This is a genomic window from Dokdonella fugitiva, assembly GCF_014138265.1.
GTDB lineage: Bacteria > Pseudomonadota > Gammaproteobacteria > Xanthomonadales > Rhodanobacteraceae > Dokdonella_A > Dokdonella_A fugitiva_A.
Genome location: NZ_JACGXL010000002.1, coordinates 797,923 through 911,639 on the forward strand (window position 1 = coordinate 797,923; position 113,717 = coordinate 911,639).

The following is a 113,717-nucleotide window of genomic DNA, read 5'->3' on the forward strand; positions in this document are numbered from 1 at the left end:
CGACCGAAGTCGTCTACCGGTTCGTGTCCTCGCAGACGACGATCACGCACACGGTGACGCCGCACGCGGGTGCGGGCGGCGCGCTGTCGCCGGCGGCGCCACAGGTCGTCGAGGAGGGCGCCACGGTCGCATTCGACGTGCAGGCGGATCCCGGCTACGCGATCGACGCGATCGTCGGCTGCGGCGGCACGCTCGCGGGCACGCTCTACACGACTGCGGCGATCGTCGCCGACTGCACCGTCGATGCGACGTTCGCCGTGAGCGCGTCGGACATCGTGTTCCGCGACGGCTTCGACGCGGCGCCCGTGCGGGCGCCGCGGGCGGGACTCACTGCGCGGGTTGTTCCTTCAGCGCGATCGCGTTGATGCCGTTGTCGGCGAGCGAACGCTTCGCCGCTTCGAGTTCGCTCGCGCTCGGGTACGGGCCGAGGCGCACGCGGTGCCAGGTCTTGCCGTTGATCGTGACCGGCTGGACCTGCGCGACGAAGCCGGCGAGCGCGAGCTTCGCCTTCGCCTCGTCGGCCGCCTTCGGTTCCGGATACGAGCCCGTCTGCAGGATGTAGCGGCCGGAGGCCGCGGTGGCCGGCGTCGTGCCGGTCGTCGCCGGCGCCGTCGTCGCGTTCGCGCGCGCCTGCTGCTCGGCTTTCGCCTTCGCCGACAATTCGGCGTCGGGGATCACGACTTCCGCTTCCGGCAGCACCTGGTAGAAGTCGTAGTTCTTCTTCGGCTTCGCCTCGGCGACCGGCGGTTCGCTTTCCTTTGGCGCGGTGGCCTGAGGATTCGGTTGCGGCAGGTCCTTGCGGCGCAGCAGCGGCGCCCAGTCCTTGACCAGCACGAGCGCCATCAGGCCGATGCCGAGCAGCATGCCGACCAGTACCCACAGCCACGCCGGCTTCTGCTCACCATTGCCGCCACGCGTCGCCTGGCGTCCCTTCTTCGCTGCCATCACATGCTCTCCGGGGCGGACACGCCCAGCAGGTCGAGGCCGTTCGCCAGCACCTGGCGCACGGCGTTCGCGAGCGCGAGCCGCGCATCGCGCAGGCCGGCATCGTCGACGATGAACTGGCTGGTGTTGTACCAGCCGTGGAACGCGGCCGCGAGCTCGCGCAGGTAGGTCGCGACGAGGTGCGGCTCGAGGTTCGTGCCCGCGTTCTCGACCGTTTCGGCGTAGCGCGAGAGCTCGGCCAGCACGAGCTGCTCGGCGTCGCCGTCGAGGCGTGCGAGGTGAGCGAGGCCGTTCGCGCGGTCCCAGGCGAGGCCGCGCTCGGCGAGCTGGCGCATCACGCTGGCGACGCGCGCGTGCGCGTACTGCACGTAGTAGACCGGGTTGTCGTTGGTCTGCGCGCGCGCGAGGTCGATGTCGAACACGAGCTGAGAATCGGACTTGCGCGCGATCAGGAACCAGCGCGTCGCGTCGCGGCCGACCTCGTCGATGAGGTCGCGCAGGGTCACGTAGCTGCCCGCGCGCTTGGACAGCTTCACTTCCTCGCCGCCGCGCATGACCGTGACCATCTGGTGCAGCACGTACTCGGGCCAGCCCTGCGGGATGCCGCAGTCGAGCGCCTGCAGGCCGGCCTTCACGCGCATGAGCGAGCCGTGGTGGTCGGAGCCGAGCTCGGTGATCGCGCGCTCGTAGCCGCGCAACCACTTGCTGCGGTGGTAGGCGACGTCCGGCACGAAGTAGGTGTAGCTGCCGTCGGACTTGCGCATGACGCGGTCCTTGTCGTCGCCGAAGTCGGTCGTGCGCAACCACAGCGCGCCGCCTTCCTCGTAGGTGTGGCCGTGCGCGACGAGCTCGCGCACGGTCTCGTCGACCTTGCCGTCGCCGTACAGCGAGCTTTCGAGGAAGTAGACGTCGAAGCCGACGCCGAATGCAGCGAGGTCGCCGTTCTGCTCGCGGCGCAGGTAGGCGACGGCGAACTGGCGGATCGCGTCGAGGTCGGCCGGATCCTTCGCGCCGGCCACCGTGTGGCCTTCGACGTCGACGCTGTCGCCACGCAGGTACGCGGCGGCGACGTCCTTGATGTAGTCGCCGCGATAGCCGTCCTCGGGCCAGCCCTCGTCGTCGGGCCCCTTGCCGAGCGCGCGCGCCTGCACCGAGATCGCGAGGTTGTTGATCTGCGCGCCGGCGTCGTTGTAGTAGAACTCGCGCATGACCTTCCAGCCGTTCGCGTCGAGCACGCGCGCGATGCAGTCACCGATCGCGGCGGCGCGGCCGTGGCCGACGTGCAGCGGGCCGGTCGGGTTGGCGGAGACGAACTCGACGCCCGCGGTGCGACCGTCGCCGGCATGGCCGCGGCCATAGGCGGCGCCCTGCGCGAGGGCCGTGCGCACTTCGCCCTGGTACGCGGCCGGGCTCAGGAAGAAGTTGATGAAGCCCGGGCCGGCGATCTCGACCTTGGCGATCGCGTCCTGCGCAGGCAGGGCGGCGACCAGCGCGGCCGCGAGGTCGCGCGGCTTCCGGCCCGCGGCCTTGGCCAGCAGCAGCGCCGCGTTGGTGGCGAAATCGCCGTGGTCGCGGTTCTTGGTGCGTTCGACGACGAACACGGCAGTGGTGTCCGCAGGGAGTTCGCCGCCGGCCTGCAGGGCGGCGATCGCGGCGAGGACGAGGTCGCGGAGCTGTTCTTTCACGGGGTCGGCCAGCGTGGAAAAGCCGCGTATTGTAGCGACCCGGCCACCGTTCGGCGCGCCGGTCGCGCGTTGTCATCGTAGCGTCGCCGGCAGCGGGTAGGCTCGTCGCCTCGACCGGACGGAGCAGGCGGCGTGCGGGATGCGCACGGCGCCGAGGGTGCAGGGTCGCACCGAACCTCCGCGCCGCTCAGACCGTGAGGTCGGCGAGGGTCGCGCGGTAGGCTTCGATGACCTGGTTGCCGGTCTGCGGCGCGCCCTGCACCGCGATGCGTGCGCGCACACCCATGCACAGCGCCTTGAGCTTGGGTGCATTCGCCTCCTTGCCCGGCCCGAACGCGGCCACGCCGGCATCGGACTGGAAACGGTGCAGCTCGAAGAAGAAGCGATCCTGTCCGTCGGTGAGGAAGCCGAGCACCGGCAGCGCGCTTTCGCCCGCGGCGAGCGATCGCCCGCTGAGCATTTCGCGTTCGCGGCACAGGTTTTCCGCGGTGCTCGCGAAGCGCGTGAATGGTTCGGCTACGTTCGCCGTGTCGAGGTCGGCGGCGACGAGCGCAAGGCGTTGCGCCGCGACGAGCAGCGGATCCTGGCGCCAGCCGGGACTGCGCCGGTCGAGCACCTGGTCGAGGCGCGAAGCGAGCGCGCCGCCGCTCTGCACGAGATCGGCGGCGTTGTAGTGGTAGCCGCCCGGCACGGGCCGCGCGTCGAACGTGCTGCCCGCGATCATGAGCTCGAGCGCCGCATGCAGGTCCGCATCGTGTTCGCGCGAGAAGCCGCAGGCGTCGAGGATGCGTTGCGCCTCGTCGATGCTCGCGCGCTCGTTCGCGCCGATGCCGTCGACCAGTTGCGGCGCCTCGCGCTGGCGCAGGTCGTGGCAGGCGCCGAACAGCATCAGCGCGCACCAGTCGCGCAACGCCAGCGCGCGCAGCCCGAGCGTGTCGCGCAGCCGGTCGATGCGGCTGCCGCAGATTTCCAGCACGTGCCCTTCGTTGTGGTAGGCGTGGAAATCGCTGCCGAGGTTGCCGTGGCGGACCGCGAGCCGCGCATGGCCGAGGCGCACCGCATCCTCGGTGTGCGCGAGCAGCGTCGCGTCGCCCGGTTCGAGCAGGGCGGTCCATTCCGCGCGCCGTCGCGCGAGCAGGGCTTCGATCGGCGCCGCGGCCGCGCCGGCCAGCGTGCGCGCCGCCGCGACGTCGGGAATCCGGCGCTCCGTTTCATCGGCTGGATAGCGACTCGGGAACGGCAGGATCACGGCGGTCGAATGGGGTGCGGTGACGTTGGGCGCGAGTATAAAGGGGGAAATCGCCGTGGCGCGGCCTACAGCCAGCCGCGCTGCGCGAGCGAGGTCGGCGCGCCGTGGCCGACCACGAAATGGTCGAGCAGGCGCACGTCGACGAGGTCGAGCGCCTCGCGCAGCCGCAGCGTGATCGCGCGGTCGGCCGCGCTCGGTTCGGCGACCCCGGATGGGTGGTTGTGCGCGAAGATCACCGCGGCCGCATTGTGCACAAGGCAGCGCCGCACGACCTCGCGCGGATGCACGCTCGCGCCGTCGATCGAGCCGCGGAACAGCTCCTCGAACACGATCACGCGATGGCGGTTGTCGAGGAACAGACACGCGAATACCTCGTACGGATAGCCGGCCAGGCGCGCCTTGAGGTAGCGCGCGCTCGCCGCGGGGTCGGTCAGGGTCTCGCCGCGGCGAAGCTCCGCGTCGAGGTAGCGCCGGCCGGTCTCCAGTGCGGCGGCGAGGCGGCACCAGGCGACCTCGCCGAGGCCGGCCTGCGCGTGTGGCGCGTCGAGCAGCGGCTTGAGGCCGCCGGCCTCGGCGAGCAGGTGACGGGCGAGGTCGACCGCCGTCAGTCCGCGCCGCCCCGAGCCGAGGAATACCGCCAGCAGCTCCGCGTCGGACAGCACGCCGGCGCCGTGGGCGAGCAGCTTCTCGCGCGGACGTTCGCCGTCCGGCCAGTCGCGGATGCTCATGCCGGCGCCCCCGCCGCGAACGGCATGCATGCGGGCGCGGCGGTTGCGGCGACAGGATCGGCGGATCCAGGGCGGGGAACTTGATCCATCCCGCCAATCTAGGGCGGGCTGCGAGTCGTTCGCAGCGGCGCGCGCCCCGATTTTCAGTAAGCTAGCGTTCCCCTGTCCTGTCGGTGGTTTCCTACATGACTTCCCGGTTCGACCTCGGCGGACGTTCGCTCGCGCCGGCGCGGCGTGCTCCGCGCACGGGCGCCGGCCGGTGACACGGCGCGACGTCCACGTGCCGGAGCGTTTCGCGCCGTCGCGCGAAGCGCTCGCCGGCGTGCACGTGCTGCTCGGCGTGTCCGGCGGCATCGCCGCCTATAAAGGCGCCGAACTCGTGCGGCGGCTGCGTGACGCCGGCGCCGAAGTCCGCGTCGTGCTGACCGAGAACGCGGCGCGCTTCGTCACGCCGCTCACGTTCCAGGCGCTGTCCGGCCACCCGGTGCGCACGAGCCTGTGGGACGAGTCGGCCGAAGCCGCGATGGGTCATATCGAGCTCGCGCGCTGGGCCGACGAGGTGGTCGTCGCACCGGCGTCGGCCGACCTGCTCGCGCGTCTCGCGCACGGCTTCGCCGACGACCTGCTGGCGACGCTCTGCCTCGCCACGACGGCGCCGATGTCGGTGGCGCCGGCGATGAACCAGCAGATGTGGGCGAACGCCGCGACGCAGGCGAACCTCGCCGTGCTGCGCGAGCGCGGCGTGCGCGTACTCGGCCCCGGCTCGGGCAGCCAGGCCTGCGGCGAATTCGGTGCCGGGCGCCTGCTCGAAGCCGACGAGATCGTCGCGCGCCTGGTCGAGCGACGCCGGCCGCGCGACCTCGAGGGCGTGCGCTTCCTCGTCAGCGCGGGCCCTACCTACGAAGACATCGACCCGGTGCGCTTCATCGGCAACCGCAGCTCCGGCCGCATGGGCTTCGCGGTCGCCGCGGCGGCAGCCGAGGCAGGCGCCACCGTCACGCTCGTCGCCGGACCGGTGCACCTGCCGACGCCGCGCGACGTCGACCGCGTCGACGTGCGCAGCGCGCGCCAGATGCACGACGCCGTGCTTGCGCGGGCCGGCGCGAGCGACGTGTTCGTCGCCGCCGCGGCAGTCGGCGACTTCCGGCCGCGCGACATCGCGCCGCACAAGCTCAAGAAGGCGACCCGAGACAGCGGGCTCGAACTCAGCCTCGTGCAGAATCCCGACATCCTCGCCGAGGTCGCCGCGCTCGACCCACGCCCGTTCGTGGTCGGTTTCGCCGCGGAGACCGAACGCGTCGAGGAATACGCGCGCGCCAAGCTCGAGCGCAAGCGCCTCGATCTCATTGCCGCCAACGAAGTCGGCGCGGAACTCGGTTTCGAGCGTGACGACAATGCCTTGCTCCTGCTCTGGCCCGGTGGCCGCGAAGCGCTCGAGCGTGGCGACAAGGCCGACCTGGCGCGCGCGCTCGTCGCGCGCATCGCGCGCCTGCGCGCGACGAGCGGCGGGGTGAACGCATGAGTCCGGCCGACGGCCTCGCCGCGCGCCCGATCGAGCTCAAAGTGCTCGACGCGCGACTGGGACGCGAGTTCCCGTTGCCGGCGCCGGCAACGGCCGCGTCGGCCGGTGTCGACCTGCGCGCGATGGTCGACGCGCCACTCGTGCTGGAGCCCGGCGCGAGCGTGCTGATCCCGAGCGGCATCGCGGTCCACATCGGCGATCCCGCCCTGTGCGCGCTCGTGTTGCCGCGCTCGGGCCTCGGCCACAAGCACGGCATCGTGCTCGGCAACCTCGTCGGCCTCATCGACGCGGACTACCAGGGGCCGCTGATGATTTCGTGCTGGAACCGTTCCGACGCGGCCTTTACCATCGCACCCGGGGAACGCATCGCCCAGCTCGTGATCGTGCCGATCGTGCGCGCGGTGTTCCGCGTCGTCGACGAGTTCGCGCCGAGCGAGCGCGGCGAAGGTGGATTCGGCAGTTCAGGCAGGCACTGAAGGCGCACGCGCCGCGGTTGAGGCGGGTCGGATCACGAGGAAGGGCATGGCCGCAACAGGCAATACATCCCCGAAGGAATTGGGCGCGCGGGTGCTGCGGCGCCTGGCACCGGCGTTGCGCACGCTCGGGCCGTTCGCGCTCGGCACGTTCCTGCTCGTGTTCGGCTCGTTCATGTCATGGCAGACCTGGCTGCTCTGGCTTTCCCATCGCGGTACCGAGAACGCGGACGGTGCGCGCGCCGAAGCGATCGCAGCCATCGCGGGCGAGGTGCGCGAACGACAGCAGAACGTGCAGCAGGCGCTGGCCGACCCGAGCGTGCAGCAGGCGCTGCAGCTCGGCAGCGAGGGGCGTGTTCCGGCGGCGGCGGCGCTGCGGCAATTGCTGCCGAAGGCGACCGACGTCGAGTTCTTCAGCGCCGACCTCGACGAGGTGCTTTCAGGCGACCTCAAGGCGATCGGTTACGCCAAGGCCGCGGCGCTGATGCAGGCGAAGATCAATCCGAAGCAACCGCTCGCCGAGATGCGCACGGAGGCCGAGGGCCAGCAGTTGATGATCGCGATGCCCGCGCGGGTGGGCGAGCGCGTCGTCGCCTTCGCGGTGGTCGAACTCCCGTTCAAGCCGTTGCTCGCGGCATTCGCACGCACGTCGATCAGTGGCGCGCGGCTCGAATTGCGCCAGGGCGATGGCCGTGGCGATCTCATGATCGCGAGCGTGGGCGAGCACAGCGGTTCGTCGATCGGTGACGTCGGCGAGCCGATCCCCGGTACGCGCCTGCGCATCGGCAAGGCCGATCCCGGCTACTTCATCATGTTCACCGAAAACCTGGCCGTCTCGCTGCTGTTGAGCCTGGCCTGCCTCGCCGGAGGCTTCTTCGCGTTGTGGGCGCGCAGTGTCGGACGCGAGCGCGCGGTCGCCGTGTTGCAACGCAAGCCGAAGGAGGTCCAACCGGAAATGACCCTCGCACAGGCACTCAAGGTGCAGCCGGAAGCCGTCGCCACGCCCGCGGCCAGAACCGCGCCGGCAGCACCCGTACGCAGCGAGAAGAAGGAAGAAGTCGTCACGGTCGATCCGAGCATCTTCCGCGCCTACGACATCCGCGGCGTGGTCGGCGACACGCTGACGACCGGGGTGACGCGGATGATCGGTCGCGCGATCGGCAGCGAGGCCCGTGACCGCGGCCTGACCGAGATCGTCGTCGGTCGCGACGGACGCCTGTCGGGTCCGGACCTCGTGTACGCGCTGATCACCGGTTTGCGTTCGACCGGTATCGACGTGATCGACATCGGCACCGCGCCTACGCCGGTCACCTACTTCGCCTGCTACCACCTGCGCACGGGTTCGGGCATTTCGGTCACCGGCAGCCACAACCCGCCCGACTACAACGGCTTCAAGATCGTGCTGGGCGGCGAGACGTTGTCGGAGGACGCGATCCAGAACCTGTATCGGCGCATCGAGGCCGAGCGCTTCGTCGACGGCGCGGGTGGCCTGCAGACGCTCGACGTCAGCGACGACTACATCCGCCGCATCACCGATGACATCCAGATCGAGCGCAAGCTCAAGGTGGTCGTCGACTGCGGCAACGGCATCCCCGGGGCGATCGCACCGGCGGTGCTCGAAGGCATCGGTTGCGAAGTGATTCCGCTCTACTGCGACGTCGACGGAACGTTCCCGAACCATCACCCTGATCCGTCGGACCTGCACAACCTGCAGGATCTGATCGTGTCGGTGAAGAACGTCGGTGCGGACATCGGCCTCGCCTTCGACGGCGACGGCGACCGCCTCGGCGTGGTCACCGCGAGTGGCGAGGTGATCTTCCCCGACCGCTTGCTCATGCTGTATGCGAGCGACATCCTGCTGCGCAATCCGGGCGCGACGATCATCTACGACGTCAAGTGCACCGGCCACCTGCAGCCGCTGATCCTGCAGCAGGGCGGCAGCCCGCTGATGTGGCGCACCGGGCACTCGCTGATCAAGGCGAAGATGCGCGAGACCCATGCTGCGCTCGCCGGCGAGATGAGCGGCCACTTCTTCTTCGCCGAACGCTGGTACGGCTTCGACGACGGCATCTATGCGGCAGCGCGCCTGATGGAAATCCTCGCCGCGGATGTCGACGGGCGCACGCCGGAGCAGGTCTTCGCCACGCTGCCGAAAGGAGTGTCGACGCCGGAACTCAAGATTCCGATGCGCGAGGGCGAGCACTACCGGTTCATCGAGGCGTTTCGCGCGCGCGCCAAGTTCGACGGCGCGCGTCTCACCACGATCGATGGCTTGCGCGCGGATTGGTCGGACGGCTGGGGCCTCGTTCGTGCGTCGAACACGACGCCCGTGCTCGTCCTGCGTTTCGACGCGGACAACGCGCCCGCGCTGCGACGCATCCAGGAGGTGTTCCGCAGCCAGCTGCTCGCACTCGACTCTTCGTTGCCGCTGCCGTTCTGATCCTCGCCGCCGCGGCGGCGAGGGGCGGGCGCGTCAGCGGAACCATTCCTCGATGCCGTCGGCCTCGTCCGGTGCGTCGCCGTCGGTGTCGCGCAGTTCGATCGCCTCGACATCAGCGTCCGGGTCCGGGACGGCAGCGACCACGGGCACCATCCACTGCTCGCCGCAGACGTTGCATTCGCGCCGATCGGCGGCATGGCCGTCTTCGAATCGGACGCGCTCGATCATCGAGCTTTCGCTGGATTCGCAAGAGGGGCAACGATTCATCGGGCAATCCTCGACGAGGTACTCGCGTGCCTACTTCCTCGTTTCGGCGATGCGTGCCTTCAGTTCGCGGTAGTGCGCGACTTCATCGTCGAAATGACTGCTCGCCTCGGTGCGATCGGCTTCCTGCTTGGCCACGGCGGCCTTCTGCACGTCCACCTTCTTGCGCATCACCGCCAGCTGCTTGGCTTGCTCGGGAGGAAATTCCTTGCCGGTGCGTTCGGCTTCGGCCGCGCGATCGAGCAGCTCGGCGAGCGACTGCTCCTGGTTGCGCAGGCTGACCTCCGAGGACTTGATCTGCTGGTTGAGCATGTCCATCTGCTGTTGCTGGGCACGCTTGAGATCGTCTTCCTGCGGGTAATTGCTCAGCAACTGCTCGTCGTCGCGTGCGCGCTGCTCGGCGACCCTGCGGTCGGCCGCTGCCTTGTTCGCCGCGACCTTCGCGGCGGCCAGCTCGTCGGCCGTCTTCTCCCGCTCGACGTGCTTAACGACGATGCCCTGCGAATTGACGATGTCGTAACCGAGCTTCGTCGCCTCCACGGGCACGGAGTCGCTGTAGTGCAGGTTTCCCTGTGCGTCCCGCCACTTGTAACGGTTGTGGTCGGTCGGCGTTCCGGCCGCGAAGGTCGCGCTGGACGCGGTCGCCCCGATGCAGGAAGCGACGACGAGGACGAGCAGGCGGGACGAGGGAATATGCATGGGGAGCCTCCGGGCGCGAGTATAGCCAGCCGGGCGCGCCGGAGCGGTGTTCAGCTCGCCACCCCGTAGCGCTCCCGATATGCGGTCAGGCGTGGCCGATGATCGGCGAGATCCGGGCGGTCGGCCGCGTAGGCGAGCAGATCGCCGAGGCGGGCGATCGCGACGGTCGGGATGCCGTGCTCGGCGGCGAGCTCCTGCGTCGCCGAGCGCTCGCCCTGGCCCCGCTCCTCGCGATCGAGAGCGATCAGCACGCCGGCCGGCTCCGCGCCGGCAGCGCGGATGAGAGCGAGCGATTCACGGATCGCGGTGCCGGCGGTGATCACGTCGTCGACGATGAGGACGCGCCCGCGCAGCGGCGCGCCGACGAGCGAGCCGCCCTCGCCGTGATCCTTCGCTTCCTTGCGGTTGTAGGCGAACGGCACGTCGCGCCCGTGATGCTCGGCGAGCGCCGCGGCACTCAGCGCGGCGAGCACGATGCCCTTGTAGGCGGGGCCGAACAGCATGTCGAACGCGATCCCCGACGCGGCGGCGGTCGCCGCGTAGGCGCGACCGAGCGTGGCGAGCGCGGCGCCGGAATCGAACAGGCCGGCATTGAAGAAATACGGGCTGACCCGTCCCGACTTGAGGGTGAACTCGCCGAAGCGCAGCGCATTGCGCGCGAGGGCGAGGTCGAGGAATTCGCGTTGGCTCGATTTCATGGGCGTTGAGGGTTGAAGGCTGAAGGCCGAAGGCCGAGAGCCCTGAGTTTACGGCGTCGCGGACGTCGTCCGCGAAGGCAGGCGCGGTGTTGCCAGCCATGGCACGCACACGGCACGCTAGACCCCCAGCCCTTAGCCCTCATTCCTCCATGCGCATCATCTCCTTCAATGCGAACGGCATCCGCTCGGCCGCGAACAAGGGCTTCTTCGACTGGTTGCGCGCGCAGCAGGCCGACGTCGTGTGCCTGCAGGAGACCAAGGCGCAGGAGGACCAACTCGCCGATCCGATGTTCCGCCCCGACGGACACCATTGCTTCTACCGCGATGCGACGACGAAAAAAGGCTACAGCGGCGTCGCGATCTATTCGAAGCGCGAGCCGGACGAGGTGCGCACGTCGCTCGGCTGGGCGCCGTTCGACGACGAAGGGCGCTACATCGAGGCGCGCTACGGCAACCTCAGCGTGGTTTCGTTCTACATCCCGTCGGGTTCGTCGGGCGAGGAGCGCCAGGCGGTCAAGTTCGAGGTCATGAAGTGGCTCAAGCCGCTGCTCGACCAGTGGCTGGCGAGCGGGCGCGATTACGTGCTGTGCGGCGACTGGAACATCGTCCGCGCGAAGAACGACATCCGCAACTGGGGTTCCAACCAGAAGAATTCCGGCTGCCTGCCGGGCGAACGCGCGTGGCTCAACGGCATGATCGCCGACGCCAGCGGCGACGGCACGCCGGCACCTGCGCACGGCTGGCTCGACAGCTTCCGCGTGCTCAAGCCGGACGCGGTCGAATACACCTGGTGGAGCAATCGTGGCGCCGCGCGCGCGAACGACGTCGGCTGGCGCATCGACTACCAGTTCGTGACGCCGTCGCTGCGCGATCGCCTGCGCGCGTGCGCGATCACGCGTGATCCGCGCTTCTCCGACCACGCGCCGTACAGCGTGGACTACGCGTGATGAAGCAGGCGCTGCGGGGCTGGTGGCAGTCGCTCGCCGTCTACACCGATCCACGCATCCGCCCGATGCTGTTCCTCGGCTTCGCGGCCGGCCTGCCGTTTCCGCTCGTGTTGACGACGCTGTCCGCGCGCCTGCGCCAGGCCGGCATCGACCGCACGACCATCGGCATGTTCAGCCTGGTCGGGCTCGCGTATTCGCTCAAGTTCTTCTGGTCGCCGATCGTCGATCGCTTCCATTTGCCGATCGTCGGCCGGCTCGGCCAACGGCGCAGCTGGATGCTGCTCGCGCAATCGGGGGTCGTCGCCGGGCTCGTCGCGATGGCGATGCTCGATCCGGCCAGCGCGGCCCACGGCATCGCGCTGCTCGCGACCGCGACCGCCTTCTGCGCGGCGACCCAGGACATCGCCGTCGATGCCTACCGCATCGAATCGGTCGACGCCTCGCGGCAGGGCGCGGCGGCGGCCGCATACCAGATCGGCTACCAGCTTGCGCTCATCTACGCGGGCGCCGGAGCACTGATCGCCGCGAGCGGACTCGGCTGGACGGCAGCGTACCTGCTGATGGCAGGCTGCATGGTGATGGGACCCGTCACGGTCCTGCTGATCCGCGAACCGGAGCGGCACGGCGTGCGCGGCAACGACGTCGACCCCGCGCTCGTGCGCGCGACGATCGAACGCATGCGTCCCTCCGTGCTCGCGGCCGCGATCGGATCGACCGCGTTCGTCGGCGCGGCGCTGTGGCTCGCGCTCGTCGCCGCGAAGGAATCGACGCTCGTCGTCAAGGTCAGTTTCGGCGCGATCCTGCTGCTCGAGATCGCGTTGCTCTCGATGCTGCGCACCGAGGCGTTGCGACCTGCGCTGGAAAAGCTGACGGCATCGGTGGTGCTGCCGCTCGTCGACTTCTTCCGGCGCTACGGCGCGCGCGTGGGCGTGCCGATCCTCGCGCTCGTCGTCATGTACCGGCTCAACTACATGACGATGGGCGTGGCGGCGAACACGTTCTACCTCGATCTCGGCTACACGCTCGACCAGATCGCGCTCGTGTCGAAACTCTACGGCGTCGCTTTGACCTTGACCGGTGCCGTATTCGCCGGCTGGCTCGTGAAGCGGCTCGGCCTGTTGCCTACGATGCTGGTCGGCCTGGTGCTACTCAGTGCGGCGAACCTGTTCTACGCCTACATCGCGGGTTTCGGCACCGGTTCCTCGCCGGATATCGCATGGCTCGCTGCGGCCGTCAGCCTCGACAACGTCGCCAACGGCATCGCCGGCACGGCCTTCATCGCCTACATGTCCTCACTCACGAGCAAGCAGTACACGGCGACCCAGTACGCGCTGTTCGGCACGCTGTGGAGCCTGCCTGCCAAGAGCCTCGCGAGCCAGTGGGGGCGCATCGTCGACGCGTGGGGATATCCGCCATTCTTCGTCTATACCGCGCTCATGGGCGTGCCGGCCCTGCTGTTGATCCTGTGGCTGATGCGCAGGGCGCCGGCTCGACCGGAGTGAACCACGCGCCTCGCCGCGATCAGCGCGGTGGCCCGGCGTGGATGGCGCCGAGGACGCGCGGACCACGCGCGCCGGTGACCGAGGGCAGGTTGCCGGGCACGCCGTCGAGGCGCGCGCGGGCGAGCCAGGCGAAGCCGGCGGCTTCGACGAAGTCGGGATCGATGCCGAGCGCGGCGGTCGTGCCGACGCGCATGTCCGGAAGCTCGCGCCGCAGCGCGTCCATCAACGCGGCGTTGTGCACCCCGCCGCCGCAGGCGTAGACCTCGCGTGGCGCCGTCGCATGTGCGCGCAGCGCCTGCGCGATGCTGCGTGCGCTGAGCACGAGCAGGCTCGCCTGCACGTCCGCCGGCGCGATGCCCGCCGGAAGGCGCGCGAGCAGCCAGTCGAGGTTGAACACCTCGCGCCCCGTGCTCTTCGGCGGCGCAGCGGCGAAATAGGGGTCGGCGAGCCAGTCGCCGACGAGCGCCTCGTTGCTGCGGCCGCTGCGCGCCCAGGTACCGCCATCGTCCCGCGCGGTGCCGAGATGGCGCGCGGCCCAGGCGTCGAGCAGGCAGTTCGCGGGGCCCGTGTCGAAGCCGAGCACAGGTTCACCCGGCGCGAGTAGCGTGAGGTTGGCGATGCCACCGAGATTGAGGATCGCACGTGCATGCGCCGGGTCGGCGAACACCGCCGCGTGCAATGCAGGCAGCAGCGGCGCGCCCTGGCCGCCCGCGGCGACGTCGGCGCGACGGAAGTCGGCGACGGTCGTGATGCCGGTACGCTCGGCGATCACGTTCGGGTCGCCGATCTGCAACGTGAACGGGTGCGGCCCGCTCGGGCGATGGCAGACGGTCTGCCCGTGCGAGCCGATCGCGGCGACGTCGCGCGCGTCGACGCCGCCGCGGCGAAGGAGCGCCGCTGCGGCGGCGGCGAAGGCGCCGCCGATCTCGACGTCCAGCTGCCCGAAATCGTCGAGCGCGACGTCGACCGTGCTGCGCGCGAACGCGAGCACACGCTCGCGCAGCGGCGCCGGGTAGGGGGTCGTGTGCGCGGCGACGAGCTCGGGGCGCGACTCGAAGCGCACGAGCGCGGCGTCGATGCCGTCGGCGCTCGTGCCTGAAATGAGTCCGAGGTAGAGCGGCGCGCGCGAGGCGGGCGTCACGTCAATCGTTGGCGCGCGCGAGCTGCATCGCGTCGACCATCTTCAACCGCGCGAGCTGCGGCGACGCCTGCTGGCGGAACTGCGCGAGCTGGCTCGCCGGCAGCGGTTCCGGTGGCGGCAGGGTCACGGTGAGTGGGTCGCGATGGCCGCCGTCGATGCGGAACTCGTAGTGCAGATGCGGGCCGGTGGCGAGGCCGGTCATGCCGACGTAGCCGATCACCTGGCCCTGCTTGACGTGTTCGCCGAGGCGCTCGCTCGCGAAGCGCGACATGTGGCCGTAGGCGGTGCTGATGTGCGCGTTGTGCTGCACGATCACGAAGTTGCCGTAGCCGGACATCCAGCCGCGATAGGTGATCTTGCCGTCGCCGGCGGCGCGGATCGGCGTGCCGGTCGGCGCGGCGTAGTCGACGCCCTTGTGCGCGCGCATGTAGCCGAGCACCGGGTGCATGCGACCGGTCGAGAACGTCGAGGAGATGCGCGTGAATTCCACCGGCGTGCGCAGGAACGACTTGCGCAGCGGGCGACCGTCCTCGGTGTAGTAGGTCGTCTCGCCGTCGGCGTTGGTGTAGCGGATCGCCGTGTAGCGCTTGCCTTGGTTGACGAACGTCGCGGCGATGATGTCGCCGTCGCGCAGGCGCTCGCCGTCGCGGTAGACGTCGTCGTAGATGACGCTGAAGCTGTCGCCCTCGCGCAGGTCCTGCGCGAAGTCGATGTCGTAGCCGAATGCGTTGGCGAGCTTGAGCACCATGCCGTCGCTGAGGCCGGCGCGCTCGCCGGCGTAGAACAACGAGCGCGTGACGGTGCCGTGGGCGACGTGCGTGCGTCGTTCGACGGCACGCTCGACCGCGGCCTCGCTGACGCCGCCGGCGCCGAAGTGCAGCACCACGCGCGTCGCGTCGCCGCGCTCGAAGCGCATCGCACTGAGCGAGCCGTCGGGCGCGTGTGCGAACGCGAATTCCTGGCCGGGGCGGATGCGGCGCAGCGCGACCGCGTCGTCCTGCGAATCGAGCACGCGCTGCAGGTCGGTCGGCGCGAGGCCCTGCTCGCGGAAGATGTCCGACAGCGACTGGCCGGCGCGCACGGTCACGACCTGCCAGTCCGGCTCGCTGTTCGCGGCGTACGCGCCGATCGCCGGGTCCGCTTCGTCGCCGGGCAGCTGCGGCAGGTCGAGGGCCAGCGTCGTGTAAGGTACGGGGGACGGCTCGTGCCGCGTCGCGTTCGCGAAGGTCGGGATCACGATGCCGACGAGCGCGGTCAGCAACACGCAGACACCGCCGAGGATCCAGTGTTCGGCGCGCCAGCTGATCGGCGAGGCCGAGACGTTCTGCAGGAACGTCCAGTTCGAGACACGCGAATAGAAATGGAAGTGCCGGCGTTGCGCATGGCGCCGGATGAGCAGACGACGAGCCTTGTGGCGAGCGTTCTTGTTGTCGTTATGGATGTCGTTCACAGGTCGCAGCCCAATCAATCGCGGGGTACCATAATTGCCTTGCCGCGCCGGCGTCAATGCCAATGGCGACAAGGACTTGCGAAAGATCGTTGACTAACGAATTATTAACCGCGACGCCCCATTCGGCGTCGATTCCAGCCACCAGCGACAGGCGCTGCGGCCGACCCCTGCGGGTGCCGCGCGCACGGGGACATCCATGACGGACATCCAGGCCGCGCTCGACCTCATCGGTCGTGGCGCCGACGAAATCATCAAGCGCGAGGACCTCGAGGCGCGGCTCAAGCTCGGCCGCCCGCTGCGCATCAAGGCCGGTTTCGACCCGACCGCGCCGGACCTGCACCTGGGGCACACGGTGCTGCTGACCAAGATGCGCCAGTTCCAGGACCTCGGGCACCAGGTGATCTTCCTGATCGGCGACTTCACAGGGATGATCGGCGACCCGACCGGCAAGAACGTCACGCGCAAGCCGCTCTTGCGCGAGGACATCGAGGCCAATGCGAAGACCTACGCCGAGCAGGTGTTCAAGATCCTCGATCGCGAGCGCACCGAGGTGCGCTTCAATTCCGAGTGGTTCGGCCGCATGGCTGCGGCGGACATGATCAAGCTCGCCGCGCAGCACACCGTCGCGCGCATGCTCGAGCGCGATGATTTCTCCAAGCGCTACGCCGCGCAGCAGTCGATCGCGATCCACGAATTCCTCTATCCGCTCGTGCAGGGCTACGACTCGGTCGCGCTCGAGGCGGACGTCGAGCTCGGTGGCACCGACCAGAAATTCAACCTGCTCATGGGGCGCGGCCTGCAGGAGCACTACGGCCAGGCGCCGCAGATCGTGCTGACCATGCCCCTGCTGGAGGGGCTCGACGGCGTGGCCAAGATGTCCAAGTCGCTCGGCAACTACATCGGCATCGCCGAGCCGGCGATCGATATCGTCAACAAGACGATGAAGATCGGCGACGAGCTCATGTGGCGCTGGTACGAATTGCTGAGCCTGGAACGCAGCAGTGCCGACATCGCGCGCATGAAGGCCGACGTCGCGGGCGGGCAGCTGCATCCGCGCGACGCCAAGCTCGCCCTCGCGCGCGAGCTGGCGACGCGCTTCCACGACGCCGCGGCGGCGGAACGAGCGATCACGCAATGGACGGCGCTCGTGCGCGAACAGCGTGTCGACGTCGATCTGCCGCTGCATGACATCGCCGTTCCGGCCGAGGGAATCCGCGTCGCGCCAATGTTCGTCGCGGCCAAACTCGCCGCGAGCAATTCCGAGGTCGGCCGCAAGATGGCCGAACGCGCGCTGCGCATCGATGGCGCGGTCGTCGAAGATCGCGAGCGCGTGTTCGCGGCGGGCAGCGAGTTGCTGCTGCAGGTCGGCAAGCGCGCGTTCGCGCGCGTGCGGCTCGTTGCCGGATGACGGTGCGCGTGTCGGCCGAAAGAAAACTCGTCATGAGGGCTTGACGGATTCGCGTTTGGTTGTAGGATTCGCGGCCCTTCCGACGGCAGGCCCATGCGGTCCGACGACGGAAAAGGGGACGCTCCGGCTGGGCGTCGCGGCGCAGAGAAAAATCTCGCAACGACGGCTTGACGAAGTAGGAATCGGATGTAAGATGCGCGCCCCTTCGACGACTGGCCTCGCGGCGAAATCGACGAAGGGCGAGACCCGAAACGCAGCGCCCGCCACGAAGCAAAAATTGTTCGCGGCGAGGGGTTGACGAAACGGGAATCGGATGTAGGATGCGCGCCCCTTCGACGACTTGCCCTCGCGGCGAAATCGACGAAGGCGAGACCCGGAAACGCAGTGCCCGCCACGAAGCAAAATAGTTCGCGGCGAGGGGTTGACGAATCGGGAATCGGATGTAAGATGCGCGCCCCTTCGACGACTGGTTCGATACGAACCCGAACGACGAGGGGCCTCGACGAGGCGGAAACGCCGGGTCGAGGGAGAAAAAAAGTTCGCATCGAGGTGTTGACGGATGCGAAAAACGATGTAAGATATGCGGCTCCCTCGGACGAAATGTCCTGAGGCGCGAGACAAAGAAAATCTCGCAAGCCTTTGATCTTTGAAAGTGTGCGCAGGTAACTTGTGTGGGCGCCTTGTGGTGGATGAAAGTCCATCGATACAAAGTGCGTCCAAGCAAACGTCAAAGCATAAGCTTTACAGACGCTTGGTTCTCACTCAGAAGTTTGGTCGTAGGGCCTCGGCCCGAAAGCCTGAAGTTTTAACTGAAGAGTTTGATCCTGGCTCAGAGTGAACGCTGGCGGCAGGCCTAACACATGCAAGTCGAGCGGCAGCACGGGGGCAACCCTGGTGGCGAGCGGCGGACGGGTGAGGAATACATCGGAATCTGCCTTGTCGTGGGGGATAACGTAGGGAAACTTACGCTAATACCGCATGCGACCGAAAGGTGAAAGTGGGGGACCGCAAGGCCTCACGCGATAAGATGAGCCGATGTCGGATTAGCTAGTTGGTGAGGTAATGGCTCACCAAGGCGACGATCCGTAGCTGGTCTGAGAGGATGATCAGCCACACTGGAACTGAGACACGGTCCAGACTCCTACGGGAGGCAGCAGTGGGGAATATTGGACAATGGGCGCAAGCCTGATCCAGCCATGCCGCGTGGGTGAAGAAGGCCTTCGGGTTGTAAAGCCCTTTTGTTGGGGAAGAAATCGTACGGGTGAATATCCCGTGCGGATGACGGTACCCAAAGAATAAGCACCGGCTAACTTCGTGCCAGCAGCCGCGGTAATACGAAGGGTGCAAGCGTTACTCGGAATTACTGGGCGTAAAGCGTGCGTAGGCGGTCTGTTAAGTCCGTTGTGAAAGCCCTGGGCTCAACCTGGGAATTGCAGTGGATACTGGCAGGCTAGAGTACGGTAGAGGATGGTGGAATTCCCGGTGTAGCGGTGAAATGCGTAGAGATCGGGAGGAACACCCGTGGCGAAGGCGGCCATCTGGACCAGTACTGACGCTGAGGCACGAAAGCGTGGGGAGCAAACAGGATTAGATACCCTGGTAGTCCACGCCCTAAACGATGCGAACTGGATGTTGGGCACACTTAGGTGCTCAGTGTCGAAGCTAACGCGTTAAGTTCGCCGCCTGGGGAGTACGGTCGCAAGACTGAAACTCAAAGGAATTGACGGGGGCCCGCACAAGCGGTGGAGTATGTGGTTTAATTCGATGCAACGCGAAGAACCTTACCTGGCCTTGACATGTCCGGAATCCTGCAGAGATGCGGGAGTGCCTTCGGGAATCGGAACACAGGTGCTGCATGGCTGTCGTCAGCTCGTGTCGTGAGATGTTGGGTTAAGTCCCGCAACGAGCGCAACCCTTGTCCTTAGTTGCCAGCACGTAATGGTGGGAACTCTAAGGAGACTGCCGGTGACAAACCGGAGGAAGGTGGGGATGACGTCAAGTCATCATGGCCCTTACGGCCAGGGCTACACACGTACTACAATGGTCGGTACAGAGGGTTGCGATGCCGCGAGGCGGAGCCAATCCCAGAAAGCCGGTCTCAGTCCGGATCGGAGTCTGCAACTCGACTCCGTGAAGTCGGAATCGCTAGTAATCGCGAATCAGCATTGTCGCGGTGAATACGTTCCCGGGCCTTGTACACACCGCCCGTCACACCATGGGAGTTGGTTGCTCCAGAAGCAGGTAGTCTAACCGCAAGGAGGACGCTTGCCACGGAGTGGTCAATGACTGGGGTGAAGTCGTAACAAGGTAGCCGTATCGGAAGGTGCGGCTGGATCACCTCCTTTCGAGAACGACTTCACCACCGCAAGGTGCCCACACAAGATACCTGCATCCAGAGACGCGGCTTGGCCGCGAGTCCCCTTTCGGGGCTGTAGCTCAGCTGGGAGAGCACCTGCTTTGCAAGCAGGGGGTCATCGGTTCGATCCCGATCAGCTCCACCAGAAAATTACCGGGTCTGTAGCTCAGGTGGTTAGAGCGCACCCCTGATAAGGGTGAGGCCGGTGGTTCGAGTCCTCCCAGACCCACCATATTCCTCTGGATCAGCACACTCTCAGAATTTTTCACGATGCGACGTTGAAGTGCGCATCGTGCTCTTTGAAAACTTGGGACGTAAACAAGCGTTTTGGTTCTGTCGAACCAGACGTGTCGTTGAGGCAAGTAGGCGAAGTAATTTGAGTTGTTTGTTGTATGGCTCCGAGGCGACTTGGAGTTATATGGTCAAGCGACTAAGCGCATACGGTGGATGCCTTGGCGGTCAGAGGCGATGAAGGACGTGGTAGCCTGCGAAAAGTCCCGGGGAGCTGGCAACAAGCTTCGATCCGGGAATGTCCGAATGGGGAAACCCACCGCGCAAGCGGTATCTCAGTTTGAATCTATAGAACTGGGAAGCTAACTCAGGGAACTGAAATATCTCAGTACCTGAAGGAAAAGAAATCAACCGAGATTCCCCTAGTAGCGACGAGCGAACGGGGATCAGCCCAAAAGTCGTGCAAGTTCTAGCGGAATGGTCTGGAAAGGCCAGCCGTAGACGGTGATAGCCCGGTATGCGAAAGGGCTTGTGCGATGAAAGTGAGTAGGGCGGGGCACGTGAAACCCTGTCTGAACATGGGGGGACCATCCTCCAAGGCTAAATACTCCTGACCGACCGATAGCGAACCAGTACCGTGAGGGAAAGGCGAAAAGAACCCCGGAGAGGGGAGTGAAATAGAACCTGAAACCGTATGCGTACAAGCAGTCGGAGCCCGCAAGGGTGACGGCGTACCTTTTGTATAATGGGTCAGCGACTTACGTTTTGTGGCAAGCTTAACCGTATAGGGGAGGCGAAGGGAAACCGAGTCTGAATAGGGCGCATAGTCGCAAGGCGTAGACCCGAAACCGGGTGATCTAGCCATGCCCAGGGTGAAGGTGCGGTAACACGCACTGGAGGCCCGAACCCACTCCTGTTGCAAAAGTAGGGGATGAGGTGTGGCTAGGAGTGAAAAGCTAATCGAACCCGGAGATAGCTGGTTCTCCTCGAAAGCTATTTAGGTAGCGCCTCAAGTATCACTGTTGGGGGTAGAGCACTGTTATGGCTAGGGGGTCATCGCGACTTACCAAACCATGGCAAACTCCGAATACCAACACGTGCAAGCTTGGGAGACACACGGCGGGTGCGAACGTCCGTCGTGAAAAGGGAAACAACCCAGACCTGCAGCTAAGGTCCCAAAGTCATGGCTAAGTGGGAAACGATGTGGGAAGGCATAGACAGCCAGGAGGTTGGCTTAGAAGCAGCCATCCTTTAAAGAAAGCGTAATAGCTCACTGGTCGAGTCGGCCCGCGCGGAAGATTTAACGGGGCTAAGCCATGCACCGAAGCTCGGGGTTCACACGTAAGTGTGAGCGGTAGAGGAGCGTTCCGTACGCCTGTGAAGGTGGATCGTAAGGTCTGCTGGAGGTATCGGAAGTGCGAATGCTGACATGAGTAACGATAAAGGGGGTGAAAAGCCCCCTCGCCGAAAGCCCAAGGTTTCCTCGCGCAACGTTCATCGGCGCAGGGTTAGTCGGTCCCTAAGGCGAGGCGGAAACGCGTAGTCGATGGGAATCTGGTTAATATTCCAGAACCGCTCGTGATTGCGATGGAGTGACGGAGAAGGCTAGGTGTACCGGGCGTTGGTTGTCCCGGGGAAAGGCGGTAGGTGGATCCTTTAGGAAAATCCGGAGGGTCATACACCGAGCACCGAGACGAGTCCTTTGGACGAAGTCACTGATGCCACGCTTCCAGGAAAAACTTCTAAGCTTCAGATCACGAGGACCGTACCGTAATCCGACACAGGTAGGCAGGGTGAGAATCCCAAGGCGCTTGAGAGAACTCGGGTGAAGGAACTAGGCAACATAGCACCGTAACTTCGGGAGAAGGTGCGCCCGGAAATGTGGCAACATGCGTTGCTGAGCATTTTCGGGCCGCAGTGACCAGGCCGCTGCGACTGTTTATCAAAAACACAGCACTCTGCAAACACGAAAGTGGACGTATAGGGTGTGACACCTGCCCGGTGCCGGAAGGTTAATTGATGGGGTCAGCCGCAAGGCGAAGCTCTTGATCGAAGCCCCGGTAAACGGCGGCCGTAACTATAACGGTCCTAAGGTAGCGAAATTCCTTGTCGGGTAAGTTCCGACCTGCACGAATGGTGTAACGACAGCGGCGCTGTCTCCACCCGAGACTCAGTGAAATTGAAATCGCTGTGAAGATGCAGCGTTCCCGCGGCAAGACGGAAAGACCCCGTGAACCTTTACTATAGCTTTACACTGAACGTTGAGTTCGTCTGTGTAGGATAGGTGGGAGGCTTTGAAGTGTAGGCGCTAGCTTGCATGGAGCCATCCTTGAAATACCACCCTGATGTGCTCGACGTTCTAACCTAGGTCCGTTATCCGGATCGGGGACCGTGTATGGTGGGTAGTTTGACTGGGGCGGTCTCCTCCCAAAGAGTAACGGAGGAGCACGAAGGTACGCTCAGCGCGGTCGGACATCGCGCACTGTGTGCAAAGGCATAAGCGTGCTTGACTGCAAGATCGACGGATCAAGCAGGTACGAAAGTAGGTCTTAGTGATCCGGTGGTTCTGTATGGAAGGGCCATCGCTCAACGGATAAAAGGTACTCCGGGGATAACAGGCTGATACTGCCCAAGAGTTCATATCGACGGCAGTGTTTGGCACCTCGATGTCGGCTCATCACATCCTGGGGCTGTAGCCGGTCCCAAGGGTATGGCTGTTCGCCATTTAAAGTGGTACGCGAGCTGGGTTCAGAACGTCGTGAGACAGTTCGGTCCCTATCTGTCGTGGGCGTTGGAGATTTGAGAGGGGCTGCTCCTAGTACGAGAGGACCGGAGTGGACGAACCCCTGGTGTTCCGGTTGTCACGCCAGTGGCACTGCCGGGTAGCTACGTTCGGAAGCGATAACCGCTGAAAGCATCTAAGCGGGAAGCGCGCCTCAAGATGAGATCTCCCGGGACACAAGTCCCCTAAAGGCCCCATGAAGACTACGTGGTTGATAGGTCAGGTGTGTATCGCAGTAATGCCGAGCTAACTGATACTAATGAGCCGTGCGGCTTGATCATATAACTCCAAGACGCTTCGCAGCCTCGACGACGAGGTCTGGCGACAGCCAACGCTTGAATACGTCCCAAGTCCCAATGCAGAGTCCGCGCAACATGCGCGACTCTCACCAGTTCCCTGGCGACCCTAGCGCTGTGGTCCCACCCGATCCCATCTCGAACTCGGAAGTGAAACGCAGCCGCGCCGATGGTAGTGTGGCTTAAGCCATGCAAGAGTAGGTCATCGCCAGGGGCTTTACCCAGAACGCCTCTCCGGAAACGGAGAGGCGTTCTTCTTTTGCGCTACGGTGCCGCATGCGCGGCCGGCGCGCGAGCGGAGGCGTCCGATGCGTTGTTTCGTCCACAAGAGCCTGCGCAAGGCCGACACCTACGTTTACCTGCGCGAGCCGGACGGCGCGGCCCTGCCGGTGGCGCTGCGCGAATCGCTGGGTCCGTTGCAGCAGGTGCTAGAGCTCGAGCTCCTGCCGACGAGGCGCCTGGCCCAGGCCGACACGGCGCGCGTGCTCGAAGCGCTCGAGCAGCACGGCTATTACCTGCAGCTCCCGCCACCTCCGCAATCCGGCGGCGCCTAGCCGTCTTAACCTCCAGCTAGCCGCAGCATCGGGCCGCATCGATATACTCGCCCGCGAGCGGTGATCCGCGCCGCGGGCGATAAGGGAAACGGATGCGCAGACGCGCCGCCAACTGGTTCAAATCACTGCAGACCATGTTGCGCCTGCAGCTGCCTGCCTGGCTGGTCTTCGCGATCGCCACCCTCGTCGAACACCCCGTATCGCTGGTCCTTCTTCTCGTCGGCAACGCGATCACGATGACCGCCGTATGCCGCGCGCTGGGTTTCGATCTCGACGGAGCCTATCTGCGCGGCCTCGCCCGTCGCGGTCTCGCGTACTTCGTCGCGTTGTCGGCCTATACCGCCTTCGTCACGCTCGTCGTCGTGGCGCCGGCCTGGTGGCTGTCCCGCGACGGCTCACTCGAAGCCGCACTCGCGCTATCGGCGGCGCTCGTTGCATCACTGCTCGCGCTCTGGCGGATCTGGCCGGCGTTCGCGCTACCACTGCTCTGGGACGACGCCTACCCGCACGCCGAGGAACGTGGCTCGTGGTTGACCACGGTACTGCGCCGCTCGCTCGCCTTCGCGCGTCACGTGACGCATGAGCACGACATCTTCTTCGCCGGCGGCCTGCCCGCGAGCCTCGCGCTGCTGACGATCGTGGTCGGCGCACTCGCGTTATCGGGCATCGGCGGCGTCATTCCCGGCGAAGTACGCGTCATGGCACTCGCCGCGTACGCGCTTCTGATCGTGCCCTTCGCGCACTTCCTGCTGGTCAATCGCACGCTGCGCGCGATGCTCGCGGCGGCGCGCGGTTCGCGCCGCCGCGAACAGGAGCTCGGTGAAAGCGTCACCGACGGCGCCGACGTGCCGGCCCATCTTCCCGAAGGCATCGCGCGACGCGAGCTCGACTCGACCCTGTTGTGCGCCGTGCATTCGGCGCAAGCGAGCCTCGCGCTCGCCGCGCTCGAACGAGGGGCCGACCCGAACGTGCTGCCGGCGATCGATCATCGCGATCAGCGCAGCCCCCTGATGATCGCCGTGACGCTGCCAGACCAGCGCCTGTTGCGCACGCTCATCGCGAAAGGGGTCGACGTCAATCGCTTGCATGGCGGCATCACGCCGCTCATCGCCGCGACCCGCGACAGCTACGAGGGCCGTCCCGAAGCGGTGACCACGCTGCTCGCGAACGGCGCCGACGCGCGCATGGCGGACGCGGCCGGCAATGCACCGTTGCACCACGCCGCGCGTTGCGCCGAACCGATCATCGCCGCGCTGCTCGTCGATGCCGCGATCGATGTCAACGCGGTGAACGGCGAGGGCTTCACCGCACTCGACGTCGCCTGCGCCAGCGCGAACTGGAAGATCGCAGCATTCCTGCTCGAACACGGCGCGCGGCCCGAAGTCGAACATGCGCAGCCGGCGCTGATCTGTGCCGCCGGCATCGCCGAAGACGACCCGACCGGCGTGAAGCTGCTGCTGAAGCACCGCGCGAAGGCGGACGCGCGCGGTGCGCTCGAGCGCACCGCCCTGCTGACCGCCGCGCTCGCAGGCCACGCGCGCATCGTCGATGCGCTGCTCGCGGGCGGCGCCGCGGTCGACCAGGCCGATGCGCGCGGCACGACGCCGCTCATGGAGGCGTCGCGCTCCGGTGCGGTCGCGGCGATCCATGCGCTCGGCAAGCGCAAGCCGGATCCGGACCTCGTCGACGCGGGCCAGCGCACCGCGCTGATGATCGCCTGCCAGTCTCGCCATGCGGGTGAAGACACAGTGCGCGCGTTGCTCGCGCTCGGCGCCGACCGCGCTTGCGTCGGCAGTGACGGCAAGCGCGCGCTCGACCATGCGGCGGCCGCCGGCCGCTGGCACATCGTCGCGCTGCTCGATCCGGCGTATCCGATGCCGAGCAGCCTCGCCGGCGATCGGCCGGATGCATCGTCCGCACACGCCGACCACCTGCTCGACGCACTGCGCTTCGGCCATCGCAACGTCGCCGACGAATTCATCGGCGTCGTTCCGCAATGGCCGGCCGGCGCGCTCGCGGACCTCTACCTCGACCTCGCCGATCCGGAGCACGCGGCCGCACGCACGTGGCTGATCAACCACGGTCTCGATCGCGACGCCACGACGCGCATGGGCAGGCCACTGCTCGACAGCCTGCTCGACGGCCTGCCCGGCACGCACGCCGCGGTCTCCGACCTCGTCGCGAGCGGTGCGCCGCTCGGTGGCGTGGCCTTGCTCGCGCGCGTGCTCACCGCCGCGGAAGACGAACCAGCGCTGCGCCCGCTCGCGCGCGACCTCTTGTCGCGTGGCGCCGACATATTCGGCGTGACGACCGGCAAGCAGACCGCGCTGCACGCAGCCGTCGCGATCGGTGACGCCGCGCTGGTCGCCACGCTGGTCGAACGCGGTGTCGATCCGAATGCACGCGATGCGCAGGGCCGCACTCCGTTGCACGGCGCGGTTCGCGCCGAAACCGCGCTGGCTACGGCGTTGCTCAAACCGCTCGTCGCGGCCGGCGCGAATCCCGAGATCGCCAACGCGAACGGCGAGACGGCGCTCGGCCTCGCGCTCGCACGCGGCGAACCGGTGCTCGCGTATTGGCTGAACTGGGGCGACTGGCCGCTGCCGCTACGCCGCCTGCGTGGAGCGGACCTGCCGGCCGCCGCGACCGTCGGCGACGCCGAAGCCGTGCGCCGCCTGCTCGATCTCGACGTGCCGGTGAACAGCGTCGATGTGCAAGGCGCGACTGCACTCGTGCGCGCCGCGGGCGCCGGACACGCTGCGCTGCTGGTCCAACTGCTCGCCGCCGGCGCCGACGTCGAATGCATGACCCACTCGGGCATCCATTGCCTCGGCGCCGCCGTCGCTGCGCGGCGCGAGGCGATCGTGCGCACCTTGCTCAGCCACGGGATTCCGCCCGATCTGCGCATCGCTGGCGGCGGCACGGCACTGATGCTCGCCGCAGCGCGCGGCGACGAACGCATCGTGGGTGCATTGCTCGAAGCGGGCGCGAACGCCGAGGCGCGCGATGACCAGGGCACGACGGCGCTGCTCGCGGCCGCGCAGGCGGCATTCGAAGGCTACGACACCGCGCAGGCACGCTCGATGTTCGAGCTGCTGCTGCAGGCGGGAGCACGACTGGACGCGCGCAACGAGGCCGGCCAGGACGCGCTGCTAGTCCTGCTCGGCGCGCGCGCGCAACCCGGCGCCCGTTGCGACGCCGAACACCTGTATCGGCTTGCCGACGTCCTGCTCGAACGCGGCGCCCGCGTCGACAGCCAGGACAAGCGCGGCGTCAGCGCGCTGCACGCCTGCGCGCTGCATGGCCTGTCCGGCTGCGTGCGCCTGCTGAAATCGCACGGTGCGCCTCTCGATCTCGTCGACGGCTTCGGCCGCACGGCCGCCGATGTCGCCGCACTGCTCGGCTACGTGGACGTCGCGGCCGAACTCGGCGGGACCTCCGCCATGCCGGTTCCCGGCGTGCGGCAGACGCTGCGCAGGCCTGCACGCGCGCCGGATTGAACGACGCTTCGTCTCGTCGCGCAGCCTACGACTGCATGCGGCGGAACAACGGCCAGGGCAGCAGGCGCACGACCATCGCGACGAGTGCGAACCGGCGCGGCAGGTACCAGCGCGCGGAGCCGCGTCGCAGCCGCTCGACGACGAGGCGCGCGACGTCGTCGGGCGCAGCCGCCGGCATCGGCAGCGCGAGGCCGTGCGTGAGATTGGTCGCGAGGAACCCGAGCCGGTACAGCTGCACGCGCAGCTCGGTTTCGCGATGGCGCTGGCGCAGGCTCTCGTAGAGCGACTCGATGCCACGCTTCGCCGCCGCGTAGACGACGTTGCGCCCGCGCCCTCGCACGGCAGCAATGCTGCTGAACAGGACGATGACACCGCGCGCCTCGCGCAGCCGCGGCAGCAGTGCGTGCGCGATCGCGAACGGCGCGTGCAGGTTGATCGCGAGCAGCTCGCCGATGCGCGCGGCGTCGAGCCCGAAATCGTCGTCCGCGCGCGACAGGCCGACCGGCAGCAGCACGCTCGCGAGCGGCGGCAAGCCCTCGAGCGCTGCGGCAACGCGCGCACCGGGATCGGCTTCGCGGGCGAGATCGAGCGCAAGGCTGCGCACCGTCGCACCGTGTCGGATGCGCAGGTCCGCAGCGATGGCGTCGATATCGCGCAGGTCGGAGGCGACCAGCAGCAAGGCGTGGCCGCACCGCGCGAGTTCGTTCGCGAGCGCACGGCCGAGTCCGCTCGAGGCGCCGACGACGACTGCGGTCACAACGCGAGCCTCCGGGCGAGTTCCGACGTGTGCAGGCGCTGAGGGTCATGTCGCGCGAGGCGCGCGCGCGCGGCTTCGAAGCCGTCGATCGCGCGGCGTGCGACGCTCGCCTCGAGCGTCGAATCCTTGATCAGGTTGGGCCGCCCGTCGTGCGCGATCGCGAGCTCGGCGAGCGCGTCGAGGAACGCGCGCTCGCCGTGCGCCGCCGGCGTCGCCACCTGGATCGCGAGGGCGACGCCGTTGCCGTCGAACGAAAAGCCATCGGCGGTGCCGGCGAACAGCTTGCTCGCGATCAGCGCGATGCGCGGTCGCGTACGCGCGACGAGGTCGGCGAGCGCGTTCGCGAACGCTTCGAAGCGCGGGTGCGGCACGAGCCACTGTGCCTCCGCCATGCCGGCGTGGCCGAAGCCCGCGAAGTACAGGCGCGCGCGGTTGAGCGGGAACAGCGCGTCACCGAGTGTCATCGGCGCTTGCCCGGCGCGACACCAGCGCCAGTCGAGCCAGCGATTGGCGGCAGTGAGGCCGGCACGGTTCCACGCCGTGAACGGCAACGGCGCGACCCGAGCGGGCAGGTCGGCGGCAGCGGGCGGCAGCGCGTCGGCGCGATCGTGATCGTCGCCGCTGGCGAGGCCGATGTTGACCACGCCGCGCCCGAAGTGCGCCGCACCGCCGTCATGCCAGCCGTACAGCACCGGCGCATTCGCGGCCTCGCGCAGCACGCGCGCGGCCTCGGCGAGGTTCGCGACCGGCACGCGCCGCAGCACCAGCGCGCGCGGCGGTCGCGCCAGCCGCAGCGTCGCGCTGACGATCGTTCCGGTGAGGCCGAAGCCCGCGCACGTCGCGCCGAACAGGTCCGCGTCATGCTCGCGGTCGACGACGCATGGCTCGGCGTGTGGTCGTTGCACGACGAGCGCGTCGAGCCAGGTGCGGAACGTGCCGTCGCGTGCGGGATTCTTGCCGTGCACGTCGGCGGCGATGCAACCGCCGACACTCGCACGGGGATGGCCGGGCGCCACCGGCAGGTACCAGCCGCGTTCGAGCAGGAAGCGTTGCAGGTCGCCGATGCGCGCGCCCGCTTCCACGGTGAGGCGACCGTGCTCGGCATCGAACGCGAGCAGGCGATCGAATGCGTCGAGGCTCTGGCTGATCGCGCCGCCGCCGAAGCTCGCGCCGACGTACGACACGCCACCGCCGCGTGCGATGCGCGGCGCATCCGCGGGCAAGGCGTCGAGCAGGCGGTAGCGGTCCGGCCGCTGCAGCGCGCAGCGCGCGTGGAACTGTCGATCGAAGCTCGACAGCTCGGTCTCCGCGACGGCATAGCCGCGCATCTCAGTCCTCTTCCTCATCGCCCGCATCCGCCTGGAACAGGCGCATGAGGTCGTCGCGCGCTTCCTGTGCCGACTGCAGCAGAGCGGCTTCGTCGTCGTAGACCGGGTACTGGTTCGCGAGCACGCGCTCGTCGTGCTCGCGGAAGCGCTTCACGTAGTCGGCCGCGCTCGCCTCGTCGTAACCGAGTGCCATGAACACGCCGCGCGCGATCTCGAGACTCGAGAAGAACGTCTCGCGCACGATGCTCTCGACGCCGAGATCCATGAGCTTGAACACGTGCTGGCGATTGCGCGCGCGCGCGAACACCCTGAGGTGCGGGAAGTGCCGCTTGAGCAGTCGCGCCGTGCGCAGGTTCGAATCCGGGTCCTCGGTCGTGATCACGAAGATCTCGGCCTTCTCCGTCTGCGCCGCGCGCAGCAGGTCGAGGCGCGAGGCGTCGCCGAAGTAGACCGTGTTGCCGAAATGACGCATGAAGTCGACCTGCTCGGGGTCGCTCTCGAGCGCGGTGAACGGGATCCGGTTCGCGTTGAGCATGCGCGCGACGATCTGCCCGACGCGGCCCATGCCGGCGATGATCACGCGCGGCGCAGCGGCGTCGATGCGGTCGAACTCGCGCGTCGGCCGCGCCTTGGTCGCCGGCGCGACTTCCGCGCGCAGGCGCACGAGCAGCGGCGTGGCGGCCATCGACAGCGTTATCACGAGGATGGCCATGTCGCGCTGCCCGGCCGAGAGCAGGCCGTTGGCGGCCGCCATCGTGAACACGACGAAGGCGAACTCGCCACCCTGCGCGAGCAGCGCGGCCAACGCGATCGATTGCGCGTGGTCCTCGCGCGCGACGCCGCGCCCGATGCCGTACAGCACGATCGCCTTGAGCACGACGAGCGCGAGCAGCAGGCAGCCGACCACCTGCGGCTGCGCCATCGCGAGGTGCACGTCGAGCGACATGCCGACGCTGATGAAGAACAGGCCGAGCAGCAGGCCGCGGAACGGCTCGATCTGCGCCTCGATCTCATGGCGATATTCCGAATCGGCGAGCAGCACGCCGGCGAGGAACGCGCCGAGCGACATCGAGATGCCGGCGACCTGCATCAGCCAGGCGGTTCCCATCACCACCAGCAGCGCGGTCGCGGTGAACACCTCGGGCGTGCCGATCTGCTGCGCGGCGGCGCGGAACATCGGCCGCAACAGATAGCGGCCGCCGACGACGACGAGCGCGATCGTCGCGATCACGCGCAGCGCGGCGAGCAGCTCGTCCAGCGCGCCGCCCTGCGCATGGCTGCCGCCTAGGATCGGGATCAGCGCGAGGATCGGGATCGCGGCGACGTCCTGGAACAGCAGGATCGCGAACGCGAGCCGCCCGTGCGCGCTGTTGAGCTCCTTGCGCTCGGCAAGCAGCTGCAGGTCGATCGCGGTCGACGACAGCGCGAGGCCGAGCCCGACCACGAGCGCACTTTTCCAGTCGAGGCCGAACGCGAGCGCGACGCCGCCGACGAGCACTGCGGTCGCGACGACCTGCAGGCTGCCGCTGCCGAACACGCTGCGACGCATGACCCACAGGCGCTGCGGCGACAGCTCCATGCCGATCACGAACAGCATGAGCACGACGCCGAGTTCGGAGATCTGCGAGATCTGCTCGGTGTTGCCGATCAGGCGCAGGCCCGAGGGACCGATCAGCGCGCCCGCGCCGAGGTAGCCGAGCACGGCGCCGAGTCGCCAGCGCTTCGCCAGCGGCACCGCGAGCACCGTCGCGAGCAGCAGTAGCACCGCATAAGGCAGGAAACCATGGCTATCCACGCAACGCTCCTTCGGGTCCGGTGCGGCGGTGGGTACGGCCCCGCGCCACGAGCCGCCTGCGCGACCGAACGGGCCGGAGTATCGCATGCGTCGTCGCGCCGTCGCAGGCCGTGAGACCGCCGCGATAGAGGCTGCGCACCGGTCCCGCAGCAGGAGTATCCCGATGTTCGTCGCCTCCGTGTCCTTGCCCGAGTCGCTCGCCCGCCGCCCGCGTGCCCGCACGCGCCCGCTCCCCGCGATGAGCGCGCCGGCGCTCGTCGCGTGCTGGCTCGTCGCCGGCATCGCCGCGCTCGCGTTCGTTCCCGCGTTGCGCGGCGGACCGATGCTCGGCGCCACGCTGCCGTTCTGGCTCGTCGTCGCGCCGGCGATCGATCTCGCCTGGCTCCTGCGTGCGCCACTGGCGGCGGCACTGCGTGGCGCGTGGACGTCGCGTCGCGCGACCGCCATGCGCCGGCAGGCGAAGCGCGCGTGCTTCGCTCAGTCCGCGCCGCGTTTCGACAGGTCGAGCAGGAAGTAGTCGCGATCGTCGACGCGTTTCACCGATGGATCACCCTGCAGGCGTTCCGCGACGGCGAGGACGCTCGGTGAAAGCGTGAATGTCGCCTTTCGCAAGCTCGGCTGCGGCAGGATCAGATAATCGATGCGTTGCGCGCGCAGGAACGCCGCGAACTGCTCGGGCGTGGCGAAATACTCCGGTCGCGAGTAGCTGATCGTCGGCAGGTACTCGAATCGCGATGGCAGCAGGAAACTCACCGGCTCGGCGACGTAGCCGACCGAGCGCGTGAGCCCGTCCTGCTCCTTGAGGTAGCGGCCGATGGTTTCGAGCCCGGCGTACTGCAACCGCTCCCAGCGCTCGCGGCGGGAATCCTTCCAACTGCGCGTGAGATCGAGATCGAACGGCCGCGTGCCGGTCACCCAGCTCGCACTCGCGAATGAATACGCGGCCTGGAACAGGGCGAACACGGGCAGGCAGGCGAGCGCGACCGCGAAGACGCGGCGCGCCTCGGCGAGGCGCGCGAACGTCGCGGCGGCGGCGACGATGGTCGCCGGCAGCAGCGCGCCGAGGAAATAGTTGCCGTCGCTGCCACGCACGCCGTAGCGCGCGCCGAGCGCGAGCACGAGCCCCGCCGCGATCAGGCCGACGAGCGGCCCATAGGCGACGCGGCGCTCCCGGCGTGCACCTGCCATGGCGGCGGCCGCCGACGACAGCGCGAGCCATGCCCAGACGTTGCCGACCCACGCCGTCACGACGTGCGGCATCGTCTGCGGACGGAACAACCAGTCGACGATGAGCATCGGCACGTCCGACCAGACCTGCGGCTCGGTCCAGTTCAGCGTACCGGCCGGTTCCTTCAGCGTCATGCCGAGCGCGCGCCACGAGCGGAACAGCACGTCGGGTCCGACGGTCGGCATGCCGGTGAGCAGCCAGGTGCGGGCGATCACGAAGCCGGCGACGATCGCCGCCGCGACGGTGGCGGCGATGGCGAGCGCGCTGCGGCGGCGCTCGGCGACCGGGTCGACCACCACGGGCGCAACGCGCCCGCGCGCTGCGGCGAGCAGCGTCGCGAGCACGAGCGCGCCAGCGAACGGCACCGCACTGAGCTTGGCGAGGCCGGCGAACGCGGCACAGACCAGCATCCAGAGCGCATCGGCGAGCGAGCGCGTTTCGAGGAACGCGAACGCCGCGTTCGCCGCGAGCAGCAGGAATGCGACCGAGATCGCATCCGGCTTCGGCTCGATCGATACCGACGCCAGCGCCGGCAAGGTCGCGATCGTCGCGAGCATCGGCAGCGCCACGCGCGCGGGTACGCCGATGCGCCGACCGATCTGATGGCACGCGAGCAGGGTCAGCGCCAGCATCCAGATCGACAGGCACGCGACCGTGCTGCTGTCGCCTAGCGCGCTCAACGGCAGCAGGAACACTTCGTAGAGTTTCGGGTAGTAATGCACCGGCGACGTAAGGCCGAGCGGCTCGAACACCGAGTGGTGCGGATCGAGCACGTACTCGGGTCGCAACCCGTACCACAGCGAGTCGTAGCCGATCGCGACGTTGCTGCGCGCGTAGAGCACCGCGAGCCACGCCGTGATCGCGCCACACCACGCTCGCTCGCCCGGCGCGCGCGCGCGCAGGCCGTCCCACAGGAACAACGTGAATGGGCGGTGCCGGCCGAACAGCGCGGGCACGCCGGCGAGCAGGGTCAGCCAGCGCAGTTGCCGGATCGAACCCGCGTCGAGCGCGGACGCGCTCCACGCGAGCAGGCTCCAGCCGACGAAGCCGAGCACGAACGCGTGCAGGTAGTCCTGCGCATCGCGCGGCGCAGGCAGGCCGAAGGCGCGGCGCGCGAACGCGCCGAGGCCGACGACGATCTCGATGTAGAGCACGTCGAGCAACAGCGCCGCGTCGACCGCGTGGTGGCGCAGGTACAGCAACAGCGCAATCGCGCCGATCACCGGCGCGCGACGGCCGCGCGCGCACGTGCCGGCGAGGATGCCGACGAGGGCGAGCGCTTCGAGCCCACCCTGCCAGTACGCGGGTTGGCGCACATGCCAGCTGAACGGCCCGTACTCGAGCAGTTGCCATGCAGGCGTCGCGATGAAGGCGGCAGCCAGCAGCAGCATGAACACGGCGAGCGCGAGCTCGCGGCGGAATTCGATCGACATCGGGCGTCAGGGTCGCGTCGACGTTTGCCAAACTCCGGATTCTAGCAGCGTCGAGAATGCGGCTTCGTGCACTTTGCTCGACGCACGTCGGCGTGTCCGTCATCGGCGCCGCCTTCCAGGGGGGCGGGTGGCGAGAGGACTCGCTGCCTGCTGGCCGGCCGTTCAGCCGCGCTGGCCAAGGCGCTTGCGTTCCATCCGGCGCAGGAACTCGTCCATGATGCGCCGGTACAGGTCGTCGCCGAGATAGGCGTCCTCGACACCGGCGTCGATCGACGGGTTGTCGTTCACTTCGATGACGACGAGGCGGTCGCCGGCCTGCTTGAGGTCGACGCCGTACAGGCCGTCGCCGATCGGCGCGGTCGCCTTCAGCGCGAGCTTGAGCACGTCGGCCGGCGCGGAGCGCACCGGCAGCGTCTCGAAGCCGCCCGATTTCGCCGTGCCCTTCGCGCCGTGGTTGTAGATCTGCCAGTGCCCGCGCGACATGAAGTACTTGCACGCGTACAGCGGCTCGCGGTTGAGCACGCCGATGCGCCAGTCGAACTCCGTGAACATGAATTCCTGCGCGAGCACGAGCGCGGTGTGCTGGAACAGGTCGTCGACTGCGGACTTGAGCTGCTCGGGGTTCTCGGCCTTGACGATGCCGCGCGAGAACGAGCCGTCCGGGATCTTCAACACGATCGGGAAGCCGAGCAGGTCGGGCAACTCGGCGATCTTCTTCGGATCGTCGCGGTAGAGGATTTCGGTGCGTGGCGTCGCCAGCTTGCGCGACCTGAGCAGGTCGTGCAGGTAGATCTTGTTCGTGCACTTGAGGATCGAGCTCGGGTCGTCGATGACGACCATGTCTTCCTTCTCCGCCTTGTTGGCGAAGCGGTAGGTATGGTTGTCGAGCGCGGTCGTCTCGCGGATGAACAGGCCGTCGTATTCGGCGAGCTTGGTGTAGTCGTTCTTGGTCAGCGTGTCGACTTCGATGCCGAGTTCGGCGCCGGCCTCGACGAACGACTTCAACGCGCGCTTGTTCGACGGCGGCATGGGGTCGCCGGGATCGGCGAGCATCGCGAGGTCGAAGCGGAACTTCTTGCGCGCGCGCGGCTTGCGCCAGAGCTTCTTGGAGAACTTGTCGAGCGCTTGGGCGAACGCGTCTTCCTGCGGGTCGGACAACGTGTGCAGGCCGGTCGGCTTGATCGCGGCGATCTGCCAGACGCGCTCGCGCTCGAACTCGATGCGCAGGATCGGGCACGGGAACGTCTCGAACACTTGCCGCGCGATGTCCTCGAGGCTGCCGGACGAGGTCTCGCCGAAGTAGACGAGTACGCCGAAATCGGTCGTGTCGCGGCCGCCGTCGGGCAGGAACTTGGCGAGCTTCTGGTTGAGGTCGTCGATGTCCAGGCCGTACAGCGAGCGCCGGCGCAGGTCGTTGATCGCGCGTACCGACGGGATCACCTTGTGGCCGCGCGCCTCGGCGAGCAGCGACACGTAGTAGCCCGTGCCGAGGTACTTGTAGCTGCGGCAGAGGTTGATGACCTGGGTGCGCTCGTCGTCGGCGCCGATCGGTTCCTTCAGGTAGTCCTGCGCGGTCACGACGTTGTCGGACGGGTAGTACGAACCCCAGTCCGAGGCTTTTTCGACGACGATGACGAGCCGGCTCATGCGCAGCGCCTGGGTGCGGGTTCGAGGGGGCGGACGCTGCGGCGCGCGGCGGCGCGCCGCGGTGACGATGCGATGGGCGAGGGCTGCGGCGTCATGCGGGCGCGGAGTTTGACACAGCCGCGCACCGGCGTGCAGTGCGCGGCGTCGCGCGGCCCGATCGGGATTCAGCCGCGGTGAAGCGACGATGAACCTCGACGCTCGGCGCATTGCGGACAGCGCCGTCGCGGACTAGGCTGCGCGCCGTGCTCGCGCCCGCCGCTCCCGCTCCCGCTTCCGCCCCCGTCGACGCTGCGGCCGCGCACGTGCGCCGTGCGACCGCCGCCGACCTCGATGCGCTCGTCGCGCTCGAACAGGCGACGTTCGCGCTCGATCGCATGAGCGAACGCCAATGGCGCCGCCACCTCGACAGCCTCAGCGCGGAAGTGCTCGTCGCCGTGCGCGAGCGCCGGCTGGTCGGCGCCGCCGTCGTGTTCTATCGCCGCGGCGGCGACATCGCGCGGCTGTACTCGATCGCGGTCGCCGCGAGCGAGCGCGGCGGCGGCATCGGCAGGGTGTTGCTCGACGCGGTCGAGCTGGCCGCACGCCGGCGCTGCAGCCGGCGCCTGCGCCTCGAGGTGCGCAGCGACAACCTCGCCGCGCAGCGCCTGTACGAACGCGCGGGCTATCGGGCCTTCGGCCTGCTCGCGGCCTACTACGAGGACGGCGCCGACGCGCGGCGCTACGAGAAGGCGCTCGACGCGGCCTAGCCGCCCTCGCCGCGCAGCTTCTCCGCGGTCGCGGCATCGGCCGGTCGCGCGACCAGGCCGCCCGCGGCAGCGAGCGTGACCTCGTAGCGGCCGCCGTCGACGAGCGGCAGATAGGCGGCGCTGCCGTAGTCGGCGTCGATCCACGGCAGCCATTTCGGGAACGAGCGCTTGAGTGTCCACAGGTCGGGCCACTGCGTGTCGTCGAGCGCGACCGCGGTCCTGGCCGCGCTGCGCTCCTGCGCGACGTCGCGATAGCGGCCGCCGATGCGATCGAGGCGGTACAGCGGCTGCGCGCCGAGCATCACCGCGCGCGGGGTCCACTTGATCACGCGCGCGTCGAGCTGCCAGTCGTCGCCGGCGAGTTCGACCTGGCGGTGCGCGCCGTCGGGCGTCGAGACGTCGACGATGTAGCGCTGCGCGCCGAGCGCGCGCGCTTCGATGTGCGCGACCGGCGCCTCCGCGGCGAGTCGGCGATAGCCGAGCAGCACGCTGCCCGCGAACGCGCCGAGCAGCGCGAGCGCGAGGAACACCAGGCCCCAGGCGAGGCGCAGGGTCGCCGCGAAGCGGTGACGCTCGCGCCAGCGGCGACGCGCGTGCACGCCGTGGCCGGTCGCGAACAGCGCGCACAGCACGGCGAAGGCGAACAGTGCGACCAGGAACGGTGTCAGCGACATCGTCGGACGGCTCCCCGCGGGATCGGCCGCTAGCATACCGACCCCGCGCATGAACGGCCGCTATACTCCCGGCCAGGTCCAGTTTCCGGATTTCGCCATGTCGATTCGCGTCAGCCTCCGTTTCGCGCTGCTGCTCGCGCTGCTGCTCCTCGCCGCCTGCGGCAACAAGGGGCCGCTCGTGAAGCCGGCCACGCCGCCACAGGGCGCGCCGGCCACCACGCCCTGAGCCGCGCATGGCGCTGCGCTTCAGCAAGATGCACGGCCTCGGCAACGACTTCGTCGTCGTCGACTGCCGCGGCGCGCCGTTCGCGCTCGACGCCGCGGGGATCCGCTGGCTCGGCGATCGCCATTTCGGCGTCGGCTTCGACCAGCTCCTCACGCTCGAGCCGGCGCGCGACCCCTCCTGCCGTTTCGCCTACGGCATCTGGAATACGGACGGCTCGAGCGCGGGGCAGTGCGGCAACGGCGTGCGCTGCGTCGCCGCCTGGCTCGCGCGCGCGGGCGCGCTCGGCCCGGGCATGACGCGGCTCGAGAGTCCGTCGGGTGCGGTCGCGGTCGAGCTGCTCGGCGACGGCAGCGTGCGCGTCGACATGGGCGAGCCGCGTTTCGCGCCGGCGGCGATCCCGCTCGACGCCGCCGCCGAAAGCGACCGCTATGCGATCGACGTGGTCGGGCGCGAGGTCGAGATCGGCGCGACATCGATGGGCAATCCGCACGCGCTGGTCGAGGTCGACGACGTCGCCGCGGCGCCGGTCGCGGTGCTCGGCCCGCAGATCGAATACGCGCCGGCGTTCCCCGAACGCTGCAACGTCGGTTTCGCCGAGATCGTCTCGCGCACGGCGATCCGCCTGCGCGTGTGGGAACGCGGCGTCGGCGAGACGCTCGCCTGCGGCAGCGGCGCCTGCGCGGCGGTTGCGGTGCTGCGCCGGCGCGCTAAAGTCGACGCCGAAGTCCGCGTCGCCCTGCCCGGCGGGGAGCTCGAGGTGCACTGGGACGGCCCCGGCCACCCGGTCTGGATGCGCGGGCCGGCGACATTCGTGTTCGACGGCGAGATCGCGGAGCCGGCGACCGGTGCGGCCAGTGCGGGAACAACGAGGAAGTCATGAGCGAACTCAGCATCAAGGAAGGCCTCAACGCGATGGACGTCGCGAGCTACCTGCGACGCCATCCGGAATTCCTGCACGAATTCCCCGACATCGCGATGGCGCTCGTGCTGCCGCGCGAGCAGGGCCAGGCGGCGTCGCTCGCGAGCTACCAGCTCGACGTGCTGCGCGACAAGAACCGCGAACTGGCGCGCCGCCTGCACGACCTCGTCGAGATCGCGCACGAGAACGAAGCGCTGATGGTGCGCGTGCACACGCTCACGCTCGCGCTGATGCGCGCGCGCAGCCTCGCCGGCACGACCAATGCCGTCGTCGCGGCGCTGACCGAGGATTTCCACACCGACCTCGTGCGCCTCGTGCTGTTCCGTACCGACCCGGAACTGCCGGTCGCCGAGTGGCTCATCGTCGAGCCGGCGGGTACCGCTGCGTTCCCCGCGTTCTCCGAATTCTTCAAGCGCGCCGAGCCGCTGTGCGGACGCCTGCAGCAGGACAAGCTCGACGCGTTGTTCGCCGCGCGAGCGGGCGAAGTGCAGTCGGCGGTGCTGCTGCCGATCGGCTCGACCGGCATGCTCGCGATCGGCAGCAACGACGCGAACCGCTTCCATCCAGGCATGGGAACGGTGTTCCTCAAGCTGATCGGCGAAGCGATCTCGACGGCGATCGCGCGCTATCCGGCCTGACGTGGACCCGGTCGCCGCCAGCGGCACCGACCTCGGCGCGGCGGTCGATCGTTTCCTGCACTACCTGCGCGACGAGCGGCGCTATTCGGCGAGCACGGTCGAGCACTACGCGCACGCGATCGCCCAGCTCGCCGAGCACGCCGAGGAGCGCGGCCTCTCGCGCTGGCGCGACCTCAAACCCGACCAGGCGCAGGCCGTGCTCGCCGAGCGCCATCGCCGCCGCGGCTATTCGCCGTCGACCTTGCGCGGCATCGCCTCGGCCTGGCGCAGCTTCTTCCGCTGGCTCGCGCGCGAAGGCGAAGTCGCGATCAATCCGGCGACCGGCCTGCGCTCGCCCAAGGTCAAGCGCAAGCTGCCCGAGGTGCTCGACACCGACGAGATGACCGCGCTGGTCGAGCTGCCCGGCGACGACCCCGACAGCGTGCGCGACCGCGCGCTGCTCGAGCTGCTGTACTCGAGCGGCCTGCGCGTCGCCGAACTGTGCGATGTGCGCTGGCGCGACCTCGACGCGGGCGACGGCTCGCTGCGCGTGACCGGCAAGGGCAACAAGACGCGCATCGTGCCGGTCGGCGCGAAGGCGCTCGCGGCGCTCGTGGCGTTGCGCGAACAGGACCGCTGCGGCGACGACGACCCGCTCGTGCGCGGGCGGCGCGGTGCACCGCTGACGCCGAACGGCGTGCGTGCGCGGCTGAAGAAGCGCGCGCAGGAGCAGGGCGTCTGGAAGCGCGTCTATCCGCACCTGCTACGCCATTCGTGCGCGAGCCACCTGCTCGAATCCTCGGGCGACCTGCGCGCGGTGCAGGAGCTGCTCGGCCATGCCGACATCGGCACCACGCAGATCTACACGCACCTCGATTTCCAGCACCTCGCGAAGGTCTACGACGCGGCGCATCCGCGCGCGCGCCGGAAGGCGGGGGCGTGAAGCGCCCGAATCGACTCGTCGTGGCGGCCGCTTGCGTTTCGGTCGTCGCGGCCGGCGGTGCGTACGTCCATTTTTTCGTCTACGGTCCGACTTCGTTCGATCGGGCGGCCTGGCGCGCGGGCGAAGGGGACGACGTCCCGTTTTCACAGGACGCGCCGCGACTGCGCATGGCGGACGGACTCGTGGACTCGGGCATATTGGTGGGGAAAGAACGGCACGAGATCGACGACTTGCTCGGACCGCCTACGGATACCTCGAAATTCCGCAGCTACGATCGGGTTTACTGGCTCGGCGCCGAAAGGGGCCTTCTCGGCATGGACAGCGAGTGGCTCGTGCTGCGCTTCAGGGACGGCGAGGTCGCTGAAGTTCGCATCGTTCGCGATTGACCGCCGCGGAGTCTTGCATTCGAGCGATCGCCCCTCAGATATCCCGACCGGATCCAAATCGGTAACCATGGACAGTTTCCACGCCACCACCATCGTCTCCGTACGCCGCGCCGGCAAGGTCGTCATCGGCGGCGACGGCCAGGTCACGCTCGGCAATACCGTCGTGAAGGCGAACGCACGCAAGATCCGCCGCCTCGGCAAGGGCGACGTGCTCGCGGGTTTCGCCGGCGCGACCGCCGACGCGTTCACCCTGTTCGAACTGTTCGAGGCGAAGCTCGACAAGCACGGCGCCAACCTCACGCGCGCCGCGGTCGAGCTCGCCAAGGACTGGCGCACCGATCGTCGCCTCGGCCGCCTCGAGGCGATGCTCGCGGTCGCCGACAAGGACGCCTCGCTGCTGATCTCCGGCAACGGCGACGTGCTCGAGCCGGAGCAGGGCATCATCGCGATCGGCTCGGGTGGTCCGTACGCGCTCGCCGCGGCGAAAGCGCTGCTCGAGAACGGCGACCTCGACGCACGCACGATCGTCGAGAAGGCGCTCGGCATCGCCGGCGACATCTGCATCTACACGAACCACAACGTCTCGATCGAAGAGTTGTGACGCGGGCGCCTGCGCGGCCTCTACGTGTCCATCTTGCGCATTCCGCTCTCCGAACCGAATCCCGAATCACGGCTACGCCATGTCCGAACTGACTCCCCGCGAAATCGTCGACGAGCTCGATCGCTACATCATCGGCCAGAATGCGGCCAAGCGCGCGGTCGCGATCGCGCTGCGCAACCGCTGGCGGCGCATGCAGCTCGAGCCCGGGTTGCGCGAGGAAGTGACGCCGAAGAACATCCTCATGATCGGCCCGACCGGCGTCGGCAAGACCGAGATCGCGCGCCGCCTCGCGGCGCTCGCGAACGCGCCGTTCATCAAGGTCGAGGCGACCAAGTTCACCGAAGTCGGCTATGTCGGCAAGGATGTCGAGCAGATCGTGCGCGACCTCGCCGAAGCCGCGGTGAAGATGGCGCGCGAGCAGGCGAAGGCGCGCGTGCGCTCGCAGGCGGAGGATCGCGCCGAGGAGCGCATCCTCGACGCGCTGCTGCCCAGGCGCCAGCTGCACGGATTCACGGGCGAGGCGCAGCAGCCCGACTCGACCGACTCCGACACGCGCCAGAAGCTGCGCAAGCAGCTGCGCGAAGGCACGCTCGACGCGCGCGAGATCGAGCTGGAAATCGCCCAGAACGTCGGCGTCGAGATCATGGCGCCGCCTGGCATGGAGGAGATGACGAGCCAGCTTCGCGGCATGTTCCAGTCGTTGCAGGGACAGAAGACGCAGGCGCGCAAGCTGGCGATCGCACAGGCGCGGCCGCTGCTCGTCGAGGAGGAAGCCGGCAAGCTCGTCAACGACGAGGAGATCAAGTCGCAGGCGATCGCGAGCGCCGAGCAGAACGGCATCGTCTTCATCGACGAGATCGACAAGATCGCGCAGCGCGGCGAGTTCAACGGCGCGGGCGTCTCGCGCGAGGGCGTGCAGCGTGACTTGCTGCCGCTCGTCGAGGGCTCGGCGGTGTCGACCAAGTACGGCATCGTGCGCACCGACCACATCCTGTTCATCGCCTCGGGTGCGTTCTCGCTCGCCAAGCCGTCCGACCTCGTGCCGGAACTGCAGGGCCGCTTCCCGATCCGCGTCGAACTCGCGGCGCTCGGTGCGGACGACTTCCGGCGCATCCTGGCCGAACCGCAGCATGCGTTGACCAAGCAGTACACGGCCCTGCTCGGCACCGAAGGCGTCACGCTCGAGTTCGCCGCGGACGGCATCGCGCGGCTCGCCGAGATCGCGTTCCAGGTCAACGAGCGCACCGAGAACATCGGCGCGCGTCGCCTGCACACGGTGCTCGAACGCCTGCTCGACGAGATCTCCTACGAGGCCTCGGACCAGGGCGGTCGCCATTACCGCATCGACGCAGCCTACGTCGACGCGCACCTCGGCGACCTCGTGCGCGACGAGGACCTGTCGCGCTACATCCTGTAGGCGCGGAGCCTGCGACGAAGCGCCGCACGGGCGGCGGCACCTGCGTTCAGCGATTGGGAACCAGAAAAATCGTGAACCGGCGCAGCCCGAACTTGCGCCGACGACACCACTGCCGGACCATAGCACCATGACTACCGTAGTTCCGTTCAAGGCGCGCGGCGTGCGCGCCGAGCTCCGCGAGGCCTTCGAGCAACGCGTTCCCTTGCGCATCCTGCGCGAGCGCCTGCATGCGGGCGTGATCCATGGCTACGTCGTCGCGCTGTCGCGCGACTTCTGCCTCGTCGCCGAAGTCGGTGACGCGATGCGCTTCGACGGTTACATCGCGGTCGCGATCGCCGACATCAGCTCGATCGAGGAAGATCCCTCGCGCGAGTTCGTCGAGAAGGCGCTCGCGCTGCGCGGCGAGGCGCTCAAGGTGCCGGACGAGTTCGAGCTCGACGACTGGGCCGCGATCGCGCGCTCGGCGATGGCGTACGCGCCGCTGATCTCGCTCAACATGGTCGAGGACGACGAGGGCGAGATCAGCTACGTCGGCCAGCTCACCGAGGTCGAGCCGAACGCGCTCGTGTTGCGCGAGCTCGACCCGAACGCGCGCTGGTATCCCGACACGGGCGCGTACGAACTCGAAGGGCTCGGTTCGATCGGCTTCGGCTCCGGCTACCTCGACGCGTTGTGGCAGGTCGCGGGCTTGCCGGGCGATCCGCAGCAGCCGCGCGCGCCGCTCTCCGACAAGGTGCACTGATGCGATCCCGCGCAAGCGGGATGCCTTTCCCCGAACGCGACGGGCGACGATGAGCGCACCTACTCCGATCCGCATCGTGCTGCATCGCGCGTCCCACGCGCTCGAGGTCGAGTTCGACGACGGCGCGAGTTATCGCCTGCCCGCGGAATACCTGCGCGTGCATTCGCCGAGCGCGGAAGTGCAAGGGCACGGGCCCGGGCAGAAGGTGCTCGTCGCGGGCAAGCACGACGTGGCGATCGACGCGATCGAGCCGATCGGCAACTACGCGGTGCTGCTGCGCTTCTCCGACGGCCATGCGAGCGGACTGTTTTCATGGGGCGTGCTGCACGAGCTCGGTCGCGACCACGCGCGCAACTGGCAGGCGTATCTCGACGCGCTCGCGGCGAACGGCCTCGCGCGCTGAGCGCGCCTACCAGCCGCCGCCACCCCCGCCGCCGCCACCGCCGCCCGACGAGCCGCCGCCACCGCCGCCGGACGACGAGCCGGGCGCGCTCGACGAGGACGAGATCGCGCTGCCGAACGACGAGCCGAGATCGCTCGCGAAACCGCCGAAATTGCTGATCGACGCGCCGTGGTACCAGCCGGCGCCCGCGACCGCCGCGGCCGCCGCGGCAGGACCGACCGTCGCGGCGAACAGGTTCGTCCAGTTCTCCTCGACGCCGAGCGCGAGCGCGTACGGCAGCATGCGGTGGAACTGGTCCGCGCTCATCGGCGGCGCCTTCTGCGCGGCGATCTCGTCGCGCTCGGCGACGCCGAGGTAGAGGCGCAGGCCGTCGATCTGGTCGAGCAGGCGCCGGCCGGTCGTCGTCGGCGCCTTCATGAGCCAGGCGAACACGAGGTTCGTGGCGATCAGCGCGACGATCGCGATCGCGAATGCGACCCCGGCGAGCATCACCAGCACGCCGATGCCGAACAGCTCGCCGGCGACGAACGGCAGCGCGAACACGCTGATGAACAGCGCGCCCGCCGTCGCCGCGGCGCGCTTGCCGAGCGATCCGCGCCGCGCCATCCGCCACGCGCGCACGACCTGCGCGCACAGCGCGAACACGCCGACGCTCCAGCCGCCGAGCCAGACCAGGATGAACGCGGCGCCGGCGGTGCGGCCCGCGTCGCCGATGAACAGCGCCGCGCCGATCACCGTCGCGACGGTGATCAGCACGCCGATCACGACGAGGCCGGTGTTCTTGCGGAAGTGGCTGTCGGAGTAGGCGGCCTTCAGCGCGCTCTTGTGCGCGTCGAGCGCCTTCGAGATGCGCGAGTGCGCGGACTGCTGGAACGTGAACGCGTCGTCGCCGGCGAGGAGGTCGTCGACGAGGCGGGATTCGACCGGCGGGAGATCCGCCTTGCCCGCGCGCTCGATGCGGTAGTCGCCGCCGTCGTCGGCGATGCGGATCGCGCCGCGCACGGCGGCGTCGACGACGTCCGCGGCGACGCAGCGGTCGTCCCAGCCCATGCGTTCGACGTAGCGCAGCGCGCCCGGCGTGTGGCCGAACGGCGGGTCGTACAGCGGAATGATCGTGCCCGGCTTGGGATCGCGGCCGACGCGCGACCACTGCACGGCGTAGTAGGCGAGCACGAGCAGCAGGCCGGCGACGAGCGCGAGCACGCCCGCATTGTCGCCGAGGAACCAGGCGACGCGCTGGCGATCGGTCGGCGCGGCGACGATGCCTTTCGGGAAGCCGACCGCGATCGTCAGTCCTTCGCTCGGCCGGAGCGTCCGCCTGGTCGCGAACACCGCGCGCGATTCGCCGTCGGCGCGTGCGCTCCAGTCCTTGCCCTGCGCGCCCTGGACGCCCGTGTAGGCGTCGAGGCGCAGGTCCGACGGCGCGATCGATCCCGGCAGCGCGACGGTCGCCGTCACCTCGTCGATCGCGAATTCCCAGCCGTTGCCCGTCACGTTCCAGTACAGCTCGTCGTGGTCGGCGAAGAAGCCGAGCTGGCGACTCGTGTGGTAGTCGAACGAGTAGGTGTACTCGCCGGGCGGCAGCGTCGTCTCCTTCGAACCGAAGTAGACGCGCACGCCGTTGCCCTTGCGCTCGGAATGGAACGGCTCGACCGCGCCGTCGCGGGTCAACGCCCGAGGCTCGAACGCGACGTGCACGGCGTTGTGCAGGCGATCGGCGTAGTCGGTCGGGAAATCGCGGTAGATGCCGTGGCGGATGGCTTGGCCTTCCGCGCGCACGCGGATCGTCTCGGTGACGTCCATGCCGCCGTCGGCCGCGACCTCGATCGTGCTCTGGAACGACAGGATGCGTTCGTCGGCGGTCGCGGCGAGCGGCCACGCGCAGGCCACGGCGAGCAACCAGGCGGCGAGGTGCCGTGCGTGCATCATCGTGGAGCCTCCTGGCCTTCGCCCTGGCGGAAGAATTCGGCGGCGCCGAAGTTCGCCGCGCGCGCGACGAGCAGCGACGGGAACGTTTCGATCCGGTTGTTGAGGTCGCGCACCGCGCCGTTGTAGAAGCGGCGCGCGTACTGCAGGTGGTCCTCGATCGCGACGAGGTCGCGCTGCAGCGCGAGGAAGTTCGCGCTCGCCTTGAGGTCCGGGTAGCTCTCCTGCAGGGCGAGGATGCGCTGCACCTGCTCGGCGAGCTCGCCCTCGAGCTGCGCCTTGTCGCGCAGCGACGCCGCGGCCATCGCGCGCGTGCGAAGTTCGGCGACGAGGACCAGGGTCGCGCGCTCGTGGCCGGCGTAGCCCTGCACGGCGGCGACGAGCTGCGGCACGAGATCGTGCCGGCGAGTGAGCTGCACGTCGATGTCGCTCCAGGCGGATCGCACCTGGTTGCGCGCGGCGACGAGTCCGTTGAACAGCACGATCACCGCCGCCACCACGATCAGCGCGACCGCGCCCAGCCCCCAGACCAGCATGTCGATGCTCCCCCGCCCCCGTGGCGCGACGCTCCCGGCGGAGCATCCGGCGCATTATGCGGCCCGCGCGCGCCGGCGCAACGCAGGCCGCACCGCAGGCCGCACCGCGCCTGCGGTACCATGCCCGCCATGAGCGAAACGACCGGCAAGCCAGGCACCACCCACTTCGGCTATCGCGACGTGCCCGAGGCCGACAAGGCGCGCCTCGTCGGCGAAGTGTTCACGTCGGTCGCGCGCAAGTACGACATCATGAACGACCTCATGTCGTTCGGCGTGCACCGGCTCTGGAAGCGCTATTTCGTCGCGACCAGCGGCGTGCGCGAGGGCGACGCCGTGCTCGATCTCGCCGGCGGCACGGGCGACATCGCCGCATTGCTGCTGCCGAAAGTGCGACCGACCTCCACCGGCACCGGCCGTGTCGTCGTCGGCGACATCAACGGCGACATGCTGCGCGTCGGGCGCGACCGCCTGCTCGACCGCGGCCTCGTGCACGGGCTCGACTGGTCGCGCATGGACGCCGAAGCGCTGCCGTTTCCCGACCGCAGCTTCGACTGCGTGACGATGGCGTTCGGCTTGCGCAACGTCACGCGCAAGGAGAACGCGCTCGCCGAGATCCACCGCGTGCTGAAGATCGGTGGTCGCGCGCTCGTGCTGGAGTTCTCCGCCGTGCGCGCCGAGTTCCTCAAGCCGCTGTACGACTTCCATTCGTTCCAGGTGCTGCCGCGCATCGGCGCACTCATCGCCGGCGATGCGTCGAGCTACCGCTACCTCGCCGAGTCGATCCGCAAGCACCCGGACCAGGACACGCTCAAGGCGATGATGGAGACCGCCGGCCTCGCGCGCGTCGACGTGCGCAACCTGTCCGCGGGCATCGTCGCGATCCATCGCGGCTACCGCGTCTGAGTCGCGCCCGATGCGCGTGCTGGTGACGGGCGCGTACGGCTTCATCGGTGCCTTCGTCGCCGCTGCGCTCGAGCAGGCGGGCCACGCGGTCGTGCGTGCGGTGCGGTATCCGCGTGGCGGCGACGCGAGCGCGATCACCTGCGACCTCGCGCGCGACGTCGACGCCGCCGACTGGCGCCCGCGCCTCGCCGACGTGGACGCGGTCGTCAATTGCGCGGGCATCCTGCGCGAACGCGGCGCGGACACGTTCGACGCGGTGCACGTGCGCGCGCCGCTCGCGTTGTTCGGCGCCGCGGTGCAGGGAGGCATCACGCGGCTCGTGCAGGTTTCCGCGCTCGGCGATCCGGCCGATGGCGCGTTCGTCGCGTCCAAGCACCGGTTCGACGCCGCAGCGCTCGAGCTGCATGCGGGCGCGGTCGTGCTGCGCCCCTCGGTGGTCTATTCCGTGCGCGGTTCGTACGGCGGCACGTCGCTGTTGCGCGCGCTCGCCGCACTGCCCGGCGTCGTGCTCCTGCCCGCCGGTGGGCAACAGCGGCTGCAGCCGCTCGCCGCGGAGGATTTCGCGCGCATCGTCGTCGCCGCGGTCGAACGTCCCATGGGCGGCGCACGCGAGGTCGGCGGCCCCGACACGGTGACGTTGCGCGACTACCTCGTCGCGTGGCGCCGCTGGTTGCATTGCGCGCCCGCCGTCGAACTCGCGATCCCAGCGGTGCTCGTGCGCGTGGCCGCCGCGCTCGGCGAGCGCATCGGCGCCGGACCGTTCGGCCGCACGACGCGACGCATGCTGGAGCGCGGCAACATCGTCCGGGGCGTCGATGCGAGCGACGCATTCGGCGTCCCGCCGCGCGCGCTCGCCGACGTGCTCGCGGCGACGCCGTCGCAGGTGCAGGACCGCTGGCACGCGCGGCTGTATTTCGTGCTGCCGCTGCTGCGGTTCACGCTCGCCTTGCTCTGGATCGGTTCGGGCCTGCTCGGGCTGCTGCTGCCTGCGGCTGCCGTGGCCACGGCGAGCGACAGCGGGCCCCTCGATCCGCACACGGCGGTGGGGCTCGCGCGTGCGGCCGGCGCGCTCGACCTCGTCCTCGGCGTGCTGTGCCTGTCGCGCTGGCGACCGCGGCTCGTGCTTGCGGCGATGGCGGCGATGGCCGCCGCGTACACGGTGCTGATCGGGAGCGCCTGGCCGCGGTACTGGCTCGACCCGTACGGTGGCCTCGTCAAGAATGTGCCGATCCTCGCCGCGCTCGCGGTATTGCTCGCGACGGAGGAACGCCGGTGAACGAATACCTGCTGCTCAAGGTCGTGCACGTCGTCTCGGCCGCGTTGCTGTTCGGCACGGGTCTCGGCACCGCGTTCTTCACCTGGTTCACGCATCGCAGCGGCGACGTCGGCGCGATCGCGCGCATGACGCGCCTCAACGTGCTCGCGGACTGGCTGTTCACGGCGCCCGCGGTGGTGATCCAGCCGCTGAGCGGCTTCGCGATGATGCGGCTCGCCGGACTCGACGGGCATGAGCCGTGGCTGCGCGCGGCGATGCTGTTGTACCTCGTCGCGGGAGCGTGCTGGTTGCCGGTGGTCGTATTGCAGTACCGCGCGCGCGACCTCGCCGCGCGCGCGGCCCGCGACGGCACGCCGTTGCCGCCGGCGTACCACGCAGCGATGCGGCACTGGTTCCTGCTCGGCTGGCCGGCTTTCGCGGCGGTGCTCGCGACGTACTGGCTGATGGTGGCCAAGCCGGCGCTGTAGTGATCACGGTGACGCGGTCTTTGCACCGCGTTTACACCGGACCGGCACTTTCGTCACGGGCGGCGCGGTGGGCACGGGCGCAGGCTGCGCGCTCCGTGTTGGCCAGCCAGGGGTTCCCGTGATGCGTCGCAAACCGTTCGGGGCGCTGCTCGCCTCGCTGCTGCTCGTGTTCTCGCTCGCCGTGCATGCGGCCGAGGACGACAAGGACGCCGAATCCGCCGACAAGGACGCGAAGTCGGCGAAGAAGGACGAGAAACCGGTGCCGCCCGAGAAGACCGCGGTGTCGCACGGCAGCGTCGACGTCGGCGGCCGCGCGGTGCGCTACACGGCGACCGCGGGCAACGTGCTCATCCACGACAAGGACAACAAGCCGAACGCGAGCGTGTTCTACGTCGCTTACACCGCCGATGCCGCGCGCGGCGCGGGCGAACGCCCCGTCACGTTCTTCTACAACGGCGGCCCGGGTTCGCCGAGCGTGTGGCTGCACATGGGCTCGGTCGCGCCGGTGCGCGTCGAATCGGCGAGCGCACAAGCGACCGCGCCGCCGCCGTACCGGCTCGTGCCGAACGCCTACAGCCTCATCGACCGCAGCGACCTCGTCTTCATCGACGCGGTCGGCACCGGCTTCTCGACGCCGGTCGGCAAGGGCAAGGGCAAGGACTTCTGGGGCGTCGACCAGGACCTCGACGCGTTCGCCAAGGCGATCACGCGCTACGTGACGATCAACCACCGCTGGAACGCGCCGAAGTTCCTGTTTGGCGAGTCGTACGGCACGACGCGCTCGGCCGGCCTCGTCAACAAGCTGCAGAACGACGGCATGGCGTTCAACGGCGTCGTGCTGCTGTCGTCGATCCTCAACTACGGTGCGAATTCGCCCGGCCTCGACCAGACCTACGTCGGTGCGCTGCCGACGCTCGCCGCGATCGCGTGGTACCACGACAAGGTGCCGAACAAGCCGGCCGACCTGCACGCGTTCCTCGACGAGGCGCGCGCGTTCGCCGCGGGCGAGTACGCGACTGCGCTCGCGAAGGGACAGAACCTGTCGCCGGTCGAGCTCGACGCGATGGCGGCGAAACTCGCGCGTTACACCGGCCTGTCGGCGCAGTACCTCAAGGAGGCGAACCTGCGCGTGAACCAGAGCCGCTTCCGCAAGGAGCTGCTGCGCGACGAGCGGCGCACGCTCGGCCGCTACGACGGCCGCTACGAAGGCATCGACCTCGACGCCGCGGGCGAGAACCCCGAGTTCGATCCGTCCTCGACCGCGATCACCGGCGCCTACATCGGCGCGTTCAACCACTACGTCGAAGACACGTTGAAGTGGAGCAGCGACACGCCGTACGTGCGCACCGGTCCCGACATCATCCGCGACTGGGACTGGAAGCACGCGCAGGACGGTTCGCGCTTCCCGCAGCGCGTGCCGTACGTCGCCGCCGACCTCGCCCGCGCGATGCGCGAGAACCCCAAGCTGCAGGTGCTGTCGGCGAACGGCTGGTTCGACCTCGCGACGCCGTTCTTCGCGACCGAGTACGACATCTCGCACATGCAGCTCGACGCGTCGTTGCGTGGCAACGTGACGTTCACCTACTACCCGTCCGGGCACATGGTCTACCTCAACGTCGATGCGCTGAAGCAGTTCAAGGCCGACCTCGACCGCTTCTACGACCACGCGCTCGCCGCCGTGCACTGAGCGCAGCACGCTGCCGGACGCGCCGAGCGCGGCGTGTCCGGGCCGCCCTCGCGCCCGCCGCGGCGGTGCGTTGTCCGCGTCGCGGCACCGTCCGCGCCGTTCGCGCGGCGCAGCGCGAACGGCGCCGTGATTTCGGCGACAATCCCGCATTCGGCCGCCGTCGCCCGCCATCGAGGTAGTCCCGTGTGCACCCTGTCGCGCCTGCTCGTCCTGCCCCTGCTGCTGCTCGCGGTCGATGCCGCGGCGGCCGATCCGCACAGCTATGCGAACACCGATGCGGTGACCGTGCGCGCGGTCGCGCTCGACCTCGACGTCGATTTCGACAAGCGCGAGCTCGCGGGCACCGTCGAGCTGCAGCTCGACTGGCACGATCCGGCCGCGCGCACGCTCGTGCTCGACACGCGCGACCTGACCATCGACGGCGTCGAGGCGCAGGCGGCCGGTAGTCCGGCGCGCGTGCTCGGTTTCGCCCTCGACCAGCGCGACGCGATCCGCGGCTCGGCGCTGCGCATCCGCCTCGAGCAGCCGGCCGCGAGCGTGCGCATCCGGTACCGCAGTGCGCCGCAGGCGTCGGGCCTGCAGTGGATGACGCCGGCGCAGACCGCAGGCAAGCAGCATCCGTTCATGTTCTCGCAGTCCGAATCGATCCATGCGCGCAGCTGGGTGCCGCTGCAGGACACGCCGTCGGTGCGCTTCACCTACACCGCGCACGTGCGCGCGCCGAAGGCGCTGCGCGTGGTCATGAGCGCGGACAACGACGTCAAGCACGCGCTCGACGGCGACTTCCGCTTCACGATGGACAAGCCGATCCCGTCGTACCTGCTCGCGATCGCGGTCGGCGACATCGCGGTGCGCGAGACGGGTCCGCGCAGCGCGGTCTACGCCGAGCCGTCGGTGGTCGATGCGGCGGCGAAGGAATTCGCCGACACCGAGAAGATGATCGAGACGACCGAAAAGCTGTACGGCCCGTACCGCTGGGGCCGCTACGACATCCTCGTGCTGCCACCGAGCTTCCCGTTCGGCGGCATGGAGAACCCGCGCCTCACGTTCGCGACGCCGACGGTGCTCGTCGGCGACAAGAGCCTCGTCTCGCTCGTCGCGCACGAACTCGCCCACTCGTGGTCCGGCAACCTCGTCACCAACGCGGCGTGGAAGCACATGTGGCTCAACGAGGGCTTCACGACCTACGTCGAGAACCGCATCGTCGAAGCCGTCTACGGCAAGGCGCAGGCCGACGAGGAATTCATCCTTGCCGCCGACGAACTGCGCGGCGAGATCGCCGAGATGCCGAAGCCGGACCAGCGCCTCGTGCCCGACTTCGACGCGCGCGATGCCGACGACGCCGGCTCCGACTTCGCCTACACCAAGGGCGCGTGGCTGCTGCGCACGCTCGAGGCGAAGTTCGGCCGCGACGCGTTCGATGCGTACCTGCGCGGCTACTTCGACCACTTCGCGTTCCAGAGCATCACCACCGAACAGATGCTCGCCTACCTCGAGCCGAACCTGCTCGCGAAGTACCCGGGCAAGATGAGCCTCGCCGAGGTCAAGGCGTGGATCGAGCAGCCGGGCATCCCGGCCGACGCGACGGTGCCGACGTCGGAGCGTTTCGCCTCGATCGCCAGGCAGCGCGGCGAATGGCTCGCCGGCACGCGCAAGGCGGCCGATCTCGACGCGAAGGGCTGGAACACGCAGGAATGGATGTACTTCCTCGACGGCCTGCCGAAGCCGCTGAAGACGGCGCAGCTCGCCGAGTTCGACGCGGCCTGGCACCTCACCGGCGCGGCGAACGCGGAGATCGCGCGGCGCTGGTACCTCGCCGCGATCCGCGCCGACTACCGCCCCGCGCGCGACCAGATGGCCGCGTACATGTCGCGCATCGGCCGGCGTTACCTGGTCCTGCCGCTGTACGAGGAACTCGCGAAGACGCCGGATGGCCTCGCGTTCGCGCGCGGCGTCTACGCGAAGGCGAAGCCGGGCTACCACCCGCTCACGCAGGCGGGTATCGAGAAGGCACTCGCGAAAAGGCAGAAGCGCTGACGTGCTTCCCGGCTCGGTTCAGCCCGCCTCGAGCGAACCGAGTTCGCGTTTCGCCGCATCGAGCCATTCGCGCTCCTTGCGGCGGTAGTAGCGCGGCGCGAGACGCGCGCGCTTGAGCATGTCTTGCAGGACCGTGCGCGCCTCGGCGACGCGTGCGCGCCGGCGCAGCAGGTTCGCGTAGCGGTAGCGCGCCTGCTCGCCCGGGTAGCTGCGCGCGAGCACTTCGTACTCGGCGAGCGCGGCGTCGTGCTCGCCGAGTTCCTCCAGACAGCGCGCGTAGAGCAGGTGGCCGTCGGTCGAACGGAAGCCCGGGTTGGCCCGCATCAGTGCATCGAGCGTGGTGCGCGCGGCGGCGAAGTCGCCATTGCCGGCCTGCGCCTCGGCGAGGCCGAGCATGAACAGCGGCTCGGCCGCGTACATGCCCTTGAGGATCGATTCGTACAGCTCGGCGGCGTTGCGGTAGTCGCGCAGGCGCAGGCATTCCTCGGCGAGCGCGCGGCGGTTGTCGGTCGTGTCGGCGAGTTCGAGGCGCTCGCGGATCGCGCGGCGCCGACGCTCCGGGTCGATCTTCTCGAGTACGTGCCGGGCCGCGGTGCGGCCGCGCGGGTCGTTGCGCAGGTCCGGCAGCACGGCGACGAACACGTACACGGCCACCGCGGGGTAGGAGCCGATCAGCAGCAGCCAGATCCAGTACAGCGGCCGGCCGCTGCGCACGACGTGGATGGCGCAGAGGATCGTCAGCGCGAACGAGGCGAGCAGGAGCAGCGGCATGGCGGCACGCGCGAGTCGAAGGACGCGCGCATCCTGCGCATTCCGCCGCGGCCATGCAAGCCGATGCGGGGTGTCGCAGGATCTGCGACGGCGCCCGCGCAACCTTGGCGCCGCAGTGGATGCCGTCTTTCGCCCCAGGGACGGGGCGATCCCCTCCTAGGCAAGCCTTGACCCACGCCGTCGTCAGCGGCGTGGGTTTTTTTTCCGCGGCTTACGGGCTGTCGCCGGAGAAGGCCTGCGCCTTCGCGCCCGTGATCGTGCCGACCTTCGCGGTGTTGCTGACGAACAGGTCGACTTCGCGGCGGAATTCGAGCGTGCCTTCGACGATCGCGTGCGGGCCGATCACGATGCGCGGGTTGCGCTGCTTGCCCCACGACCAGCCGTGCGGCTTGTCGACGAGGATGCCGCCCTCGACGCGCGAGTCGGCGCCGATCTCGATGTCGCCGCTGACCGTCTCGATACCGCCGCCGATGTGCGCGGCGTCGAGCACGTAGCGGCCGTTGACGTTCGAGGCATGGCCGGCGATCTCGGCGCCCTTGCCGAGGCGCACGCCGCCGTTGACGGTGCCGACCGTGCCGCTGACCCGCGCGCCGGCGCCGAGGTCGATGCCGCCGTTGACGGTCTCGAGCGATTCCGCGGTCGCGCGGTCGCCGAGGTCGATGCCGCCGTTGACGGTCGACACCTTGGTCGCGCTGCCGCCGCCGTCGACGCGGATCGAGCCGTTGACCGTGCTCAGCGAGCCGGCCTGCTGGTCGCTTTCGATGTGGATGGAGCCGTTCACCTTGTCGACGTCGACGCCGCGCGCGGAGGCACCGGCGGCGACGAACAGCGAGGCGAGGGCGAGGGACAGCGCGGTCTTGCAGTGCATGGCGGTCTCCAGGGTCGGTACGGTCGGGTGTTTGGATGCGTCGCCGGTCGGAAAGGTTGAAACGCGTCGCGGGCGGCGTTCCGTTAGCATTGGCGCCTGCCTTCGCCATGGAATGTGCCACGTGTCACGACCCAAGCCGATCCTGCTGCTGATCCTCGACGGGTGGGGCTACCGCGCCGAAACCGCGCACAACGCGATCGCCATGGCCGATTGCCCGAACTGGCGGCGCCTGCTCGCCGAATGCCCGCACACCCTGGTCGACACGCACGGCGAGCACGTCGGCCTGCCGGACGGCCAGATGGGCAATTCGGAAGTCGGCCACATGAACATCGGTTCGGGGCGGATCGTCTACCAGGACCTTACGCGCATCGACGCGGCGATCGCCGACGGCTCGTTCGGCGCGAACGCGGCACTGGTCGGCGCCTGCGACGCCGCGCGCCTCGGTGGCGGCACGCTGCACGTGTTCGGCCTGCTGTCGCCCGGCGGCGTGCACAGCCACGAGCGGCACATCTTCGCGATGCTCGACCTCGCCGCGCGCCGCGGCGTCGCGCGCGTCGCGGTGCACGCGTTCCTCGACGGGCGCGACACGCCTCCGCGCAGCGCCGCACCGAGCATCGAGGCGCTCGCGGCGAAGTGCAGCGCGCTCGGCAACACGCGCATCGCGACGGTGAGCGGCCGCTACTACGCGATGGACCGCGATCATCGCTGGGATCGCGTGCGCCTCGCGTGGAGCGCGATCGCCGAAGCGGTCGCCGAGTACCACGCGATCGACGCCGCGGCCGCACTGCGCGACGCCTACGCGCGCGGCGAGAACGACGAGTTCGTCAAGCCGACCGTCGTCGACGGCGGTGCGCGCGTCGCCGACGGCGACGCGATCGTGTTCATGAACTTCCGCGCCGACCGCGCGCGCGAGCTGTCGCACGCGTTCGTCGACGCCGATTTCGACGGCTTCCCGCGCGTGCACGCGCCGCGCCTGTCGGCGTTCGTGACCCTGACCGAGTACGAGCAGGGGCTCGCCGCGACCGCGGTCGCGTGGCCGCCGCAATCGATGCGCGACACGCTCGGCGAATACCTCGCCGCGCAGGGCCTGACCCAGTTGCGCATCGCCGAGACGGAGAAGTACGCGCACGTGACGTTCTTCTTCTCGGGCGGTCGCGAGGAACCGTTCGCGGGCGAGGACCGCATCCTGGTGCCGAGCCCGAAGGTCGCCACCTACGACCTGCAGCCGGAGATGAGCTGCCCCGAACTCACCGACCGCCTCGTCGAGGCGATCGGCTCCGGTCGCTACGACTTCATCGCCTGCAACATCGCCAATCCCGACATGGTCGGCCACACCGGCGTCGAGGCGGCCGCGATCAAGGCGGCCGAGGCGGTCGACGTCGCGCTCGGCCGGCTCGTCGCGGCGATCCGCGCGGCCGGCGGCGAGATGCTGGTCAGCGCCGACCATGGCAACCTCGAGCAGATGCTCGACGAGAACGGCGTGCCGCACACGCAGCACACGGTCGGCCCGGTGCCGCTCGTCTACGTCGGCCGCAAGGCGCGCCTGCATCACGGCGCGCTGCGCGATCTCGCGCCGAGCGTGCTCGCCCTCATGGGCCTGCCGCAGCCGGTCGAGATGAGCGGGCGCAGCCTCGTCGAATTCGCCTGAGTGGCGCCGCGCCTGAGTCCGTTCCTGCTCGCCGGCGTCGCGGCGGCGCTGCTCGCCGGCGCGGCGCACGCGCGCGCGGAGGAAGCGCCCGACCCGCAGCGCGCGGCGCAGGAGCAGGAAACGAAGAAGAAGCTCGACGCCGTGCGCGCCGAGCTCAAGGCGCTCGCCGAGCAGCAGCGCGCGGCCGGCGGTGAACGCGACGATGCCGCGCGCGCGCTGCGCGACAAGGAGCTCGCGCTCGCCGCGGTGGCGAAGGACGTGCGGGCGCTCGACGCGAAGGTCGCCGCGCAACAGACGCGCCTGGACGAACTCGACGCCGAGAAGGCCGGGCTCGATCGCACGCTCGCGACCCAGCGCGAGGCGCTCGGCGGCCTGCTGCGCTCGGCCTACGCGCTCGGCCATGGCGAGGAACTCAAGCTGCTGCTGCAACAGGACGACGTCGCCGCGATCTCGCGCGTGCTCGCCTACCACCGCTATTTCCAGCGCGCGCAGGTCGAGCAGATCGAACGCCTGCTCGGCGACCTGCGCCGCCTCGCCGACGTGCAGGCGCAGATCCGCGGCGCGAGCGCCGAACTCGCCGCGTCGCGCGACGCGCGCGCGGCCGAAGGCGCCAAGCTCGACGGCGAGCGCGCGGCGCGCGCCGAACTGCTCGCGCAGCTCGAGGCGAAGCTGAAGGACCAGGCCGCCCGCCTCGCCGCGCTCGGTCGCAACGAAGCGGAACTCGGCAACCTGCTCGAGCGCCTGCGCGACGTGTTCGCGGACATCCCCAAGCAGCTCGCCGGGGCCGAGGCGTTCGCGACGCAGCGCGGCCGTCTGGCGTGGCCGCTGCAGGGCAAGGTCGTCACCGCGTTCGGCGCCGCCGACGAGTCGGGCCGGCGTAGCAGCGGGCTGCTGCTCGCGGCGAAGACCGGCAGTCCCGTGCACGCGATCTCGCACGGGCGGGTCGCGTTCGCCGACTGGCTGCGCGGCTACGGCCTCATGCTCATCGTCGACCACGGCGACGGCTACCTGAGCCTCTACGGCTGCAACGAGACCCTGCTAAAGGACGTCGGCGACTGGGTCGACGCCGGCGAGACGATCGCGACCAGCGGCGCGAGCGGTGGGCAGAAGGCGGCCGGGCTCTACTTCGAGCTGCGCGCGAAGGGGCAGGCCGTCGACCCGCGCGGCTGGCTGCGCTAGCTGAACGTTTCGCGGGATTTGCGGTCCACAGCAACGCGGGCGATGCGTCGCGGGACTACACTGGCTTCCGTGTCGCACGCGCGCCCGCCGCGGCTTGTGCTCGAACGGTCGCGGCGGCATGTCTTCGTGGTGGAGCGGCCCGCGCGCCGTTCGTCGTTCACCCGTGAGGTCCGACCCGATGTCCAAGCGTTTGTTGTCCACCTTCCTGTTCCTGTGCGCGTGCGCGTCGGCGTTCGCCGACGAGCCGCCGGCCGACAAGGCGCCCGTCGACGCGAAGGCGCCGATCGACGCCAAGACGCCCGCGACGCCGGCGGCGGCCGAGAAGAATGCGCCGCTCGACCTCGCCGACATCCGCGCGTTCACGGCGGTCTACAGCCTCGTCAAGCAGGCGTACGTCGACGACGTCGACGACCACCGGCTCATGCAGGCGGCGATCCGCGGCCTGCTCGGCGGCCTCGATCCGCACAGCGAATACCTCGGCAAGGAACAGATGGAGGACCTGACCGAAGACACCACCGGCAGCTACGCCGGCCTCGGCATCGAAGTCCTGCAGGTCGACGGCAGCCTCAAGGTGATCGCGCCGATCGACGATTCGCCGGCGGAGCGCGCCGGCATCAAGGCCGGCGACACGATCGTGCGCATCGACGGCAAGCCGGTGCAGTCGGACGATCTCGACGGTGCGATCGCGCAGTTGCGCGGCAAACCCGGCTCGCCGATCACGCTCAGCGTGCTGCACGAGAAGCAGACGCTGCCGGTCGACATCCCGCTCAAGCGCGAAGTGATCCGCGTCGCGAGCGCGAACGGTCGCCTGCTCGAGCCCGGCTACGCGTACCTGCGCATCAGCCAGTTCCAGGCCGAGACCGGTGCGCAACTGCGCAAGCGCATCGAACGCCTCGCCGCCGAGAACAAGGCGCCGCTGCGCGGCGCGGTGCTCGACCTGCGCAGCAATCCGGGGGGGCTGCTCACCGCGGCGATCGAAGTCGGCGACGAGTTCCTGGACGGCGGCGTGATCGTGAGCACGCGCGGTCGCGTCAAGGATTCGGAGATGACGTTCCGCGCGACGCCGGGCGACCTTCTCGCCGGCGCGCCGATGGTCGTGCTCGTCGACAACGGCACCGCGTCGGCCGCGGAAATCGTCGCGGGCGCATTGAAGGACAACCACCGCGCGCTGCTCATGGGGCGGCGCACGTTCGGCAAGGGATCGGTGCAGACCGTTCTCCCGCTCGACGCGGAGCATGCGGTCAAGCTGACCACCGCGCGCTACTACACGCCGAACGACATCTCGATCCAGGCCGCAGGCATCCAGCCGGACATCGCGCTCGCCGACCTCGCGCTGAGCCAGCGCGACGCCGAGCCGTCGCCGATCGTCGGCGAACGCGACCTGCGCAACCACCTCAAGGGCGCGAACGAAGGCAATGCGGTCGAGACGCCGCCGGCCGCGAACCGCGACCTGCAGCAGGACTACGCGCTCAACGAGGCGCTCAATGCGCTGAAGGCGCTTGCGTTGCGCAGCGTGCATGCATCGCCGAGCCCCGCGGGCAAGGGCTGAGTTTCGCGGTGGCTGTCGCGACCGGTCCGTATTGCCCTCATTGCGGTGAGCGTGTGTCGCGTGCATGGCGACACCAGGATCCGTCGCGGGCATGGACGTGCACGCGCTGCGGCGGCAAGGCATGGTTGCGTGCGCCGTACGGAATCACGGCGCTCGCCGTACTGACCGGGGTCGCCGTGAACGTCTGGTCCCTCCACTACGCCGCATTGCCCTACGCGGCGCGGCTCGCCACCGTGCTCGCCGTCGCCGTCGTCCTGTGCGCGGTCGGCGCCTGGATCGCCTGGCGCCATGGAACCATGATCGCCGTCGCCGGGTCTCGCCCGGTCGGAGATTCCACGGATCCCCCGTCCATCCTCGCCGAGTGAGCGAACCATGAAGAATTGGCTGCACGCGAACCGCCGCATCATCGCGTTCCTGCTCCTGCTCGGCGTGTTCCGCAGCGCGGTCGCCGACTGGAACCCGGTGCCGACCGCATCGATGCGCCCGACCATCCTCGAGGGCGACGTCGTGCTCGTGAACCGGCTCGCCTACGACGTGCGCCTGCCGTTCTCCGACACGGTGCTCGCGCGACTCGACGATCCGCGCCGTGGCGACATCGTCACGTTCTCCTCGCCGCAGGACGGCACGCGCCTGATCAAGCGCGTGGTCGCGCTGCCGGGCGACACGGTCCAGATGCGCGACAACCGTCTGCTCGTCAACGGCGAGGAAGCGCGCTACGAGCCGCTCGGACGCGAATCGCCCGCGCACGTCGGCCAGCACGGCATTGCCGCCGACCGCGAACGCGAGGCCGTCGCGGGTTCCGAGCGCGTCGTGCAGTGGCTGCCCGGCAGCGCCGCGCGCTCGAGCTTCGGCCCTGTCACCGTGCCGGCCGACCAGTACCTCATGCTCGGCGACAACCGCGACAACAGCGAGGACTCGCGCTACATCGGCTTCGTGCCGCGCGAGAAGCTCATCGCGCGGGCCGAGCGCATCCTCGTCTCGGCCGACATCGTCGACCACTGGCAACCGCGCTTCACGCGCTTCGGCTCGGCATTGCATTGACGCCGCCGGCGGCGGACCATACGCGGCTTCGCGCATCGGGGACCTCGAACGACGTCGAGGTCCGGCGGCACAGGACGTGCCGTCGCCGGCAGGCCGTGCGTTCGATCACGCTGGCGCTCCGGGGCTGTCCGGATGCGCCGACCCGGACGACCGGCAGGACGGTGGTCGCGCGGGATTCGCCCACGGAGTCGCGATGAATACCCCGCAGGACATCACCGAAGACCAGTTCTTCGAACTGGTCGACCGCTTCGTCGCGCAGGCCAACGAATTCGGCCAGCGTTTTCCGCAGTCGCGCGTGAGCGCGGCGATCCTGTTCGCCGCCGCGCGCTTCAACGCGTTCCAATGGGTCAACCGCAGCCAGCTGTTGCAGCAGACACCCGAGGAGGCGACGGTCGCGTTCCGCGCCGAATACGAGGCGATGTTCCGCGAGAACCTGCGCAGCTTCGGCGTGTTGCGACCGGATGCGTGAGGTGGCGCCGCCGCGGCCGATCGCGCCTTGCTATTTCGCGCGCGGTGGTGCGAGCGGGAACGGCATGATCTTGTCGCCGCTGGCGGCGTCGCGGATCGCGGCGGCGCCGCGGCGTGCGACCTCCTCGATGCGCACGATCGCGTGCATCGGCACGTGCAGCATGGTCGTGTCCTTGAACTCCTCGCGCAGGCGCTCCTCGCTCGGATCGACGACGAGCCCTTCGCCCGGCGCGTCGAACACGAGGTCGCCGATCTCGGTGAACCCCCACAGGTGGCTCGACGCGACGTGGCGGGCATAGAGCTCGATGCTCTTGCCTTGCGACAGGAAGCAGACCTTGTAGAGTTTCGTCTTGCGCATGCGGGCGATTGTAGCGTCGCAGCCCCGTCGATCCGCGGCGGCGGCATCGAGCGGCGATCCAAGATGGAAAGGGCAGGACGCCCTTTCCCCGGCATCGACTAACGTCGCAGGCGCCGCGCGATCGCCGGACGCGACATCAGCGCGAGCAGGATGCCGATCACGAAGCCCGCGATGTGCGTCCACCAGGCCACCGCGCCGAACGCCGGGCCGACGTAGGTGAACAACAGCTGCAGCGCCGCCCAGAAGCCGATCAGCAGCGGCGCGGGGATGCGTACGAATTCTAGGAACACGCCGAGCGGCAGCACGAGGCCGAGGCGCGCGCGCGGGAACAGTGCGAGATAGGCGCCGACCACCGCGGACACCGCGCCGCTCGAACCGATGATCGGCGCGCTCGTGCCGGCCAGCGTGAACGCGCCGACGAGGTTGGCGAGTGCGCCGCCGGTGACGAACATCGCGAGGAAGCGCGGCGAGCCGAGCGCGCGTTCGGCGGACACGCCGAACACGACGAGGAACAGCAGGTTGCCGGTCAGGTGCAACCAGTCGGCGTGGATGAAGATCGCCGTGACGAGGCGCGCCGCGCGCAGCTCGAGCAACTGCTGCAGCCACGGCGCGTGCGGATCGAGCAGGGTGGAGGGCACCGTGCCCCAACGCGACAGCGTCGCGAGGCGCTCCGCCGGCGGCAAGGTCACGAGCCAGAGGAACGTCGCCACGCAGGCGGCGACGATGAGCAGGGTCGCCCATGGCGGGCCGGCGCGGCGCGAACTCGGCAGGTGCACGAACATGCCGGTCGGTCGCCCGCGTCAGCGCCCGTCGCGCGGATACAGGAAGCGCTGGCCCTTGAAGTCGAGCACCATGCCGTCGGGGCTGATCTCGTGCAGCACGACGCCGTTGCCGAGGTCGTCGCCTTCGACATGGCGCGCGCCTTCGATGACGATGAAACGCTCGGCCGGCACACTCGAGTAGACGTGCATCGTGAGCTTGAGGTCGGGCAACTCCTTGCGCGTGCCGTACGGCAACTCCCACACGCTCGGCAGGGCCGGCGCGGCGGGTTTCGGCGGCACCGGCTTGGCATCGGCCTTCGCGTCCGCGACCGATTTCGTGTCCGCAGGCGCCGGCGCCTTCGTGTCCGGTGTGGCGGTTTTCGCATCGCGTGCCGCGGGATTCGCCTGAGCCGCGCTCGCCTTGTCGCCTCCCGGTTTTGCTGCGGGCGTGGGTTTCGCGTCCGCGCTCGCCTTCGGTGCGGTCGACTTCCCAGCGGGAGCGCTCGCCGTCGCCGTGGAAGCGGGTGGCGTCACGGGTTTCGCCGGAGCGGCAGGCGTTCCTACCAGCGCCGCGTTCGGCGGCGGCGTGACCGCGCCGGGACGGTCCGTCGTCGGCATCGGCACGACCACGGGCGCAGTGGCCGCTGGCGGAGCGACCGTTCGCGCGGCCGGCGGTTTCGTTTCGGCGCGCGCGGCGCGCGGCGGTGCCGCGGGCGTCGTCGCTGCGGTCGGATCGACGGCGGGTGCCGCGGCGGCGGGCTTCGCTTCGTCGGTGGGCGGCGTGTGTGGCGTGCGCATGAACCACCAGCCGGCGCCGAGCGCGACGACGATGAGACCGGTCAACACGGGCCGCACGCTGCGGCGCCGGCGGCTCATCGGCGCCGGCGTGCCGAGCGTCGGCATCTCGCCGAGCCGGCGCTGCTGTTCCGATTTCTTCAGGGCTTCGAGGATCAACGACATGAGGGGTTCCGACTGCGTTCGCGTTGCGGGTTCATTCCACGGTACGGGCCAGGTGCGGCCCGGCGTCGTCCAGCGCCGACAGCGCGAACAGGGTTTCCGGGCCGATGATTCCGTCGGCCTTGATGCCATAGGCTTGCTGCAGCTTGCGTACGCGCTCCTCGAACGCCGCATCGAACGTCGCCGGCGTGGCCGCCCCGGCGCCGCCGTCGAACGTCTTCATGCGCTCCGTCGCCCACGCGACGCCGCTGCCGCTCGCGCCGCGCTCGAGCGTCGCCGGGATGTCCGCCGGCAGCCGCCAGAGCACGACGAAATCGCCGTTCCAGAACTTTGACAACGAATCGCGCTCGAGTTCGTAACGCGCACCCGCGAGATCGAGGCGGACGCGCCGCTTGCCGACGCCCTGCAGCAACGCGTGCGCGGGATGATCGCCCTTGCCGAGCAGCAGGATCAACGGCCGATCGAAGCGCAGCAGCTGGTCGAGCGCGGCGTGGCCACGCAGGCAGGCGATGCCGGGTGCGACGATCGGCGCGCAGCGGCTCGCTTCGCGCACGGACACCGAGTCGGCGTCGACCTGCCAGCGCGCGAGCAGCTGCGTGAACGCGGTCAGTTCGGTCTCGGGCTTCTCGGCGAGGCGCGCGTCGAGGCGCGTCGCTTCGGCGTCGACCGGCGTTGGCGCAGCGACCGCCGGTGCGGCGGGTATGAATTTCGGCGGCTCCGGCCGCTGCTGCCACCACCACGCACCCGCGCCCGCGGCGAGCACGAGCAACGCCGCGGCGGCCCAGACGCCGTAGCGACGGAACCAGTAGCGCGCGTGGCCGGGCAGCGTCTCGTCCGCGGCGCGATCGACGAGGCGTTCGCCGATGCCGTCCTGCTCGCGCGCGTAGCCAGCCATCAGCGCGCGGTCGGCGATGATGTTGACCAGGCGCGGGATGCCGCCCGAGCGCTGGTACAGCGCCTTCATGCCGAGTCGCGAGAACGGGATGCGCATGCAGCCGGCGACGGCCATGCGATGGCGCACGTAGGTTTCGGTTTCGGCGGCGTCGAGCGGCGTGAGGTGGTAGCGCGCCGTGATGCGCTGTGCGAGCTGGCGCAGCTCGGGCCGCTCGAGCATCTCGCGCAGTTCCGGCTGGCCGAGCAGGATGATCTGCAGCAGCTTCTGCGTCGGCGTCTCGAGGTTGGTGAGCAGGCGCACCTGCTCGAGCGATTCGGTCGACAGGTTCTGCGCCTCGTCGACGATCAGCACCACGCGCAGGCCTTGCGCGTAGGCGTCGAGCAGGAATGCATTGAGCGTGTCGGTGAGCGCCTTCAGGCTGCCGCGCTTGCCCTCGATCGGCAGCTTGAGCTCCTCGCAGACCGTCTCGACGAGTTCGACCGGCGACAGTTTCGGATTGAGAACGAGCGCGATGCGCGTGTTCTCGGGCAGTTGCTCGAGCAGCAACCGGCACAAGGTCGTCTTGCCGGTGCCGACCTCGCCGGTGAGCTGGACGAAGCCGCCGCTGCCACCCTTGCCGATGCCGTAGAGCAGGTGCGCGAGCGCGTCCCGGTGCCGTTCGGACAGGAAGACGTAGCGGGGATCCGGGGTGATCGAGAACGGCGGCTCGCGCAGGCCGTAATACTCAAGATACATACGGCTACTTTACCCGACCGGGCCCGGACGACGCCCGAAGGCCTACCGCAGCGCACCTCCGACCGCGCTCCGACGGCGTGGCGGAGCGCCCGGGGGCGGCGTAAAGTGTGACGCAAATCACACTTTGAAGCGACCAGGGGCGGGGGAGCCATGCCAGGAGGAATCGTGCGGACCCTCGTCGCCGGCCTGCTCGCCCTGGTCGTGGTGCCGGCGCTCGGCCAGTCGCTGCCCGCGGGTTTCCGCCGCACCGACCCGATCGCCAACCGGACCTTGCCGGTCGGCGTGTTCTTCGCCCACGACGGCCGCGTGTTCGTACCCGAGAAGAGCGGCCTGGTCTGGGTCTACCAGAACCTGCTCGACGTGAATCCGCAGGTGTTCGCCGACCTGCGCGATCGCGTGCACGACAACTGGGACCGCGGCCTGCTCGGCTTCGCGCTCGATCCCGGCTTTCCGGAAATGCCCTACGTCTACGTGCAATACGCCTACAACGGCGGCTTGTTCCCGGGCAGCGATCCGGTGCCGTGGGTGCCGCGCTGGCCCAGCTGCGCGCCCGGCGACCTGTGCGGCGTCAACGGTGGCACCGACTATTGCCCGAGCCCGCCGGGCGACACCACCAACGGCGGCGGTTGCGTGATCGGCGCGCGTGTTTCTCGCCTCACGGTGAGCGGCGGCGTCGCCGGCGACGAACAGGTCCTCGTCGAGGACTGGTACCAGCAGTTCCCGAGTCATTCGATCGGCACGATCGCGTTCGGTCCGGACGGCTACCTGTACGCGGGCGGTGGCGACGGCGCGAGCTTCAACGGCCACGATTACGGGCAATGGGGCAATCCCTCCTGGCCCGACCAGCGCTCGCCGCTCAACCCCGGCAATCCAACCGACCCGGCGACCAACCACGGCGGCTCGCTGCGTTCGCAAGGCCTCGAGATCGAGGCGCAGTACAACGCGGCCGGCCACGACATCTGGCTCGACGGCGCGATCATCCGCATCGATCCGGCGACCGGCGCCGGCGCGCCCGGCAACCCACTCGCCACCGATCCGCAGGCGAATGCGCGGCGCATCGTCGCCTACGGCCTGCGCAATCCGTTCCGCTTCACGCTCCGCCCCGGCACGGGCGAAGTCTGGGTCGGCGACGTCGGCGAGAACACCTGGGAAGAGATCAACCGCATTCCCGATCCGTCGCAGCCGAACCCCGTGCTGCAGAACTTCGGCTGGCCGTGCTACGAAGGCCGCGGCCATCACGCGGGCTTCAGCGGCCCGATCTGCACGGCGCTGTACGCGGCGGGCGATACCGGCGGACGCACGCGCCAGTCGCCCCCGTGGTACACCTACGTGCACTCGGGCAGCTCCGACATCACCGGGCTCGCGTTCTACACCGGCACGAGCTATCCGCCGCAGTACCACGATTCGCTGTTCTTCGCCGACAACAGCCGCACGATCATCTTCAACATCCCGTTCGTCGACGCGAACGCGGACGGCATTCCCGATGCGCCCGCGGACAGCGGCGCGACCGCGTTCTACGGCGGAGGCAATGCGACGGCCGTGCATCTGGGCACGGGGCCCGGCGGCGACGTGTTCTTCGCCAACATCAACACCGGCAAGATCTCGCGCCTGTCCTACTGCGGCGGCGGCTGCACGAACGTCGCGCCGTCGGCCGCCGTCGCGCTCGCCGCGGGTTCGGTCGCGGGCGGCGCGCCACGCACCGTCGCGTTCAGCGCGGCGAACAGCGTCGATGCGAACGCGGGCGACGTGCTCGCCTACGCGTGGGATCTCGACGGCGACGGCGTGTTCGACGACGGCACCGCGGTCGACGCGAGCCGGTTCTACGCCGCTGACGGCACGCACGACGTCGCCATGCAGGTATCCGACAACCACGGCGGCGTCGACGTCGCGCGCATGCGCATCACGGTCGGCAACGCCGCGCCGAGCGTGGCGATCACGAGCCCCGCGTCGAGCCTGGCATGGGCGAGCGGCGACGCGGTCGCGCTCGCGGCGACGAGCAGCGACGCCGAGCAGGGCACGTTGCCGGACGCCGCGCTCGCCTGGCAGGTCTACCGCGAGGATTGCCTGGCCCCGGATTTCACCGGCTGCAGCGAATCGTTGCTCGGCGGCTTCAGCGGCGCATCGACCGCGTTCACCGCTCCGGATGCGGCGTTCCCTGCGTACTTGCGCATCGTGCTCACCGGCACCGACAGCGGCGGCCTCACCGACACCCGGGAGGTGTCGATCTTCCCGCTGACCGCGCAGGTCACGCTCGCCTCGGATCCGGCCGGGCTCGCGCTCGCGTTCGACGGGGGCGCGCCGTCGGCGTCGCCGTCGGCGCACACGGTCATCGTCAATGCGAATTTCGCCGTCGCCGCACCGAGTCCGCAGTCGCTGGCCGGGACGCAGTACGCGTTCGCGTCATGGTCCGACGGCGGCGCCGCGGACCATCTCGCGCACGTCGCCGCGGCCGGTGCATCGACCCTCGTCGCGAGCTTCGTCGCGCCGGCGGATCTCTCGCTCGCGCTCGACGACGGAGCGACCGTGGTGCTCACCGGTCGGCGGCACGCATGGACGATCACGCTCGCCGACGCGGGCGTCAACGCGCTCGCGGGCGTCGCGGTGGCTTCGCTCGCAACGGCCGGACTCGACGACGTGGGCTGGAGCTGCAGCGCGACACCGGGTTCGTCGTGCGGAGCGGGCGGCAGCGGCGACATCGACGATGTCGCGGACCTCGCGAGCGGCGGCGTCGCGACCTACGTCGTCGACGCGTACGTGCGCGCGGATGCGCCGTCGAGCGTCGGCGTTTCGGCGAGCGCGCAGGTCCCGCCCGGCTACGCGAACGCGAGTCCCGGCGACGACAGCGCGAGCGACGTCGACGTGGTGCAGTACGACCTCGTCTTCCGCGACGGCTTCGACCCGCCGGCGTGAGTCGTCAGCGCGCGGCCTTTGCGCGCAGGCTGCGCGCACGGCGCGGCGCCGGCGTCGCGTCGCCCGAGAACAGCGTGATCGCGGTGCGCGCGACCTGGCCGGTGTCGTAGTACGCGTAGGCGCCGACGCCGAGCGCGCCGACCACGGGCAGCCAGCGCGTGATGCCACGACCGACGAGGCGCTTGGACAGGCTCAGCCCGATCTTCGCGGCGACCTTCTCGATCAGGCGCAGCGGCACGTCCTGGATCAGCAGACGTGCGCCGACCTGCACGCCGACGTCGCGCAGCGCCTGCGCGGCCGCGTGGCGGAACAGGCAGTACAGCATGTGCGAGCGCGTGAGGTCGGCGCCGACGCCGTAGACGCCCGCGATGTCGGCGACCATCTGGCGCTGGATGCGCCAGATCGCGACGAGTTCGGGCACGATCGTCAGCCAGCCGAGCGGGCCGGGCGGCAATGCGAGCGAGCCGGCGGCGAGCGCGGCCTTGTTCGCCGCGGCAGAGGCGATCGCGCGTGCGCGATCGTCGGGCGTGCGGCTCGCGTGCTCGTCGCTGCCGGGCACGTGGCCGGCGATGTCGAGCACGGCGCGCGTGAGGCGTTCGCCGAGGCTTTCGCTCGCCGCATCGACGCGGCGCGCAGGAACGTGGCGGGTCATCGGCGCCCTCCGGCGCGCAAGCATTCGCCGCAGTCTCGCATGCGCCGCCTGTACGCGCGGCGACCGGCTCAGTCGAAACCGTCGGCGAACAGCGCGTCGCCCGCGCGCAGCGTGCCGACGACGAGCATGCGCGGCGCGTCGGCCGGCGGCGGGTCGAGTGGCGCGATCAGCGCGACCACCCCGCCGGCGAGCGTGTCGACGCCGTTCCACGCGCCGCTCTGCTCGACGAGTGCGCCGGGCACGGCGCCGGCGAAGAACGCGTCGGCGTCGATCGCATTGCCGGCCGGATCTTCGAACGTCGCGCCGGTCGCGTCGAGCGTGAGCCCGAGCACGGACATCAGCGGACGCGCGACGCTTTCGACCGGACCGCCCGCGCGCGCGTCGGCCGGATCGGGCGCGCCGCGCAGGCGCGCGCGCGTCGCCCAGCGCTGGCCGACGCGATCGAGATAGCCGCGCAGTTCGACCTGGGCCGGCTGGCCGATGCCGCTCGCGTAGATCCCGTCCTCGTCGCGCAACTGCGCCGCGCGGCGCACGGTGTTGCCGAGCAGGGTGACCGTGCCGTCTGCACCGGCCTGCACGTCGGCGGGATCGACCGGGCCTTCGAGGCGGATCATCGGTGCGTCGAACTGGATGCCTTGCGCCGCGAACGCGCCGCCGGCACCGAACACGCCGTCGACTTCGATCGCCGCGCCGGCGACGAGATCCTCCGCGCTGCCGTAGCGGAACTCGGTGCTCGCGTCGTAGCTGACCGTGTACGGCCCGAACGTGAAACTGCTCGCGTCGACCACGCCGACGAGGCCGGTGAGCGCGCCGAGCGCGCCCGGCGTGCCGACCGGCATCGGCGTGGCGCAGGCGAGGCGCGTCACGCTGTCGAGCACGCTCGCAGCGTCGAAGCCGGGGATCGCGTCAGCCCGGATCTGGACGTACTGCCCTGCCGCGACGCTACCGCCGCAGTCGATCGGCGTGACGCCGGCGACGCTCACGCGTTGCGGGCCGATCGAGATTTCGTCGCCGTTCGCGGCGTCCACGTAGCCGGACAGCAGCCAGCGCGGCGTCGGCGTCGGCAGGTATTCGACGAACGAGGCGAGCAGGCTCGCGTTGGCGTCGACGTAGCCGCTCACGTCGAGATGGTCGCCGAGCGCGACGTTGCCGATCGCGCCGCCGGGCACGCCCGTGAGGCGCGTGTCGGCGGTGACGGTGACTTCCTGGCCGAGCACGCGCAGCGGCACGACCGACGTGACCGGGCCGCGCACCGCGTAGGAGAACACCACGGTCGCCGCCGCCGGCACGCCGAGCGGTGCGGCGGTCGCGGCATAGCGTGCCTCGACGCGCAGGCCGGGCTTGTCGGGCAACGCACTGCCGGACGGCAACACCGCGTCGTCGACGACGACCTGCGTCTGCGCATCGACGCGCACGGCATGTCCGTTGACGTCGATGGTCTCGACCGCGCCCGCCAGGGCGCAGCCGCCGGTCATGGCCGCGCCGAGCAGCCGAGGGAGAGTCCGGGAAGATTTCGCTCGCATGCGCGCATTGTCGCCGTGCGGGCGCGCCGGCGCATGGGTGGTTTCACCCAGGCGCACGAGCGCGATCCAGTTCACCGCGCGCCGTACTTCCAGTTGCGCGGTTTGCCCTGGGCGAGCCATTCGAGCGTGGTGGCGAGGCGTTGCGCGCGCGTCGCCTCGCGCTTCGCCTCGGTGATCCACTCGATGTACTCGCGTCGATCGCTGTTGCTGAAGCGCTCGAAGGTCTCGCGTGCCTTGTGGTTCTTCGCGAGCGCCGCGGCGAGGTCGTCGGGTACGTCCGCGGGTGGTCGCGGCCGGGTCCCGCGCGCGGCCGCGCGCGTCGCGCCGGCGTCGCCGAGCGCCATCGCCTTCTTCACGAGCGCCGCGAGCGCGCGTTTCGACGGCAGGTCCGCGAGCCGCTCGATACGCCCGAACTGGCCCATCGCATCGGCCGCCTTGGCGCTGTCGGCGACGCGGTCGCCGAGCCAGAAGCCGAACGCGACGTGCTGCTTGAACGCAGCCATGTTGCACAGCAGGCGACCACCGTAGGTGAAGTGCGGCGAGCTCCACTTGATCGTTTCCTGCGCGGCCGGGCAGGCCGCGTGCACGCATTCGCGCAGGTGCTCGAGGATCGGCCGCGCGAACGGAGCGGCCGCACCGATGTAGGCGTCGACGCGCGGATCGCGCGAGCTCATGGCGTCGTCGCGCGCGGCGTCAGTGCGTGCCGACGACGACGATCGTCTTGCCCGACACCTCGATCATGCCCTGTTCCTCGAGCTGCTTGAGCACGCGTCCGACCATCTCGCGCGAGCAGCCGACGATGCGGCTGATCTCCTGGCGCGAGATGCGGATCTGCTTGCCCTTCGGGTGGGTCATCGCGTCGGGCTCGTCGATGAGGTCGAGCAGGGTCTTGGCGACGCGACCGGTCACGTCCATGAAGGCGAGCCGGCTGACCTTGCGCGAGGTGTGCAGCAGCCGGTTGGTCAGCTGCGAGCCGATCGCGAACAGGATCTTCGGGCACTCGTCGCGCAGCGGCCCCTCGAACAGGTTGAACATGCGCTCGTAGCCGATCTCGGCCAGCTCGCACGGCGTGCGCGTGCGCACCATGACCTCGCGCCTTGGGGTTTCGACGAACAGCCCCATTTCACCGATGAACTCGCCCCGGTTGAGGTAGGCGAGGATCAGCTCGCGGCCTTCCTCGTCCTCGGACGAGACGGTGAGCGAGCCGTCGATGACGTAGTAGAGGATGTTGGCCGAGTCGCCCGGGCGGATGATCGCGGTCTTGCTCGCGTAGCGGCGTCGATGGCAGGCGCCGAGGAACCGCTCCATCGCGGCACGGTCGGGCGTGAGCATCGCGGGCGCCTGGACGCGGTTGACCTCGCGCTGCAGGTTGTAACGGAAATCGGCGATCTTGCCTTGCGCTTCCATTGGGTCCCCTCCGCACGGGGGCAGGCCCGTGGCGGTCGTGCTGGGCCATGGCGGAACGCACGGGGTTACATGCGTTTGCGAGCCCGCCGGGGGCCGGATGATTCATCTTATTGCAAATTGTGTCGCGCGTGGGCGACACGGGAAGGATGGACGGGTGCGAAACGCCGTGGCGGCGGCGTGGAATCCGGTTTCATCGTGCTGGCGCTTGGCCCATAATCCGCCCCCTTGGCGGGGCGCCGCGGACTCCGCGGCGGCCCCTTCGTTCGTTTTCGACGTTTCGAGGTAGTACGCCGTGGTCAAACCGATCCCGCGCCTGCAGCTGCAGGGTTTCAACAACCTGACCAAGGCGCTCAGCTTCAACATCTACGACATCTGCTATGCGGTGTCGGAAGACCAGCGCCGGCGTTACATCGAGTACATCGACGAACAGTACGACTCCGATCGCCTCACGCAGATCCTCACGGACGTCGCGGAGATCATCGGCGCGAACATCCTCAACATCGCGCGCCAGGACTACGACCCGCAGGGCGCGTCGGTGACGATCCTGATCTCCGAGCACCCGGTGGTCGACAAGCTCGGCAAGGACGTCATCTCCGACGCCGTGGTCGCGCACCTGGACAAGAGCCACATCACGGTGCACACCTACCCGGAGACGCACCCGCACAACGGCATCGCGACCTTCCGCGCCGACATCGACGTGGCCACCTGCGGCGTCATCTCGCCGCTGCGCGCGTTGAACTACCTCATCGACAGCTTCGAGTCGGACATCGTCACGATGGACTACCGCGTGCGCGGTTTCACGCGCGACGTGAAGGGTCGCAAGCACTACATCGACCACAAGATCAACTCGATCCAGGATTACCTGGCCAAGCACATCCGTCAGAAATACGAGATGTTCGACGTCAACGTGTACCAGGAAAACATCTTCCACACGAAGATGCACGTGAAGGACTTCGACCTCGACACCTACCTGTTCGAGGCGAACGCCGACGATCTCTCGTTCAAGGAACGCCAGCGCATCGAGCAGCTGCTCAAGCGCGAGATCGAGGAACTGTTCCACGGCCGCAACCTGATGTGAGCGTGGCGGCGCCGGCGCGGCCGGCGTCGTGCGTCACACGCGGTACGCGACCGCCTTCATCACGTTCGAGGCGAAGCGCATCAGCGCCGGGATCGGCGCGGGCAGGGTGATCGCGCCCGCGGCGAGCGCGTGCTCGGCGTGGCGCGCCTCGTCGTCCTTCATGCGCCGCACGATCGCGCGGCTGCGCGCGTCGCCTTCGGGCAGCGTCTCGAGGTGTTCGCCGAGGTGGGCTTCGACCTGGCGCTCGGTCTCGACGACGAAGCCGAGGCTGACGCGATCGCCGACCAGGCCCGCCCCCGCGCCGATCGCCCACGCACCCGCGTACCAGACCGGATTGAGCAGGCTCGGCCGGCTCGCGAGTTCCTCCAGCCGTTCGCCGCACCAGGCGAGGTGGTCGGTTTCCTCCGCCGCGGCGGCGAGCATCTGCCGGCGCAGCGGCGCTTCGCGCGCGACCGCGGCCTGGCCGAAGTAGAGCGCCTGCGCACAGACTTCGCCGACGTGGTTCACGCGCATGAGCCCGGCCGCATGGCGGCGCGCGCGCTCGTCGAACGCAGGGTCGGCGAGGCCGCCCGCGGGCGAGGGCTGCGCGGCGGCCGGTTTCGGCACGCTCACGGTCTCGAGCGCACGCCCGATCTCGACGAGCAGGCGATCCAGCGGCGACAGCGATCGTTCGATCATGGCGCCATTGTCGGGCGAAACGGCCATTGCAGCCAATGACGGCGTCACGTCGGTGCTCCGGCATCGAGTTGCGCCGCGAGCAGCGCGAGCGGATGCACTACCGGCGGTGCGCCGCCGCGTTCACGCAGCCCATTGCCGAGGTGGATGCGGCAGCCGATGTTGGTCGTCAGCAGCAGGTCGGGCTCGAGCGTGACGGCCTGGTCGAGCTTCTCCGCCCGCAGCCGGTCGGCGAACGACGGATGTTCGATGAAGTAGCTGCCGGCGGCACCGCAGCAGCGCGGCTGCTCGGGCAGCTCGAGCACGACGAGCTGCGGCACGCGCGCGAGCAGCGCGCGGATCGCGGCGAGCGCGCCGGCGACGTTGACCTGGGTGCACGGCAGGTGCAACGCAGCGCGGCACTGCAGCGGCCGGAAGCGCAGCGCGGCAAACGCCGCATCGGCCGCGAGGAATGCGTGGATGTCGGGCGCCGCGAGCGGCGTGCCCGCGGCGACTTCGTCGCGCAGGTCGCCGTGGCAGCCGCTGCTGCAGCCGAGCACGACCTCGGCGTGCGTACCCAGCAAGGCCTCGCGCGTCGCCGCGGCTTCGCGTGCGGCGTCGTCGACGAACCCGCCGTGCCGCGACAGCGCGCCACAGCAGTGGTGGTCGACCTCGATCACGCGATGGCCGGCTGCTTCGAGCAGGGTGCGCGCGGCGGCGAGCGTGTCGGCCTCGTAGACGCTGCCGACGCAGCCGCGGAACAGCGCGATCGCGCACCCGGTCGCAGGGGCGGGTGGCGCCGCGATCGCGCGCCGCCGTGGCGCCGCGGGAACGGTCTCGCCGATGCGACGCCAGCGTGAGCCGCGCGGCAGCAGGCGCGCGAGCCGCGGCAGCCAGCGCGGCGCGTGCACCGCGGCGCCGAACCACGCGAGCGCGCGCAGCCGGCGCGGCGCATGCAGCCAGCGGCGCAGGCGGCTCGGCGGCGCCGCGGCGACGAGCGCGGCCCGGGTCTGCACGAGCAGGTCGTCGTAGCGCACCTGCGAGGGACAGACCTTCTGGCACGACAGGCAGCCGAGGCAGTGGTCGAGATGGGCGACCGCGGCCGCGTCCGGCGCGAGCCGCCCCTCGGCCAGCGCCCGCGCGAGCGCGATCCGCCCGCGCGGGGACTCCGCTTCGGTCCGCTCCAGGCGGTAGGTCGGGCAGTGCGGCAGGCACAGGCCGCACATCACGCACTGGTCGGCGAGGGCCGCCACGCCCGGTTTGGCGCGGGGGGCGCCCGATGCAGGTACGGACATGCGGTTCATGCTACCATTCACGGCTTGCACTGGATCGCGCCCCCTGCTTGCTAGCCGGCGGCACTTCCGCTATCCTCCCGCGCCCTCATTTACGACGGCCCGGTTTCTTGGGCCCAGCCAGAGTCTTACCGATATGAAAACGATCAGCGCCAAGGCTGAAACCGTCAAACGCGACTGGTACGTGGTCGACGCCGCCGGCAAGACCCTCGGCCGCCTGTGCACGGAGCTCGCGCATCGCCTGCGCGGCAAGCACAAGACCATCTACACCCCGCACGTGGATACCGGCGACTACCTCGTCGTGATCAATGCGGAGAAGATCGCCGTCACCGGCAACAAGATGGAAGACAAGAACTATCATCGCTTCACCGGTCACATCGGCAACCTCAAGACGACGTCGCTGAAGGACATGCTCGCGCGTCATCCGGAGCGCGTCATCGAGATCGGCGTGAAGGGCATGCTGCCGAAGAATCCGCTCGGCCGCGCGATGTACCGCAAGCTGAAGGTGTATGCCGGCCCGAACCATCCGCACACGGCGCAGCAGCCGCAGGTGCTCGAGGTCAAGGCGTAAGAATTCCGAGCCCGTGCCGGCTGGTACGGACTAATCCACGAAGCTGAAGAAACGACACATGGCGATCCAGCAGAACTACGGCACCGGCCGTCGCAAGTCCTCCGCAGCGCGCGTGTTCCTGCGCAAGGGCAGCGGCGCGATCACGGTCAACGGCAAGGCCCTCGACGACTTCTTCGGTCGCGAGACCTCGCGCATGATCGTGCGCCAGCCGCTCGAGCTGACCCAGAACCAGGACAAGTTCGACGTGCTCGTCACGGTCGAAGGCGGCGGCATGACGGGCCAGGCCGGTGCGATCCGCCTGGGCATCGCGCGCGCGCTGGTCGAGTACGACGAGGCGCTCAAGTCGCCGCTGCGCAAGGCCGGGTTCATGACCCGCGACGCGCGCGAAGTCGAGCGCAAGAAGGTCGGCCTGCACAAGGCCCGCCGCGCGACGCAGTACTCCAAGCGCTGATCGATCGATCTTCCGCTGCCGTCGATGGCGGCAGCGGCGGGCCTTCGGGCCCGGGGATGGGAGCCGGCTCAGACGGCCACGCCGCGGCTCCCGCCAAATCCCGCCCTCATTGGGGGATCGTCTAACGGTAGGACAACGGACTCTGACTCCGTTTATCTAGGTTCGAATCCTAGTCCCCCAGCCATACGAAAAGCCCCCGCATCGCGGGGGCTTTTTATTTGGCGGCGGAGATCCATCCCGTCACACGCCGCCGGGCGCATCCGGCCCGCCACACACAAAAAGGCCCCCGCATTGCAGCGAGGGCCGGGTCCAAGACAGACAACTCCGACGCCGGGAGTGTTGCGGCGTCACCCCTGAGTTGCGGCCGCCGGCGTGCGTTTTCAACGATCCTGCGGCAGCCGTCCCGCCGCTGCCCGGTGCCGGGACGAGGCGCGCAGGCGCGAAGCAGCGAGGCCGCCGAGCAGGCCCGCGAGGAGCACGGCGAAGCGCACGGAAAGACCCGGTACCGCTGCCGCGGCCGCGGGCGCGCCCTGCTCGAACGCGCCGACATCGGTGGCCGCTCCGTACACGCGCGGGAATCCGCGCTGGTCGAACGCGAGGCCGTCGTCGTTGCTGCCCGCGTCCACGGCCGGGCTACCGGGCGCCAACGCATGCGTGCGCGTGGGGCCGCCGTTCGAACGCAGCGGACCGAGCAGCGGGTCGTCGCTGCGCGTGTCCGCGGGCAGGACGAGCGCGGGATCGCTGGCACCGACGAGATCGTGGCTGCCGACGATCGTGAGCGGCGTGCGTCCCTGCAGGTTCGCTGCTTCGTCCGCGTCGGCTGCGTTGCCGTGGACGATCGTGCTGTACAGCGCGCTGCCGTCCGCCTCGATCCACGCCGCGCCGCCGGCACTCGCGCGGTTCGCGGCGATCGTGCTGTTGACCGCACGCAGGGTCGACGGCCAACGCATGAACAACCCGCCGCCGACGCCGTCGGCGGCCTCGTTGCTCGAAATCGTGCTGTTCGACAGGAACAGGGGATTGAACGTGGCGATGCCGCCCGCGCGGCCCTCGCTGTAATTCGAATCGATCGTCGAGCTGCGCACGTTGCCGCCGACGATCGTGACGATGCCGCCGCCGATGTCGTAGCTCGTGCGCCCGTCGCGCACCTCGTGCACGGCTCGATTGCCGCTGACCGTGCTCGCGGTGAGGTCGAGCACGTAGGTGAAGATCGCGCCGCCGAACGCGGCGGTGCCGGCATCCTCGTGCACGCCCTTGGCGACGTTGCCCGAAACCGTGCTGTTGTCGAGCGTGACCGCATACGCGTAGATCGCGCCGCCGTACGAGCCTTCGCCGCCCGCGTAGCAGTTGCGCACGGTGGTGTCGTCGAGGTACAGGAATGCCGCGGACGCGATGCAGCCGCCCGCGCCGACGTGGAAGCCGGTCGCGCGATCGTGCCCGTTCTCGATCGTGAGGCCCTTCACGGTCAGCGCACCGTCGGCCGGATGGATCAGCACGCGATCGCGATGGTTGCCGTCGAGCGACAGCTGGTAGCGGCCGGGTCCGGTCAACGTGAGCGTGTCGGCGTCGATTTCGATCGCGCCCGTCGTGAGCGTGATGCGCGAGCACGTGAGCTGGCTCAGGTCGATTTCGTCGTTGTCGCTCGCGGCGGCGGCGGCTGCGCGCAGGCTGCCGGGACCGGCGTCGGCGCAGTTCGTCACCGGCAGCACCGTGGCCGGCACCGACGGGCGCGACGGCCTTGCGCGGCCGGTCGCGAACGTCGCGAACACGCGGCGCGCCGGATCGCTGCGCAGCTGCGGTGCCGTCGCGGCCTGCGCCGCGAACCCATCCGTCGGTGCGCCACAGGTCGCGGCCACGAGTGCCGTCGCGAGCAGGCGGTGCGGCAGGCGAGGCGGACGGGCGATCATGCGCGAGTCTCCGAGGCGCCGGCCTGGTTCGGCCGGTCCCGCATGGGAGCACGGCCGCCGCGAAGCGGTCAATTGCTCAGCGCATTTCCTCGGCGCCGACCAGCACGACGTCGGCCGGACGCTGCGCGAACAGGCCGACGGTGACGACACCGGCGATCTGGTTGAGATCGCGCTCGAGTTCGATCGGCGCGGTGATGCGCAGGCCGTGCACGTCGAGGATCCAGTTGCCGTTGTCGGTGACGACGCCGTCGCGCCAGACCGGCTGGCCGCCACGCTTGACGATCTCGCGAGCGACGTAGCTGCGCGCCATCGGGATCACTTCGACCGGCAGCGGGAAGCGGCCGAGCACGTCGACGCGCTTAGCCGGATCGATGATGCAGACGAACTTGCGTGCGGCCGCGGCGACGATCTTCTCGCGCGTGAGCGCGGCACCGCCGCCCTTGATCAGGCACTTGTGGCCGTCGCACTCGTCGGCGCCGTCGACGTAGAGCGGAATCTCGCCGGCCGCGTTGAGGTCGAGCAGCGGGATGCCGCGTTCCTTCAGGAGGCGCGAGGACTGTTCCGAACTCGACACCGCGCCTTCGATGTCGGCGCGCCGTTCGGCCAGCGCGTCGATGAAATGCGCGACGGTCGAGCCGGTGCCTACGCCGACGATCATGCCGTCCTCGACGTAGCGCATCGCGGCGCGCCCGGCGAGGCGCTTCTGGTCGTCCTGGCTCATCGCGTGCTCCGCAGGCGGGGTTCGAGGCCGCGCATGGTACGCGTTTCGCGGGCGCGACTCACTCCGGATCGCCACTGCGGGCGCTGCAACGCGAGCCGAGAAGGTTCCGACCTAGTGCATGTGGCCCATGGCGATCGCTGCGACGGCCTGTAGGCCGAGGAATCCGAGTGCGAGGCTGGCCACCGCGACGAGGAGCCACCACGGATTCACACGATGGATCGCGAGCCCCATCCCGCCGAAGAATCCGGTCAGGAGGCAGCCGAAAGTCAGGCTCGCCGGCACGAATCCGATCCATCCGCGCGGGTCCGCGATCATCGCGTACAGCGTCAGTGCAGCGGCGGCAATCGCCACGGCCGGCGCCAGCCCCACGATCCATGTCGCGTAGCGACTCGGCGACTTGGCTCCGGGCGTCGGACCTGCGCTCGTCGCGTTCGCGTCGTCGCCGCCGGGCACGCGCTCGATCTTCACTCGAGCGCGAGGATCGCGTCCCACTGCGCCTTCGTCACCGGCAGCACGGACAGGCGATTGCCCCGTTGCAGCAGCGCGAAACCGTCGAGGCGCGTTTGGTCCTTGAGTTCGGCGAGCGTGATCGTTCGCTTCAACTTGCGCTTGAACGCGACGTCGACGAGCATCCAGCGCGGTTCCTCGCGCGTGCTCTTCTCGTCGTAGTACTCGCTCTTGCGATCGAATTGGGTCGGATCCGGGTACGCCGCGCTCGCGACCTCGGCGATGCCGGCGACACCGGGCACCTCGCAGCTCGAGTGGTAGAACAGCACGCCGTCGCCCTTGCCCATGCCGTCGCGCATGAAGTTGCGCGCCTGGTAGTTGCGCACGCCGGTCCACGGCTCCGTGCGCACGCGCGCGAGGTCGTCGATCGAGAACACGTCGGGTTCGGACTTCATGAGCCAATAGCGCATCGCGGGCGAGTCTTGACCGGGAGAGGAGCGAGAGTAGCGGTTTTTTCCGCGAGCGTCCGCGCGGCGCGGACCCGCGTGCCCGGTGCCTACAGACTCGCGACCGGCGCGGTGAAATCGAGCAACTCGCGCTCGGTCGCGACGTAGTCGAGGCGCACGTCCCACGGCTGCGCGTCGAGCGCGTCGATTTCCTGCAACGCGTAGCCGACGCCGACGAGCACGGGCTTGCCGACGTCGGCGCGCCCGGCGAGGAAGGCGAAGCTGCGGTCGTACCAGCCGCCGCCGAAGCCGAGGCGGTGGCCTTTGCGGTCGAAGCCGAGCAGCGGTACGAGGACCACGTCGATGTCGGCCGGGGCGAGCAGGTCCGCCGCTGCGCAGGCGGGTTCGGGGATGCCGAAGCGATTGGTTTCGACCGCGGTGCCCGGGCGCCACGGCGCGAAGCGCAGCAGGCGATCCGCGCCGATGACGGGCAGGAAGTACTGCTGGTCGCGCGCGCGCAGCCCGCCCATCAGTGCGGCGAGCGGCAGTTCGCCGTCGACGGCCCAGTAGCCGCCGATGCGTCGATCGGTCATGAACTCCGGCACCTGCTCGAGCTGCGCGACGACCGCCTGCGCCGCCGCGATCCGTTCCACGGCAGGCAGCGCTGCACGCCGCTCGCGAAGCGCCTTCCTGAGTGCCGCGCGGTCGACGGGCGTGGAGGAATCGCTCATGTCATCGGTCCTGCGAACGCTGCATCACATTACGCGGACACACGACGCGACGAATCAAATGGATGCCCGCTTGCGCGGGCATGACGCCACGAGGTGTTCCGGCCAGTGCAGCCACGCATCAGGCCGCGTCGCATGGACGATGCCGTATCGATCCGCAAAAGGGCTCCATCTGAAAAGTGCGGCCATGGAAGGCCGCTCTGGACTCGACCGTAACGCGCTCATGCACTGCACGAACCCGTCATCAAGCCGCTTTCAAGGACGAAAGCAAAAGTAGATGCCCTCCGCATGTGCCGGTGCGCATCGAACGACCTTGATCCCGGGGATCAGGTGGGAAGGCTGACGGAACCATAAGGCTTTCCGCTCGTGGCGGACATGCACACCGGTTGTCGTCTCGCCGTCCCGGGGTCGTCTATAGGAACAAGGCAATATGTAAGAGTGCGCTGCCGGGCACTGCAGAGGACACCTGGGGCCTATTGTAGTGAGGCCGGCAACAGGCGTTCAAGCTTCAAGTTGATCGCTTGCAGTTTCTCTGCCAGCTGGCGCGAATCGCTCGACTCGCGCGCGCGCGCGTCGAGCAGCTCGTGGCAGATGTTCAGCGCGGCGAGAATCGCGATGCGGTCGAGCCCCGCGGTGCGCGCGCTGTTGCGCATCTCGCGCATCTTCTCGTCGAGATAGCGTGCCGCGGCGATCAGGCCGGGACGTTCGTCCGGCGTGCAGGCGACGTGGAATTCGCGGTCGAGGATGTGGACGGTGACCGGTTCGCCGGGACCATTCATGCCTGGTTCTGCTCCAGCGACTTGAGCCGCATGATCATCGCCTCGACGCGCGATCGCGCCTGCTCGTTGCGCGCGATCAGTTGCGCCCGCTCGGTGGCGAGCTGCTCCTGGCTGTTGCGCAGGCTGCGATTCTCTTCCTGCAACGAGCGACACAGGTCGAGCAGACGGTCGACCCGTTCGCTGATCGCCAGCAGGCTTTGCTCGTGCGCGGACATGCGACCGAATATAGCGGGAATCCGTGGCAGGGAACAGCGAGCCGCTGCGCGGATTCCCGGGCCGGTCGACCCGGCCCGCGGCGGTGCTCAACCGCGCTCGCCGAGCGCGGTCCGGCGCCGCTGCGCGCGCTCGCGCAGGAACGCCAGGCACTGGTCGGCCGGCAGCGGGTAGGACAGCCAGTGGCCCTGCACCTCGTCGCAGTCCTGTTCGCGCAGGTAGTCGACCTGCTCGACCCGTTCGACGCCCTCGGCGACGACGTTGAGGCCGAGCGAATGCGCCATCGCGATCACCGTCGCGGTGATCGCCTCGTCGTCCGGGTCGGTCGTGATGTCGCCGACGAACTCCTTGTCGATCTTCAGCGCGTCGATCGGCAGGCGCTTGAGGTAGCTCAGCGACGAGTAGCCGGTCCCGAAGTCGTCGATCGCCAGGTTGACGCCGATCGCCTTGAGCCGGCGCAGGGTGGTGATCGACTGCTCGGCGTTCGCCATGACCATGCTCTCGGTGAGCTCGAGCTCGAGCTGGTTCGGCGCGATGTCGTGCTCGGCGAGCACGTCGCACAGGCGCCGGATCAGGTCGCCGCGCAGGAGCTGCGCGACCGAGATGTTGATCGACATCGTGATGTCGTGCAGGCCGGCGTCGCGCCACTGCGCGAGCTGCGCGCACGCGTGCTCGACCACCCAGTCGCCGATCTCGATGATCATCCCGGTTTCCTCGGCGATCGGGATGAACACGCCCGGCGAGACGTCGCCGAGGTCGCCGCTGCGCCAGCGCAGCAACGCCTCGACGCCGGTGATGCGGTCGTCGAGCAGCGACAGTTTGGGCTGGTAGTGCAGGCTCAGTTCGTTCCGTTCGAGCGCCTTGCGCAGCGCGGCCACCGTGGTCGCGCGCAGGCGCGCGGCCGCGTCCATCGCCTCGGTGTAGACCATCCACGTCTTGCGGCCGTGTTCCTTGGCCTGGTACATCGCGGTGTCGGCGAACTTGAGCAGGTCGCTCGCCGCCTGACCGTGGTCCGGGTGCAGGCTGATGCCGATCGACGGCGAGATCACCACTTCCTGGCCGTTGTCGAGTTCGAGCGGCTGCTCGAACGCGGCGATGATCTTCGCCGCGACGTGCTCGGCCTCGGTGCTGCTGCCGATATCCTCGATCACGACCGTGAACTCGTCGCCGCCGACGCGCGCGACCGAGTCGCCCTCGCGCACGACGTGGCGCAGGCGCGCGCCCGCCGCCTTCAGCATGCTGTCGCCGGCGGCGTGGCCCATCGAGTCGTTGACATGCTTGAAGCGGTCGAGGTCGAGGAACAGCACCGCGACCTTGCGCCCGTTGCGGCGCGCGCGCGCGATCGCGTGCGCGATGCGCTCGCTGAGCAGGGTGCGGTTCGGCAACCCGGTCAGCGCGTCGTAGTTGGCGAGGTAGCGCAGCTCCTGTTCGGCGCGCTTGCGGTCGGTGATGTCGGACGTGACGCTGACGAAATGCGTGCGCTTGCCGTTGGCGTCGCAGATCTCTGAGATCTCGACCCAGCTGAGGAACTCCTCGCCGGTCTTGCGCCGCTGCCACAGCTCGCCGCGCCAGTGGCCGTCGCGGTTCAGCACTTCGCGCAATTCGAGGTACTGCTCGACCGGGTGGCGCGCACAGTTGAGGATCGCCGCCGAGCGGCCGGCGATCTCGTCGACGCGCCAGCCGGTGATGCGCGTGAACGCGGGGTTGATCGTCATGAAGCGGAATTCGAGGTCGGTCACCGCGACCGCCTCGCCCATGCTGCGGATCACCTCGTGCGCGACGCGGCGCTCGTGTTCGGCGGCGCGCTCGGCGGTCACGTCGCGCGCGGTGCCGCACATGCGCAGCGGCTGGCCGTCGCTGTCGCGTTCGACGATCTTGCCGCGCGTGAGCGACCAGGTCCATTCGCCCTTCGGGTTGCGCACGCGATGCTCGGACTCGAACGTGTCGGTGCTGCGGTTGATGTGCTGGTCGAGGCGCCGCTCCACCGCGGGCAGGTCGTCCGGGTGCGCGTGTTCGCGGAACCATTCGCGGGTGAGCGCGACCGGCTTGCGCGAGACGCCATTGAACAGGTCGCCGGAGCCGGTCACGACGATCGTGCCGCTCGCCATGTTCCAGTCCCAGAAGTCGTCGCCGGAACCCCACAGCGCGAGGCGCAGACGATCCTCGCGCTCGCGCAGGTCGCGGTGGTGCGAGCGCTCCTCGCGCCGCCGCAGGCGCTGCGCGCGCCACGCCACGAGCGCGACCAGTGCCGCGCCGAGCAGGTAGAACGTGCGCGCGGCGAGGCTGTCCCACCACGGCGGCGTCACGCGCAGCTCGGCGCGGGCGACGCGGTCGCTCCAGTAGCCGTCGCGGTTGCTCGCGCGCACCTTGAACGTGTAGCGGCCGGCATCGAGGTTGGTGTAGGTGGCGTCGTGGCGCGTGCCGGCGTCGACCCAGTGCTCGTCGAAGCCTTCGAGCTGGTAGGCGAAGCGGTTGCGGTCGGGCGCTGCGTAGTCCAGCGCGGCGAACTCGAATCGCACGACGCGCTCGGCCACGGCCATCGTCAGCACGCCGCTTTCGCTCTGCGCGGGCGTGCCCTGCGAGCCGACGCGCACCGCGGTGAACACGACCGGCGCCGCGTAGCGGCTGCCGACGATCGTCTGCGGCGCGAACAGGTTGAGGCCGTTGACGCCGCCGAACGCGATCTCGCCGTCGGCGAGCGTCGCCGCGGCGCCGCCGTTGAACTCCATGCCCTGCAGGCCGTCGGCGAGCGTGAAACCGCGGAACGTGCCGCTCTGCGGATCGAACGACGCGATGCCGTGGTTCGTGCTCAGCCACAGACGCGCGAGGCGGTCGTCGCGGATCGCGTACACGGTCGCGCCGGGCAGGCCGTCGCGCGACTGCCAGCGCGAGAAGCGCGCGCGTTCGCCGTCGAGCGCGTCGAGCCGGTTGAGACCGGCCTGCGTGCCGACCCACAGGTGCCCGTCCGCGCTCTCGTGGATCGAGCGGATGAGATTCGCCGACAGCGAATGCGCGTCGCGCGCATCGCTGCGGAAGACGCGCACGCTGCGCGCGTTCGCGTCGACGAGGTTGAGGCCGTTGATGTTGCCGGACCAGATGCGGCCTTCGTGGTCCTGGTACAGCGCGAGCACGCGATCGTCGCTGAGCCCGCCGATCGCACCGCCGTTCGCCTCGCGCTGGTAGCTTGTCCAGCGGTCCTCACGCGGCTCGTAGCGGGCGATGCCGGCGCGCGTGGTGCCGAACCAGAGGCTGCCGTCCGTCGCTTCAAGCAGGCTGCGCACGTTCGCGTCGGCGAGGCCGTGCGCACCGCTCGCATCCTGCGGCAGGAACGAGAGCGAGCGGTGGGTCGGGTCGAACAGGCCGGCGCCGTGGTCGGTGGCGACCCACAGTCGGCCGTGGTCGGCCTGCGCGAAGGCGTAGACGACGATGTCGCCGATGCGCAGGTCGCCCTTGATGCCGTGCAGGGCGATGTCGTCGTAATACTCGAAGCGATTGTCGCTGCGCTGGTAGCGCTTGAGGCCGTCCTTCGCGCCGATCCACAGGGTGCCGGCGTCGTCCTCGAACACCGCGCGCACGTAGTTGGTCGCGGTCTGCGGCCGCTGCGGATCGCGGTCGGCGATGTAGCGGAACGGCGTGCCCTCGGGGTCGACCTTGCTGATGCCGCGTTCATGCGTGCCCAGCCAGAGCAGGCCGGAGCGATCGAAGCGCATGCTCGTGACGATCGCGTCCGGCAGGCTGCCCGGCGTGTTCGGATCCGGCCGCAACCATTGCGTGTCGCCGTGCACCGGGTCGAACAGCGCGACCCCGGCGTTCTGCACGCCGAGCCAGAGGCGATGGCGCGCGTCCTCGACCATCGCGCTGATCAGTTGCTCGCCGCTGTCGGGCCAGATGCGCTGCGCGGCGCCCTGCGCGTCGATCACGTAGAGCCCGTCGCCGGTGCCGACCTGCAGGCGCCCGTCGAACCGCGTGAGCAACGCGCGCGCGTCGCCGATCGTCTGTGCGGCGACGCGTTGCGGCACGTCGTCGCCGGCGGCGAGCCGCAGCAGGCCGATCGACGTCGCCGTCCACAACGTGCCCGCCTCGTCGACGTGGAATTGGCGCACGAGCACGCCGCGGGTGTCGGGCGACTCGATCGTCCAGCGTCGTTGAACCCGCCCCGTGCGCGCGTCGAGCAGCACGATGCCCTGGTCGCAACCGACCCAGAGGCCGCGACGTGCGTCGGCGAGCACCGTGTGCACGTTGGCGACGTCGCCGAGGTCGGCCCGCTCGAAGCCGTTCGTGTGCGGCGCATGCCGCACGAGTCCCGAGCCGAGCGTGCCGATCCACAACGTGCCGTCGCCGTCCTCGGCGAGCGAGGAGATCGGCCCCTCGGGCAGGCTCGCGGGATCGTCGCCCGAATGCGCGAAGGTCGTGAACGCGTAGCCGTCGTACTGCTGCAGGCCGCTGTCGGTGCCGACCCACAGGAAGCCGTCACGATCCTGCAGGAACGAGCTGACCGTGTTCTGCGCGAGGCCTTGCTCGGTGCTGATGGTCTGGAAGTAGAAGTCGCGCCGCAATGCGTCCGCGCCGGCCTGTGCGGGCGCCGCCAGCAGACAACCCAGCGCAAGCAGCCCGCTGCACCAGCGGCGAAGCGGGCGCGATCGGACCGATGACGACATGGGTCTCGGACGGGGCACTGGCGATGACGGGATTGGGCTGCCGGCAGTGTAGGCAAACGCCGCGGCCGGTTCCATTCGCCGGGCCCGGCGAATGGTCATGGCGATCGGTCGGACGCCGGGGCCCGGGGCCGCGGCGGGGCACGGGACGCAGGCCAGGCCTGCGCCGGTGGCCTGCTAGACTGCGGCCCCTCCCGCGACTAAGACCGTTGATGAGCGCATCTGCCCGCCATGAGGAACTCGCCGGCGTGCTCGCCACGTTGCGCCTCGGCGTGAATCCGAGCGACCTGCACGGCTCGCTCACGGGCTACTTGTGTGCCGGCGGCGTCGCCGGCGAGGACGACTGGCTCGACCGCCTCGAGATCGCTCCCGGCGACGCCGGCGCGGTCCGCCACGAGGCGCTGCGGGCGTTGCTCGCGGCGGCGCTCGCGCAGTTCGGGCAGGAACCCGCGCGCGTCGCGCCCCTGCTGCCGGAGCGCAGTGCGCCGCTGGCGCAGCGTGCCGACGCGCTGGTGGAATGGTGTCGCGGCTTCCTCGGCGGCTTCGGCCTGGTCGGCACGACGTTGCGCGTGCAGCTGTCCGACGACGCCACCGAGATCCTCTCCGACCTCGGCACGATCGCGAGTTCGCGCCTGGAGATCGACGGCGGCAAGGAAGACGAGCAGGCGTTCGCCGACGTGCTCGATTTCGTACGCACGGCGACCGCGGTGCTGCACCGCGAAGTCGACGCGGGGCGGCGCACCGCTCGCTCGTTGCATTGACCCTCGCCCGTGCGGGCGTTGGGTATCGCGCGCGAATCGCGGATACTACGCACGACCCCGCTCCCGCGCGCGCAGCACCGATGATCGAACCCAGGGAATACGCGCGCCGGCGCAAGCAGCTGATGCGCATGGCCGGTCCCGATGCGATCGTGATCGTCGCCGCCGCCCCGGAACGCCTGCGCAACAACGACGCGCACTACCCCTACCGGCAGGACAGCGACTTCCACTACCTGACCGGCTTCCCGGAACCGGATGCGGTGCTCGCACTCGTGCCCGGGCGCGATCCGAGCGAGACGATCCTGTTCTGCCGCGAGCGCGATGCCGAGCGCGAGCGCTGGGACGGCCCGCGCGCGGGCACCGATGGTGCCGTGGCGACCTGGGGCCTCGACGACGCGTTCCCGATCGACGACATCGACGACATCCTGCCCGGCCTCATCGAGGGGCGCACGCGCGTCTACTATCACTTCGGCCGCGACACCGAGTTCGACCTCAAGATCATCGGTTGGGTCAACCGCGTGCGCGCGCAGGTGCGCCTCGGCGCGAAGCCGCCGCACGAGTTCGTGGCGCTGTCGCACCTGCTGCACGACCTGCGCCTGTACAAGTCGCGCGCCGAACTGCGCCTGATGCGCCGCTCCGCGCAGATCGCCGCCGAGGCGCACCTGCGCGCGATGCGGGCGACCCGGCCCGGCCTCAACGAGCACGAAGTCGAGGCCGAACTGCTGCACGCGTTCCGCAAGCACGGCGCGGTGCCGAGCTACGAACCGATCGTCGGCGGTGGCGCCAACGGCTGCGTGCTGCACTACCGCGCCAACAACGCCGAACTGCGCGACGGCGACCTGCTGCTCGTCGACGCCGGCGCGGAATACCAGTGCTACGCGTCGGACATCACGCGCACCTGGCCCGTCAACGGGCGCTTTTCGCCCGAGCAGCGTGCCCTCTACGACATCGTGCTCGCCGCCCAGCTCGACGCGATCGACGAGGTGCGCGCAGGCCGCTCGTTCGATGCCTACCACGAGGCGGCCGTGCGCACGATCACGCGCGGCCTGTGCCGGCTCGGCCTGCTCGCGGGCAGCGTCGAGAAGAACCTGCGCGAGCACGCCTACCGCAAGTTCTACATGCACAAGACCGGGCATTGGCTCGGACTCGACGTGCACGACGTCGGCGACTACCGCATCGACGGCGAGTTCCGCGTGCTCGAGCCGGGGATGGTCGTCACGGTCGAGCCCGGCCTCTACGTCGCGCCCGATGCGAAAGGCGTGCCGGCGAAGTTCCGTGGCATCGGCATTCGCATCGAGGACGACGTCCTGGTCACCGGCGGTGATCCCGACGTGATGTCGGCCGGTGTGCCCAAGCAAGCCGACGAGATCGAAGCCTTGATGGCGGAGCGGCGATGAGCGTGTTGTCCCTGGTGTTCGCCGGCTGGGCGGCGCTCGCCGCGAACGGGCGCGAGACGATCGACTACGGCCTGTTCGGCTCGCTGCACCTGAGCCGGCCCGCGGGCGAAATCGCGCACACGGTGCTGCTGTTCTCCGATCGCGACGGCTGGACCGCGCGCCAGCAGGTGCTCGGCGACGCGCTGGCCGGGCAGGGCGCATTCGTCATCGGCATCGACCTGCCTGCGTACCTCGCGCGCATGGAAGCGATCAAGGACAAGTGCTCCTACCCGGCCGGCCACGTCGAAGAAGCCGCGCACTGGGTCGAGCGCAACGCGGGCGTCGCGAACTACTCGGTGCCGCTCGTCGTCGGCGACGGTGCCGGCGCGACGTTCGCGTACGCGCTCGCCGCGCAGGCGCCGGCCGGCACGTTCGAGGGATTGCTCACGCTCGGCTGGGATGCAGCGCTGCGTTTCCCGAAGGCGTTCTGCGCCGGCGACGCCGGCGCGACCACGCTCGCGACCGCGGCCGGCGACTGGCAGGTGCAACCGGTGAAGACCCTGCCGCTGCCCTGGTCGGCGCACCCGTTCGCCGCCGGTGCGCGCCTCGATGCCGGCAACGTGCCGCTCGCCGTTGCCTGGCGCTGGTTCGCCGCGCTCGCGCCGTCGCTCGCCGCGGGCGACCCCGCGCGCGAGGTCGCCGCATCGTGGCGGCGCTGGCGCCGCGCCGAGGACGCGCAGCGCACCGCATTGCCCGACGACGTCGCCGACCTGCCGATCACCGAGATCGCGCCGACCGCGGCGGCGAAGAACCCGGCGAATGCCCATCGCGTCGCGATCATCGTGACCGGCGACGGCGGCTGGGCCGGCCTCGATCGCGGCGTCGCCGACGCGCTGACCGCGGACGGCGTGCGCGTGATCGGCTTCTCCACGCTCAAGTTCTTCTGGCACAAGCAGACGCCCGAGGCCGCCGCCGCGGCGATCGCGCGCGTGATCGCGCACTACGGCGCCGCGGACGCCGACGCGCGCTTCGTCGTCATCGGCTATTCGTTCGGCGCGAGCCTCGTGCCGGTCATCGTCAACCGCCTGCCCGAGGCGGCGCGCGCGCGCGTGCAGGGCGGCGTGATGATTTCGCCCGACGACGAAGCGGTGTTCGAGATCCACGTCGGCGACTGGTTCGGCTCGACCCACCACGACGAGGCGTTGCCGATCGGCCCCGAACTCGCGCAGGCGCGCGTCCCGCTCGTCTGCGTGCACGGCAACGACGAGGACGACAGCGTCTGCCTCAAGCCGCTGCCCGCCGGTGTGCGCGCGGTCGGCCTGCCGGGCGGTCATCACTACGACGGCGACTACGCGGCGCTCGGCGCCGCGATCGTCGCGAACCTGCCCGCCGCGGCGCGCTGAGGGCGCCGCTGGAGCGGATCGGCCGGCATCGTCTATGCTTTCCCGCGCCTGCAGTCGACGACGCCACGGATCGACGCATACAGCTCGAGGGGGAGCCATGGGCGGGTGGGATGGAAAACGCGCGGTCTTCGCCGTCGCGCTGGCGCTTGCGGCCGGCGATGCATGGGCGCAGACGCTCGAGCAAGACGAAGCGCGCATCGAGGAACTGATGGCCGCCGGAGCCGGCGCATCGCCGCAGCAGGCCGCATCGGCCGCTGCGGCCGCGCCCACCTACGACGACTCGGTCAAGGAGACGCCTGTCGTCGCCGCGGTCGTCGCGCCGGCGCCGAGCGCCAACGACGAATGGCTCGCCGCGTCGACGCAGGACGACAGCATTCCGTTCGCCGAATTGCGCTACCACGTCGGCCAGCGCGTCCTGATCACGACCTCGAACGAACGCGAGCACAACGGCATCGTCACGTCCGCCGATGCGCGGCAGGTCACGATGGAGATCCGTCGCAAGGGCGGCCTCGCGACGTACGTGCTCAAGAAAGAACAGATCCTGCGAATCGAACCCCGCTGAGGACGCCGCATGTTCACCGCGCTCTACCTGCTCGTGGTCATGCCGGTCGTCGCCGGGTTGCTGTACCTGCTCGCGACGGTACGCGTCTGGCGCTCCAACTCCATGCTGGCCGTGCTCATGCTGCTGTTCTGGCCGGTCGGCGTGTACGCGCTCGTGCGTTACTGGGGCGAGAAGGAGGAAGGCGTGCGCGGGCCGCTGCTCGCCGCGTTCGCGGTGTTCGGCATATGGGTCGGCTTCATCGCGTGGGGCGCGAGCCAGGTGCCGCCCGAAGCAACGATGGTCGCCGGGCAGGAGGACGAGTCCGCTCCTGTCGAGGACGAAGGCATCGGCGCGCAGGTGCGTCGGTCGGTCGCGCTCGCTAGCCTGCCGATGAGCAGCGGTCGCGTCGACATTCCGATCGCGAAAGCGTCGATCGACGTGCCCGCGCATTTCCGCTTCATCGATCGCGACGCGTTGCAGCGTGCGTTCGGCGGCACCGACGACGCGCCGGGGCCGCAGACGGTCGGCTGGCTCGTGCACGAACGCGTCGACCTCGCCGCGAAGGATGCATGGCACGTCGACGTCGACCATCTGGCCGACGGTTTCGTCAGCGACGAGTCGTTCGTCGGCCAGTCACGCGAGACGTTGCTGGCGGCGGGCCAGCGCGCGACCAAGGCGATGTCCGACCAGCAGGAGGCCGGCGAACCCGAGTTCAGCCTGGTCGACTACGTGGAAACGCCGCGGCTCGATCCGTCGCTGCACACGGCGGCGTGGGTCGAGGAGATCGCCTACGCGGGCAAGGGCGCGCACCATGCGCTCGATTGCTATTCGGTGCGCCTCGGCCGCGCCGGCGTGCTGATGTTTTCCGTGGTCGACACCGTGCCTTCGCGGCGCGAGCTGTGCCTGCGCAGCGTGCGCCTGCTCGCCGGGCGCAGCAGTTTCGAACCGGGACAGACCTACGCCGATCGCTCGCGCCTGCTCGACCGCAAGGCGAAGTACGACCTGGTGGCGCTGGTCACCGGAGCGTTCCTGCCGACGCAGGCGCGCTGAGGGCCGCGCCTTCAGCGGCCGCTGAGGAAACGGCGGTAGCCGCCGGCGACGAGCGCCGCGATGTCGATGAGCAGCCCGGGCACCCACAGGCCGCGTGGATAGGCGAGGTAGGAGCCGGTCCATTCGGGCTGGAACTTTTCCTTGTAGCGGCGCAGGCCCTGGTAGTTGTAGAAGCGGCCGCCGTACTGGAACGCGAGTGCCGCGAGGCGTTCGTTGATGCGCGCGTACGGGTTGTCGCCGACGTTCGACAGAGGCGCCATGCCGAGGCTGAAGGTCGCGTGGCCCTGATCCTTCGCCCACTGCATCACGCGCGCGAAAAGGTAATCCATCGTGCCGCGCGGCGCGTCGTCGGTGTGGCGCATGAGGTCCACGCTCGCGGTGCCGTTCGGCCCGTACGGCGGCAGCACGTTGGCGAACGCGATGAGTTCGCCGGAGCGGCGCACGAGCGCGAGCGGGCTCCAGGCGAAGTAGTCGGCATCGAAGCGGCCGAGCGAGAAGCTCTTCTCGTGCGCGCCCTTGTCGGCGAGCCAGGCTTCGGAGACGCGCTCGATCTCGCTCATGATGACGGTGTCGAACGGCGGCTCGACGATCTCGAACGTGAGCTGTTCCTTGACCGACCGGTTGACCGCCTGGCGCAAGTCTTCCCAGCGCTTGCCGGCGAGGGTGAATTCGTCGAGGCGGATCGTCGCGAGTTCGCCGAGCTTGAACAGGTCGAAGCCGAGGTCGTGGTAGAGCGACAGGTCCGGTTCGAGCACTTCGTAGAACACCGGCGCGCGATCCTGGGCGTCGGCGAACTGGCGGAAATCGAGGATCGCGCGCTTGATCGCGCCCTCGGGGCCGCACGGCGAACCGAGCGCGACGAGACGGTCGCGCACCGCGCCGTAGGCGACGACCGCGCGGTGGTCGCCCGACCAGAACAGGTGCTTGTCGCGCATGAACGAGAGGTGGGCGAACTCGCCGCCGCCGTGCTCGCGATACACCTCGCGCGCGCGCTCGAGCTCGGCGTGGTCGGGCAGCTTCAGCGACGGCCGGCGCACCGCGAACGACTGCCAGACGAGGTAGCCGCAGACGCCGAGCGCCGCCGCGAACAGGCCGCGCACGATGCGCGAGGAATGCTCGCCGAAGCCGAAGTACCAGAGGTCGAAGCTGTCGTCGCCGAGCATCATGCCGACGCCGACGACGAAGAAGGCGCAGACGACGACGATGAGGCCGGCGAGCCAGGTGAAGGTCGTCAGCGAGGTGAGGCTCATCGCGCGCTGGGTGAACTCGCGCTTGCGCAGGCGCAGCAGCGCGGCGATCGCGAGCAGGAACAGCGCCTCGCCGAAATGCAGGCCCTTGGTCACCGCGAGCAGCGCGGCGAAGATCAGCAGCGGCTGGGCCAGGTTGTAGGCGACGCGCAAGCGCCCGTCGATGCCGCGGCCGAGGCCGAGCAGCAGCACGCCCGTCAGTACCGACAGCCAGTAGGAGCCCTCGACCGCGGCGAGCGGCAGGTTCGCGCGCACGACCACGCTGTGCTCGTGCACCGCCGGGATCGCCGCCGACGCAAGCAGCAGCAGGCCGGCGCCGAACGTGAGCACGGCAAGCACGCGCATGCCGAAGCCGGCGAGCAGGTTCGCCGGCAGGCCGAGCAGGCCGAACAGCGGGTGCGTCTGCAGCCGGGCGGCTGCGCGCGCGATGCCCGGCAACTGGCCGACCAGCATGCCCGATCCTACGTAGAGCCCGGCGAGCAGCGGCAGCAGATAGTAGGCGATGCGGAACAGGAACAGCCCGGACAGCACCTGCGCGTTGTCGTAGCCGCCGCTCGACAGCGCGAGCAGCATGAGGCCGTCGAACACGCCGAAGCCGCCCGGGATCAGGCTGAGCAGGCCGAGCGTCTGCGCCGCGGCGAAACTGCCGAGCAGCGGCCCCGGTTTGACGTGCGCGCCGGAGATGTAGAGGCAGCCGTACAGCACGGCCGCGCTGAGCACCCAGTCGACGAACGACAGCGCGGAGAGCGCGAGCTTGAGGCGCAACGGCGGCAGTTCGCGGCCGGCCGGCAGCCAGCGCATGAGGCGCCGGCGCGTCGTCAGCACGAAGAACGCGGGCAGGTAGCACGCGGCCCCGGCGAGCACCGCGAGGGCGACCCAGTGCGTCGTCGCGCTCGGCGTGATCGGGCGCGAGCCGAGCGCGAGCGTGATGATGATGAGCACCGACAGGCCGAGCGGCAGCGACAGCACCTGCAGGCCGATCAATGCCGCGCCGCGCGCGAGCTCGACCTTGCGCGCGGCGAAGCCGAGCAGGCGCACGCCGGAACCGACCGCGCCGGACAAATTCAGGATGTTGGCGAGCGTGTTCGCGACGAACGCGAGGCGCAGCATCTCGCCGGTCGGGATCGGCAGGCCGAGCCAGCGCGCGATGAGCACGTCGACGAGGCCGGTGAACGCGACCGCGACGAGCGCGAGTACGGCGACGCCGAGCGCCGGCACCGTCGGCACGTCGAGCAGGGTGCGCTGGATTTCGGGCAGGTCGAACTCGTCGACGCCGCGCCAGACCAGCCAGCCGACGAGCGCGAGGAACGCGATCGGAACGAGCCAACGCAGGTACGCCGTCCAGCCGGGGCGGGCGGCAGGCGCGGTGGCGGTGTCGGCGGTGCTCATCGGCGCTCGCGTCGTCCTTGAAATCGCAGGACCGGATTCTAGCGGGTGTCGCGTGACGCGCAGGGTGGTGCGCCAGCGCCCGTCCGCTTCACGGTGCGTCGAGCAGGTCGTGCAGGCTCTGGCGGTACTGCGCGAGCCAGTTCTTCGGCACGCCGAAGCCGTGGCCCACCTTCGGCAGCATGACCGCCTCGGCGTCCTTCTGCCCGGCCGCGAACTCGCCGGCGAACTTCGGATCGCAGACCTGGTCGGCTTCGCCCTGCAGGATGCGCCAGCGCGTGGCGACCGTGTCGCGTTTGTCGAACACCCAGGTCGGCGGCTGCTGTTGCCAATGTGCGGTGAGGCCGCCGTCGCCAGGGCAGAACGGCTTGTGGATGAGCAGGTCCGGGCAGAAGCCGAGGCTGATGCCGCCACCGAAGCGCTTGCCGGCGTCGGCGGCGAGCGCGGTGTAGGCGACCGTCGCGCCCGACGAGTAGCCGACGATGACCGCGCGCGTCCTCGCCGGCAGCGCGAGCTCGCGCACGAGGCTGTCGGCGAGGCGCGCGAGCACGCCGTCGGCGTCGCTGCAGCTGGCGTCGCCCGCATCGAGCGCCTTGAGGTAGCGCGGCGTGCTGAAGCCGGCGACCCAGTAGCCGAGCGCGGCGGCTTCGTGCGCCATCTCGGTCACGCCGAGGTTCCAGCCGCCGTCGCCGGAGGCGAACAGCACGAGCCCGCGCGCATCGGTCTTCGGCCGGTACAGCGCGACTTCGCCGAAACCGGCGACGTCGATCCAGCGGTCGACCTCGGGATCCTTGACCGGCGCGGCCTTGTGGTGCGCCTTGGCGGCCGCGGCGCCCGCGGGCGCGCCGTTCTTCGCGGCGACCGGGTGGGCTGCGACACAGGCGGTGAACGACAGCAGGGATGCGAGCAGGCGGGCGGAACGGATCAAGGTGGCGCTACCTCGGCAAAGGTGGCGCACGCTAGCGGAAGCGGTCGGCGCTGTCCACGCGGTCAGCGTGGCGGCGTTTCCTCGTCGGCGCGGCGCGCGGCGGCCGCGTCGGCGGCGAGTTCGAACCACATCGCGTTGAGGATCGCGAACGCGAGGGCGAGGCCGAGGCCGAGGATCCAGCTGAAGTACCACATGGGCGAACCTCCGGTTTCGATAGGATCCGGTTTCAATACATGCCGTGCGTCTGCTTGACGTGCTCGAGCGAGACGCGCCCGCGCAGCACGCGATAGACCCAGCTCGTGTAGGCGAGCACGATCGGCAGCAGCAGCGCGGTCACGAGCAGCATGAGGCCGAGCGTCGTGCGGCTGCTCGATGCGTCCCACACGGTGAGGCTGCTGCGCGGGTCGAGGCTCGACGGCAGCAGGAACGGGAACAGCGCGAAGCCGGCCGAGAACACCGTCGCGAACACCGCGCACGCGCTCGCGAAGAATGCGCCGCGATGGCGTGCGCGCGCAGCGAGCAGCGCGGCGCCGAGCGCGGCCGCGATCGCCAGCGCGGCGGTGCCGCAGGCCCAGCCACCGAGCGCGCCGTCGCGCAGCCAGTTCACGCCGGTGACGACCGTCTTCATCAGCGGATTCGACGGCGCGGCGGCCTGCACCGGCGAGGAAATCGCGTAGCCGCCGACGCCGACGAACAGATAGGCGCCGGCGAGCACGTAGGTGGCGACGAACGCGACGGCGGCGAGACGCAGCATGCGCTCGGCGCGTCGCGCGATCACCGCTTCGGACTTGAGCGCAGCCCAGGCGGCGCCGTGCATGAGCAGCATCGCGACCGAGACGAGGCCGGCGAGCAGTGCGAACGGTCGCAGCAGGCCGAAGAAGCCGCCTTCGTAGCTCATGCGCAACGTGTCGTCGTAGCGGAACGGCACGCCGAGGAACAGGTTGCCGATCGCGACGCCGAAGATCAGCGCGGGCACGAGCCCCGACAGCGTGAGCAGCCAGTCCCACGCACCGCGCCAGCGCGGGTCGGCGATCTTGTTGCGGAAGCCGAAGCCGACCGGGCGCAGGATGAACGCGAGCAGCACGAGCAGGATCGCGAAGTAGAAGCCGGAGAACGACGCCGCGTAGAGCAGCGGCCACGCCGCGAACACCGCGCCGCCGCCGAGGATGAACCAGACCTGGTTTCCTTCCCACACCGGCTCGATCGTCTCGAGCAGCGCTCGTCGCTCGTCGTCGTCCCTGGCGAGCACGCGCAGCAGCGCGGCGACGCCGAGGTCGAAACCGTCCATGACCGCGAAGCCGGCGAGCAGCACGCCGAGCAGCAGCCACCAGATCACGCGCAGGGTTTCGTAGTCGATCATCGCGGACGCTCCGTCGCTTCCATCAATGCGAGGTGGCCGGCGGCCACATGCCGAGGCCGTCCGGACCCTTGCGCGCGTACTTGAGCATGAGCACGGCGTCGACGACGGCGAGCGCGCTGTAGAACAGCACGAAGCCGACCAGGCTCGTCGCGACCTGCGCCGCCGACACCGAGGAGACGCCGAGCGCGGTCGGCAGCACGCCTTCGATCGCCCACGGCTGGCGGCCGTACTCGGCGACGATCCAGCCGAGTTCGATCGCGAGCCACGGCAGCGGCAGGCTCCACAACGCCGCCTTGAGGTACCAGCGCCGGCGGTCGAGTTCGCGTCGCGCCGACAGCCAGAACGAATAGGCGAAGAGCGCGATGAACCACAGGCCGCAGCCGACCATGATGCGGAACGCCCAGAACAGCACGGGTACGTTCGGGATCGTGCTCGCCGCGGCCTTGCGGATGTCGTCGGGACCCGCCGTCGCCGGATCGGCCATGTTGCGCTTGAGCAGCAGCGCGTAGCCGAGGTCGCGCTTGTGCGCCTCGAACTCGGCGCGCGCGGCGGCGTCGTTGCGGTCGACGCGCAGGCGCTGCATCGCCGCGTACGCCTTCATGCCGTTCGTGATGCGCTTCTCGGCGTCGTCGACGAGTTCGCGGATGCCGGGCAGCACGCGGTCGAGCGAACGCGTGCCGATGATGCCCATGAGCCACGGGATGTGGATCGCGAAATGCGTCGTGCGCTCGGCCACGTCGGGGAAGCCGAACGCGGTGAACGCCGCCGGCGCGGGCTCGGTCTCCCACATCGCCTCGATCGCGGCGAGCTTCATCTTCTGGTGTTCGGTGACCGTGTAGCCCGACTCGTCGCCGAGCACGACCACGCTCAGCGCGGAAGCGAGGCCGAAGCTCGCCGCGACCGTCATCGAGCGCTTGGCGAAATCGACGTTGCGGCCCTTGAGCAGGTACCACGCGCTGATCGACAGCACGAACATCGCGCCGAGCACGTAGCCGGCGCTGACCGTGTGCACGAACTTCGACTGCGCGACCGGGTTGAAGATGACCGCGCCGAAGTCGGTGATCTCCATGCGCATCGTGTCGAGGTTGAACTCCGAGCCGACCGGGTTCTGCATCCACGCGTTGGCGATGAGGATCCACAGCGCCGACAGGTTCGTGCCGAGCGCGAGCAGGAAGGTCACGATCAGGTGCTTCACGCGCGAGAGGCGGTCCCAGCCGAAGAAGAACAGGCCGATGAACGTCGCCTCGAGGAAGAACGCCATCAGCCCCTCGATCGCGAGCGGCGTGCCGAAGATGTCGCCGACGTAGTGCGCGTAGTACGCCCAGTTGGTGCCGAACTGGAACTCCATCGTCACGCCGGTGGCGACGCCCATCGCGAAGTTGATGCCGAACAGCACGCCCCAGAACTGGGTCATGCGCTTCCATACCTCGCGCCCGGTCATCACGTAGACCGCCTCCATGATCGCGAGCATCCACGACAGGCCGAGCGTGAGCGGCACGAACAGGAAGTGGTACAGCGCGGTCAGCGCGAACTGCAGGCGCGACAGCGTGACGACGGTCTCATCGATCATCGGGAACCTCGCGGGCAGGGGCCAACAGATGGTCTGCGACGGCGGCGGGCTGCGTGTCCGCGCGCGGTTGCGGGCGGATGCAGAAGAACCAGATCAGCACGAGCGCGACGAGCTTGAGCACGACGATCGCGCCGAATTCGAAACCGAAGCGGCGGCCGCCGCGGCTGCGGAACCAGGACGCTTCGGCGGGGCGATGCGATTCGGTCACCGCATCAGGTTACGCCCGCGGGGCGGGCCTGTCTCGCGACAGGTTGCCGCATACGGACGACACGCGGCTCAGCGGGCGGTGAGCGCGGCCTGCTTCGCCTTCGGCAGCGAGGCGAGCGCGCGCCGGTACGACCAGTCGACGAGCTCGCGCAGGTACGCCGCGGGCACGCTGCGCACGTCGACGATCGTGACCCAGTGGAAGCGCGCCATGTAGCGCGCGGGCTTGATGCCCGGGATGCCCGTGAGTTCGAGGAAGCGCTCCGGCGTCGCACGGAAGCTGAAGCGCCACTTCTCCGGCTCGGACAGCTTGAAGTAGGCGAACTGCTTGCCGCCGATTTCGTAGAGCAGGATGTTGTACGGCGGATCGAGCGCGCGCGAGGTCGCGCCGGGGAAGCGCGCGCAGTAGGCCTTGAGTCCGCGCGTGTCCATGCCGGCGCGCCTCAGTCCGTGACCGCCGGCGAGGGCATCGCGCGTCAGCCGAGCGCCGCGAACGCGTCGCGCGTGAGGTTCTCCGGCTCGCCCTCGGTACAGGCGACGTCGTCCTCGATGCGGATGCCGCCGTACTTGCGGAACGCGTCGACGCGCGCCCAGTCGACGTCCTTCGCGGCCGGCTTGTTCTTCAGTTCGGCGAGCAGCATGTCGATGAAGTACAGGCCCGGCTCGATCGTGACGACCATGCCCGGCTCGAGCGCGCGCGTCATGCGCAGGTAGGGATGGCCGGGCGGGCGCGGCAGGGTGCCGCCGCGATCGCTCGCCTGGAAGCCGGCGACGTCGTGCACCTGCAGGCCGATCGGGTGGCCGAGGCCGTGCGGGAAGAACGTCGACGTGACGCCGCCGTCGAGCGCGGCCTCCGCGCTCATGCGCACGAAGCGGTGTTCCTTCAGGATGCCGCCGAGCACGAGGTGCGCGTGCACGTGCAGGTCGGGATAGCTCTGTCCCGCGCGCACCTTCGCGACGAAACCGCGCTGCGCGGTATCGACCGCGTCGACGAGGGCCTGGAACTCGCCTGCGTCCGCGGCCGCGTACGTGCGCGTGATGTCGCTCGCATAGCCGTGGAAGCTCGCGCCCGCGTCGATGAGGAACGAATGCGCGCGCGCAGGCGGCGCATGCGCGAGTTCCATGTAGTGCAGCACCGCGGCATGCTCGTTGAGCGCGATGATGTTGTTGTACGGCAGCTCGTTGTCGCCCTGGCGCGCGCTCGCGAGGTAGGCGACGTGGATGTCGAACTCCGATGCGCCGGCGCGGAATGCGCGCTCGGCGGCGCGATGCGCGCGCGCGCCGATCTTGCTCGCGACGCGCATCATCGCCAGCTCGTACGCACTCTTGTACGAGCGTTGCCAGTGCAGGTAGTCGAGCACGCCCTGCGGATTGTTCGGCGCGACGCCGTCGAGCGCGGCGGTCGCCTCGCCGACCACCGCGCAGCGCGCGATGTCGTTCGGCAGGTGCGCGCGCGCATCCGTCGCTTCGCGGATGATCACCACGTCGAAGTGCTCGACCCAGTAGCCGGCGGGTGCGTCCGGAACGACGTGCCAGTAGTCGTGCGGCTGCAGGTAGACGAGCTTCGGCCGGCGTCCGGGCGTGTACACGATCCACGAGCCGGGCGCCTTCGTCGCCGGCAGCCAGTGCTTGAAATGCGGGTTGACCGCGAACGGATACGGGCGGTCGTCGAGGAATTGCATGGCCGGCTGGCCGGCGGCGATCACCAGATGGTCGAAGCCCTCGCGCAGCAGCGCCTTGTCGGCGCGCGCCTGCAGCGTGGCGAGGTGCTCGGCGTAGAGCGGATGCAGGTCGGGATGCTGGGTGTCCATCGCGGGCTCCGGAACGGAACCCGCATTGTGCCGCCAACGCGCGGCCGCGTGTAGACGCGGCCGCGATCGTTCGGCGTCAGCCGCGCGCCGGCTTGAACTCCTTGCGCAGCCAGTCGTCGAGCATGCGCTTCTCGAAGCGCAGCGGGTCGCTGTCGTCGGGCGTGCTGCGCATGAGGAACGCGCTGTCGCGCAGCTTGCGCTCGCCCTCGGCGAGCACGCGACCGTCGGCGCCGGTCAGGGTGAAGCGCAGGTCGATGCGCGGCGGGTAGATGTCCTTGACGATGCGCACGTCGTTCCATTCCGGTCCGCGCCACGGCTCGACGCGTCCGGCACGGTCGACGTCGGTGAAGGTCACGTCGAGGCGTTCACCCGCGGGCAGCACGCGGTCGGCGCGCCGCTCGAGGTGCCTGGACAGCAGCGCGAGCCACTCCTCGGGGCGCATCTGGCGGATGCCCGGGTTGTCGCGCGAATCGGAAAACGCGTGCGGGTCGGTCCAGTCCACGCTCACGCGCGCGGTCGGTTCCGCCGCGCCCGCGAGCGTCGCGAACCACAGTGCGGCGAAGGTCACGGCGCCGCGTCCGGCAAGGCGATGGGTCATGTCGATCTCCACGTGTTTCGGATATTCCCATGACGTTGCTGTGCCCCGCGACGTCGCGTCGAGTATGCGCGCGGCGCGGTAAACGATTGAAAACGACGTATTGTGCGACGGTTCAGTTTCCGAGGTGCGCCGCGTGTTTTCCGCATCGATGCATGATCGGACGCGCGACGGCTCAAAGCCAGCGTCGCTTCGTCCCGGCGAGGATCGAGAGCATCTGGCCGCGCACGTACGGCAGCCGGCCGAGCGGCCCGAAACAGGCGTCGCGCAACGGCGCGAGCGCGCGATGGTCGGACTGGAACAGCGGCGTCAGCCAACGGCTGAACGCCTGGTAGATCGCGACGTGGCGCGCGCGCCGGCGCGCGTACTCGGGCAGCGCGGCGGCGACGTCGTCGCGGTGGACGACGAGCGCATCGGCGAGCGCCTGCGCGTCGAGCAGCGCCATGTTGACGCCCTGGCCGAGCTGCGGGCTCATGCCGTGCGCGGCGTCGCCGATGCAGACGACGCGATCGCGCCACGGCCGGCGCAGCACGACGTCGCGGTAGCGTGCGCGGTTGAGCTGCGCGGGCGCGCCCAGCATGCGCGTGCGTTCGGCGAGTTCAGGCCACAGCGCCTCGACCTCTCGCTGCATGCGCGCGAGCGCCGCCGCGTCGAAGGCGTCGACCGCGTCGCCGGGCAGGCTGTAATAGAACGTGAGCCAGCGCCGGTCGCCGTCGCCGGGCCGGCGACCGACCGGCAGCGCGCCGAACATCGTGCGCGTGCCGTCGTAGCGCTGGCGCAGCTCGCTCGCGTGCGGCCAGTCGTCCGCGGGCAGCAGGCACCACATCGCGCCCCACGGATAGAGCGGATCGCGTACGACCTCGCCGACCCGGGCGCGCAGTGAGGAATGGCTTCCGTCGGCGACGACGACGAGGTCGTACGGGCCGTGCGTGTCGCCACCGGCGTCGACGAGGCTGCGGCCGTCGTCCGACAGCGCGCTGATCGCGCTGCCCGTGCGGATCGTCGCGACGCGTTCGCACGCGTGCAGCAGCGCGAACAGCGCGCCGCGGGTCATGCCGAGCCCATACAGTCCCGGCGCAAGATCGGCGTAGCGCATGTCCATGACCGCGCGCCCGCGGGCGTTCGCGCCGTGCAGGCGGTCGATGCGCGCGCCACCCGCGCGAGCCGCCTCGTCGAGGCCGAGGTCGGCGAGCACGCCGAGGCCGGTCGGCTGCAGCAGGAAGCCGGCGCCGACCGGCCGCAACGCTTCGCTGCGCTCGAACACCTCGAGCGCGTGGCCGCCGCGCGCGAGGAACAGCGCAGCAGCCTGTCCGGCCGTGCCGTAGCCGACGATCGCGATCTTCATGCGCCCTCCCGCGTCGAGCGTAGCCGTGCGGGCGGTGCCGTGGAAAGGCGCCTGGGCCGCCTCGGCCGGCGGCGGTGGTCGCGCGGCGGCGAACGTGTTTCAATGCGCATTGAAGCGGGGGTGCCGGCGGTTTGCCGGCTGAGAGAGTCCCTTCGAACCTGATCCGGTTAGCACCGGTGTAGGGAGCTTGATGCACCTGGGCGTGCTCCTGCACGCGAAGGCGAAAGACCGCGCATGGGTGCGCGGGCTTTCCACGAAGCTCTCTCTGTCGAATCGATACCGAGGAGCTTTGACATGAATGCCATTCCGTCCGCGCTGCTGCGCGAAACCGCCGAACTCTCCGGATCCGTGACGCGGCCGATCCCCGGCTCGCGCAAGGTGCACGTCGAGGGATCGCGCGCGGACCTGCGCGTGCCGATGCGCGAGATCGCGCTGGCCGACACGCCGTCGATGTTCGGCGCCGAGAAGAACGCGCCGTTCACGGTCTACGACACCTCCGGTCCCTACACCGACCCCGCGTATCGCGTCGACCTCGCCGCCGGCCTGCCGGCACTGCGCGCGCGCTGGATCGCCGAGCGCGGCGACAGCGAGCCGCTCGCCGATTTCAGCTCGCCGTTCACGCGCCGCCACGCCAACGCGCCGTCGCTCGCCGAGGTGCGCTTTCCGGCGATCCCGAAGCCGCGCGCGGCCAAGTCGGGCATGAACGTGTCGCAGATGCACTACGCGCGGCGCGGCATCGTCACGCCGGAAATGGAGTTCGTCGCGATCCGCGAGAACCAGCGCATCGAGGCGATCCGCGAGGCGCATCTGCTGCGCCAGCACGCGGGCCAGTCGTTCGGCGCGTCGATCCAGAAGCTGATCACGCCCGAATTCGTGCGCGAGGAAGTGGCGCGCGGCCGCGCGATCATCCCCAACAACATCAATCACCCGGAAAGCGAGCCGATGATCATCGGTCGCAACTTCCTCGTGAAGATCAATGCCAACATCGGCAATTCCGCGGTGACGAGCTCGATCGCCGAGGAAGTCGAGAAGATGGTCTGGGCGATCCGCTGGGGCGCCGACACGGTGATGGACCTGTCCACCGGCCGGCACATCCACGAGACGCGCGAATGGATCCTGCGCAACTCGCCCGTGCCGATCGGCACCGTGCCGATCTACCAGGCGCTCGAGAAGGTCGGCGGCGTCGCCGAGGACCTGACCTGGGAACTGTTCCGCGACACGCTGGTCGAGCAGGCGGAGCAGGGCGTCGACTATTTCACGATCCACGCCGGCGTGCGCCTGCCGTTCGTGCCGCTCACCGCCCGCCGCGTCACCGGCATCGTCAGCCGCGGCGGCTCGATCATGGCGAAGTGGTGCCTCGCGCATCATCGGGAGTCGTTCCTGTACGAACGCTTCGAGGAGATCTGCGAGATCATGAAGGCGTACGACGTCGCGTTCTCGCTCGGCGACGGCCTGCGCCCGGGTTCGATCGCCGACGCCAACGACGCCGCGCAGTTCGCCGAACTCGACACGCTCGGCGAACTCACCCAGGCCGCGTGGAAGCACGACGTGCAGGTGATGATCGAGGGCCCCGGCCACGTGCCGATGCACCTCGTCAAGGAGAACATGGAGCGCCAGCTCGAGAAGTGCGGCGAGGCGCCGTTCTACACGCTCGGGCCGCTCACCACCGACATCGCGCCCGGCTACGACCACATCACCAGCGCGATCGGCGCGGCGATGATCGGCTGGTACGGCACCGCGATGCTCTGCTACGTGACGCCGAAGGAGCACCTCGGCCTGCCCGACAAGCAGGACGTGCGCGACGGCATCATCACCTACAAGCTCGCCGCGCACGCGGCCGATCTCGCCAAGGGTCATCCCGGCGCGCAGGCGCGCGACAACGCGCTGAGCAAGGCGCGTTTCGAGTTCCGCTGGGACGACCAGTTCAACCTCGGCCTCGATCCGGAGAAGGCGAAGGAATTCCACGACGAGACCCTGCCGAAGGAAGCGCACAAGAGCGCGCACTTCTGCTCGATGTGCGGGCCGAAGTTCTGCTCGATGAAGATCACCCAGGACGTGCGCGACTACGCGAAGGAGCACGGCGTCGGCGACGAGCAGGCGCTCGCCGAGGGCATGGCGGAGAAGGCGGCCGAGTTCCGCGCGCAGGGCGGCGAGGTGTACCGCCCCGGCTGAGCCGCGGCGCCTTCAGCTGGCGGACATGCGCGCGCCGTACCCTAGGCCGGTGTCGCCCGCGTCGCGGGCGCTCCCATCCCACCGATGCAGGAGGAGGCAGGCATGGCCGCGAGTCCGCGTAGCGACAAACCGTTCCTTTCCGACATCAAGACGATCCGCAAGCGCGCCCGCGCGCACATGGAGCGCGGCGCGGTCACCGACAGCTACACGCTCGACCGCGCGACGGTGCTGAAGCTGCTCAACGAGGCGCTCGCGACGGAAATCGTCTGCGTGCTGCGCTACAAGGCGCACTACTACCTCGCCGCGGGCATCAACGCGAAGAGCGTCGCCGCGGAGTTCCTCGAGCACGCGGCGGAGGAACAGGCGCACGCCGACACGATCGCCGAGCGCATCACCCAGCTCGACGGCACGCCGAACTTCTCGCCGGAAGGCCTGTCCGGGCGCAGCCATTCCGAGTTCGTCGTGCCCGACGACCTCGCCTCGATGATCGAGGAGAACCTCGTCGCCGAGCGCATCGCGATCGACAGCTACCGCGAGATCATCAACTACGTCGGCGACCGCGACACGACGACCAAGCGCCTGCTCGAAGGCATCCTCGCGGTCGAGGAGGAGCACGCCGAGGACATGAAGACCCTGATGGAGAACTTCGGCCAGAAGGGCGAGCCGGCCAAACCGGGGCGGAGCGGCAGGAAGAAGTAGGCTCCCGATGACCTAGAATGGCGGCTGGCCGCAGGCGATCGTCGCCCGCGGCGTCGGCATGCCGGTTCGATCGGCGATTCGAGGGGGAACACGTGGACGGAACCTGGCTCGGTCGCGCGCGCTCGTGGCTGATCGGCGGCATCGGCGTCCTGCTCGCCGCCTGCGTCGTGCTCGTGCTCGCGCTGATGTGGTGGTGGGACTACGAACCCGACCATTTCGACGTCGTCGCGACCGCGCAGGCGCGCCTCGCCGCGAAGGGGGAGCGCGTCGTCACCGGCAGCGTCACGACCGCGGCGCTGGTCACCAGTGCCGAGACGCTGCTCGACAAGCGCGGCGGTTACCTCAGCAACGACCGCCTCCCCCCCGGCGTGTTCATGGACAACGTGCCGAACTGGGAATTCGGCGTGCTCACCGCGACGCGCGACCTCGCGCGTGCGTTGCGCAACGACTTCAGCCGTTCGCAGACGCAGTCGGTCGAGGACAAGGACCTGCAGGAAGCCGATCCGCTGTTCAGCTCGCCGAACGACCGCTGGCTGCTGCCGAGCTCGGAGAGCCAGTACCGCAAGGCGATCGCGCACGTCGACGCCTACCTGACGCGACTCGGCGACGGCGACGACAGCAACGCGCAGTTCTACGCGCGTGCGGACAACCTCGCCGACTATCTGCAGGTCGTCTCGGCGCGCCTCGGCTCGCTTTCGCAGCGCCTGTCGGCGGCGGCCGGGCAGGTGCGCATCGACACCGACCTCGCCGGCGACGAGCACGCGCGGCAGTCGACGCCGGCACCGAGCCCGCGGCTCGTGAAGACGCCGTGGACGAAGATCGACGACAACTTCTACGAGGCGCGCGGCTACACCTGGGCGCTGCGCGAGCAGCTCGAAGCGATCCGTGCCGATTTCGCGCCGATCCTCGCGAGCAAGAACGCCGCGGTGAGCCTCGAACAGGTGATCCGCGAACTCGAGGAGTCGCAGAAGGCGCTCGGCAGCCCGATCGTGCTGAACGGCACGCCGTTCGGCTTCTTCGCCAACCATTCGCTCGTGATGGCGAACTACATCTCGCGCGCGAACGCCGCGGTGATCGACCTGCGCGAGCTGCTCAAGCGCGGCTGAATCGGCGCCAGAAGCGCCCGCCAAGCCGAAAGGGGCGGGGCGGCGCCCGCCAGCGGTCGCGCTCGTGTCGGCCGCCATGCCAAGATTCGCGTCCCGCCGACGGCCGCGAGTTCCGAGCCCCGTGTTTCCATCGAACGCCCCTGACTGGCGCGCCATCCTGTCGCATCCACTGACGGCGGCGGCCCTGCTGCTGCTGCCGATCGTGTTCCTGCTCGGTCCGCTGCCGATCGACGAAACACGCTATCTCGCGGTCGCCTGGGAGATGCGCCAGACCGGCGAATTCCTCGTGCCCCACCTCAACGGTGCGACGTACGCGCACAAGCCGCCGCTGCTGTTCTGGCTCATCAACGCAGGTTGGCTGCTGACCGGCGTGCACGCGTGGACCGCGCGCGCGATGACCCTGCTGTGCTCGCTCGCGAGCCTGCTGCTCATGCAGCGGCTGACCCTGCGCCTGACCGGTTCGGCGGCGACCGCGCGCGCGTCGATGTGGTTCCTGCTCGGCGCGATCTACTTCGCGCTGTTCTCCAACGCGATCATGTTCGACGTGCCGCTGGCGACGTGCGTGCTGCTCGCGTTGCACGGCGTGCTCGACCTCGTGCAGGCGCGCACGCGTCGCGGCGTGCTGCTCACCGGCGGCGCGATCGGCCTGGGCATCCTCGTCAAGGGCCCGGTCATGCTGCTCGACGTCGCGTTCGTCGCGCTGGCCGCGCCGTGGTGGAGCGGCGACCGGCTCGCCGGCCGGCGTGCGCGCTATTTCGGCGCGTTCGCGCTGTCTATCCTCGTCGGCGCGATCATCGGCCTCGCCTGGGCGATCCCCGCGGCGCTGCACGGTGGCGAGGCGTATGCGCGCGCGATCTTCCTCAACCAGACGCTCGACCGCATCGGCGGCGTCAAGGGCACGAGCGCGCACGGCCGCCCGTGGTGGTGGTACCTCGCGGTGTTCCCGCTCATGCTGCTGCCGTGGCCGCTCGCGATGCGCCGCGGCGCGGTGAAGCTGCGCGAGCTCGCGGCGCAGGTGCCGTGGCGTTTCGGAATGGCTTGGGTCGCGCCGACATTCGTCGCGTTCTCGCTGGTCGGCGGCAAGCAGCCGCACTACCTGCTGCCGATGATCCCGGGCGTCGCGTTGTTGCTCGCATTCGCGCTCGAGCGCGACGCGCTGCGCGTGCGCGCCGGTGCGTTCGGCCTGTTCCTCGTGCTGTTCGGCACGGCGACCGCAGCGCTGCCGTGGCTCGCGCCGAGGCTGCCGTCGCTCGCGTTCGCGGCGGAGGTTTCGCCGCTGTGGGGCTGCATCATCGCGGCGATCGGCGTCGCGCTCGCGTTCGGGCACACGCGCTTCGCGCAACCGGCCGGCGCGGCGGTCGCGATGGTCGCGGTCGCTCTCGTGATCAAGCTCGCGGTGATCCAGGGGTCCGGCGACCGCTACGACGTCGGCGCGCTCGCCACGCGCATCCACGACGCGCAGGAGCGTGGCCAGCCGGTGGTGCACCTCGGCTGGCACCACGGCGTGTTCGAATTCGCCGGCCGCCTCACCCGGCCGCTGCCGGCGCTCGACACGCTCGAATCGTTCCAGGCGTGGGCACGCGAGCATCCCGACGGCTACGTCGTGAGCTTCTACCGCCGTTTCCGCTTCCGCGCCGAGCCGGCGCACGCGCAGCGATTCCGCGGCGGCGAAGTGTCGATGTGGAAGGCGTCCGACGCCCTTGCCTCGGGCGTCGACCCCGCGTCCTCGCACGCCGGTGACGAGCCCGACGAAAGCGACGACTGATGCGCTAGGCAGAGCAGAGCCTGAAACACGAAGGACACGAAGGAAAAGCGAGATCAGATCAAAAGATTGAAACACGAAGCACACCGAGCATACCGAGGAAAAGCCTTCGATCGAGAAGCTCTCTTGCCTTGCTTTCTCCGTGTGCTCCGTGTTTCAAGCTCTTTCCTGGTTCTGCTCTTCCTTCGTGTCCTTCGTGTTTCAGTCTTTTGGCTTTGGCTTTGGCTTCGATGTCAGAACGCCGGTTTCTGCGCCGACGACTCGTAGCGCTCGACGCCGGCGTTGATTTCGGCCTTCGCCGCGGCCGCGTCGGCCCAGCCTTCGAGCTTGACCCACTTGCCCTTCTCGAGATCCTTGTAGTGCTCGAAGAAGTGGCCGATGCGCTCGAGCCAGTGGCCGGACACCTGGCCGATGTCGGCGATGTGCCCGTAGCCGGCGAAGATCTTCGCGTGCGGCACGACGACGAGCTTCTCGTCGGCGCCGGCCTCGTCGGTCATGCGCAGCATGCCGACCGGGCGGCAGCGGATCACCGAGCCCGGCACGAGCGGCAGCGGCAGGATCACGAGCGCATCGAGCGGATCGCCGTCGCCGCCGAGCGTGTGCGGCACGTAGCCGTAGTTGCACGGGTAGCGCATCGGCGTCGACAGCACGCGGTCGACGAAGATCGCGCCGGAGGCCTTGTCGACCTCGTACTTGACCGGCTCCGCGTCCTTCGGAATCTCGATGATGACGTTGATCTCGTCGGGCACCTTGGCACCGGCGGGGACGCGCTCCAAACCCATGACTGACTCCTTGGCGTATTCGAATGGCGCGCCGCTGAAGGCGCGCGGCGGGGTCGCGCCCGCGCGGCGCGAAGGATACGGCAAAGTCTGCGGCGGTGCAGCAAAAGGCGGCGTGGCGCGGTGCCGCGGGAGCGTGCATCGCTGCCTTGACGGTTCGAGCATCGCGACCGTGCTCTTACAGGGGGTGGTGCACTCCTGCGACCCGCCCGCATGCGTTGCCGCGACTCCGTCCGGCCTTCAGGAGGCGAGCTCGGCCTTGAGCTTGGCGACCTGCTCGGGGAACCACTGCCCGTTCTGTTCGAGCACGTCGGCGACCACCTGCTTCGCGTCGTCGCCGCGGCCGAGCGCCTTGAGCGCCTTCACGCGGTAGAGCGCGACGCCGAGGCGGTTCTCGCCGTAGGCCTTCTCCGCGGCCTTCTCGAGCCAAGGCAGCGCTTCGGCGGCGCGCTTGCGTTCGAGCAGGCTGCGCCCGAAGCGGTACGGATAGACGTAGTCGTCGGGCCACGCGGCGACGAGCTTCGGATACAGCGCGTCCAGCTCGGCATCGCGCTTCGCGCGCGTTAGGTAGACGCGCAGGTTGTCGGCGAGGTTGCGGTCCCGGGTGTAATCGCCGCCGAGGCGCGTGCGCGCATCGGCAATCGCACGGTCGAGCACGGCCTTCTCGGCCGTGGCGTCGCCGAGCGCGGCGTCGACGTCGGCGGTCGTCACGACCGCGCTGCGCTGGTCCGCGCACGCAGGCTTCGCGATGTAGACGTCGTGCGCGAGCAACGCCTCGAGCGCGCTGCGCTGCGGCTTCAGGAGGGCGATGCGCGTGGCCTTCGCTTGCTTCTCGCTTGCTTCGAGCAGGGCGTCGACGACGTAGGGTCGATCGCAGCCGATGTCGCCCGCGAGCACGCGCTGCGCGGCGGCGATGGTCGCCGCGGGATCTTCCTGCGCGCGCGCCAGGGCGAGCGCGAGGCGGTCGCGCTGCAAGGTCACGGCCTTGTCCTTGTCCGCCTTCGCGCGCACGTCGGCCGGCAATGTCGCGTACCACGCGAGCCCGTCCTTGCCTGCGTCGCGCGCCTGGTAGGCGCCGAGCACGGTCGCGACCGCGTCGATCGAACCGCCGGCTGCCTTGCGCTGGAGCTCGTCGAGCGTGCTCGCGCCCGCGATGATGCGCTCGACCATCGGATAGAACTTCGCGCGCGGCTGCTCGGCGAGGATGCGGCCGAGTTCGGCGCCGTTCTCGTCGAGCACGACGTAGGCCGGCAGCGCCTTGATCTCGAGCTTCTTCATCCACGCCGCACCGTCGGGCGAATCGGCGTCGACCGCGGCGACGACGGTCCTGCGGCCGAGCGCATCCCACTCGGCGCCGTTGAGCACGTGCGTCGCCATGAAGTAGCAGGAGTAGCACCACGGTGCGCTGAAATCGAGGAGCAGCGGCTGGTGCGCGAGCTTGGCCTGCGCGAGCGCGGCGTCGACGCTCGCCGGTTCGGCTGCGTGCAGCGCGCCCGACAGCACGAGCGCGAGCAACAGCGGCGCGCGCTTCACGGCGCCTCCTTCGGCGCCAGCTGCTGCCAGAGGAAGCCGTAGGCGAGCGCGTGCATGAACGCGGACTGCTGGTTGTCCGCGGCGGCGCCGTGGCCGCCTTCGGTGTTCTCGTAGAACCACGCGTTGGAGTAGCCGAACTCGCGCATGCGCGCGGCCATCTTGCGCGCCTGCACCGGCCCGACGCGGTCGTCGCTCGTCGCGGTGTAGAACAGCACGGGCGGATAATCCTTGCCCGCGGCGAGATTCTGGTACGGCGAGAACGTCTTGATGAACGCCCATTCCTCGGGCTTGTCGGGGTCGCCGTACTCGGCGATCCACGACGCGCCCGCGGACAGGTGGGTGTAGCGCTTCATGTCGAGCAGAGGCACCTCGCAGACGATCGCGCCGAACAGCTGCGGGTAACCGGTGAGCATGTTGCCCATGAGCAGACCGCCGTTGCTGCCGCCTTCGGCACCGAGGTGGCGGCGCGAGGTGATGCCGCGATTGACGAGATCCTCCGCGACCGCGGCGAAATCCTCGTAGGCGCGCGGGCGGTTCGCCTTCAGCGCGGCTTCGTGCCAGCGCGGGCCGTACTCGCCGCCGCCACGGATGTTGGCGACCGCGAACGCGCCGCCGCGCTCGAGCCACGAACGGCCGACGCTGCCGCTGTATACGGGGGTCAGCGAGACCTCGAAGCCACCGTAGCCGTACAGCAGGGTCGGCGTGCTGCCGTCGGCCTTGAGGTCCTTGCGCGCGACGACGAAGTACGGGACGCGCGTGCCGTCCTTCGAGGTCGCGAAGTACTGGTGCGCGTCCATGCCCTTCGCGTCGAAGAACGACGGTGCGTGCTTGAGCGGCGCCGCGTCGGCGTTGCCGAGCGCGCCGTAGTAGAGCGTGGTCGGCGCGAGGAACCCGCTCACGCTGAGGAAGTACGCGTCGCCCGCGTCGGCGTCGATGCCGTGCGCCTCGATCGTCGACAGCGCCGGCGCGCCACCGAGCTTCTCGCGGCGCCACTCGCCGGTGCGCGGCGTGAGCACCTCGAGGCGGCTGACGACGTCGTCGAGGATGTTCAGGATGAGGTGGTTGCGCGTCCACGAATAGGCCGACAGCGAGGTCGTGTCGGTCGGCTTGAACAGCACGACGAGCTTGCGCTTGCCGGCCTTGTCCTGGTTGGCGAGGAAGTCGTCGAACTTCGCCGCGAGCAGCGCGCCCTGCGGGTAGGTCGTGCCGTCGAGCGTCCACGCGTCGCGCAGCTGCACGAGCAGCCATTCGCGGTGCGCATCGACGGTCGCGTCGGGCGGCACCTCGAGCTTGACGAGCTTGCCGTCCTTGCGCCGCACGAACGTCTCGCTCGTGTAGAAATCGATCGCGCGCGTGACGAAGTCGCGTTCGAAGCCGGGCGTGAGGTCGCGCGACGCGGAAATCGCCAAATCGTCGTCCTTGCCTTCGTAGACGAGCGTCGCCGCGGCGAGCGGCGTGCCTCGCTTCCACTCCTTGACGATGCGTGGGTAACTCGACTTGGTCATCGTGCCCGGGCCGAAGTCGGTCGCGACGTAGATGCGGTCCTTGTCGATCCACGCGACGTCCGACTTCGCTTCGGCCAGTTCGAAGCCGCCCTTGACGAACGTACGGTCGACGAGGTCGAACTCACGCACGACATTCGCGTCGCCGCCGCCCGGCGACAGTGCGACGAGGCAGCGCCGGTTCGCCGGGCGCAGGCAGAACGCGCCCTGCCAGACCCAGTGCTTGTCCTCGGCCTTCGCGAGCGCGTCGAGGTCGATCACGGTTTCCCAGCGCGGCTTGTCCTTGCGGTATTGCTGCAGGGTCGTGCGCCGCCACAGGCCGCGCGGGTGGTCCTTGTCCTTCCAGAAGTTGTAGTAGCGGTCGCCGATCTTCGTGACTGCGGGGATCTTCGCGTCCGAATCGAGCACTTCGAGGATGCGCGAGCGCGTGCGTTCGAACTCCGGCGTCGAGGCGAACGCCTGCTTCGTCTCCGCGTTGCGTTGCTCGACCCATTCCAGCGGCTTGGCGCCGTGGACGTCCTCGAGCCAGAGATAGGGGTCTTCGACCTGGGGAGCGGCGGGGCGTTGCGGGGCGGTCATGCAGCCGGTTCCGAGCAGCAGCAGGGAGAGGGTGGCGAGACGCGGGAGCAGGTGCATGGACCGGTACCGTTCGTCGAAAAATCCATCGTGCGCAAAGCTGAACGCGATTGTCCAGTGCGAAGCGGCCGTCTGCCGGAACCGGTCACGTTTCGGCTGCCCAGGCCCTGCCGCGAGACTTGGAATAGAGGGGTGCTGCAGATCGGCCCGAAGGATGATAGGCTGGCCCGGCAGTACCGGGTGCGACTACGCCTATCGGCCGAGTCCGCGGGTGATGCCATCTAACAGGGGAAAACTCATGTTCCGCACACGTGCGCCCTCCGCGGCGCAGGCGTTCCTATGCGCGTCGGTTCTGTTCGCGGCGACGGCGCTCGCCGCGCCCGGCGAAGCGAGCGACATCTCCGGCGTGCGCGTGCCGACCACGTCCGGCGTCACGCACACCTCGGCCGATCTCATGCAGCTCGAGGCGTCGCGACCGCCGCGCCGCGGCCCGCGCCCCGAGCATGAACTCGAAGGTCCTGAGCGTGACGACCTGCTGCCGAATCCGGCCGCACCCGCGATATCGCGCTACCCCTCGACCTCGACCAGCGGCCCCGACCGCGGCCCGCGCGCGATCCACACGCCGTCGACGTCGTTCGACGGCGCCACGCTGACCGACACCGGCGCCTTCCCGCCCGACTCGATGGGCACGGTGGGCCCGTCGCAGTACGTCGTCGCGGTCAACGGCCGCATCCGCTCCTTCACCAAGGCCGGCGTCGCCGACGGCGTGCTCAACCTCGACACCGACGCGTTCTTCGCCTCGGTGATGACGCCGGTCGGCGGTTCGGTCGTGCTCAACTTCACGAGCGACCCGCAAGTGCGCTACGACCGCTTCAGCGCACGCTGGTTCCTCAGCATCATCGACGTGCCCTGCACGAACGCGACCTGCACCGCGACCGCGGCGAACCGCTGGCTGCTCGCGGTCAGCGACGCGGCGAGCAACGGCGTGATCAGCGGGTCGACGGTGTGGACGTTCTTCTTCGTCACGACCGACCCGGGCACGAACTTCTGCGACTACCCGTCGCTCGGCATCGACGTCAACGCGCTGTACTTCGGCTGCAACATGTTCTCGAGCGCGGGCAGCTTCGTCGGCACGAACGCGTACGTCGTGCAGAAGGCGTCGGCGATCGGCGCCGGTCCGCTGGTCGTCACGAGCTTCCCGAACGTCGGTACCGGAACCGGCGGCCCCTACGCGCCGCGCGGCGTCGACAACTTCGACGCGACCGCGACCGAAGGCTATTTCGTCGGCGTCGACACCGCGGTGTTCAGCCGCCTGGTGTTCCGCCGCGTGACCAATCCCGGCAGCGCGACGCCGACCATCTCGGCGAACATCAACCTCACCGTGCCGACGACCGGCGCGACGAATCCGGTCGAGCACGCTGGCAACACCGGCGGCAACAATGGCCGCCTCGACTCGCTCGACGATCGTCTCTACGCGGCGATGATCCGCAACGGCCACCTGTGGACCACGCACAACCTCCGCGTCAGCACGACCGGCGTCGCGAGCACGGCGACGACGGCGCGCAAGGCGGCGCGCTGGTACGACATCCAGAACCTCACGACGACGCCGACGCTGGTGCAGTCGGGCACCGTGTACGACAACGCGGCGACGCTCGCGGCGGCGCTGCAGTACTGGATCCCGTCGATCACCGCGACCGGCCAGGGCCATGCCGTGATCGGTTTCAGCCTCGCCGGTACGCCGTCCGGCGCGACGCCCGCGTATGCGGGTCGCCTCGCCGGCGATACGCTCGGCGTCATGACCGGGCCGCCGACCGCGGCCGCCGTGCAGTACGGCCTCACCTCCGCCAACTACAACCCTCCATCGGATCCGGGCGGTACGTCCGGCCGCCGCTGGGGTGACTATTCGTTCACGGTCGTCGACCCGCTCGACGACATGAGCGTCTGGACGATCCAGGAATACAACCAGGCACTCAACAGCTACGCGGTGCGTATCGGCAAGCTGCTCGCGCCGCCGCCGGCGACGCCGACCTGCTCGGGTTCGCCGATCTCGTTCGCGGGGGGCACCGGCAACGTCACGATCAATGCGACGTCGAGCGGCGGCTCGGGTTTCTACGATCCGGGTGCGAACCTGCCCGCGCCGGCGCGCCCGTTCAGCCACATCGCGGCGACGGTCACCAATGCGACCGTCAACAGCGTCACCTACAACTCGCCGACGCAGGTCGTGCTCAACATCACCGCGAACACCGCGGGCCTGCAGAACGTCACGATCACCAATCCCGATGGCCAGCAGGTCACGGCGAATGGCTGCATCAATGTCTCGGCCGTCACGCACACGGTCACGCCGAGCGTCTCGGGCGGCAACGGCACGATCAGCCCGTCGACGCCGCAGACGGTCAACCACGGCGCGACGACCGCGTTCACGCTGACACCGAACGCGGGCTACCACATCGTGACGCCGGTCGGCGGCACCTGCGGCGGCAGCCTCGCGGGCAACACCTACACGACGAACGCGGTCAACGCCGACTGCACGGTGATCGCGAGCTTCGCGATCAACACCTACACGGTCACGCCGAGCGTGAGCGGCGGCAACGGCACGATCAGCCCGTCGACGCCGCAGACGGTCAACCACGGTGCGACCAGCGTGTTCACGTTGACGCCCAACGCGGGTTATCACGCGGTGACGCCGGTCGGCGGCACCTGCGGCGGCAGCCTGGTCGGCAACACCTACACGACCAACGCGGTCACGGCCGACTGCACGGTGATCGCGAGCTTCGCGATCGATACGCACGTGGTGACGCCGAGTGTTTCGGGTGGCAACGGCACGATCAGCCCGTCGACGCCGCAGACGGTCAACGACGGGGCGACGACCGCGTTCACGCTGACACCGAACGCGGGCTATCACATCGTGACGCCGGTCGGCGGCACCTGCGGCGGCAGCCTGGTCGGCAACACCTACACGACCAACGCGGTCACGGCCGACTGCACGGTCATCGCGAGTTTCGCGATCGACACGCACGTGGTGACGCCGAGTGTTTCGGGTGGCAACGGCACGATCAGCCCGTCGACGCCGCAGACGGTCAACGACGGCGCGACGATCGCGTTCACGCTGACGCCGAACGCGGGTTACTCCATCGTCACGCCGGGCGGCACCTGCGGCGGCACGCTCGTCGGCAACACCTACACGACGAATGCGGTCACCGCGGACTGTACGGTCATCGCTTCGTTCGCGCAGGTCACCCACGTGGTGGCGCCCAGCGTGTCGGGTGGCAACGGCACGATCAGTCCGTCGACGCCGCAAACGGTGAACGACGGCGCGACGATCGCGTTCACGCTGACGCCGAACGTGGGCTACCACATCGTGACGCCGGTCGGCGGCACCTGCGGTGGCGCGCTCGTCGGCAACACCTACACGACGAGCGCGGTCACGGCCGACTGCACGGTGATCGCGAGCTTCGCGATCAACACCTACACGGTGACGCCGAGCGTGTCGGGCGGCAACGGCACGATCAGCCCGTCGACGCCGCAGACGGTGAACCACGGCGCGACGACGAGCTTCACGCTGACGCCGAACGCGAACTTCCACGTCGCGAACGTCGCGGGCACGTGCGGCGGCAACCTCGTCGGCAACACGTACACGACGAACGCGGTCACGGCCGACTGCACGGTGATCGCGAGCTTCGCGATCGACACGCACGTGGTCACGCCGAGCGTGAGTGGTGGCAACGGCGCGATCGCGCCGTCGACGCCGCAGACGGTGAACCACGGTGCGACGACGAGCTTTACGCTCACGCCGAACGCGAACTACCACATCGGCAGCGTGACCGGCACGTGCGGCGGCAACCTCGCCGGCAACGTCTACACGACGAACGCCGTCACGGCCGACTGCACGGTGATCGCGAGCTTCGCGATCGACACGCATGTGGTGTCGCCGAGCGTCTCGGGCGGCAACGGCGCGATCGCGCCGTCGACGCCGCAGACGGTGAACCACGGCGCGACGACGAGCTTCACGCTGACGCCGAACGCGAACTACCACGTCGCGAGCGTGACGGGTACGTGCGGCGGCAACCTCGCCGGCAACACGTACACGACGAACGCGGTCACGGCCGACTGCACGGTGATCGCCAGCTTCGCGATCGACACGCACGTGGTCACCCCGAGCGTGAGCGGTGGCAACGGCGCGATCGCGCCGTCGACACCGCAGACGGTCAACCACGGCGCGACGACGAGCTTCACGCTGACGCCGGCTGCGAACTACCACATCGGCACGGTCGCCGGGACGTGCGGCGGCTCGCTCGCGGGCAACGTCTACACGACGAACGCGGTCAACGCCGATTGCACGGTCATCGCGAGCTTCGCGATCGACACGCACACCGTGACGCCGAGCGTCTCCGGTGGCAACGGCGCGATCGCGCCGTCGACGCCGCAGACGGTGAACCATGGCGCGACGACGAGCTTTACGCTGACGCCGGCCGCGAACTACCACATCGGTACCGTCGCCGGCACGTGCGGCGGCTCGCTCGCAGGCAACGTCTACACGACGAACGCGGTCAACGCTGATTGCACGGTCATCGCGAGCTTCGCGATCGACACGCACGTGGTGACGCCGAGCGTCTCCGGCGGCAACGGCGCGATCGCGCCGTCGACGCCGCAGACGGTCAACCACGGCGCGACGACGAGCTTCACGCTGACCCCGGCCGCGAACTACCACATCGGTACCGTCGCCGGCACGTGCGGCGGCTCGCTCGCAGGCAACGTCTACACGACGAACGCGGTCAACGCTGATTGC

At 69.4% G+C, this 113,717-nt stretch carries 95 protein-coding genes, 3 tRNA genes, 3 rRNA genes, 1 other RNA gene and 1 riboswitch (1 of these 103 running past the window's edge); of the genes, 51 read left to right on the forward strand and 51 right to left on the reverse strand.

Annotated elements, in window-relative coordinates; genetic code table 11:
• Positions 1-365 carry the end of a PQQ-dependent sugar dehydrogenase gene (locus FHW12_RS09595; RefSeq protein WP_182530776.1) on the forward strand. The gene continues 1,216 nt to the left of window position 1, outside the view, so only the last 365 of its 1,581 coding nucleotides appear in the window; the start codon falls outside the window, past its left edge; its stop codon occupies positions 363-365.
• On the opposite strand, the gene FHW12_RS09600 is transcribed toward FHW12_RS09595, so the two are convergent.
• From FHW12_RS09600 to radC, 4 genes are all read right to left on the reverse strand, one after another.
• On the reverse strand, positions 328-945 hold the full coding sequence (locus tag FHW12_RS09600) for an SPOR domain-containing protein (protein WP_182530777.1): 618 nt from the start codon (positions 943-945) through the stop codon (positions 328-330). The two genes, FHW12_RS09595 and FHW12_RS09600, sit on opposite strands and share 38 nt — an antisense overlap.
• The gene (gene argS, locus FHW12_RS09605; RefSeq protein WP_182530778.1) at positions 945-2,630 is read right to left on the reverse strand and encodes an arginine--tRNA ligase; all 1,686 of its coding nucleotides are present in this window, start codon (positions 2,628-2,630) and stop codon (positions 945-947) included. Before argS ends, FHW12_RS09600 begins: the two co-directional genes overlap by 1 nt.
• Before the next feature lie 187 nt (positions 2,631-2,817).
• Positions 2,818-3,879: a hypothetical protein gene (locus FHW12_RS09610; protein WP_182530779.1), complete on the reverse strand. Its 1,062-nt coding sequence runs from the start codon at positions 3,877-3,879 to the stop codon at positions 2,818-2,820.
• A gap of 65 nt (positions 3,880-3,944) precedes the next feature.
• The gene (radC, locus tag FHW12_RS09615; RefSeq protein WP_182530780.1) at positions 3,945-4,607 is read right to left on the reverse strand and encodes a RadC family protein; all 663 of its coding nucleotides are present in this window, start codon (positions 4,605-4,607) and stop codon (positions 3,945-3,947) included.
• A 280-nt stretch (positions 4,608-4,887) separates the two neighbouring features.
• On the opposite strand from radC, the gene coaBC reads away from it, so the two are divergent.
• From coaBC to FHW12_RS09630, 3 genes are all read left to right on the forward strand, one after another.
• Positions 4,888-6,129 carry a bifunctional phosphopantothenoylcysteine decarboxylase/phosphopantothenate--cysteine ligase CoaBC gene (gene coaBC, locus FHW12_RS09620; protein ID WP_310735196.1) on the forward strand — a complete coding sequence of 414 codons (1,242 nt, stop codon included), beginning with the start codon at positions 4,888-4,890 and terminating at the stop codon, positions 6,127-6,129.
• Complete coding sequence (gene dut / locus FHW12_RS09625; protein ID WP_182530782.1) at positions 6,126-6,605, forward strand: dUTP diphosphatase; 480 nt, start codon at positions 6,126-6,128, stop codon at positions 6,603-6,605. The genes coaBC and dut overlap by 4 nt, the downstream gene beginning before the upstream one ends.
• Positions 6,606-6,777: 172 nt before the next feature.
• The gene (locus FHW12_RS09630) at positions 6,778-9,042 is read left to right on the forward strand and encodes a phosphomannomutase/phosphoglucomutase (protein ID WP_220484408.1); all 2,265 of its coding nucleotides are present in this window, start codon (positions 6,778-6,780) and stop codon (positions 9,040-9,042) included.
• Positions 9,043-9,075: 33 nt separating this feature from the next.
• Here the strand turns inward: FHW12_RS09630 and FHW12_RS09635 are convergent, their stop codons facing one another.
• The 3 genes from FHW12_RS09635 to pyrE form a co-directional block, all read right to left on the reverse strand.
• Positions 9,076-9,270 carry a hypothetical protein gene (locus tag FHW12_RS09635; RefSeq protein WP_182530784.1) on the reverse strand — a complete coding sequence of 65 codons (195 nt, stop codon included), beginning with the start codon at positions 9,268-9,270 and terminating at the stop codon, positions 9,076-9,078.
• A 69-nt stretch (positions 9,271-9,339) separates the two neighbouring features.
• The gene (locus FHW12_RS09640) at positions 9,340-10,005 is read right to left on the reverse strand and encodes a DUF4124 domain-containing protein (protein WP_182530785.1); all 666 of its coding nucleotides are present in this window, start codon (positions 10,003-10,005) and stop codon (positions 9,340-9,342) included.
• 50 nt (positions 10,006-10,055) lie between these two features.
• Positions 10,056-10,703 carry an orotate phosphoribosyltransferase gene (pyrE, locus tag FHW12_RS09645; protein ID WP_182530786.1) on the reverse strand — a complete coding sequence of 216 codons (648 nt, stop codon included), beginning with the start codon at positions 10,701-10,703 and terminating at the stop codon, positions 10,056-10,058.
• A 149-nt stretch (positions 10,704-10,852) separates the two neighbouring features.
• Here pyrE and FHW12_RS09650 point away from each other — a divergent pair, with 149 nt between their 5' ends.
• A complete protein-coding gene (locus FHW12_RS09650) occupies positions 10,853-11,650 on the forward strand; it encodes an exodeoxyribonuclease III (RefSeq protein ID WP_182530787.1) in 798 nt (265 codons plus the stop codon).
• Positions 11,650-13,152: an AmpG family muropeptide MFS transporter gene (locus FHW12_RS09655; protein ID WP_182530788.1), complete on the forward strand. Its 1,503-nt coding sequence runs from the start codon at positions 11,650-11,652 to the stop codon at positions 13,150-13,152. The genes FHW12_RS09650 and FHW12_RS09655 overlap by 1 nt, the downstream gene beginning before the upstream one ends.
• Positions 13,153-13,171: 19 nt before the next feature.
• Here the strand turns inward: FHW12_RS09655 and FHW12_RS09660 are convergent, their stop codons facing one another.
• Positions 13,172-14,293 (reverse strand): anhydro-N-acetylmuramic acid kinase, encoded by a 1,122-nt coding sequence (locus FHW12_RS09660; protein WP_182530789.1) that lies wholly within the window; start codon positions 14,291-14,293, stop codon positions 13,172-13,174.
• Between the two features lies 1 nt (position 14,294).
• Positions 14,295-15,743, reverse strand: coding sequence for an OapA family protein (locus FHW12_RS09665; RefSeq protein WP_310735199.1), 1,449 nt, complete (start codon positions 15,741-15,743; stop codon positions 14,295-14,297).
• A 196-nt stretch (positions 15,744-15,939) separates the two neighbouring features.
• Here FHW12_RS09665 and tyrS point away from each other — a divergent pair, with 196 nt between their 5' ends.
• The 8 genes from tyrS to FHW12_RS09705 all read left to right on the forward strand — a co-directional run bounded on the left by tyrS (position 15,940) and on the right by FHW12_RS09705 (position 26,870).
• Positions 15,940-17,151 carry a tyrosine--tRNA ligase gene (gene tyrS, locus FHW12_RS09670; protein ID WP_182530790.1) on the forward strand — a complete coding sequence of 404 codons (1,212 nt, stop codon included), beginning with the start codon at positions 15,940-15,942 and terminating at the stop codon, positions 17,149-17,151.
• A gap of 806 nt (positions 17,152-17,957) precedes the next feature.
• Positions 17,958-19,496 (forward strand): 16S ribosomal RNA (locus FHW12_RS09675).
• Between the two features lie 80 nt (positions 19,497-19,576).
• Positions 19,577-19,652, forward strand: a tRNA-Ala gene (locus FHW12_RS09680).
• A gap of 10 nt (positions 19,653-19,662) precedes the next feature.
• Positions 19,663-19,739, forward strand: a tRNA-Ile gene (locus FHW12_RS09685).
• 188 nt (positions 19,740-19,927) lie between these two features.
• Positions 19,928-22,801, forward strand: a 23S ribosomal RNA gene (locus FHW12_RS09690).
• A gap of 114 nt (positions 22,802-22,915) precedes the next feature.
• Positions 22,916-23,030 (forward strand): 5S ribosomal RNA (gene rrf, locus FHW12_RS09695).
• Together the 16S, 23S and 5S rRNA genes with 2 tRNA genes alongside form the textbook arrangement of a ribosomal RNA operon.
• A gap of 94 nt (positions 23,031-23,124) precedes the next feature.
• Complete coding sequence (locus tag FHW12_RS09700; RefSeq protein WP_182530791.1) at positions 23,125-23,370, forward strand: YcgL domain-containing protein; 246 nt, start codon at positions 23,125-23,127, stop codon at positions 23,368-23,370.
• A gap of 92 nt (positions 23,371-23,462) precedes the next feature.
• On the forward strand, positions 23,463-26,870 hold the full coding sequence (locus FHW12_RS09705) for an ankyrin repeat domain-containing protein (RefSeq protein ID WP_259392947.1): 3,408 nt from the start codon (positions 23,463-23,465) through the stop codon (positions 26,868-26,870).
• A 25-nt stretch (positions 26,871-26,895) separates the two neighbouring features.
• On the opposite strand, the gene FHW12_RS09710 is transcribed toward FHW12_RS09705, so the two are convergent.
• From FHW12_RS09710 to FHW12_RS09720, 3 genes are read right to left on the reverse strand one after another with little or no spacing between them, the layout of a single operon-like run.
• Positions 26,896-27,627: an SDR family NAD(P)-dependent oxidoreductase gene (locus FHW12_RS09710; RefSeq protein ID WP_182530792.1), complete on the reverse strand. Its 732-nt coding sequence runs from the start codon at positions 27,625-27,627 to the stop codon at positions 26,896-26,898.
• Positions 27,624-28,973, reverse strand: a complete 1,350-nt coding sequence (locus FHW12_RS09715; RefSeq protein ID WP_182530793.1) for an FAD-binding oxidoreductase — start codon at positions 28,971-28,973, stop codon at positions 27,624-27,626. The genes FHW12_RS09710 and FHW12_RS09715 overlap by 4 nt, the downstream gene beginning before the upstream one ends.
• Entirely contained in the window at positions 28,957-30,750 is a 1,794-nt protein-coding gene (locus FHW12_RS09720) for a monovalent cation:proton antiporter-2 (CPA2) family protein (RefSeq protein WP_310735200.1), read from the reverse strand. Before FHW12_RS09720 ends, FHW12_RS09715 begins: the two co-directional genes overlap by 17 nt.
• Positions 30,751-30,913: 163 nt before the next feature.
• On the opposite strand from FHW12_RS09720, the gene FHW12_RS09725 reads away from it, so the two are divergent.
• Positions 30,914-31,267: a hypothetical protein gene (locus tag FHW12_RS09725; protein ID WP_182530795.1), complete on the forward strand. Its 354-nt coding sequence runs from the start codon at positions 30,914-30,916 to the stop codon at positions 31,265-31,267.
• Here FHW12_RS09725 and FHW12_RS09730 read toward each other — a convergent pair.
• The gene (locus tag FHW12_RS09730) at positions 31,228-33,411 is read right to left on the reverse strand and encodes a hypothetical protein (protein WP_182530796.1); all 2,184 of its coding nucleotides are present in this window, start codon (positions 33,409-33,411) and stop codon (positions 31,228-31,230) included. The two genes, FHW12_RS09725 and FHW12_RS09730, sit on opposite strands and share 40 nt — an antisense overlap.
• Before the next feature lie 162 nt (positions 33,412-33,573).
• Positions 33,574-35,058: a RimK family protein gene (locus FHW12_RS09735; RefSeq protein WP_182530797.1), complete on the reverse strand. Its 1,485-nt coding sequence runs from the start codon at positions 35,056-35,058 to the stop codon at positions 33,574-33,576.
• A gap of 242 nt (positions 35,059-35,300) precedes the next feature.
• Between FHW12_RS09735 and FHW12_RS09740 the strand changes: the two genes are divergently transcribed.
• Positions 35,301-35,804 (forward strand): GNAT family N-acetyltransferase, encoded by a 504-nt coding sequence (locus FHW12_RS09740; RefSeq protein WP_310735202.1) that lies wholly within the window; start codon positions 35,301-35,303, stop codon positions 35,802-35,804.
• Here FHW12_RS09740 and FHW12_RS09745 read toward each other — a convergent pair.
• The gene (locus tag FHW12_RS09745; RefSeq protein ID WP_182530798.1) at positions 35,801-36,478 is read right to left on the reverse strand and encodes a hypothetical protein; all 678 of its coding nucleotides are present in this window, start codon (positions 36,476-36,478) and stop codon (positions 35,801-35,803) included. The genes FHW12_RS09740 and FHW12_RS09745 overlap by 4 nt on opposite strands.
• 49 nt (positions 36,479-36,527) lie before the next feature.
• Between FHW12_RS09745 and lptM the strand changes: the two genes are divergently transcribed.
• From lptM to FHW12_RS09790, 9 genes are all read left to right on the forward strand, one after another.
• Positions 36,528-36,704 carry an LPS translocon maturation chaperone LptM gene (gene lptM, locus FHW12_RS21810; protein ID WP_428993617.1) on the forward strand — a complete coding sequence of 59 codons (177 nt, stop codon included), beginning with the start codon at positions 36,528-36,530 and terminating at the stop codon, positions 36,702-36,704.
• A gap of 7 nt (positions 36,705-36,711) precedes the next feature.
• Positions 36,712-37,584 (forward strand): diaminopimelate epimerase, encoded by an 873-nt coding sequence (dapF, locus tag FHW12_RS09755; protein WP_182530799.1) that lies wholly within the window; start codon positions 36,712-36,714, stop codon positions 37,582-37,584.
• Entirely contained in the window at positions 37,581-38,261 is a 681-nt protein-coding gene (locus FHW12_RS09760) for a DUF484 family protein (RefSeq protein WP_182530800.1), read from the forward strand. Before dapF ends, FHW12_RS09760 begins: the two co-directional genes overlap by 4 nt.
• A 1-nt stretch (position 38,262) precedes the next feature.
• Positions 38,263-39,183 (forward strand): tyrosine recombinase XerC, encoded by a 921-nt coding sequence (locus FHW12_RS09765; RefSeq protein ID WP_310735203.1) that lies wholly within the window; start codon positions 38,263-38,265, stop codon positions 39,181-39,183.
• Positions 39,180-39,569 (forward strand): hypothetical protein, encoded by a 390-nt coding sequence (locus FHW12_RS09770; protein ID WP_182530801.1) that lies wholly within the window; start codon positions 39,180-39,182, stop codon positions 39,567-39,569. Before FHW12_RS09765 ends, FHW12_RS09770 begins: the two co-directional genes overlap by 4 nt.
• Before the next feature lie 67 nt (positions 39,570-39,636).
• A complete protein-coding gene (gene hslV / locus FHW12_RS09775) occupies positions 39,637-40,170 on the forward strand; it encodes an ATP-dependent protease subunit HslV (protein ID WP_182530802.1) in 534 nt (177 codons plus the stop codon).
• Between the two features lie 79 nt (positions 40,171-40,249).
• Positions 40,250-41,587 (forward strand): ATP-dependent protease ATPase subunit HslU, encoded by a 1,338-nt coding sequence (hslU, locus tag FHW12_RS09780; RefSeq protein ID WP_182530803.1) that lies wholly within the window; start codon positions 40,250-40,252, stop codon positions 41,585-41,587.
• Between the two features lie 127 nt (positions 41,588-41,714).
• Entirely contained in the window at positions 41,715-42,329 is a 615-nt protein-coding gene (locus FHW12_RS09785; protein ID WP_182530804.1) for a hypothetical protein, read from the forward strand.
• 49 nt (positions 42,330-42,378) lie between these two features.
• On the forward strand, positions 42,379-42,732 hold the full coding sequence (locus FHW12_RS09790; RefSeq protein WP_182530805.1) for a gamma-butyrobetaine hydroxylase-like domain-containing protein: 354 nt from the start codon (positions 42,379-42,381) through the stop codon (positions 42,730-42,732).
• 6 nt (positions 42,733-42,738) lie between these two features.
• Here the strand turns inward: FHW12_RS09790 and FHW12_RS09795 are convergent, their stop codons facing one another.
• Positions 42,739-44,661 (reverse strand): DUF2207 domain-containing protein, encoded by a 1,923-nt coding sequence (locus FHW12_RS09795; protein WP_182530806.1) that lies wholly within the window; start codon positions 44,659-44,661, stop codon positions 42,739-42,741.
• Complete coding sequence (locus FHW12_RS09800) at positions 44,658-45,194, reverse strand: LemA family protein (RefSeq protein WP_182530807.1); 537 nt, start codon at positions 45,192-45,194, stop codon at positions 44,658-44,660. Before FHW12_RS09800 ends, FHW12_RS09795 begins: the two co-directional genes overlap by 4 nt.
• A gap of 129 nt (positions 45,195-45,323) precedes the next feature.
• On the opposite strand from FHW12_RS09800, the gene ubiE reads away from it, so the two are divergent.
• The 5 genes from ubiE to FHW12_RS09825 all read left to right on the forward strand — a co-directional run bounded on the left by ubiE (position 45,324) and on the right by FHW12_RS09825 (position 51,564).
• The gene (gene ubiE / locus FHW12_RS09805; RefSeq protein WP_182530808.1) at positions 45,324-46,097 is read left to right on the forward strand and encodes a bifunctional demethylmenaquinone methyltransferase/2-methoxy-6-polyprenyl-1,4-benzoquinol methylase UbiE; all 774 of its coding nucleotides are present in this window, start codon (positions 45,324-45,326) and stop codon (positions 46,095-46,097) included.
• Between the two features lie 10 nt (positions 46,098-46,107).
• Positions 46,108-47,373 carry an SDR family oxidoreductase gene (locus FHW12_RS09810; protein WP_182530809.1) on the forward strand — a complete coding sequence of 422 codons (1,266 nt, stop codon included), beginning with the start codon at positions 46,108-46,110 and terminating at the stop codon, positions 47,371-47,373.
• Complete coding sequence (locus FHW12_RS09815; protein WP_182530810.1) at positions 47,370-47,840, forward strand: DUF2269 family protein; 471 nt, start codon at positions 47,370-47,372, stop codon at positions 47,838-47,840. The genes FHW12_RS09810 and FHW12_RS09815 overlap by 4 nt, the downstream gene beginning before the upstream one ends.
• Before the next feature lie 121 nt (positions 47,841-47,961).
• Entirely contained in the window at positions 47,962-49,527 is a 1,566-nt protein-coding gene (locus tag FHW12_RS09820) for a S10 family peptidase (protein WP_182530811.1), read from the forward strand.
• Positions 49,528-49,710: 183 nt separating this feature from the next.
• The gene (locus FHW12_RS09825) at positions 49,711-51,564 is read left to right on the forward strand and encodes a M1 family metallopeptidase (protein ID WP_310735204.1); all 1,854 of its coding nucleotides are present in this window, start codon (positions 49,711-49,713) and stop codon (positions 51,562-51,564) included.
• A gap of 18 nt (positions 51,565-51,582) precedes the next feature.
• Here FHW12_RS09825 and FHW12_RS09830 read toward each other — a convergent pair whose 3' ends face one another.
• Positions 51,583-52,335 (reverse strand): tetratricopeptide repeat protein, encoded by a 753-nt coding sequence (locus tag FHW12_RS09830; RefSeq protein WP_182530812.1) that lies wholly within the window; start codon positions 52,333-52,335, stop codon positions 51,583-51,585.
• A 211-nt stretch (positions 52,336-52,546) separates the two neighbouring features.
• Positions 52,547-53,203 carry a hypothetical protein gene (locus FHW12_RS09835; protein WP_182530813.1) on the reverse strand — a complete coding sequence of 219 codons (657 nt, stop codon included), beginning with the start codon at positions 53,201-53,203 and terminating at the stop codon, positions 52,547-52,549.
• A gap of 112 nt (positions 53,204-53,315) precedes the next feature.
• Between FHW12_RS09835 and gpmI the strand changes: the two genes are divergently transcribed.
• From gpmI to FHW12_RS09865, 6 genes are all read left to right on the forward strand, one after another.
• Positions 53,316-54,851, forward strand: a complete 1,536-nt coding sequence (gpmI, locus tag FHW12_RS09840) for a 2,3-bisphosphoglycerate-independent phosphoglycerate mutase (RefSeq protein WP_182530814.1) — start codon at positions 53,316-53,318, stop codon at positions 54,849-54,851.
• Positions 54,852-56,030: a peptidoglycan DD-metalloendopeptidase family protein gene (locus tag FHW12_RS21585; RefSeq protein ID WP_182530815.1), complete on the forward strand. Its 1,179-nt coding sequence runs from the start codon at positions 54,852-54,854 to the stop codon at positions 56,028-56,030.
• Between the two features lie 178 nt (positions 56,031-56,208).
• Complete coding sequence (locus tag FHW12_RS09850) at positions 56,209-57,579, forward strand: S41 family peptidase (RefSeq protein WP_182530816.1); 1,371 nt, start codon at positions 56,209-56,211, stop codon at positions 57,577-57,579.
• A gap of 176 nt (positions 57,580-57,755) precedes the next feature.
• Positions 57,756-57,944: a hypothetical protein gene (locus FHW12_RS09855; protein ID WP_182530817.1), complete on the forward strand. Its 189-nt coding sequence runs from the start codon at positions 57,756-57,758 to the stop codon at positions 57,942-57,944.
• A 7-nt stretch (positions 57,945-57,951) separates the two neighbouring features.
• Positions 57,952-58,620, forward strand: coding sequence for a signal peptidase I (lepB, locus tag FHW12_RS09860; RefSeq protein WP_182530818.1), 669 nt, complete (start codon positions 57,952-57,954; stop codon positions 58,618-58,620).
• A 193-nt stretch (positions 58,621-58,813) separates the two neighbouring features.
• On the forward strand, positions 58,814-59,089 hold the full coding sequence (locus FHW12_RS09865; protein WP_182530819.1) for a DUF3144 domain-containing protein: 276 nt from the start codon (positions 58,814-58,816) through the stop codon (positions 59,087-59,089).
• Positions 59,090-59,119: 30 nt separating this feature from the next.
• On the opposite strand, the gene FHW12_RS09870 is transcribed toward FHW12_RS09865, so the two are convergent.
• The 4 genes from FHW12_RS09870 to FHW12_RS09885 all read right to left on the reverse strand — a co-directional run bounded on the left by FHW12_RS09870 (position 59,120) and on the right by FHW12_RS09885 (position 62,794).
• Positions 59,120-59,446 carry a DUF1820 family protein gene (locus FHW12_RS09870; RefSeq protein WP_182530820.1) on the reverse strand — a complete coding sequence of 109 codons (327 nt, stop codon included), beginning with the start codon at positions 59,444-59,446 and terminating at the stop codon, positions 59,120-59,122.
• Positions 59,447-59,544: 98 nt separating this feature from the next.
• Positions 59,545-60,228 carry a rhomboid family intramembrane serine protease gene (locus tag FHW12_RS09875; RefSeq protein WP_182530821.1) on the reverse strand — a complete coding sequence of 228 codons (684 nt, stop codon included), beginning with the start codon at positions 60,226-60,228 and terminating at the stop codon, positions 59,545-59,547.
• Positions 60,229-60,246: 18 nt separating this feature from the next.
• Positions 60,247-61,167, reverse strand: coding sequence for a general secretion pathway protein GspB (locus FHW12_RS09880; RefSeq protein WP_182530822.1), 921 nt, complete (start codon positions 61,165-61,167; stop codon positions 60,247-60,249).
• A 31-nt stretch (positions 61,168-61,198) separates the two neighbouring features.
• Positions 61,199-62,794, reverse strand: a complete 1,596-nt coding sequence (locus FHW12_RS09885) for an ExeA family protein (protein WP_182530823.1) — start codon at positions 62,792-62,794, stop codon at positions 61,199-61,201.
• Between the two features lie 165 nt (positions 62,795-62,959).
• Between FHW12_RS09885 and FHW12_RS09890 the strand changes: the two genes are divergently transcribed.
• Positions 62,960-65,704 carry a PQQ-dependent sugar dehydrogenase gene (locus FHW12_RS09890; RefSeq protein WP_182530824.1) on the forward strand — a complete coding sequence of 915 codons (2,745 nt, stop codon included), beginning with the start codon at positions 62,960-62,962 and terminating at the stop codon, positions 65,702-65,704.
• Between the two features lie 4 nt (positions 65,705-65,708).
• On the opposite strand, the gene FHW12_RS09895 is transcribed toward FHW12_RS09890, so the two are convergent.
• The 4 genes from FHW12_RS09895 to crp form a co-directional block, all read right to left on the reverse strand.
• Complete coding sequence (locus tag FHW12_RS09895) at positions 65,709-66,356, reverse strand: hypothetical protein (protein ID WP_182530825.1); 648 nt, start codon at positions 66,354-66,356, stop codon at positions 65,709-65,711.
• A 68-nt stretch (positions 66,357-66,424) separates the two neighbouring features.
• Positions 66,425-67,831, reverse strand: a complete 1,407-nt coding sequence (locus FHW12_RS09900; RefSeq protein ID WP_182530826.1) for a DUF5666 domain-containing protein — start codon at positions 67,829-67,831, stop codon at positions 66,425-66,427.
• A 119-nt stretch (positions 67,832-67,950) separates the two neighbouring features.
• The gene (locus FHW12_RS09905; protein WP_182530827.1) at positions 67,951-68,553 is read right to left on the reverse strand and encodes a YdeI/OmpD-associated family protein; all 603 of its coding nucleotides are present in this window, start codon (positions 68,551-68,553) and stop codon (positions 67,951-67,953) included.
• A gap of 19 nt (positions 68,554-68,572) precedes the next feature.
• Positions 68,573-69,187 (reverse strand): cAMP-activated global transcriptional regulator CRP, encoded by a 615-nt coding sequence (crp, locus tag FHW12_RS09910; protein ID WP_414650076.1) that lies wholly within the window; start codon positions 69,185-69,187, stop codon positions 68,573-68,575.
• 391 nt (positions 69,188-69,578) lie between these two features.
• Between crp and speD the strand changes: the two genes are divergently transcribed.
• Positions 69,579-70,364: an adenosylmethionine decarboxylase gene (gene speD / locus FHW12_RS09915; RefSeq protein WP_182530829.1), complete on the forward strand. Its 786-nt coding sequence runs from the start codon at positions 69,579-69,581 to the stop codon at positions 70,362-70,364.
• A gap of 33 nt (positions 70,365-70,397) precedes the next feature.
• Here speD and coq7 read toward each other — a convergent pair whose 3' ends face one another.
• Both coq7 and FHW12_RS09925 read right to left on the reverse strand, forming a co-directional pair.
• Positions 70,398-71,042 carry a 2-polyprenyl-3-methyl-6-methoxy-1,4-benzoquinone monooxygenase gene (gene coq7 / locus FHW12_RS09920; RefSeq protein ID WP_182530830.1) on the reverse strand — a complete coding sequence of 215 codons (645 nt, stop codon included), beginning with the start codon at positions 71,040-71,042 and terminating at the stop codon, positions 70,398-70,400.
• A gap of 44 nt (positions 71,043-71,086) precedes the next feature.
• Entirely contained in the window at positions 71,087-72,322 is a 1,236-nt protein-coding gene (locus tag FHW12_RS09925) for a (Fe-S)-binding protein (protein WP_182530831.1), read from the reverse strand.
• 124 nt (positions 72,323-72,446) lie between these two features.
• Between FHW12_RS09925 and rplM the strand changes: the two genes are divergently transcribed.
• From rplM to FHW12_RS09940, 3 genes are all read left to right on the forward strand, one after another.
• A complete protein-coding gene (gene rplM / locus FHW12_RS09930; RefSeq protein ID WP_182530832.1) occupies positions 72,447-72,881 on the forward strand; it encodes a 50S ribosomal protein L13 in 435 nt (144 codons plus the stop codon).
• Positions 72,882-72,939: 58 nt separating this feature from the next.
• A complete protein-coding gene (rpsI, locus tag FHW12_RS09935; protein WP_182530833.1) occupies positions 72,940-73,332 on the forward strand; it encodes a 30S ribosomal protein S9 in 393 nt (130 codons plus the stop codon).
• A gap of 110 nt (positions 73,333-73,442) precedes the next feature.
• A tRNA-Gln gene (locus FHW12_RS09940) sits at positions 73,443-73,516 on the forward strand.
• Positions 73,517-73,712: 196 nt separating this feature from the next.
• On the opposite strand, the gene FHW12_RS09945 is transcribed toward FHW12_RS09940, so the two are convergent.
• From FHW12_RS09945 to FHW12_RS09985, 9 genes are all read right to left on the reverse strand, one after another.
• Positions 73,713-75,239 carry a right-handed parallel beta-helix repeat-containing protein gene (locus FHW12_RS09945; RefSeq protein ID WP_182530834.1) on the reverse strand — a complete coding sequence of 509 codons (1,527 nt, stop codon included), beginning with the start codon at positions 75,237-75,239 and terminating at the stop codon, positions 73,713-73,715.
• 76 nt (positions 75,240-75,315) lie between these two features.
• A complete protein-coding gene (gene rpiA / locus FHW12_RS09950) occupies positions 75,316-75,960 on the reverse strand; it encodes a ribose-5-phosphate isomerase RpiA (protein ID WP_182530835.1) in 645 nt (214 codons plus the stop codon).
• Between the two features lie 111 nt (positions 75,961-76,071).
• Complete coding sequence (locus tag FHW12_RS09955) at positions 76,072-76,428, reverse strand: hypothetical protein (protein WP_182530836.1); 357 nt, start codon at positions 76,426-76,428, stop codon at positions 76,072-76,074.
• Positions 76,425-76,877 carry an EVE domain-containing protein gene (locus FHW12_RS09960; protein WP_259392949.1) on the reverse strand — a complete coding sequence of 151 codons (453 nt, stop codon included), beginning with the start codon at positions 76,875-76,877 and terminating at the stop codon, positions 76,425-76,427. The genes FHW12_RS09955 and FHW12_RS09960 overlap by 4 nt, the downstream gene beginning before the upstream one ends.
• An 86-nt stretch (positions 76,878-76,963) precedes the next feature.
• Positions 76,964-77,584, reverse strand: coding sequence for a 5-formyltetrahydrofolate cyclo-ligase (locus FHW12_RS09965; protein WP_182530837.1), 621 nt, complete (start codon positions 77,582-77,584; stop codon positions 76,964-76,966).
• A gap of 274 nt (positions 77,585-77,858) precedes the next feature.
• Positions 77,859-78,046: non-coding RNA, 6S RNA (ssrS, locus tag FHW12_RS09970), on the reverse strand.
• A gap of 8 nt (positions 78,047-78,054) precedes the next feature.
• The gene (locus FHW12_RS09975; protein ID WP_182530838.1) at positions 78,055-78,360 is read right to left on the reverse strand and encodes a cell division protein ZapA; all 306 of its coding nucleotides are present in this window, start codon (positions 78,358-78,360) and stop codon (positions 78,055-78,057) included.
• Positions 78,357-78,575: a TIGR02449 family protein gene (locus FHW12_RS09980; RefSeq protein ID WP_182530839.1), complete on the reverse strand. Its 219-nt coding sequence runs from the start codon at positions 78,573-78,575 to the stop codon at positions 78,357-78,359. Before FHW12_RS09980 ends, FHW12_RS09975 begins: the two co-directional genes overlap by 4 nt.
• 87 nt (positions 78,576-78,662) lie before the next feature.
• The gene (locus FHW12_RS09985) at positions 78,663-83,231 is read right to left on the reverse strand and encodes an EAL domain-containing protein (protein ID WP_182530840.1); all 4,569 of its coding nucleotides are present in this window, start codon (positions 83,229-83,231) and stop codon (positions 78,663-78,665) included.
• A gap of 209 nt (positions 83,232-83,440) precedes the next feature.
• On the opposite strand from FHW12_RS09985, the gene FHW12_RS09990 reads away from it, so the two are divergent.
• From FHW12_RS09990 to FHW12_RS10010, 5 genes are all read left to right on the forward strand, one after another.
• Positions 83,441-83,989, forward strand: coding sequence for a UPF0149 family protein (locus FHW12_RS09990; protein WP_182530841.1), 549 nt, complete (start codon positions 83,441-83,443; stop codon positions 83,987-83,989).
• Between the two features lie 80 nt (positions 83,990-84,069).
• A complete protein-coding gene (gene pepP, locus FHW12_RS09995) occupies positions 84,070-85,383 on the forward strand; it encodes a Xaa-Pro aminopeptidase (RefSeq protein ID WP_182530842.1) in 1,314 nt (437 codons plus the stop codon).
• Positions 85,380-86,765 (forward strand): AcvB/VirJ family lysyl-phosphatidylglycerol hydrolase, encoded by a 1,386-nt coding sequence (locus tag FHW12_RS10000; RefSeq protein WP_182530843.1) that lies wholly within the window; start codon positions 85,380-85,382, stop codon positions 86,763-86,765. Before pepP ends, FHW12_RS10000 begins: the two co-directional genes overlap by 4 nt.
• Positions 86,766-86,799: 34 nt before the next feature.
• Positions 86,800-87,327, forward strand: coding sequence for a hypothetical protein (locus FHW12_RS10005; RefSeq protein WP_182530844.1), 528 nt, complete (start codon positions 86,800-86,802; stop codon positions 87,325-87,327).
• Positions 87,328-87,336: 9 nt separating this feature from the next.
• Entirely contained in the window at positions 87,337-88,356 is a 1,020-nt protein-coding gene (locus tag FHW12_RS10010; protein WP_182530845.1) for a DUF2167 domain-containing protein, read from the forward strand.
• A gap of 11 nt (positions 88,357-88,367) precedes the next feature.
• Here FHW12_RS10010 and mprF read toward each other — a convergent pair whose 3' ends face one another.
• The 10 genes from mprF to FHW12_RS10060 all read right to left on the reverse strand — a co-directional run bounded on the left by mprF (position 88,368) and on the right by FHW12_RS10060 (position 98,802).
• The gene (mprF, locus tag FHW12_RS10015) at positions 88,368-90,992 is read right to left on the reverse strand and encodes a bifunctional lysylphosphatidylglycerol flippase/synthetase MprF (RefSeq protein ID WP_182530846.1); all 2,625 of its coding nucleotides are present in this window, start codon (positions 90,990-90,992) and stop codon (positions 88,368-88,370) included.
• Positions 90,993-91,080: 88 nt separating this feature from the next.
• Positions 91,081-91,917 carry an AcvB/VirJ family lysyl-phosphatidylglycerol hydrolase gene (locus FHW12_RS10020; RefSeq protein ID WP_182530847.1) on the reverse strand — a complete coding sequence of 279 codons (837 nt, stop codon included), beginning with the start codon at positions 91,915-91,917 and terminating at the stop codon, positions 91,081-91,083.
• A gap of 62 nt (positions 91,918-91,979) precedes the next feature.
• Positions 91,980-92,111, reverse strand: a complete 132-nt coding sequence (gene cydX / locus FHW12_RS10025; RefSeq protein ID WP_182530848.1) for a cytochrome bd-I oxidase subunit CydX — start codon at positions 92,109-92,111, stop codon at positions 91,980-91,982.
• A 32-nt stretch (positions 92,112-92,143) separates the two neighbouring features.
• Positions 92,144-93,277, reverse strand: coding sequence for a cytochrome d ubiquinol oxidase subunit II (gene cydB, locus FHW12_RS10030; protein ID WP_182530849.1), 1,134 nt, complete (start codon positions 93,275-93,277; stop codon positions 92,144-92,146).
• Between the two features lie 22 nt (positions 93,278-93,299).
• Positions 93,300-94,847, reverse strand: coding sequence for a cytochrome ubiquinol oxidase subunit I (locus FHW12_RS10035; RefSeq protein ID WP_182530850.1), 1,548 nt, complete (start codon positions 94,845-94,847; stop codon positions 93,300-93,302).
• Positions 94,837-95,055 (reverse strand): cytochrome oxidase putative small subunit CydP, encoded by a 219-nt coding sequence (gene cydP / locus FHW12_RS10040; RefSeq protein ID WP_182530851.1) that lies wholly within the window; start codon positions 95,053-95,055, stop codon positions 94,837-94,839. Before cydP ends, FHW12_RS10035 begins: the two co-directional genes overlap by 11 nt.
• Positions 95,056-95,123: 68 nt before the next feature.
• A complete protein-coding gene (locus FHW12_RS10045) occupies positions 95,124-95,483 on the reverse strand; it encodes an MmcQ/YjbR family DNA-binding protein (protein ID WP_182530852.1) in 360 nt (119 codons plus the stop codon).
• A gap of 44 nt (positions 95,484-95,527) precedes the next feature.
• Entirely contained in the window at positions 95,528-96,862 is a 1,335-nt protein-coding gene (gene pepQ / locus FHW12_RS10050; protein ID WP_182530853.1) for a Xaa-Pro dipeptidase, read from the reverse strand.
• Positions 96,863-96,938: 76 nt separating this feature from the next.
• Positions 96,939-97,460 (reverse strand): DUF3016 domain-containing protein, encoded by a 522-nt coding sequence (locus FHW12_RS10055; protein WP_182530854.1) that lies wholly within the window; start codon positions 97,458-97,460, stop codon positions 96,939-96,941.
• 172 nt (positions 97,461-97,632) lie between these two features.
• Complete coding sequence (locus FHW12_RS10060; protein WP_182530855.1) at positions 97,633-98,802, reverse strand: FAD-dependent oxidoreductase; 1,170 nt, start codon at positions 98,800-98,802, stop codon at positions 97,633-97,635.
• A 106-nt stretch (positions 98,803-98,908) separates the two neighbouring features.
• Positions 98,909-99,004: riboswitch (TPP riboswitch) on the forward strand.
• 92 nt (positions 99,005-99,096) lie between these two features.
• On the opposite strand from FHW12_RS10060, the gene thiC reads away from it, so the two are divergent.
• The 4 genes from thiC (at position 99,097) to FHW12_RS10080 (ending at position 104,544) form a co-directional block, all read left to right on the forward strand.
• Entirely contained in the window at positions 99,097-100,974 is a 1,878-nt protein-coding gene (thiC, locus tag FHW12_RS10065) for a phosphomethylpyrimidine synthase ThiC (RefSeq protein WP_182530856.1), read from the forward strand.
• A gap of 84 nt (positions 100,975-101,058) precedes the next feature.
• Positions 101,059-101,673 carry a ferritin-like domain-containing protein gene (locus tag FHW12_RS10070; protein WP_428993618.1) on the forward strand — a complete coding sequence of 205 codons (615 nt, stop codon included), beginning with the start codon at positions 101,059-101,061 and terminating at the stop codon, positions 101,671-101,673.
• A gap of 92 nt (positions 101,674-101,765) precedes the next feature.
• The gene (locus FHW12_RS10075) at positions 101,766-102,779 is read left to right on the forward strand and encodes a DUF2333 family protein (protein ID WP_310735205.1); all 1,014 of its coding nucleotides are present in this window, start codon (positions 101,766-101,768) and stop codon (positions 102,777-102,779) included.
• Between the two features lie 121 nt (positions 102,780-102,900).
• On the forward strand, positions 102,901-104,544 hold the full coding sequence (locus FHW12_RS10080) for a glycosyltransferase family 39 protein (RefSeq protein ID WP_182530859.1): 1,644 nt from the start codon (positions 102,901-102,903) through the stop codon (positions 104,542-104,544).
• A gap of 230 nt (positions 104,545-104,774) precedes the next feature.
• Here FHW12_RS10080 and ppa read toward each other — a convergent pair whose 3' ends face one another.
• The 3 genes from ppa to FHW12_RS10095 form a co-directional block, all read right to left on the reverse strand.
• Entirely contained in the window at positions 104,775-105,323 is a 549-nt protein-coding gene (gene ppa, locus FHW12_RS10085) for an inorganic diphosphatase (RefSeq protein ID WP_182530860.1), read from the reverse strand.
• 237 nt (positions 105,324-105,560) lie between these two features.
• Complete coding sequence (locus FHW12_RS10090; protein ID WP_182530861.1) at positions 105,561-106,853, reverse strand: thioredoxin family protein; 1,293 nt, start codon at positions 106,851-106,853, stop codon at positions 105,561-105,563.
• On the reverse strand, positions 106,850-108,991 hold the full coding sequence (locus FHW12_RS10095; RefSeq protein ID WP_182530862.1) for a prolyl oligopeptidase family serine peptidase: 2,142 nt from the start codon (positions 108,989-108,991) through the stop codon (positions 106,850-106,852). Before FHW12_RS10095 ends, FHW12_RS10090 begins: the two co-directional genes overlap by 4 nt.
• Positions 108,992-109,229: 238 nt before the next feature.
• Here FHW12_RS10095 and FHW12_RS10100 point away from each other — a divergent pair.
• On the forward strand, positions 109,230-113,717 hold a 4,488-nt coding region (locus tag FHW12_RS10100), incomplete at its 3' end, for a beta strand repeat-containing protein (protein WP_220484385.1).

Coding starts and splice junctions, on each gene's coding strand:
- FHW12_RS09900 (WP_182530826.1), bottom strand. CDS start 67,831: ATGACCGGCGGCTGCGCCCTGGCGGGCGCGGTCGAGACCATCGACGTC.
- radC (WP_182530780.1), bottom strand. CDS start 4,607: ATGAGCATCCGCGACTGGCCGGACGGCGAACGTCCGCGCGAGAAGCTG.
- FHW12_RS09885 (WP_182530823.1), bottom strand. CDS start 62,794: ATGTATCTTGAGTATTACGGCCTGCGCGAGCCGCCGTTCTCGATCACC.
- FHW12_RS09925 (WP_182530831.1), bottom strand. CDS start 72,322: ATGAACCGCATGTCCGTACCTGCATCGGGCGCCCCCCGCGCCAAACCG.
- FHW12_RS09945 (WP_182530834.1), bottom strand. CDS start 75,239: ATGATCGCCCGTCCGCCTCGCCTGCCGCACCGCCTGCTCGCGACGGCA.
- tyrS (WP_182530790.1), top strand. CDS start 15,940: ATGACGGACATCCAGGCCGCGCTCGACCTCATCGGTCGTGGCGCCGAC.
- FHW12_RS09960 (WP_259392949.1), bottom strand. CDS start 76,877: ATGCGCTATTGGCTCATGAAGTCCGAACCCGACGTGTTCTCGATCGAC.
- FHW12_RS10000 (WP_182530843.1), top strand. CDS start 85,380: ATGAGCGTGTTGTCCCTGGTGTTCGCCGGCTGGGCGGCGCTCGCCGCG.
- dut (WP_182530782.1), top strand. CDS start 6,126: ATGAGTCCGGCCGACGGCCTCGCCGCGCGCCCGATCGAGCTCAAAGTG.
- FHW12_RS09895 (WP_182530825.1), bottom strand. CDS start 66,356: ATGACCCGCCACGTTCCTGCGCGCCGCGTCGATGCGGCGAGCGAAAGC.
- cydX (WP_182530848.1), bottom strand. CDS start 92,111: ATGTGGTACTTCAGCTGGATCCTCGGCCTCGGCCTCGCCCTCGCGTTC.
- FHW12_RS09705 (WP_259392947.1), top strand. CDS start 23,463: ATGCGCAGACGCGCCGCCAACTGGTTCAAATCACTGCAGACCATGTTG.
- FHW12_RS09655 (WP_182530788.1), top strand. CDS start 11,650: ATGAAGCAGGCGCTGCGGGGCTGGTGGCAGTCGCTCGCCGTCTACACC.
- lptM (WP_428993617.1), top strand. CDS start 36,528: ATGAACGGCCGCTATACTCCCGGCCAGGTCCAGTTTCCGGATTTCGCC.
- pyrE (WP_182530786.1), bottom strand. CDS start 10,703: ATGAAATCGAGCCAACGCGAATTCCTCGACCTCGCCCTCGCGCGCAAT.
- FHW12_RS09880 (WP_182530822.1), bottom strand. CDS start 61,167: ATGTCGTTGATCCTCGAAGCCCTGAAGAAATCGGAACAGCAGCGCCGG.
- FHW12_RS09990 (WP_182530841.1), top strand. CDS start 83,441: ATGAGCGCATCTGCCCGCCATGAGGAACTCGCCGGCGTGCTCGCCACG.
- FHW12_RS09735 (WP_182530797.1), bottom strand. CDS start 35,058: ATGAGCCGGCTCGTCATCGTCGTCGAAAAAGCCTCGGACTGGGGTTCG.
- FHW12_RS09760 (WP_182530800.1), top strand. CDS start 37,581: ATGAGCGAACTCAGCATCAAGGAAGGCCTCAACGCGATGGACGTCGCG.
- FHW12_RS09600 (WP_182530777.1), bottom strand. CDS start 945: ATGGCAGCGAAGAAGGGACGCCAGGCGACGCGTGGCGGCAATGGTGAG.
- FHW12_RS09830 (WP_182530812.1), bottom strand. CDS start 52,335: ATGCCGCTGCTCCTGCTCGCCTCGTTCGCGCTGACGATCCTCTGCGCC.
- FHW12_RS09985 (WP_182530840.1), bottom strand. CDS start 83,231: ATGTCGTCATCGGTCCGATCGCGCCCGCTTCGCCGCTGGTGCAGCGGG.
- ubiE (WP_182530808.1), top strand. CDS start 45,324: ATGAGCGAAACGACCGGCAAGCCAGGCACCACCCACTTCGGCTATCGC.
- crp (WP_414650076.1), bottom strand. CDS start 69,187: ATGGAGCGGTTCCTCGGCGCCTGCCATCGACGCCGCTACGCGAGCAAG.
- pepP (WP_182530842.1), top strand. CDS start 84,070: ATGATCGAACCCAGGGAATACGCGCGCCGGCGCAAGCAGCTGATGCGC.
- FHW12_RS09975 (WP_182530838.1), bottom strand. CDS start 78,360: ATGAATGGTCCCGGCGAACCGGTCACCGTCCACATCCTCGACCGCGAA.
- hslV (WP_182530802.1), top strand. CDS start 39,637: ATGGACAGTTTCCACGCCACCACCATCGTCTCCGTACGCCGCGCCGGC.
- FHW12_RS09730 (WP_182530796.1), bottom strand. CDS start 33,411: ATGTCGATCGAATTCCGCCGCGAGCTCGCGCTCGCCGTGTTCATGCTG.
- FHW12_RS10035 (WP_182530850.1), bottom strand. CDS start 94,847: ATGATCGATGAGACCGTCGTCACGCTGTCGCGCCTGCAGTTCGCGCTG.
- FHW12_RS10045 (WP_182530852.1), bottom strand. CDS start 95,483: ATGGACACGCGCGGACTCAAGGCCTACTGCGCGCGCTTCCCCGGCGCG.
- FHW12_RS10055 (WP_182530854.1), bottom strand. CDS start 97,460: ATGACCCATCGCCTTGCCGGACGCGGCGCCGTGACCTTCGCCGCACTG.
- FHW12_RS09700 (WP_182530791.1), top strand. CDS start 23,125: ATGCGTTGTTTCGTCCACAAGAGCCTGCGCAAGGCCGACACCTACGTT.
- rpiA (WP_182530835.1), bottom strand. CDS start 75,960: ATGAGCCAGGACGACCAGAAGCGCCTCGCCGGGCGCGCCGCGATGCGC.
- cydB (WP_182530849.1), bottom strand. CDS start 93,277: ATGATCGACTACGAAACCCTGCGCGTGATCTGGTGGCTGCTGCTCGGC.
- FHW12_RS10070 (WP_428993618.1), top strand. CDS start 101,059: ATGCAGGAGGAGGCAGGCATGGCCGCGAGTCCGCGTAGCGACAAACCG.
- FHW12_RS09630 (WP_220484408.1), top strand. CDS start 6,778: ATGTCATGGCAGACCTGGCTGCTCTGGCTTTCCCATCGCGGTACCGAG.
- FHW12_RS09745 (WP_182530798.1), bottom strand. CDS start 36,478: ATGTCGCTGACACCGTTCCTGGTCGCACTGTTCGCCTTCGCCGTGCTG.
- FHW12_RS09800 (WP_182530807.1), bottom strand. CDS start 45,194: ATGCTGGTCTGGGGGCTGGGCGCGGTCGCGCTGATCGTGGTGGCGGCG.
- FHW12_RS09965 (WP_182530837.1), bottom strand. CDS start 77,584: ATGAGCGATTCCTCCACGCCCGTCGACCGCGCGGCACTCAGGAAGGCG.
- FHW12_RS09635 (WP_182530784.1), bottom strand. CDS start 9,270: ATGATCGAGCGCGTCCGATTCGAAGACGGCCATGCCGCCGATCGGCGC.
- FHW12_RS09980 (WP_182530839.1), bottom strand. CDS start 78,575: ATGTCCGCGCACGAGCAAAGCCTGCTGGCGATCAGCGAACGGGTCGAC.
- rpsI (WP_182530833.1), top strand. CDS start 72,940: ATGGCGATCCAGCAGAACTACGGCACCGGCCGTCGCAAGTCCTCCGCA.
- FHW12_RS09650 (WP_182530787.1), top strand. CDS start 10,853: ATGCGCATCATCTCCTTCAATGCGAACGGCATCCGCTCGGCCGCGAAC.
- FHW12_RS09785 (WP_182530804.1), top strand. CDS start 41,715: ATGACTACCGTAGTTCCGTTCAAGGCGCGCGGCGTGCGCGCCGAGCTC.
- pepQ (WP_182530853.1), bottom strand. CDS start 96,862: ATGGACACCCAGCATCCCGACCTGCATCCGCTCTACGCCGAGCACCTC.
- gpmI (WP_182530814.1), top strand. CDS start 53,316: ATGTGCCACGTGTCACGACCCAAGCCGATCCTGCTGCTGATCCTCGAC.
- dapF (WP_182530799.1), top strand. CDS start 36,712: ATGGCGCTGCGCTTCAGCAAGATGCACGGCCTCGGCAACGACTTCGTC.
- FHW12_RS09875 (WP_182530821.1), bottom strand. CDS start 60,228: ATGTTCGTGCACCTGCCGAGTTCGCGCCGCGCCGGCCCGCCATGGGCG.
- FHW12_RS09790 (WP_182530805.1), top strand. CDS start 42,379: ATGAGCGCACCTACTCCGATCCGCATCGTGCTGCATCGCGCGTCCCAC.
- FHW12_RS09725 (WP_182530795.1), top strand. CDS start 30,914: ATGTTCGTCGCCTCCGTGTCCTTGCCCGAGTCGCTCGCCCGCCGCCCG.
- FHW12_RS09810 (WP_182530809.1), top strand. CDS start 46,108: ATGCGCGTGCTGGTGACGGGCGCGTACGGCTTCATCGGTGCCTTCGTC.
- FHW12_RS09870 (WP_182530820.1), bottom strand. CDS start 59,446: ATGCGCAAGACGAAACTCTACAAGGTCTGCTTCCTGTCGCAAGGCAAG.
- FHW12_RS09640 (WP_182530785.1), bottom strand. CDS start 10,005: ATGCATATTCCCTCGTCCCGCCTGCTCGTCCTCGTCGTCGCTTCCTGC.
- FHW12_RS09865 (WP_182530819.1), top strand. CDS start 58,814: ATGAATACCCCGCAGGACATCACCGAAGACCAGTTCTTCGAACTGGTC.
- FHW12_RS09850 (WP_182530816.1), top strand. CDS start 56,209: ATGTCCAAGCGTTTGTTGTCCACCTTCCTGTTCCTGTGCGCGTGCGCG.
- FHW12_RS09835 (WP_182530813.1), bottom strand. CDS start 53,203: ATGCACTGCAAGACCGCGCTGTCCCTCGCCCTCGCCTCGCTGTTCGTC.
- rplM (WP_182530832.1), top strand. CDS start 72,447: ATGAAAACGATCAGCGCCAAGGCTGAAACCGTCAAACGCGACTGGTAC.
- ppa (WP_182530860.1), bottom strand. CDS start 105,323: ATGGGTTTGGAGCGCGTCCCCGCCGGTGCCAAGGTGCCCGACGAGATC.
- FHW12_RS10005 (WP_182530844.1), top strand. CDS start 86,800: ATGCTTTCCCGCGCCTGCAGTCGACGACGCCACGGATCGACGCATACA.
- FHW12_RS09820 (WP_182530811.1), top strand. CDS start 47,962: ATGCGTCGCAAACCGTTCGGGGCGCTGCTCGCCTCGCTGCTGCTCGTG.
- coq7 (WP_182530830.1), bottom strand. CDS start 71,042: ATGATCGAACGATCGCTGTCGCCGCTGGATCGCCTGCTCGTCGAGATC.
- FHW12_RS09795 (WP_182530806.1), bottom strand. CDS start 44,661: ATGATGCACGCACGGCACCTCGCCGCCTGGTTGCTCGCCGTGGCCTGC.
- hslU (WP_182530803.1), top strand. CDS start 40,250: ATGTCCGAACTGACTCCCCGCGAAATCGTCGACGAGCTCGATCGCTAC.
- lepB (WP_182530818.1), top strand. CDS start 57,952: ATGAAGAATTGGCTGCACGCGAACCGCCGCATCATCGCGTTCCTGCTC.
- FHW12_RS09715 (WP_182530793.1), bottom strand. CDS start 28,973: ATGAGGAAGAGGACTGAGATGCGCGGCTATGCCGTCGCGGAGACCGAG.
- FHW12_RS10095 (WP_182530862.1), bottom strand. CDS start 108,991: ATGCACCTGCTCCCGCGTCTCGCCACCCTCTCCCTGCTGCTGCTCGGA.
- FHW12_RS10060 (WP_182530855.1), bottom strand. CDS start 98,802: ATGAAGATCGCGATCGTCGGCTACGGCACGGCCGGACAGGCTGCTGCG.
- FHW12_RS09905 (WP_182530827.1), bottom strand. CDS start 68,553: ATGAGCTCGCGCGATCCGCGCGTCGACGCCTACATCGGTGCGGCCGCT.
- thiC (WP_182530856.1), top strand. CDS start 99,097: ATGAATGCCATTCCGTCCGCGCTGCTGCGCGAAACCGCCGAACTCTCC.
- FHW12_RS10010 (WP_182530845.1), top strand. CDS start 87,337: ATGTTCACCGCGCTCTACCTGCTCGTGGTCATGCCGGTCGTCGCCGGG.
- mprF (WP_182530846.1), bottom strand. CDS start 90,992: ATGAGCACCGCCGACACCGCCACCGCGCCTGCCGCCCGCCCCGGCTGG.